The 115343-nt window shown below is 37.6% G+C and carries 97 protein-coding genes (1 of these 97 running past the window's edge); 50 read left to right on the top strand and 47 right to left on the bottom strand.

Translation table 11 applies throughout. The features are described 5' to 3' along the window. Together HND50_10940 and HND50_10935 are read right to left on the bottom strand one after the other, a co-directional pair. Positions 1-660, bottom strand: the 5' end (the start) of a protein-coding gene (locus HND50_10940; protein ID NOG45743.1) for a T9SS type A sorting domain-containing protein. The gene continues 1635 nt to the left of window position 1, outside the view; the window shows 660 of its 2295 coding nt (coding positions 1-660); it begins with the start codon at positions 658-660; its stop codon lies beyond the left edge, outside the window. Positions 661-780: 120 nt separating this feature from the next. Further along, positions 781-6702 (bottom strand): tandem-95 repeat protein, encoded by a 5922-nt coding sequence (locus tag HND50_10935; protein NOG45742.1) that lies wholly within the window; start codon positions 6700-6702, stop codon positions 781-783. Positions 6703-6995: 293 nt separating this feature from the next. Between HND50_10935 and HND50_10930 the strand changes: the two genes are divergently transcribed. From HND50_10930 to HND50_10910, 5 genes are all read left to right on the top strand, one after another. Beyond that, positions 6996-8081 carry a DUF2911 domain-containing protein gene (locus HND50_10930; GenBank protein NOG45741.1) on the top strand — a complete coding sequence of 362 codons (1086 nt, stop codon included), beginning with the start codon at positions 6996-6998 and terminating at the stop codon, positions 8079-8081. A 145-nt stretch (positions 8082-8226) separates the two neighbouring features. After that, the gene (locus HND50_10925; protein ID NOG45740.1) at positions 8227-8874 is read left to right on the top strand and encodes a hypothetical protein; all 648 of its coding nucleotides are present in this window, start codon (positions 8227-8229) and stop codon (positions 8872-8874) included. Between the two features lie 92 nt (positions 8875-8966). Then, positions 8967-11450 carry a PIG-L family deacetylase gene (locus tag HND50_10920; GenBank protein ID NOG45739.1) on the top strand — a complete coding sequence of 828 codons (2484 nt, stop codon included), beginning with the start codon at positions 8967-8969 and terminating at the stop codon, positions 11448-11450. A gap of 337 nt (positions 11451-11787) precedes the next feature. Beyond that, positions 11788-13479, top strand: coding sequence for a sodium:solute symporter (locus HND50_10915; GenBank protein ID NOG45738.1), 1692 nt, complete (start codon positions 11788-11790; stop codon positions 13477-13479). A gap of 182 nt (positions 13480-13661) precedes the next feature. Beyond that, the gene (locus tag HND50_10910) at positions 13662-15101 is read left to right on the top strand and encodes a hypothetical protein (GenBank protein ID NOG45737.1); all 1440 of its coding nucleotides are present in this window, start codon (positions 13662-13664) and stop codon (positions 15099-15101) included. A gap of 8 nt (positions 15102-15109) precedes the next feature. Here HND50_10910 and HND50_10905 read toward each other — a convergent pair whose 3' ends face one another. The 3 genes from HND50_10905 to HND50_10895 all read right to left on the bottom strand — a co-directional run bounded on the left by HND50_10905 (position 15110) and on the right by HND50_10895 (position 17681). Continuing rightward, positions 15110-15583 (bottom strand): hypothetical protein, encoded by a 474-nt coding sequence (locus HND50_10905; GenBank protein ID NOG45736.1) that lies wholly within the window; start codon positions 15581-15583, stop codon positions 15110-15112. Between the two features lie 20 nt (positions 15584-15603). Next, positions 15604-16203: a GNAT family N-acetyltransferase gene (locus HND50_10900; GenBank protein NOG45735.1), complete on the bottom strand. Its 600-nt coding sequence runs from the start codon at positions 16201-16203 to the stop codon at positions 15604-15606. A gap of 62 nt (positions 16204-16265) precedes the next feature. Then, positions 16266-17681 carry a peptidase M64 gene (locus HND50_10895; GenBank protein ID NOG45734.1) on the bottom strand — a complete coding sequence of 472 codons (1416 nt, stop codon included), beginning with the start codon at positions 17679-17681 and terminating at the stop codon, positions 16266-16268. Positions 17682-17844: 163 nt separating this feature from the next. Here HND50_10895 and HND50_10890 point away from each other — a divergent pair, with 163 nt between their 5' ends. Then, a complete protein-coding gene (locus HND50_10890; protein NOG45733.1) occupies positions 17845-18924 on the top strand; it encodes a DUF2652 domain-containing protein in 1080 nt (359 codons plus the stop codon). Positions 18925-19094: 170 nt separating this feature from the next. On the opposite strand, the gene HND50_10885 is transcribed toward HND50_10890, so the two are convergent. Together HND50_10885 and HND50_10880 are read right to left on the bottom strand one after the other, a co-directional pair. Next, complete coding sequence (locus HND50_10885; protein NOG45732.1) at positions 19095-20192, bottom strand: hypothetical protein; 1098 nt, start codon at positions 20190-20192, stop codon at positions 19095-19097. Positions 20193-20432: 240 nt separating this feature from the next. Continuing rightward, entirely contained in the window at positions 20433-21164 is a 732-nt protein-coding gene (locus HND50_10880) for an SDR family oxidoreductase (GenBank protein NOG45731.1), read from the bottom strand. 179 nt (positions 21165-21343) lie between these two features. On the opposite strand from HND50_10880, the gene HND50_10875 reads away from it, so the two are divergent. Together HND50_10875 and HND50_10870 are read left to right on the top strand one after the other, a co-directional pair. Continuing rightward, positions 21344-21550, top strand: a complete 207-nt coding sequence (locus tag HND50_10875) for a hypothetical protein (protein NOG45730.1) — start codon at positions 21344-21346, stop codon at positions 21548-21550. 184 nt (positions 21551-21734) lie between these two features. Continuing rightward, the gene (locus HND50_10870; protein ID NOG45729.1) at positions 21735-21986 is read left to right on the top strand and encodes a hypothetical protein; all 252 of its coding nucleotides are present in this window, start codon (positions 21735-21737) and stop codon (positions 21984-21986) included. A 158-nt stretch (positions 21987-22144) separates the two neighbouring features. On the opposite strand, the gene HND50_10865 is transcribed toward HND50_10870, so the two are convergent. From HND50_10865 to HND50_10855, 3 genes are all read right to left on the bottom strand, one after another. Next, a complete protein-coding gene (locus HND50_10865; GenBank protein NOG45728.1) occupies positions 22145-25714 on the bottom strand; it encodes a UvrD-helicase domain-containing protein in 3570 nt (1189 codons plus the stop codon). 170 nt (positions 25715-25884) lie between these two features. Continuing rightward, on the bottom strand, positions 25885-29070 hold the full coding sequence (locus tag HND50_10860) for a hypothetical protein (GenBank protein NOG45727.1): 3186 nt from the start codon (positions 29068-29070) through the stop codon (positions 25885-25887). Positions 29071-29152: 82 nt separating this feature from the next. Further along, positions 29153-29347: a YwbE family protein gene (locus tag HND50_10855; protein ID NOG45726.1), complete on the bottom strand. Its 195-nt coding sequence runs from the start codon at positions 29345-29347 to the stop codon at positions 29153-29155. 83 nt (positions 29348-29430) lie between these two features. Here HND50_10855 and HND50_10850 point away from each other — a divergent pair, with 83 nt between their 5' ends. Then, positions 29431-30261: a GntR family transcriptional regulator gene (locus HND50_10850; GenBank protein ID NOG45725.1), complete on the top strand. Its 831-nt coding sequence runs from the start codon at positions 29431-29433 to the stop codon at positions 30259-30261. 19 nt (positions 30262-30280) lie between these two features. Here HND50_10850 and HND50_10845 read toward each other — a convergent pair whose 3' ends face one another. The 3 genes from HND50_10845 to HND50_10835 form a co-directional block, all read right to left on the bottom strand. Next, a complete protein-coding gene (locus tag HND50_10845) occupies positions 30281-30640 on the bottom strand; it encodes a hypothetical protein (protein ID NOG45724.1) in 360 nt (119 codons plus the stop codon). A gap of 245 nt (positions 30641-30885) precedes the next feature. Further along, the gene (locus HND50_10840) at positions 30886-32637 is read right to left on the bottom strand and encodes a hypothetical protein (GenBank protein NOG45723.1); all 1752 of its coding nucleotides are present in this window, start codon (positions 32635-32637) and stop codon (positions 30886-30888) included. A gap of 207 nt (positions 32638-32844) precedes the next feature. Then, entirely contained in the window at positions 32845-33093 is a 249-nt protein-coding gene (locus tag HND50_10835) for a YdeI/OmpD-associated family protein (GenBank protein ID NOG45722.1), read from the bottom strand. 128 nt (positions 33094-33221) lie between these two features. Here HND50_10835 and HND50_10830 point away from each other — a divergent pair, with 128 nt between their 5' ends. Both HND50_10830 and HND50_10825 read left to right on the top strand, forming a co-directional pair. Then, positions 33222-33671, top strand: coding sequence for a MarR family transcriptional regulator (locus HND50_10830; protein ID NOG45721.1), 450 nt, complete (start codon positions 33222-33224; stop codon positions 33669-33671). A gap of 90 nt (positions 33672-33761) precedes the next feature. Then, complete coding sequence (locus HND50_10825) at positions 33762-35534, top strand: acyl-CoA dehydrogenase (GenBank protein NOG45720.1); 1773 nt, start codon at positions 33762-33764, stop codon at positions 35532-35534. Positions 35535-35677: 143 nt separating this feature from the next. Here HND50_10825 and HND50_10820 read toward each other — a convergent pair whose 3' ends face one another. From HND50_10820 to HND50_10795, 6 genes are all read right to left on the bottom strand, one after another. Next, positions 35678-36664, bottom strand: a complete 987-nt coding sequence (locus tag HND50_10820; protein ID NOG45719.1) for a glycosyltransferase family 2 protein — start codon at positions 36662-36664, stop codon at positions 35678-35680. A gap of 166 nt (positions 36665-36830) precedes the next feature. Then, a complete protein-coding gene (locus HND50_10815) occupies positions 36831-38681 on the bottom strand; it encodes a hypothetical protein (GenBank protein ID NOG45718.1) in 1851 nt (616 codons plus the stop codon). Between the two features lie 161 nt (positions 38682-38842). After that, positions 38843-39973: a hypothetical protein gene (locus HND50_10810; protein ID NOG45717.1), complete on the bottom strand. Its 1131-nt coding sequence runs from the start codon at positions 39971-39973 to the stop codon at positions 38843-38845. Between the two features lie 33 nt (positions 39974-40006). Then, positions 40007-40726 carry a hypothetical protein gene (locus tag HND50_10805; protein NOG45716.1) on the bottom strand — a complete coding sequence of 240 codons (720 nt, stop codon included), beginning with the start codon at positions 40724-40726 and terminating at the stop codon, positions 40007-40009. A gap of 38 nt (positions 40727-40764) precedes the next feature. After that, complete coding sequence (locus HND50_10800; protein ID NOG45715.1) at positions 40765-41205, bottom strand: DUF1232 domain-containing protein; 441 nt, start codon at positions 41203-41205, stop codon at positions 40765-40767. 131 nt (positions 41206-41336) lie between these two features. Continuing rightward, complete coding sequence (locus HND50_10795) at positions 41337-42107, bottom strand: DnaJ domain-containing protein (protein ID NOG45714.1); 771 nt, start codon at positions 42105-42107, stop codon at positions 41337-41339. 498 nt (positions 42108-42605) lie between these two features. Here HND50_10795 and amrB point away from each other — a divergent pair, with 498 nt between their 5' ends. The 5 genes from amrB (at position 42606) to HND50_10770 (ending at position 48285) form a co-directional block, all read left to right on the top strand. Beyond that, the gene (gene amrB / locus HND50_10790; protein ID NOG45713.1) at positions 42606-43433 is read left to right on the top strand and encodes an AmmeMemoRadiSam system protein B; all 828 of its coding nucleotides are present in this window, start codon (positions 42606-42608) and stop codon (positions 43431-43433) included. Positions 43434-43550: 117 nt separating this feature from the next. After that, positions 43551-44675 (top strand): lipid-A-disaccharide synthase, encoded by a 1125-nt coding sequence (gene lpxB / locus HND50_10785; GenBank protein NOG45712.1) that lies wholly within the window; start codon positions 43551-43553, stop codon positions 44673-44675. Next, positions 44676-45332: a methyltransferase domain-containing protein gene (locus tag HND50_10780; protein ID NOG45711.1), complete on the top strand. Its 657-nt coding sequence runs from the start codon at positions 44676-44678 to the stop codon at positions 45330-45332. It abuts the gene before it with no gap. Between the two features lie 30 nt (positions 45333-45362). Next, positions 45363-45830, top strand: a complete 468-nt coding sequence (locus tag HND50_10775) for a hypothetical protein (GenBank protein ID NOG45710.1) — start codon at positions 45363-45365, stop codon at positions 45828-45830. Further along, complete coding sequence (locus HND50_10770; protein NOG45709.1) at positions 45823-48285, top strand: copper-translocating P-type ATPase; 2463 nt, start codon at positions 45823-45825, stop codon at positions 48283-48285. The genes HND50_10775 and HND50_10770 overlap by 8 nt, the downstream gene beginning before the upstream one ends. Before the next feature lie 85 nt (positions 48286-48370). On the opposite strand, the gene HND50_10765 is transcribed toward HND50_10770, so the two are convergent. Next, positions 48371-49612, bottom strand: coding sequence for a hypothetical protein (locus HND50_10765; GenBank protein NOG45708.1), 1242 nt, complete (start codon positions 49610-49612; stop codon positions 48371-48373). A 201-nt stretch (positions 49613-49813) separates the two neighbouring features. Here HND50_10765 and HND50_10760 point away from each other — a divergent pair, with 201 nt between their 5' ends. Next, positions 49814-50203: a rhodanese-like domain-containing protein gene (locus HND50_10760; GenBank protein NOG45707.1), complete on the top strand. Its 390-nt coding sequence runs from the start codon at positions 49814-49816 to the stop codon at positions 50201-50203. A gap of 98 nt (positions 50204-50301) precedes the next feature. On the opposite strand, the gene plsX is transcribed toward HND50_10760, so the two are convergent. Then, positions 50302-51351 (bottom strand): phosphate acyltransferase PlsX, encoded by a 1050-nt coding sequence (plsX, locus tag HND50_10755; protein NOG45706.1) that lies wholly within the window; start codon positions 51349-51351, stop codon positions 50302-50304. A 198-nt stretch (positions 51352-51549) separates the two neighbouring features. On the opposite strand from plsX, the gene HND50_10750 reads away from it, so the two are divergent. From HND50_10750 to HND50_10740, 3 genes are all read left to right on the top strand, one after another. Beyond that, positions 51550-53529 carry an ATP-dependent DNA helicase RecQ gene (locus tag HND50_10750; GenBank protein ID NOG45705.1) on the top strand — a complete coding sequence of 660 codons (1980 nt, stop codon included), beginning with the start codon at positions 51550-51552 and terminating at the stop codon, positions 53527-53529. A gap of 95 nt (positions 53530-53624) precedes the next feature. After that, complete coding sequence (gene fabG, locus HND50_10745) at positions 53625-54380, top strand: 3-oxoacyl-ACP reductase FabG (protein ID NOG45704.1); 756 nt, start codon at positions 53625-53627, stop codon at positions 54378-54380. A 26-nt stretch (positions 54381-54406) separates the two neighbouring features. Beyond that, positions 54407-54958 carry an HD domain-containing protein gene (locus tag HND50_10740; GenBank protein ID NOG45703.1) on the top strand — a complete coding sequence of 184 codons (552 nt, stop codon included), beginning with the start codon at positions 54407-54409 and terminating at the stop codon, positions 54956-54958. 18 nt (positions 54959-54976) lie between these two features. Here HND50_10740 and HND50_10735 read toward each other — a convergent pair whose 3' ends face one another. Next, complete coding sequence (locus HND50_10735) at positions 54977-55954, bottom strand: hypothetical protein (GenBank protein NOG45702.1); 978 nt, start codon at positions 55952-55954, stop codon at positions 54977-54979. 172 nt (positions 55955-56126) lie between these two features. Between HND50_10735 and HND50_10730 the strand changes: the two genes are divergently transcribed. After that, on the top strand, positions 56127-56564 hold the full coding sequence (locus tag HND50_10730) for a YaiI/YqxD family protein (GenBank protein NOG45701.1): 438 nt from the start codon (positions 56127-56129) through the stop codon (positions 56562-56564). A gap of 23 nt (positions 56565-56587) precedes the next feature. On the opposite strand, the gene HND50_10725 is transcribed toward HND50_10730, so the two are convergent. From HND50_10725 to lepA, 10 genes are all read right to left on the bottom strand, one after another. Beyond that, on the bottom strand, positions 56588-57355 hold the full coding sequence (locus HND50_10725; protein ID NOG45700.1) for a hypothetical protein: 768 nt from the start codon (positions 57353-57355) through the stop codon (positions 56588-56590). A 1-nt stretch (position 57356) separates the two neighbouring features. Beyond that, positions 57357-57764 (bottom strand): CoA-binding protein, encoded by a 408-nt coding sequence (locus tag HND50_10720; protein ID NOG45699.1) that lies wholly within the window; start codon positions 57762-57764, stop codon positions 57357-57359. A gap of 27 nt (positions 57765-57791) precedes the next feature. Then, positions 57792-58682: a DUF2520 domain-containing protein gene (locus HND50_10715; GenBank protein ID NOG45698.1), complete on the bottom strand. Its 891-nt coding sequence runs from the start codon at positions 58680-58682 to the stop codon at positions 57792-57794. A gap of 18 nt (positions 58683-58700) precedes the next feature. Further along, positions 58701-60029, bottom strand: a complete 1329-nt coding sequence (locus HND50_10710) for a hypothetical protein (protein ID NOG45697.1) — start codon at positions 60027-60029, stop codon at positions 58701-58703. Positions 60030-60295: 266 nt separating this feature from the next. Continuing rightward, positions 60296-60685, bottom strand: a complete 390-nt coding sequence (locus HND50_10705; protein ID NOG45696.1) for a YjbQ family protein — start codon at positions 60683-60685, stop codon at positions 60296-60298. Between the two features lie 11 nt (positions 60686-60696). After that, a complete protein-coding gene (locus HND50_10700; protein ID NOG45695.1) occupies positions 60697-61956 on the bottom strand; it encodes an asparagine synthetase B in 1260 nt (419 codons plus the stop codon). Positions 61957-62144: 188 nt separating this feature from the next. After that, entirely contained in the window at positions 62145-63953 is a 1809-nt protein-coding gene (locus tag HND50_10695; protein NOG45694.1) for a tetratricopeptide repeat protein, read from the bottom strand. An 8-nt stretch (positions 63954-63961) separates the two neighbouring features. Then, positions 63962-65158, bottom strand: coding sequence for a radical SAM family heme chaperone HemW (hemW, locus tag HND50_10690; GenBank protein NOG45693.1), 1197 nt, complete (start codon positions 65156-65158; stop codon positions 63962-63964). A gap of 102 nt (positions 65159-65260) precedes the next feature. Further along, complete coding sequence (lepB, locus tag HND50_10685; protein NOG45692.1) at positions 65261-65992, bottom strand: signal peptidase I; 732 nt, start codon at positions 65990-65992, stop codon at positions 65261-65263. 190 nt (positions 65993-66182) lie between these two features. Continuing rightward, positions 66183-67991 (bottom strand): elongation factor 4, encoded by a 1809-nt coding sequence (lepA, locus tag HND50_10680; protein NOG45691.1) that lies wholly within the window; start codon positions 67989-67991, stop codon positions 66183-66185. 338 nt (positions 67992-68329) lie between these two features. Between lepA and HND50_10675 the strand changes: the two genes are divergently transcribed. The 19 genes from HND50_10675 to HND50_10585 all read left to right on the top strand — a co-directional run bounded on the left by HND50_10675 (position 68330) and on the right by HND50_10585 (position 87179). After that, complete coding sequence (locus HND50_10675; GenBank protein ID NOG45690.1) at positions 68330-69109, top strand: isoprenyl transferase; 780 nt, start codon at positions 68330-68332, stop codon at positions 69107-69109. Between the two features lie 6 nt (positions 69110-69115). Next, positions 69116-69532: a hypothetical protein gene (locus HND50_10670; protein NOG45689.1), complete on the top strand. Its 417-nt coding sequence runs from the start codon at positions 69116-69118 to the stop codon at positions 69530-69532. 128 nt (positions 69533-69660) lie between these two features. Then, positions 69661-70926 (top strand): bifunctional folylpolyglutamate synthase/dihydrofolate synthase, encoded by a 1266-nt coding sequence (locus HND50_10665; GenBank protein NOG45688.1) that lies wholly within the window; start codon positions 69661-69663, stop codon positions 70924-70926. A gap of 146 nt (positions 70927-71072) precedes the next feature. Further along, positions 71073-72323: a transcription termination factor Rho gene (gene rho / locus HND50_10660; GenBank protein NOG45687.1), complete on the top strand. Its 1251-nt coding sequence runs from the start codon at positions 71073-71075 to the stop codon at positions 72321-72323. 65 nt (positions 72324-72388) lie between these two features. Next, the gene (locus HND50_10655) at positions 72389-72634 is read left to right on the top strand and encodes a type B 50S ribosomal protein L31 (GenBank protein ID NOG45686.1); all 246 of its coding nucleotides are present in this window, start codon (positions 72389-72391) and stop codon (positions 72632-72634) included. Positions 72635-72750: 116 nt separating this feature from the next. Beyond that, positions 72751-73818 (top strand): peptide chain release factor 1, encoded by a 1068-nt coding sequence (gene prfA, locus HND50_10650; protein NOG45685.1) that lies wholly within the window; start codon positions 72751-72753, stop codon positions 73816-73818. A gap of 215 nt (positions 73819-74033) precedes the next feature. After that, positions 74034-74243: a hypothetical protein gene (locus HND50_10645; GenBank protein ID NOG45684.1), complete on the top strand. Its 210-nt coding sequence runs from the start codon at positions 74034-74036 to the stop codon at positions 74241-74243. A gap of 20 nt (positions 74244-74263) precedes the next feature. Then, complete coding sequence (locus HND50_10640) at positions 74264-74440, top strand: hypothetical protein (protein ID NOG45683.1); 177 nt, start codon at positions 74264-74266, stop codon at positions 74438-74440. A 116-nt stretch (positions 74441-74556) separates the two neighbouring features. After that, a complete protein-coding gene (locus tag HND50_10635) occupies positions 74557-74997 on the top strand; it encodes a single-stranded DNA-binding protein (GenBank protein ID NOG45682.1) in 441 nt (146 codons plus the stop codon). Between the two features lie 29 nt (positions 74998-75026). After that, on the top strand, positions 75027-75416 hold the full coding sequence (gene cdd, locus HND50_10630) for a cytidine deaminase (protein NOG45681.1): 390 nt from the start codon (positions 75027-75029) through the stop codon (positions 75414-75416). Next, a complete protein-coding gene (gene udk / locus HND50_10625) occupies positions 75413-76036 on the top strand; it encodes a uridine kinase (GenBank protein ID NOG45680.1) in 624 nt (207 codons plus the stop codon). The genes cdd and udk overlap by 4 nt, the downstream gene beginning before the upstream one ends. Before the next feature lie 27 nt (positions 76037-76063). Next, positions 76064-76639 (top strand): thymidine kinase, encoded by a 576-nt coding sequence (locus tag HND50_10620; GenBank protein ID NOG45679.1) that lies wholly within the window; start codon positions 76064-76066, stop codon positions 76637-76639. Continuing rightward, the gene (locus HND50_10615; protein NOG45678.1) at positions 76636-77949 is read left to right on the top strand and encodes a NupC/NupG family nucleoside CNT transporter; all 1314 of its coding nucleotides are present in this window, start codon (positions 76636-76638) and stop codon (positions 77947-77949) included. Before HND50_10620 ends, HND50_10615 begins: the two co-directional genes overlap by 4 nt. A 164-nt stretch (positions 77950-78113) precedes the next feature. Further along, complete coding sequence (gene sppA, locus HND50_10610) at positions 78114-79757, top strand: signal peptide peptidase SppA (GenBank protein NOG45677.1); 1644 nt, start codon at positions 78114-78116, stop codon at positions 79755-79757. Next, entirely contained in the window at positions 79748-80287 is a 540-nt protein-coding gene (locus HND50_10605) for a CDP-alcohol phosphatidyltransferase family protein (GenBank protein ID NOG45676.1), read from the top strand. The genes sppA and HND50_10605 overlap by 10 nt, the downstream gene beginning before the upstream one ends. Positions 80288-80587: 300 nt before the next feature. Continuing rightward, entirely contained in the window at positions 80588-81721 is a 1134-nt protein-coding gene (locus HND50_10600; protein NOG45675.1) for a hypothetical protein, read from the top strand. Between the two features lie 9 nt (positions 81722-81730). After that, on the top strand, positions 81731-82402 hold the full coding sequence (locus HND50_10595; GenBank protein ID NOG45674.1) for a FecR domain-containing protein: 672 nt from the start codon (positions 81731-81733) through the stop codon (positions 82400-82402). A 29-nt stretch (positions 82403-82431) separates the two neighbouring features. After that, positions 82432-84903, top strand: coding sequence for a hypothetical protein (locus HND50_10590; GenBank protein NOG45673.1), 2472 nt, complete (start codon positions 82432-82434; stop codon positions 84901-84903). A gap of 131 nt (positions 84904-85034) precedes the next feature. Next, positions 85035-87179, top strand: a complete 2145-nt coding sequence (locus HND50_10585) for a CHASE2 domain-containing protein (protein NOG45672.1) — start codon at positions 85035-85037, stop codon at positions 87177-87179. A 65-nt stretch (positions 87180-87244) separates the two neighbouring features. Here the strand turns inward: HND50_10585 and pgeF are convergent, their stop codons facing one another. The 9 genes from pgeF to tsaE form a co-directional block, all read right to left on the bottom strand. Beyond that, positions 87245-87982 (bottom strand): peptidoglycan editing factor PgeF, encoded by a 738-nt coding sequence (gene pgeF, locus HND50_10580; GenBank protein NOG45671.1) that lies wholly within the window; start codon positions 87980-87982, stop codon positions 87245-87247. 4 nt (positions 87983-87986) lie between these two features. After that, positions 87987-89834, bottom strand: coding sequence for an ABC transporter substrate-binding protein (locus tag HND50_10575; protein NOG45670.1), 1848 nt, complete (start codon positions 89832-89834; stop codon positions 87987-87989). Between the two features lie 161 nt (positions 89835-89995). Continuing rightward, entirely contained in the window at positions 89996-91822 is a 1827-nt protein-coding gene (glmS, locus tag HND50_10570; protein ID NOG45669.1) for a glutamine--fructose-6-phosphate transaminase (isomerizing), read from the bottom strand. Between the two features lie 13 nt (positions 91823-91835). Continuing rightward, positions 91836-93389, bottom strand: a complete 1554-nt coding sequence (gene guaA, locus HND50_10565; protein NOG45668.1) for a glutamine-hydrolyzing GMP synthase — start codon at positions 93387-93389, stop codon at positions 91836-91838. Further along, positions 93371-94138 (bottom strand): 5'/3'-nucleotidase SurE, encoded by a 768-nt coding sequence (surE, locus tag HND50_10560; GenBank protein NOG45667.1) that lies wholly within the window; start codon positions 94136-94138, stop codon positions 93371-93373. The genes guaA and surE overlap by 19 nt, the downstream gene beginning before the upstream one ends. 135 nt (positions 94139-94273) lie before the next feature. Next, positions 94274-95134: an acetyl-CoA carboxylase carboxyltransferase subunit beta gene (locus HND50_10555; GenBank protein ID NOG45666.1), complete on the bottom strand. Its 861-nt coding sequence runs from the start codon at positions 95132-95134 to the stop codon at positions 94274-94276. A 13-nt stretch (positions 95135-95147) separates the two neighbouring features. Further along, positions 95148-95585: a ribosomal protein S18-alanine N-acetyltransferase gene (rimI, locus tag HND50_10550; protein ID NOG45665.1), complete on the bottom strand. Its 438-nt coding sequence runs from the start codon at positions 95583-95585 to the stop codon at positions 95148-95150. Then, entirely contained in the window at positions 95582-96232 is a 651-nt protein-coding gene (gene tsaB / locus HND50_10545) for a tRNA (adenosine(37)-N6)-threonylcarbamoyltransferase complex dimerization subunit type 1 TsaB (GenBank protein ID NOG45664.1), read from the bottom strand. Before tsaB ends, rimI begins: the two co-directional genes overlap by 4 nt. Positions 96233-96329: 97 nt before the next feature. Further along, complete coding sequence (gene tsaE, locus HND50_10540; GenBank protein NOG45663.1) at positions 96330-96752, bottom strand: tRNA (adenosine(37)-N6)-threonylcarbamoyltransferase complex ATPase subunit type 1 TsaE; 423 nt, start codon at positions 96750-96752, stop codon at positions 96330-96332. Positions 96753-96998: 246 nt separating this feature from the next. On the opposite strand from tsaE, the gene HND50_10535 reads away from it, so the two are divergent. After that, complete coding sequence (locus HND50_10535) at positions 96999-98321, top strand: ATP-binding protein (protein NOG45662.1); 1323 nt, start codon at positions 96999-97001, stop codon at positions 98319-98321. Positions 98322-98323: 2 nt separating this feature from the next. Here HND50_10535 and HND50_10530 read toward each other — a convergent pair whose 3' ends face one another. From HND50_10530 to HND50_10510, 5 genes are all read right to left on the bottom strand, one after another. Continuing rightward, positions 98324-100480 carry a carbohydrate binding family 9 domain-containing protein gene (locus tag HND50_10530; GenBank protein NOG45661.1) on the bottom strand — a complete coding sequence of 719 codons (2157 nt, stop codon included), beginning with the start codon at positions 100478-100480 and terminating at the stop codon, positions 98324-98326. A gap of 82 nt (positions 100481-100562) precedes the next feature. Beyond that, entirely contained in the window at positions 100563-101120 is a 558-nt protein-coding gene (locus HND50_10525; GenBank protein NOG45660.1) for an outer membrane beta-barrel protein, read from the bottom strand. Further along, positions 101092-101964, bottom strand: coding sequence for a hypothetical protein (locus HND50_10520; protein NOG45659.1), 873 nt, complete (start codon positions 101962-101964; stop codon positions 101092-101094). Before HND50_10520 ends, HND50_10525 begins: the two co-directional genes overlap by 29 nt. Beyond that, on the bottom strand, positions 101957-102277 hold the full coding sequence (locus HND50_10515; protein ID NOG45658.1) for a hypothetical protein: 321 nt from the start codon (positions 102275-102277) through the stop codon (positions 101957-101959). Before HND50_10515 ends, HND50_10520 begins: the two co-directional genes overlap by 8 nt. Before the next feature lie 38 nt (positions 102278-102315). Further along, entirely contained in the window at positions 102316-104706 is a 2391-nt protein-coding gene (locus HND50_10510) for a TonB-dependent receptor (protein ID NOG45657.1), read from the bottom strand. 140 nt (positions 104707-104846) lie between these two features. On the opposite strand from HND50_10510, the gene HND50_10505 reads away from it, so the two are divergent. The 9 genes from HND50_10505 to HND50_10465 all read left to right on the top strand — a co-directional run bounded on the left by HND50_10505 (position 104847) and on the right by HND50_10465 (position 113172). Beyond that, positions 104847-105524: a response regulator transcription factor gene (locus tag HND50_10505; GenBank protein ID NOG45656.1), complete on the top strand. Its 678-nt coding sequence runs from the start codon at positions 104847-104849 to the stop codon at positions 105522-105524. Positions 105525-105654: 130 nt separating this feature from the next. Further along, positions 105655-106956 (top strand): HAMP domain-containing histidine kinase, encoded by a 1302-nt coding sequence (locus HND50_10500; GenBank protein NOG45655.1) that lies wholly within the window; start codon positions 105655-105657, stop codon positions 106954-106956. Further along, the gene (locus tag HND50_10495; GenBank protein NOG45654.1) at positions 106931-107275 is read left to right on the top strand and encodes a hypothetical protein; all 345 of its coding nucleotides are present in this window, start codon (positions 106931-106933) and stop codon (positions 107273-107275) included. Before HND50_10500 ends, HND50_10495 begins: the two co-directional genes overlap by 26 nt. Positions 107276-107533: 258 nt before the next feature. Beyond that, complete coding sequence (locus HND50_10490; protein NOG45653.1) at positions 107534-108376, top strand: phosphatase PAP2 family protein; 843 nt, start codon at positions 107534-107536, stop codon at positions 108374-108376. Positions 108377-108404: 28 nt separating this feature from the next. Then, positions 108405-109244, top strand: coding sequence for a phosphatase PAP2 family protein (locus tag HND50_10485; GenBank protein NOG45652.1), 840 nt, complete (start codon positions 108405-108407; stop codon positions 109242-109244). Positions 109245-109286: 42 nt separating this feature from the next. Next, on the top strand, positions 109287-109718 hold the full coding sequence (locus HND50_10480) for a GtrA family protein (protein ID NOG45651.1): 432 nt from the start codon (positions 109287-109289) through the stop codon (positions 109716-109718). A 1-nt stretch (position 109719) separates the two neighbouring features. Beyond that, a complete protein-coding gene (locus tag HND50_10475; protein NOG45650.1) occupies positions 109720-110718 on the top strand; it encodes a phosphatase PAP2 family protein in 999 nt (332 codons plus the stop codon). A 102-nt stretch (positions 110719-110820) separates the two neighbouring features. Then, on the top strand, positions 110821-111867 hold the full coding sequence (locus tag HND50_10470) for a hypothetical protein (protein ID NOG45649.1): 1047 nt from the start codon (positions 110821-110823) through the stop codon (positions 111865-111867). 3 nt (positions 111868-111870) lie between these two features. Beyond that, a complete protein-coding gene (locus HND50_10465) occupies positions 111871-113172 on the top strand; it encodes a hypothetical protein (GenBank protein NOG45648.1) in 1302 nt (433 codons plus the stop codon). 215 nt (positions 113173-113387) lie between these two features. On the opposite strand, the gene HND50_10460 is transcribed toward HND50_10465, so the two are convergent. After that, complete coding sequence (locus HND50_10460) at positions 113388-114935, bottom strand: response regulator (protein ID NOG45647.1); 1548 nt, start codon at positions 114933-114935, stop codon at positions 113388-113390. Between the last annotated feature and the right edge of the window lie 408 nt (positions 114936-115343).

The raw sequence follows: 115343 nt of genomic DNA, 5'->3' as shown, positions 1-115343 counted from the left end.
CCCCTGGTCACCATAACTCAGGGCTGAAACAGGTTTATTTGCAGTGACACTAAAGAATTTTCCAAACTGGTTATCAAGGGCTAAATGTTCACCTTTGTTTAATATACTTGCGGCAACAATCGATGTATCAGTTAAGTTTTTTATAAAGATTTCTGTATTGTCATTATAGGAAAATACAATGAATTTCTCACCACCCCATGGATCGTTTGGCATGTAAGTATTCAAGCGGGTCGAAAGCGGACTGCCTGATTCATCTACAGCAAAATAGCCAAGAATAGACTTTGAGATAGGATCGCCAATTAATACTGAAAAGGTGTTATTACTTTCAATCCTGTAAATCCCTTTACCCGGAGAAAAAAAATGAAATTCATCTTTATTTAAAGAGACAGTATCAAGCGGTGTACCATCCTGCGATATCAGGTAAAAAACGGACTCATCAAAATAACTAAACAGAACAATGTCCTTAAAAGTGTATGTTGTCGTTGCAAAAACAAATACTTCATTATTGATGATAGATTCCTGCCAGGCAGGAGGTGTGGAATAAGTTTTTATAGAATGATCAAATTGTTTTATCCCCTGGGGGCCACCACCCGGCACAGTTTGGCTGAATGCATGGGTTATAATAAAAATGGAAGTAAATAAGGTAAACAAAAATTTCATGAAGTCTCCTAATGTAAAGAATACAATACATTAATCGACCCCCGTTATTTAATGATTAGCATATGAGCGGTATTGGTAATTTTACTTGTCAAACTAAAATAATCGCTGGAAAATCAAATACTACTTTATCAAAAGCATTTTGCGGCTATGAATAAATTCATTTACAGAACCTTGACTACCAGCCGTAGGGATTGCTTTTAGAAAATAGAAATAAAGCCCGCTTGCCAAACTACTGCTTTCAAAATTTATTGAAAAAGAACCGGCTTGCTGCACCATATTTACAAGTGTTGCAACCTTCTTCCCAGAGACATCAAAAATAATCAATTGCACCTGGCTTTGTTTTGGCAAATTATATTGAATTGTTGTGGAAGGATTGAAAGGATTGGGATAGTTTTGTTTCAAACTGTATTCAACAGGGATAACAGAGTTTTCGTCAAGAGATAAAATTTTATCAGTCACTTTAATTGTCAGTGTGTCCAAATCAACCGCGTTACTATCATCAAGTAAAGTGGCGAATAATTGTGCTTCACCAACAAACCCTTCGGCTGTTAAAACCAGGACCTTTTCTTCTTTGCTATAATCAGGGACTATATTTGAATCGGAAACGCTAATCTGCCAATGCAATTTGTTGATTGGAGAATCGATATCTTTTTCGCGCGATTCCAAATCGAAAACATAGGTTTCTGTATTTTCAAAAATCAAACTGTCAGGAAAGTTTATAATTTCCGGCGCATCATTTATAGAATTAAATTTTACTACAAAATGAGCTGAATCAGCAAGTTGTCCATCACTTATTTTTAGTAGAAATGTGTCCTGCCCAAACCAGTTTTGTGAGGCCGAAAACAAATAACTATCTTTGTTTGATTGTACAGAAACGGGTTCATTATTTCCAGTTACAAGATATGTTAGTTGCTCATCCGTATTATCCGGATCGCTTACATAAGGATACCAGTTGGAAAACATTTGCTCCAAAGAGACATCTTCATTTGAGATAAGTTGCGGAAGATCACTTATTATTTTTGGGGCATCGTTTTGTGGATTTACTGTAAAAACAGCCTCATCAGAATCGCTTAAATTTGCCGGATCTTTTGCTGTAAAAGTGATTGTCTCGCTGCCATTCCAATTTTCATTGGGCAGGTTTATTGTTGCCACCCTGTTGCTGTCGATGCTAACTACTAATTCCGAATTCCCGGTTGCCGTCCAAATTATTTCACTATCCAAATGGTCGCTGTCATCTACATAATTATCCAACGGAATTGAGTTAAAACTTTGGCCTTCTTCAATTGTCTGAGCAGGAATATTACTAACAACCGGGGCATTATTTACCAATGATACATTAAATGTTGCAGAATTATTATCACCCAAATTACCGGGGTCCTTTGCTGCAAAAGTGATCGTCTCACTGCCGTTCCAATTTTCATTAGGAGTGGTAATTGTCGCAATTCTGTTTTGATCAATTTCAACTTGTAATTCATTGTTTCCACTGTATGACCAGATCATTTCCGAATCACTGTTATCCACGTCGGAGACAAATTCGTCAAGGCTTATTGTATCAAATTGTTCTCCTTCGGCAATTGTTTGGTCCGGAATATTAGTTACAACAGGTGCATCATTGACGGCAGTAATTTTAAACAGAGCATTATCACTGTCGGCAAGACTTCCCGGATCTGTGGCCTGGAATGTTATAGTTTCAGAACCATTCCAATCCGAATTTGGTGGAATGATTGTCGCAACACGCGAACCATTGATGCTAACCTGCAAATCTGTATTTCCGGAATATTCCCAACTCATCTCAGCATCGGTGTTGTCCGGATCAGTTACATAATCATCCAATGAAATTGTTATAAAATTTTCGCCTTCAGCTATTGTTTGATCGGGGATTGCACTTACAACCGGAGGATCATTTTCAGCACCAACCGAGAAGACGGCCGCATCACTATCGCTGGAATTGCCAGGATCGGTTGCTGTAAATGTAATTGTTTCACTGCCATTCCACTGTGAACCCGGCGTAGTAATAGTTGCGATCCTGTTTGCATCAATCGAAACAGTTAGATCCGTATTTCCGGTATAGCCCCAACTCAAATCTGCATCTGCGTTATCAACATCACTCACATAGTTATCCAAACTTATTGTCGCAAACGTCTCCCCTTCAGCAATCGATTGATTTGGAATACCTTCAACCACAGGCGCATCATTTACGGCATTAACAACAAATATGGCAGAATTACTGTCTGCCAATGCACCGGTATCAGTTGCCTTAAAAAGAATTGTTTCACTTCCTGACCAATTGATGTTGGGAATTGTAATTGTTGCTACCCGGCTGGCATTGATTGTTACAGTTAACTGGTTATTGCCTGAGTAAACCCAGGAAATATCAGCATCGGCATCATCAACATCCATTACATAATTATCAAGAGGGATCGTTGTAAATGTGCTCCCTTCGGAAATAGTCTGATCAGGAATATCTGAGACAACGGGTGCATCGTTTACTGCTGTAATTGTAAAATCTGCTGTGTAATTATCCGAAAGAAGACCGGGATCGGTTGCTGTAAAAGTGATTGATTCGCTGCCGTTCCAATTTTCATCTGGAGCACTTATTGTTGCTACCCTGCTGGCGTTAATGGAAACCAATAAATCGCTTGTGCCGGAATAAGTCCAGTTTATTTCCGAATCCAGGTTGTCAATATCAGTAACAAAATCATCGAGTGAAATGGTTGTAAACGAAGCGCCTTCCAAAACTGTCTGGTTTGGAATATCAGAAACAACCGGAGCATCATTTACAGCATTTACAATAAATATCGCAGGATCAGAGTCAAACAATTCACCCGGATCACTGGCCTTAAAAGTAATTGTTTCACTACCCGACCATTCATTGTCCGGGATGGTTATTGTTGCAGTATTAAAATTATCAATGCTAACCGAAAGCTCGCTATTTCCGGAATATTCCCAGCTTAACTCTGAATCAGCATTATCCACGTCTGAGACATAATTATTTAAAGATATGGTTGCAAAACTACCGCCTTCATCAATAGTCTGGTCAGGAATACCTGTCATAACTGGTGCATCATTTACAGAGTTCACGGTAAAAGTAGCAGCATCGTTATCAGAAAGCTCACCAGGATCGGTTGCCGTAAAAGTAATTTGTTCCGAACCATACCAGTCTGCATTTGGTGCAGATATTGTAGCAACCCGATTTGCATCAATTGAGACAGATAATTCTTTTGGAGTTGAAGTGGACCAGCTTATTTCAGAATCTGCATTATCGATGTCGGAAACATAGTCATCAAGTGAAATTGTTGCGAAAGCAGCTCCTTCTTCAATAGTCTGATTCAGAATATCAGAAACGACAGGAGCATCATTTATATTATTTACAGTAAATACAACCGCTTGTCCACCGCTTGCCGCACCAGGATCGGTAGCAGTGAAAGTAATCGTTTCCGACCCATACCAGTCATTATTCGGTGTTTGCACTGTTGCTGTGTTTTTCTGATTATCGATGAAAACACTAAGATTTGAATTTCCCGAAGATGACCAGGTCATTTCGGCATCGGAGTGATTACCATCGCTGACAAATGAGTTTAACTGAATTAATGTAAAACTATTGCCCTCATCAATTGTTTGATTGGAAATCCCGCTCACTACCGGAACATCATTGGTTTTCATTTGGGTTAGATCAAGTTTCCAGCTTGTCAGAGACCCGCCATTGTTAAACCAAAAACTATCCCAGCCGCGTAAAAGCCACTGACCTTTTGATTGTTCACCATCAAATACAAACAGGCCATTATCCGGCTGAAAGGAACCATTGTAGGGTGATTTGCCATCGGTGATTGGTGTGCTTGCTTCATCATCCGTATGTGTGGACTGATATTCTGTTCCTGTGTTTTGCGATAAAATGGCGCTGGCTACATTAGATGGTGCTTCCACAATAATTGCAAAATCCTGGATCTGGCCATCCACGGAAACCGTCGCATCTGCATCCACAATCAGGAAATCATCTGCAATATCCAGGGTAGATGTAAACACCATTTCAAAAACATTATCCCAGTTTTTTGGTACATCGGTGCTGGTGTATGAATTTATCTGCAATTCAGCCACATGGTAAGAAAATGTTAATGGCGGGGCATTTTCAAGATCACCCAGTGTTGGAAAAGTTGATTTGTTAGCATTGGCTGAAGCATCTTCAGCATAAAAATAGTATTCTACCTGCGTTTCCCATTGCTGGCCGGGAATATTGAAAGTATACAAACCGCCCAATTCACTATCAGGTCCAATCTCAGTCCAGGAAGAAACTGTACCGCGATAATTTGTCCTGAAAAACAGGTTTGCTTTTGCAATTCCGGAATTATCTGAAATACTTACCTCAATTGTGCGTTTTCCGGTTTCAGCCGATGAGCTTATTCGGTTAAAAGAAAAATCAGGTACATCACCATCATCACCAATAGCCATTTGCACAGCATTGTGAGCATTAACGCGTCCGTAACCCACTTGTTTGTTCCAGCCTTTGCTATCATACATATATCGCTCAATTGGCTCGGCAGATTGTTGTAAAATATCTTGCACCTGGTCAGAAGTTAAAGAACCATCGGCAGACAATATTAAAGCAGCAGTTGCTGATACATGCGGGCATGCTCCGGACGTTCCATTAAAAGCATCATTATAAGCACCACTTGCATAACCGCTGCCATCTTTCAGGTTTGTAGTATAAACCAGTGTTGGGGCAACTAAATCCAGTTCAGAACCATAATTACTGCCAATAGCATAATTGCCATCACGGCTTCCCTGGCTGCTTTTTTCATTAAACATATTTGCAGCACCAACAGCAATTACATCGCTAAGGTTTGCAGGATAGCTAACTGTGCCATGCCCTTCATTTCCGGTTGAGAAAACAATGACGCATCCCTTGCCGCCACGCCCCTGCGTTTTTGCGCGATTAATTGCTTCCGTAACAACAGAAACAGGATTTGTACCACTCCAGCTGTTGCTTAGCACATCACAACCAAATTGCCAGGCATAATCAAATGAAGATGCTATTTCGGCATCGGTAGCACTGTTCATTTTAACAGGAAGAAGACCACTGGAATAAGCGATACCTGCGACACCTTCTCCATTATCTGCAACTGCTGCAATAATTCCTGCTACATTTGTACCATGGCCTTCAACATCGTTTCCGTCGTTCTGCTGGCTGGCAGTGAAATCTTTTCCTGGATCAACAATATTGGCCTGTAAATCAGGATGCGTTAATTCAACACCACTGTCCATAATGCCGACTAAAATATTTTGGCCCGGATTAATGCCATTATTTTTTAATATCTCCCAGGCCAGGTCAACATCCATATCTGCATCGTTAAACCCTTTAACCGTTTGTGGAAAACCATCGGGTGCGTGGTTTGCAACAGCCTGCCCCGTATTTATATGCGCCCATTGTTGTGAATAATATGGATCATTCACTGCATCGAGAATTTCATCATTTAAATAGCCGAAATTGGGATGGGCCCAAACTGTTTCTGTTAACTCCATATAAATATTTGCAGCAACCAGACCATTCATTTTTGCAGATTCGATCGTGGCCAGCAGATATGTCTGATCTGCAATTTTACGGATTATAGTTGCATCATTCTCAATGTTAATCCGTTCAATTTGCGGTTCATTTATGTTTGCATCAAAACGCACAACAAACTGATTGCTAACCAAAGAGCGTACTGAGTTTTTTATAAACACCGGCCCTGCAATAGAAATATCGCTCGATACGTTTAACCTATTTATCAGACTTGATAACTCACTTTCGGGAAACCTCTCACTAAGCTTTATCAACCGCTTGTTTTTTTGATTCAACGATTCAATGTTTTCAAAACTATTTCCTAAAACAGCAGATAGGATATTTCTTGCCCGGCTGTCATTTACAGCGTTTTTGAAAATAACATTCAGTTGATCTGTTTTTAGTTTTAAACCAATTGGCTCGTTTTGGTAAAAATATGTTTTTTCAATTGATTGTGAAAAAAGAGGATTGATTAGAAATGACAAAGAAAGTAATAAGATTCGCATCCCTGCTCCAAAATATACTTATGTAATTATTTGAGAAAATCAAATTGGATATGAAATATAAGAATACATTATTTTTTAAAGGATGCTATGAGTCACATTAAGCCATTTTGATTTATTTTGTAACAAAACAATAACAACGCCGTAGAATTTTTTAATTCCCCCACAAAACATGCAACATTACATATTTTCGAAACGTAATTTTGGAATCGATTTTCAGTTATTCCTGATTTACACAATCGGAAAATAAAACAATCCAGCACCAACACTAAACAACCAATTATTAGGAGGATAATATGACTAAACGTATTATTTATTTTGTTTCTTCACTGTTGCTTTTAGGGGGCTTTTCGCAATTAGCAGCGCAACAACCCTTATCTTTTTTAAAGGTAAGCCCACCGGCAAAGGTATCTCAAAATATTGCCACTTTTGTTGAGGTTTCTATAAACTATCACCGTCCAGCAGTAAACAAGCGCGAAGTATGGGGAACATTGGTTCCTTGGGGACATGCTCCCAATAATTTCGGTAATGGTAAGCCCATGCCGTGGCGTGCAGGCGCAAATGAAAACACAGTTATTTCATTTAGCCATAATGTAAAAATTGAAGGACAAGACCTCAAAGCCGGTTCTTATGGCTTGCACATGCTTCCAAGCGAAGATGAAGTCACAATTATTTTTAACAAGGATACGCAATCTTGGGGAAGTTTCTTTTATGAAAAAGAGAACGATGCTTTACGTGTAAGTGTAAAATGGCAGGATGTTCCTCACATGGAAAACCTGCTTTATGCTTTTGAAGATTTAACAAACAGCTCAGCCACAGCTTATCTGCATTGGGGAAAAAAGAAAATTGCTTTCAATATTTCCGTTGATCGCAATGATGTAATTCTTTCAAAATACAAAGAAGAGCTGACAACACTTCCAGGATTCAACCAGGCTGCATGGGGCCGGGCTGCACAATTTGCGCTAAACAACAATACACATCTTGATGAGGCCATGATTTGGATAGACAAAGCTTTGGGCATGAATGGCGGCGCTATTTTTGCTAATAAGCAAACAAAAGCGGGACTTTTGAGTTTACAAGGCAAAACCGATGAAGCTGATAAATTGATGGAAGGCGCAATGGCCGGGGCAACAGAAAACGAGCTGAACGCTTATGGTTATCAACTTCTGTTTGCCAACCCAAGCCGACTGGATGAGGCATTGAAAATATTTGAAGCTAATGTTAAAAATTACCCAACGTCATGGAATGTGTTTGACAGTTATGCAGAAGCATTAGGCAGAAAAGGCGATAAAAAAGGCGCAATTAAAAATTATGAAAAAGCCATGGAAATGGCTCCACAGGCACAACATGCCCGAATAAAAGCTGCAATACAGGCATTATAATATTTTCGGCTTTGGGAATTTAGAGAAATGGTTTGCCCCAAGTAATTCCATTAACCTCTTGCCCCAATTCCCAAAGCCTTTTAATTTTGCGTTCTAAAACCTTCCCGGTTTTAGAAACCTGGAAGGTTTAACTAAGGAATAATAAATGTTTGAACGCGATTTCATTTTAAGAATGATAAAACAACTTGCGCAGGTAATTGGTCAGGTTCTTAATTACAAAAAAAAGGGGCAATGGGAAAATGCCCAAATGGTTGTCGATGTTGCCACCAAACAATTGCTTGGTATAAATCCGGAAATTGTCGAGCGCCTCGATGCCGATGCATTAATCGAATTGTTTACTTATGATGGTGAGACTGACTATGATAAGTGCATGACTTTGGCTGTGCTATTAACTGAGCAGGGTGAAATTTTTGAACATCGCGGACAGGATACGGATAAAATATTCAGACAATATTTTCAGGGTTTTCATCTTTTCGAAATAGTTTTTCAGGAGCAGCAAAAGTATAAAACTGATTATGTTACCTATGCCTTATTTTGTTGTGAAAAACTGACTGAGTTTAAGATTGCACCTGAACTTTTATTCAGGATTTTTAAGTTTTATAAGAATCATAATTATTTTGCAAAAGCGGAAAATATTCTCTTTCTTTTGTTGGAGCAAAATGAAAATGATGCAAAAAAACACGCTATCAATTTTTATAAACAATTGCTTTCTTGTGATGACAAATTGCTAAATAAAGGTGAATTGCCACGAGATGAAGTTATTGAAGGGTTGGAAAAACTTACCAAAAGTTAAACTTTCCCTAAAGAAGAACTACACATACCAAAAAGAATTTAATTACAATTAACAACCCAGGTAGCATAAGCGAAACTTTACAAGGAATAAACGTGCGACTTTTACTTCTCTTATTATTTTTTTCTTTCCAGGTAAGCCTGTTGTCCGGGCAAACAGATTTGAACTACAACCCAAATGAAATTCAGGCAGCAATAAACAAACTTAATGTTTTGGGGAGTGTTTTATATATTGCTGCACATCCCGATGATGAAAACCAGGGTCTGTTGACATATATGTCCAAAGGACGAAATTACCGCACAGCCTATCTTTCACTGACTCGTGGCGATGGCGGACAAAACCTCCTTGGGCCGGAAAAAGGAGCGCTTTTCGGTGTAATCCGCACACAAGAACTTATTGCCGCCCGCAAAATAGATGGCGCCCGGCAATTCTTTTCCAGAGCAATAGATTTTGGTTATTCAAAAACGGCAAAAGAAACACTTTCCAAATGGGACAGAGAAACAATCTTAAGCGATGTTGTAAAAGTAATCCGTAAGTTTAAACCGGATATTATAATAACCCGTTTCACGGAAATAAATGGTGGGCATGGACATCATCTTTCATCGGCCATATTAGCTGAGGAGGCTTTTCATGCTGCTGCTGATCCTACCCGATTTCCTGAACAATTAGAAATCCTAAATACCTGGCAGGCCAAAAGAATATTTTGGAATACCTGGCAACCAAACAAAACAAGACCTACTTCTGCTTCCCCAATCCTTTCATTGGATCTTGGCACCTATTCATCATTGCATGGAATGTCGTTTCGTGAAATTGCATCAAAAAGCCGAAGTATGCATAAATCACAGGGTTTTGGCTCGTCGCCACCAAGGGGCGTTTCTCCAGATTATTATGAGCTTACGGCCGGTGATAGTGCAAATAATGACTTAATGGATGGAATTGAAACCAGCTGGAAACGCATTGAGGGTTCAGAGGATATTCAAAACCAAATTAATAAAATAAACCAAAAATTTAATCTGCAAAACCCGCAAAGTATAATCCCAGACTTGGTCAACCTTTATAAAATATTATTACAAAAAGAAAGCAGTTTTTGGATTGAAGCTAAGAAAAAAGAAGTGCAAAACCTGCTTCAAATGTGTAGTGGATTATGGCTTGAATCGATCGCATTTGATGAATCTGTAACACCTGGAAAATCGATTAAAATTAAAAGTGCTATTATTAACAGATCGGCCTTTCTTGTAAAACTGAATTCGATCAAACTGAGTTACCTTGAAAAAGAAACGGTAAATCAGCAACTGGAAGAAAATAAACCGACAACGCTGATCAGCACCGTAACAATCCCAAAGGATGCCCGTTTTACCCAACCTTACTGGCTGGAAAATAAACCGGGAGAAACCATGTTTAACGTAAATGATGAATTTTCCGGACAACCAGAAGGGCCGCCAAAACTACATGCTGAAATCAATCTTTCATTTAATGATGTTAAACTGGAGTTTGTTGTACCAGTTGAATATCGCTGGAACGATCCTGAGGATGGTGAACAGTTTAAACCCGTTGTAATTTTACCTGATGTAAGCCTGTCTTTCAACGAAAATGTTTTTGTTTTTAAAGACAAAAAATACCGTCAAATAAATGCTGTTGTAAAGGCAAAAAGAGACAGTGTTTCGGGTTTACTAAAACCGGAAATCCCAAAAGGATGGGAAATAGAACCCCATGAGTTTCAGTTTGAGCTAACAAAGAAAAATGAGCAGTCCACATTTGCATTTAAAATCCGGCCAGGAAACAACGCTGAAAATGGCATAGTTAAGTTGGTGGCCACAACCGGAGACTCAAAATTTTACGATGAAGTTATCGAAATCAACTATCCGCATATTCCGGTTCAAACTGTACTGCAGCAAGCAGAAACAAAACTTGTAAAGCTAGCTGTAAATGTGCCCGAACTAAAAATTGCTTACATCATGGGTTCAGGAGATGAAATCCCTCAGGCTTTACAGCAGATTGGTATTTCTGTTGAATTGCTTTCCGATGAGGATTTAATAAATGCAAATTATGCCCAATATGATGCTGTTGTCTGCGGCGTCCGTGCTTTTAATACACGAGAAAAACTGGGTCTTTATCAAAAACGTATTTCAGAATATGTAGAAAAAGGCGGAACCTGGATTGTGCAGCATAATACACGATTTGGAATTCAGGTCGCACAAATTGGGCCTTTCCCGTTTGTTTCCAGAGGCCGCGATCGCATATCCGAGGAAGATGCTGAAATGGATTTCTTGAAACCTGCGCATATCGTATTTAATTACCCAAACAAAATAGTCGATTCTGATTTTGATGGCTGGGTCCAGGAGCGAGGAACTTATTTAGCAGAATCCTGGCAAGGAAAACTATCTCCATTGCTGGCGGGAAATGATCATGGCGAACCAGCAAAACTGGGCAGCCTGCTTTATGCTCATCATGGAAAAGGTGTTTTTATTTTTTCTGCATTGTCCATGTTCCGGCAACTTCCGGCAGGTGTACCGGGCGCATACCGCCTTTTTGTAAATATGATTTCTGCAAAACAAAAACAAGAATTAATCAACCACTGATTACACGGATTTACACTGAAGAATAACAAACTAAGTTAACGAATTAGTAATTTATTATTTTTTCTTTTTAGATCTGTCTGTGAGTATCTGTAGCAAAAAAGAAAAGAATGTTATGAGCAAACTTGAAGAAGCACCACCCATTTTTAAAAGCTGGCCAAGATTTTACTTTGCAGTATCAGCAAATCTAATCTTATTACTGGTTTTGTTTTATGCCTTTACAAAGGTGTTTGAATGAGTCCCCTTCGACAAGCTCAGGGAACACATTAGACCAACTCAGAAACAATATTGTGGTGGCTGAGCTTGTCGAAGCCACATCACTTATCAAATTTAGGAAAATATGAGCACAATCGATTGGGTGGTGATGTCCGCCTTTTTGGGTTTTATAGTAATTTACGGCACCTGGAAAAGTAAAAGAAGCAAAAATCTGCAGGAATTTCTTCTTGCCAATAAAAGCACTCCATGGTACATGGTCACACTTTCCATAATGGCCACTCAGGCCAGTGCTATTACTTTTCTTTCTACGCCCGGTCAGGCATTTGTGGATGGAATGCGTTTTGTTCAATTCTATATTGGGCTGCCCATCGCAATGATTATTCTGTCCATTACAGCCGTCCCCATCTATCATAAAATGAATGCCTTTACTGCCTACGAATATCTTGAAACACGTTTCGATTTAAAAAACCGGGCGCTCGGCAGCATACTGTTTTTAATCCAACGTGGTCTGGCTGCCGGTTTTACAATTCTTGCACCGGCCTTAATTCTTTCCGTTTTACTTGGATGGGATTTAAACGCAACAATTATTGTGATTGGTATCCTGGTGATTATTTACACCGCAACCGGCGGCACAGATGCCGTAAATAAAACCCATCTTCTACAAATGGGTGTCATTTTTTTCGGGATGATTGCGGCATTTGTTATGATCTTCAGGTTGCTCCCGGATGATATTTCTGTTTTGGATGCCCTGCATATTGCAGGCAAATCTGGTAAGCTAAATGCTATTGATTTTACTTTTGACCTGGGTAATAAATACACTTTCTGGAGCGGGCTCATTGGCGGAACATTTTTAGCTCTTTCTTATTTTGGAACCGATCAATCTCAGGTGCAACGTTATCTTTCCGGCTCATCGATAGCTCAATCGCGCACAGGTTTGCTTATGAATGGCATCGTAAAAATACCGATGCAATTTTTCATATTGCTGATTGGGGCAATGGTTTTTGTGTTTTACCAATTCGTTGAACCACCGCTTTATTTTAACCCGGTTGAAGAACAGAAAGTGCATTATTCTGAGCAAGCCGGTCAATATGAAGCTTTGGAAAAAAACCACAAAACACTGCATTCTGAAAAACAAGATATTCTGCGGTCAATGCTTTCGGCCAATGACCAAAACCATGAAAACAAACTTCTCTCGCATCAACAAGAAGTTTTGGCTATTGAAGACCAGATGAAAGATTTGCGGCAAGAAGCCAAGACCCTTATAACGCAGGCAAATCCGGCTTCTGATGGGAATGATACGAATTTTATTTTCCTTACTTTTGTAACCAGCTTTTTACCCATTGGGCTGATAGGATTGGTGCTGGCTGCTATTTTATCTGCTTCCATGTCAAGTACATCAGCTGAGCTAAATGCACTTGCATCGACGACTGTGGTTGATATTTATAAACGAATGCTTAAACCGGGCGCCCCTGAAAAACACTATCTTTTTGTTTCAAAAGCTTCAACTGTTTTTTGGGGAATTTATGCTATAGGTTTTGCCCTGTTTGCCAATCAACTTGGAACCCTGATTGAAGCTGTAAATATTTTAGGATCACTGTTTTATGGTACAATATTGGGAATCTTTCTGATCGCATTCTATTTTAAAAATATAAACGGCACCGCCACCTTTCTTGCAGCATTGATTTCAGAAGTGTACGTATTTGGATTTTTCTTCTTCACTGATATCCCTTATTTGTGGTTTAACTTTATTGGCTGCACCCTTGTTGTCATTTTGGCTTTTATTTTTGAATATGGACCGGTAAAAAATCGGGCTTAAAATAATCAAAATTTGATATTTTTTTTATGAATTTTTGATTCGTAGTTCAATCCTTGTTTTTAAAGTAGAGGTATTCCTCTCATTCAGAACGAAGTAAAACGGAATGAAAAATCTCATGCCATGGGATGCTTCAATTTCACTCAGCATGACAGTAACCAATCTAAACAAATAGATAAACGAAAATGGCTAAATACAAAACTAAAATAGAGTATTTTCATTTTATTCCTTTTTATCTGATCCTGTTTCTTTTTTCATCTATCTACGCCGAAAATAAAATAATCCATCATTATAAAGTAAGCATATCCAAAGATTTACAAACACTCTTTGTTGAAGCAAATTTTGGCAATATTTCATTTTATCACCTCTATGCAGGATCCAGCTCCGGCACTGACCATATTAAAAATATGCGCATGATCAGTGGCAGGAAAACATTCACCTACAGCCCGGAGAGCTATGAACTTGCTTTGGGAAAAAATGGCCGCAATAGTAAAATGCTTTACCAGTTTGATATTTCTTCATCAATTGGAACCGGCCGCCGGGCATCTGTTCAAAAAATTGGTGATGATGTAATCTTACCACCCGATTTATGGTTATGGCGTCCATACGAATTGGAAGAAAATGAACAAATTATTATTGAATTCGATTTTCCAGCTAACATAAATTTTTCTGTCCCATGGCAAAAAACAGCTCACAACAAATTCCTCGTTGACCGTTCGCCATACGATTGGCCCGCTGTGGCTGCATTTGGTACTTTTAATATTGATACAGTTGAAGTGCCCGGTTGTAAACTTGCGGTTGCTTTTCTTGATGGTAATTATTCAACATCTAAACCAGAACTTTTGCATTGGATAAAAAATGCCGCAACATCGGTTACAAAAGTTTATGGCGAATTTCCTGTTAAAAATGCCCAGGTTTTAATTATTCCTGGGGGCAAGCGTAGAGAGCCCGTTCCCTTTGGGATGGTTGTTCGCGGCGGTGGGTTAAGCATTCAGTTTAATATTGATCCATCGCGGCCAGTTGAGGAATTTATTGCTGACTGGACTGCCACACATGAACTCAGCCACAGCCTGCTGCCTTACATTAAGAGAAAGGAAATGTGGCTTTCAGAAGGCCTGGCAACATACTATCAATATGTTTTAATGGGACGTGACGGACGTTTATCTGAGCGCCAAGCCTGGCAACGAATTTATAATGGTTTTCAAAAAGGTAAACGCAATTCCTCAGGGAAAAGTGTGAAACAGACAGCTGAAAATATGGGTCGCTATCACGCCTATCCATTTGTTTATTGGACCGGCGCTGCAATGATGTTAAAAGCCGATGTTGCACTAAGGAAAGAAAGTTATGGCCAAAACAGCCTTGACATCGTTTTAAAAAAAATAAGAAACAGATTAATTCCCGCAACCCGAACATGGGGCGGACGGGAGATGCTTAAAGAAATGGATCTGGTTGGCAAGACTACGGTTTTTATGAAGCTATATAACAAACATATTTATGCCGATGAATTTCCGGTTGATGAATCATATTGGGAAAAGCTGGGCATTTTAATTGAAGATGGTGAAGTAAGGCTGACAAATAACGCACCTTTGGTTCATATCCGTAAACAGATTATTCCTCCGGAATAAGTTTAAACTCAACTTACCAACATCTTACCTGTTTTTAGAAAATGATTTATTGCTGATTCCCACCACAACATTGATTCTATAAAACTATTTTCGAGATTGTACTTAATAATCTCATTTTGTTGCTCATTTAGTGCTGTATAAAGATATTCAATATAGGTATTTGTCTGACTGTTAGATTTTGACGATAGTTTAATATTGATTCTAACAGTAGTCTCATTTGGTGTCACTCTAAAAAACTCGATTTCATATTTTTCTGGATCATAGTTTGTAACATGCCACACGGTTTCCGATTCTCCATGGTGCGGAGTTGTAAAAACACAATTTTTTTCTATTATACCTGACTTGCTGTGTATCATTTTACAATCCCAACCATCCAGCCACTCTTTCTCCCGAACAGGGCATAATAGCTGAAAGACTTTTTCAGGCGAGGCATTATTTACCTGAGTGTATGAAAATACTTTTTGAACACCTTTAAAGCTCATATAATTTTCCATTAAGTGATTTATGAAAACACCATTCCAAACGCTATGGCTTTGTCATATTCTTTGATTATGTGAAATCCCATTTTTTCGTAATATTGGATTGCGCCTGGATTTGATTTCCCAACTTGAAGATGAACCGAAGGGATTTCTAATTCGCGCAACTTGTTCAGAAATATTTCCATCAATTTTCTTCCAATACCCTTGCCTTGTGTAATTGGCAAAAGGTCAATGTGCAGGTGTGCCGGATAATCCGTCAAATCTTGATTTACAATATGGCCTTTGTGAATTAAGCGAATTATGTGTGCATCTTTTGATGTATTATTTGCATTAGGAAGTGGATAATTTTCTCTCAATTTTGGAAACCATTCATTTTCACAGGTTTCATAAAACTGTTCGGAATTCTGCGTTCCAAGAATGTAACCACATGGTTTTCCCGAACAAGTCACCACGAAGCAAAGATTTGGTTCCAGCACTGCATAGGGCGCCGCATAAAAATGTCCCAATATTTTTGGATCATCGTAATGTTCTGTAGCGTCCTTACCGCTATCGCCGGTTTTTAGGCAGATATCGTAAAGCGCAGTCAAATCAGATGGGTTATAAAGCCGGATTTTTGTTTCCATAAATCAATTATCAAAAAAAACCTTCCAGGTTTTTCAAGACCTGGAAGGTTGCTTATAAAGTTTTATTTTGCAAGATAGTCAATTACCTTTTCAAGAGTAGCGCTACATACCGGATCAAAGTCGACCAGGCTTAAACTAAACATGCGGCAGTTTGCAGCCGGGCGGTATAATCCAAATCGCTCATATCCGGCGCCTTCAAAAGCCCCAACTTTACCGGTAAATTTGCTGTTTTCTAAAATCTCATTTTGCCTGGAAATAAACGGCTCTCGTTTATCATAATATCCCGCCGCTAATCTGTCTAACTTACTGCGCTCTGCAGCAACACCGTCATATTCTTCTTTTTCCCATGGTGTTGGTAATGGAATTTCTTCTTTCATAAAGCTTTTCCATTTTATATTTTTTGGATCAAGCAAGGCTGTTACGTTTGCTTCCCATGGTTCAACACCCGCTGCATAAAACTCATCGTATCCTGTGGATGAGCTGTAATATTCATCACCAAGCCCGGCAAAACTATGGCCAAATTCATGAACATAAACATATTCCATTTGCCATTCCTGGCCTTTAGTATCAACGCGCATGTAGTTAGTGGTATAAAGGTTATAAATTCCACCGCCGCCATAGCGGTTATCATTTATCAGGATATTAACGTAATCATACGGCACAAGACCTGCTGCATCACGTAAAGCTTTATTGTTTTCTGTAAGGACATATCGAGGAGAATTAAAAGAATAATAACGGCAGCCCAACGCATTATTTTTCCAAATATTTTTATCCGGTTTCGAAATGCCGGATTCTTCAGAAACAACTTCCACTAACCAGACATTAAAATCATTCTTGCGTGATTTAAATGGTTCTGTGTTAAACATGGCATCATTATGATATTTGGCATCTTTACGAAATTGCTCCATCTCTTCTTTTGTATAACCGTCACCCACAATTACAATATCCACTTTTTCTGAGGATGGTCCATTTTCCATCAATGCAGAAACTTTATAGCCGGGTTTATTTACAGCTTTATTCATTATAGCATCATTTGTTGGATCAATTTCCGTAACCCATTTTTCCACAAAATTCATTTTTTTATCGCGGCGGTAAATGCCCATTTTAATTTTTGATTTTGGCATTGGCAATAACAAGGTTTCATGGAAAGTATGATGATTAACTTTGGCATCCGGTGTGGTTTGCCATTCATTGAAAATGGTTGAATAACCTCTGGAATAAATCATTTTACCGGAGGCTGAATCAAAGACACGTACCTGGTATTCACCAAGATTTAGGGTTGTGTTCAAATTAGTCTGACTGCCTGCCCAGATACCGGCATCATAAATCTGATCAATGGCAAATAGCTCACTGCCTTTTGTACCGGAATGGTAATAATCCACGCGCATTGTTTTGTCTACAAAATAATCACTAAAATTTTGCGCGAAAAGAGTGCCGGAAAAAAACAACAACATGATAAATATAAAAATGCGTTTCATTGTGCCTCCAAAAAATTAGGTGGGAAATTTGTCTTTCTTTCAAGGTTTCAATTGTCAATTACAATAAAATCAATTTAGTGATACTTTCCTTATTCTGCATGGATTTTTTATAAACCGAAAATGGTTATATTCCCCATTCACCAACAAGGAATTCTATTAAAAAATGGCTATTGAAAAATCTCTACTATTTATGCCTGATATTTCCGGTTTTACTGATTTTGTTAAGCAGACCGAGATAAACCACAGCCAGCATATAATTTCAGAGCTATTGGAAATTATTATCGATGCCAATGAATTGGATTTGCAGATTTCTGAAATTGAAGGCGATGCAGTTTTGTTTTACAAAGAACAGCATTTGCCTTCCACAACGCAAATCATCGAACAATCAAAAAAAATGTTTATCGATTTTCACAATCATTTAAAAAAGTATGAAGTTCAGCGCATTTGTCCATGCGGCGCCTGTAGTTCTGCTTCAAAACTTTCATTAAAAATAATTGCCCATGCCGGGGATTTTGGATTTATTACCGTAAAGGAAAAAACAAAACCACATGGAAGTGACGTAATTCTTATTCATCAACTTTTAAAAAACAATGTAAATGAAAAAGAATACCTTTTATTTAGCGGCGAATATGCAAATCATAATACGCCTGAAAATTATATCAGTGATCAAAATCCACAAATACAAGCCGGTTCAATTTCCTATGACAAATTTGGGGAAGTCAAATACAAGTATCTTCCGTTTCAGCCATTCCGGACTTTGATTAAGGAATTCCCGCAAGTCGAGTTTCAGAAAAAGATAAAAGATCCGTTGTTTGTGGAGACCTATATTGAACGTGATCGATTTGAGGTTCTTGAAATTATTTCAAACCTGGATTTACGTCTTAGTTGGAACACAGGAGTTGATAAACTTGAGTACGAAAAAAAGCGGGTGAACAGGGTAAGCACACAACATACGTGTCTTGTTAATGGAAAAAACCTTGAATTTGAAACTGTTACAAACGACTTTGGTAAGAACAAGCTGGTTTATGGAGAACGGATTGCATCGCTGCCAATTGTAAAAGAATTTAGCGTCTATAATATTCTTGAAAAAGAAGGCACCGGAACACTATTCCGGATTGAAGTGCACTATGTTCCCCTGCCATTTATTGGCTGGCTTCTTTTACCATTTTTCAAAAGTATATTTAAAAAAAATCTACCTAAAACGCTTGCCGCGATTAAAGAAATATGTCAGCAAAAACAATAGCAGTTAATAACAGTTTACAGTAGCAGCAAAAACCTTTAGCAGTATATAGTAATATTTATATCCAATTATTATTTTTGGGCATAAATTTTTCAGGATGGTTAATCATGCTTCCTAACATTTTCCCATTTTTACTGTTAACTAAATTTAATTTTTTCTGTGCTCTGCCGCTGCTACTCTCTCTCTTCTTGCATTCTTAGTTTTTCCACTTCTTTGCGCCGTTTTTTAACGCGTGCTTTTGCATCAAGGTATTTCGAATCTGATGAAAGTTTATAAGCCTTTTCATAATAAATCTCCGCATCATTTAAGAACCCGAAAACTTCGTAGAATAACCCAAGATTATAAGTAGCCGCAATTCTGTCTTCCTTTTTTGTTTTCTTTGCTGCAGAAACTTTATCCCAAATTTCTTTAGCCTCGTCCCATAAATCGCGTTTGGCATATTCAAGAGCAGATTTCATTTTCTTTGATTCACCCTCTTCTATTTCTCTTTTCTGGGTAACTGTATGAGGTGCAATCTGCTTTATTGTTTTATCCAGTATTTTGGAAACCTGATCCGCAACAATGGGCTTCCAATCTTTTAATCCTTTTGCTGCAGCAGATTCATTTTTACCGCTGGATTTATATTTCCATGAATTTGATTTGTTAGAAGCTTTATTATTTTTTGATGCGATGACAGAACCGGTGCTCACATCAATAATCCTGAAAGTAATTTGAGTATTTACATGGCGAACAATATTGTAACGCTCTTTCTCGATTGTAACTTTTTTACCATCTTTATTTTTTTTCTTCTCTTTATACTTTTCCCATTCACCAATATCTTTAACAGAGTAAGTTCCGGATCCTGTAATAAGCGCCTGCGCCCCAATCATATTGCCCACCTGGACAACTTGCTCATCATCAACAAGTCCGCTTAAAGAAAGAGATTGTTCATTTAATATTTCATCCATTTTGGATCGTTCAATTACAGTGTAATAGCCATTCTGTACGAGCTTTGCCACCAGATGATCGCTAACATTTTTACCCGGATAAGCAGTTTTAGGATTTAATTTTTTATTTTGCTTTTCGATTGCCTTCATAAATGCACCCAGTGCTTTTTTTGAATCTTTATCTCCGGCATCAAAGTCCCAACTACCTCTAAAATCAAAATCCATAACTGCAATTGTGCGGGCAGAGCCAATATTTAATTCAGCTGGTTTGCGCACTTTTACAGGGATTGTTGTTGAGCACGATGAAACAAAAATAATGGTCAATAATACTGCAAAAAATTTCATGTGTAAATCTCCAAAAGATATTGTAAGGATTTGTTCTAACAACAGAATAAATTATGCAGGAAAGAAAATCTAATCAAAAATTTTAATAGTTTTTTCTACTAAATTTTGGTGAAAAGCATTAAAGCTGGTGTTTACAGGATAATAAGGTAGTAAAGAATAAACCGCAAAAACATCAAGGCTCAAAATACTAATACTTTTATCTCAGCGTCCTCTGTGTCTCTGTGGTAGAAAACAAGAAATTTACCCGATATGCCGTCCGCCATCCACAGGAATGGAAGCACCGGTGATATAATCAGATTCAATCAAAAAGCGGACGGTTTTGGCAATATCATCTGCACTACCCTCTTTTTTTAATAATGTGCGTTCAAGAGCTTTGTCTATTTGTTCCTGGTTAAAATCATCCGGTAAAAGTACAGGGCCCGGATTGACACAGTTTACCAAAACTTCCGGAGACAGCGCTTTGGCCAAACCTTTGGTCATAGTATTTATACCGGCTTTGGTAAGTGTGTAGGGTAAAAAATTGGGCCAGGGTGATTCAAATGAAATATCACCAATGCTTACAATTCTTCCATATCCTTGTTTTTTCATAAGCATGCCCACTTCCTGGGAAAGGAAAAAAGCGGCCTTTAAGTTTAGTTCATGAAAAGTATTCCAATCTTTTTCAGTAATCTTCCCCACAGGCGTTGGATAGAATAAAGCGGAGTTATTGACAAGGATGTCTATTCTGCCGAAAGTATTTATTGCCTCATCGGATGTTGTATGTATTGCGCCTTCATCCGTCAGATCAATTTTAAACGTTTTTATTTTGCCGCCAATATTTTGCACTTCTTCAACCAATGAACCAGCTGCTTCATCGCTGGAGAAATACTGGCAAAAAATATTGGTTCCGGCTCTGGCTAAATCCAGACAAATTGCGCGGCCAAGTCTTATCGCTCCACCGGTTATTAAAGCCGTTTTGTTTTTTAATTCCATGGTAATATTCTCTTTCATTCAAATAGCTAAAAAAAGATAATACAATTCTCCAAGTTATCTAAATATTTTAGATTATTTTTTAAGATAAAGGTTGATTTATGCAAATATATACATATATTATCTATAAATTTATAGATATTTGTATCTATATTTAATATCAAAAACAATGGGAATAATAAATGGAATTAAAACCACTCAGATCCGCAGATAAAAAATACATGAAAATAACTTTCTATCTTTCTGAAGAATTGTATTCAAATTACAGGGATCTTCAAAAGAGGGCAAAAACATTGGGCTATAAACTGGACTTGACCAGCGACTTTTCTGTATGGTTTAACAAGCAGATTGAAGAAGCAGAAGCCTCTATCAAAAAAATTGAGAAGTGATCTTCTAAATAATAAATCATCAAAACTGGAGGTAAAAAAATAAATCCACGGATTACACATATTACACGAATAAGAGATCATAATATTTCGATATACAAGCTTATCTTAAAAACTTTTTTCGTGAAAATCCGTGTTAATCCGTGGAAGATAATTATTTTCATAACCATTTAATGGAAGGAATAATATGGAACTGTATAAAAAAATACCATGGGATTACCAGGGGAAGAAATATGAAATACGAATTATGTATCAGGCAAACATAATAAACATCGTTTCATTTTTGGATAATTATCCTGCCAATGGTTTCAGGTACCAGGTTCTTCTAAAAAAGGATCATGATATAAAAAGTATTTTAAAAGCGGAAAAGTTAAACAGCCTGATTAATAATGCCAAAGATGATATAAAAGAAAACCGGTGGGGCAAGTTTGTGGCATGAACAAAGTTTTACCAAAGTTTCAACCCATTACACCGGATGCCATTCTGATCGAAACTTATTGTAGAGAATACTCCTGTAGGCTATTGGATTCTTCGCTCCGTTGCACTTCACTCAGAATGACAGCAAAAAATGACTTTATAGCCATATACTAATTAGCTCTAAGTTACAGGATATCTTTCTTTTATTTCTCGAATCACTTCAGCAAAACGACTTTCAATCTCTTTAACACTATCTTGCGAAAAATCCTGCTCATATAATCGATCAACCGTTAAAAAATAGAGCGACACCTTATAGCTGGTTTGCTTTGGATATAATCGCGAAAGCAATAGCGCATAAGATTCAATTTGGGTTTTATACTCTTCACCGGCTTCCTTCAATTGTGCCTCGCCGATGCGGTTTGTTTTATAGTCTATAATTTGCCAATTGCCAGATTCATCTTTTTGCATGCGGTCAATTGTTCCGGTAAAGAAATCCAACCCAAGTTTCATAGTTAAAGAAATTTCATTTTTAGTTTCACGGGCATTTAAAATGGATTGCCCTATTTCCGATCCATGCATTTTTTGCAGGATATTTATTAATTCACCTGTTAATGCATTGGTCATTTGCGGATCGTAAATTTCATGCTCAAATAGGATTCGCTCAATTAACAGGCCGGCCTCTTCATCTTCCGATTTATACACCTCCAGAAAACGATGCACAATTTTCCCTTTAAGCAGGCTGTCAATCTCACCGGAGCTTTTTACATCCACTACAAATTTTTGGTAATCGCCCTCAAAATATCCCAAATGATAACGCTGATAATACTCTTCCGGATCGCGAACAAAAGTCATTAAAGCGGTGGCGGAAAAAATCCTGCCTAAAGATTTTGGCTCAATTGGCCGGGCAATTTTTATTTTTTTAGAATTGCTTTCCGGCAATTCATCCCGGTTCCGCAAGGTTTCGATCAATTTGCTAAATCCCGGAGAGTGTGCATAATCCTGATCCGAAACTTCATACTCGCGGACAATCTTTAAATCAAAGCCATCAAAGTGGATTGTGTTGGCCAGATAAGGCGATTTACCTTCGTTGATCAGACATTCTTCCAACCATTTAAACATACTGTCACTTCTGCTTTTATCCTTTTTTGCCGAGGCAGACATAAAAAGCCAGTCACTGGCCCGGGAAACCGCCACATAAAATATTCGTTTTAGTTCGGCCAGCTCTTTTTGTTTTTGACGGATGCGCAAAAGGTTATAAAGGGTGTTTTCATTTTCACTGTTTCCATATTCTTCATCTCCTTTTAAAGAGACAGCCATACCTAATTCCCGGTCAATCAAAACATCATTTCCGGTACCACGCATTGTACGATTTAAAAAGGGCGTAAAAACTACCGGAAACTGCAATCCTTTAGAAACATGGATTGTCATTATTTTTACACTGCCTGTATCTTCTAATGCTAAAAATGCTTCACCTTCCGGAACCTGCCTGTTTATCAAATCATCAATTGTATCCAAAAAGGCATGCAAACCTCCCGGCCCGGATTGATCAAAACTATCAGCCAGATCAATAATTTTCTGCAGGTTTGCCGTGCGCTGCTCGCCGCTAAATTCTGCATTGAGTCGTGCAAACAAATACGTATCTTCTACGATTGTATTAAGCAGTTCACCCAAAGTCAGCCGTTCCCGAAAAGCAACCCAGCGTGTAATTAAATTAAAGGCCTCTACACATTTCTGACGCTCATTTTCTGATAAGCGGTCATCATCCTTCAATATGGCAAGCCGCTTTAAAAAGTTATCTTCTTTTATATCTGTAAAAAAGAAAAGGGCTGTATCGGGTAATAAAAACAGTCTGGAACGTAAAAGTGCGACCAATGCAAAATCATCATTTGGATTTGCCAGAAACCGCAGAATATGATAGAAGTCGAAAATCTCCTGCCGCTGCCAAAATCCAATCCCGCCAACCGTTTTAAAAGGCACATTATGTTTGCGGAATGCCTGCTCAATATCCGAAAGCGATGAACGGTCGCGAATTAAAATGGCAATATCACCATAGCGTATTTCACGTGGTTGCTCCTTGCCGTCACTCCATTCATAAACCTGAGCTTTCTGTTGCATAAGTTCTTGGATTTTCAGAGCCATGAAATCTGGCTCAGACAAAGTTTGATTATCTTCATCAAAAACAGCCAACTCGATATCCCCCTTTCCTGGAACATCGCGTTGTGCGGAAAGATTCTCATAACCAACCTCAAACGGATTGTTGCTGTCAAGTGATAAAATTTGGCTAAAGAAATGGTTTATAAAAGAATTTATCTGCGGCAGAAAACGGAAACTTTCACGAAAAACAATATTGCCCGGATATGTTTCTGCAAAGAGGCTTCCGGATTCATCTGAAAATTGCTGAACTACATTTTTAAAAATTCGGATGTCCGCTTCACGAAAACCATAAATGGATTGTTTTGGATCACCAACCACAAAAGTCTGATCCGGTGCAAGACGCTCGTTTTCCATAGATAGCAATTCGACAATTTCCCACTGAATCGGATTTGTATCCTGAAACTCATCCACCATGATATAGCGGAATCGCTGATGCAGTTTTTGGCGAACTTCTTCATTTTCCCGCAACAGGTTTACCGTGAATATTTGCAAATCTTCGAAATCTAAAACACCCTGTTCATTTTTTATAACCCAGAATTTTTCATTTACCTGTTTAAAAAGTTTTATAAAAACCGTAAAGAGATCAAACCATTGAGCGTCCGTTTCACCGGGAGCTAATCCCGGATTTAGCTGGTTGATTTTTTTCTTTACCGGTGAAAGGAGCGTGCTCAATTCCAAAACCAATTGCTGGGCTGCCGGAGACCAGCTCTCTTTTTTACCAAGCTGATTTAGCGTTTTATAAGGATTACTGTTACTTTTTGCCGTAAAGTTTTTTGCCAACACAAGATAAGCTGAGCGGGTCTCTAGCGAATCAGGATCACTTGAAAATGTTTTTTGATAGTTGCGCAGATATTTTTGCAGCTCTTGTGCTTCCGGGGTTTTAATGCCAGGCATATCATGATTTATTATTTCATCAACCAACATAGCAGCACCTTGCAAATCATTGCCTGATACTGATTGCGAAAAGACGGCCCGCCATTTTTGTTTCAGAAAATCAAGATATTCGGCCTTGGTCCTGTCTTTAAAATTTTTGATTAGCTGGCCGGTTTCAAATGGTTTTTGTAAGGCAGTTTCCAGCATTTCCTGGACACGTTTTCTGGATAATGAAGTGAATAACTGAAACCAATCTGTCTCAGTATCCGAAAGAGCCGACTGATCCAGTTCTTTAAAAACTTCCTTGATGGCGCCTGAAAGAAGCACTTGCTGCCGGATCGGATCGAGAATAGCGAAGTCCGGAGTTATCCCCGCTTCAATTGGAAACTCGCGCAAGATACGCATGCAAAATCCATGGATCGTGGAAATATGAGCGGAACTAAGTTGGTCACGGATTGATTGCAGATTTTTTCTATCCGGCGCTGCCAAATTGGGTTTATGCAAACGCTGGTTAACTTCCTCGGCGATACGTTCCTGCATTTCGCCGGCAGCTTTTTCAGTAAAAGTAATTGCTACAATATGCCGGGTTAGATTCGGCTGTTCTGTGGCAATTTTTAAAAACCTGTCTACCAGGATGCGTGTTTTACCGGAACCGGCACCTGCGGTTACGCTTATGTTTTTATCCAGTGCTAAAGCTGCTTGTTGTGATTGTGTTAAATTCAAATTTTTCCTTTTGCAGGCTCAAAACCCAATTAATTTTGTTTTTTTGCCCATGACCTAAGGGTCTTAAAAATGCTAACCAATAATTGTTATTTCTATTTGCCACTATCTTTAGATAGTGGAATAGAGTTTTTATAAACCATAAAAAACAGTTGATTATATTTTTGAAATTATTATTTGTTTTTCATCTTCAACTTGGCAACAAGTTTTTGGCAAATGCGTCGGTAGTCACAAAAAGATTTGCACATTTTATCATCCGGGTACTTTGTGTGTGTAAAGTGGGCGCTAAATAATTCTTTTTGTTTTGACAAAGCTTCCCTTCTTGAAAATTCGATCAATTCATCAAAAGTCAGTTTTTTGCCATCAAGCTCAGAATACCTGTTTGGCACAGCAGCCTGGGATTTTTTATCTATAAATGGGAATTTTTCAACATCTGCAATACCGCCTTCCCGCTTACAGTTTTGAACATCTTTAACCTGATAATATGCACCATAGACTACTTCCAGGCCTAAATCCAACAGCTGCTCCACAGCCAAAATATAAACCGGTAACTGAAAGCTCAAGCCCCTTGAAATCGGTTTGGCATTTTTACCGGCAATAGACCCCGTTTTATAATCAAACACTGCGGCTAAACCAGATTTAGGATCAATATCGATTCGGTCAATTTTGCCGTTAATCAACATTGTAGCGCCGTCGTCATCCTCCAGTTTTAATAAATTTTCCACACTGGCCGGATCTACATCCCGATCATAGTTTGCCCCGAAACAAAATTCAAAATGAGCCGGAATAAAACCGGTCCTTGAAATTTCTTCCCGCTCGATATTTAAAAAAGTTTCAAGCAACCCGGCTTTACCCTCTTTGCCAAAATACCGCATTTGTTCAATTTCCCAGAAAAATCCATCAAAAGGCAGGCGCGACATTTCCTGGCGGGTTATTTGTTTTAAAAGATCAAAATGTTTTTGTGGGTTGTTTAAAGAATTAAGCTTGCGCAGTTCCATATAAAACTTGAACAAGATTGAATGTACTGTATTTCCGCGTTCAAGAGGGCTGACCTCTTCATCAAATTCAGGCGATTCTTCAAGGCGAAAAAGGCGTTTCAACAAATATTGCATTGGACAAAAAGCATAATCTTCAAGCTGGGTAATACTCCATTTGTGCTCTTTAAACCGGCCTTGTAAATAATTCTCAATTTTATTGTTTCCGGTTAACCGGCCTTCATAAATCCCGGCTTTGGCGCTTAACATTAATCTTTGCTGTTGGATTTCTATTTTTTCTAAAAGACGATTAATTGATCCGGACAGATTATTTTCTTCTATGGTTTTTAAGGCAGATGATGACAATTCTAAGTCTTGTTCCTGAATCGCTGTTCCGAATGATTCCCAAAGTTTTGGCAAACTGATAAAAATATTTTCATGATCCGTAATTGTTTCAAAGGAGCAACTTTCCCTTAAATCATCCAAAAAGGTAGATGGCACCAAGGCTTTTTCACCCGAAAAACGAGGTGTCGTCAGAATCACTTTCCTGTTAGCCGATACCAGCAAGTTGTAGAATATGAACCTATCTTGCGCAAGCAGATCTTCACTGGCGACCAACCCCATTTTTTCGCGGTTCAAATCATTCAAAAAAATATCTGCATTAGATGACCGCGGGAAATCGCCATCAACAAGGCCACCGACAAAAAGGATGTCATAATCAATAGCCTGGATTTCCAAACGAGGCATTATTTGAACAGCCTCTATTGGCCACTCTGTCAAATTATAAACAGCATTATTTACAGCAGACCGCAAATGCTGATACCATGTTTTGAACTCAATGGCACGATCTTCAAACAGGATTTGCATGGACCATGTAAATTGATCCAGTATTTTCATAAACCGGTTATACGCCCGGAATTCTCGTTCTTTTTGCTGATTGTTTAAATGGCTGTTTTCTGCTTCGTACCATTGTAATGCAGCACTTTGCTCCAACAAAACCAGGAACTCATTTTTATATTGCAAAACAGGTTGTTTGCCTGGTGCAAACTTATAAAAGGGCTCAAGGAAAGTTTTTAAGTGAGTGATTTGTTGTTCCAGGATTTCAGAAATTCGATCACCACTGCGGTTAATACTTTTGATCAATCGTTCATCCCAACCAGAGGTCAAAAAACGAATACGGTTTTTTATGATCGCCTTAAACAGATAATTGTAATTTGTGCCTTCCTTATTTAAAAAAGGAGATTGTATTATGTTTGAAACGCGACCATATTCAAAATTTTCATCGATCACATCCAGCACGCTTAACAAAGTACTTATTAGCGGTGACTGTTTTAATGGGTAGCCGGTTGATAAATTGAACGGGATTCCATATTCATCAAAAATCCGCCGGATTGAAGGGACATACGTCTCCATTGGATTGAAAGTGATTGCAATTTTATCAAGAGGAACTGAATCATTTTTATGAATCTGAAAAATTGACTGCGCGATTTGCCTGATTTCTTCTTGCCTGTTGTCGCTGACAAAATGTTCAATTTTATCACCCGCATTAAAAGTCCCTGCTTTTCTTTCACGATTGAATAATTTCTGGGCCAGCGGTTGATTTTCTGACAATTCAATTATTTCAGCACCCATATTTTGAAAACGGTCAAATGCGGGCTTTGTATGACCGAACAAGGCGTCGTTGCCTTTTAGATATTCTAGTTTTATCGATATTGAAACCCAGGCAGCTGCCTTTTCTATAAATGAAAACATGGCCGGAGTAAAAAGGCCATATCCGCTGATAAAAATATTTTCAAGATTAGGAAACTGATTTTTAAATGCTTCCTGATCAAGATTTAATGCCGCCTGATGCATTGCCTGCGGGTTGTCTATATAACGATCTCCAAGCGTCTTTTCCAATTCATGGAGGATTAAAACAAAATCATCCAATTTGTCTATTTCAATTTCCAGGTCCTCTGCATTCTTCGAATCAAGTTCGTTGGCGGAATAGCCAAAACGGCGCAGCTCGCTTATCATTTTTGTAACTTTTTGGATAAGCCTGTTGGGTGGAGAAGTTGTTTTTGGTAAAAATGAAAATTGCCCGGACAGTTTTTTTAGGATTTCCTCGATCAGGAAACCCATTAAGTCTTTTGAAACAACGGTCTTGCTAAAAGGAGTTTGCTTATACAAATCCAGCAATATCGTATCGAAAGCAAAAACAGGGGCAGCGGCTGTAATTTGGTTGGGCGCATATTCAATCACTTTGCGTGAAAATATACGAACAGCCCTGTTGACCGGCAAAACAGCCAACCAATTATCACGGCCGGATTCAACACGTTTAATAATTTCATTTTGGAAGTAGTAATAATCGGGGTTCGACCCGCAGAAAAGTTTTATATTTTGCATAAACAAAGGTCGTATTAATGCCAAAAAGAATCAAACAAAAAAAATGGCTGGAGAGAATTGAGCTTTAAATATGGCCTGATAATTAAGATAATATTTCTTTTACCCGTCCTACATCTCCGTTTTCCAGGCGTACTTTTATGCCATGCGGATGGTTTGGCGACTTGGTTAAAATATCTTTTACAACTCCCTCCGTAAGGTTTCCGGAGCGTTGATCTTTTTTAAGTACAATTTTTACTTCTGCGCCCGGTTTAATATTACTGCGCTTTGTTCCGTCCATTTCATTTCCCCAAAATTATAATTTATAATGTGATGTTATTATTGATTATATTTTAATGATCAATTTATATAAAAGAAAAGAAAATGATTGAACTTGGAAAATATAATCTGCTAACCGCGGCCCGGGAAACAGAAAATGGTGTATATTTGGAAGATCAACAAGGCCGTGAAGTTTTGCTGCCAAATAAATACGTTACAGACGATTTGAAAATTGGTGATGAAATTGATGTTTTTATTTTTAATGATTCCGAAGACCGGCTGACAGCAACCACCGCAAAACCTAAAATACTGTTAAATGAATTTGCCTACTTACCAGTAAAGGAGGTTACTAAATTTGGCGCTTTCCTTGATTGGGGTTTGGAGAAAGATCTGTTTGTACCGTTTAAGGAGCAACCTACTAAAATGGTTATGGGCAAAAAATATGTCGTCTATTTATATTTGGATCAACAGACAGACAGGCTTGTAGCTTCTGCTAACTTTAACCGCTTCCTTGAAAAGGATGATGTTTTCGTTGAAAAAGGGGAAAAGGTAGATTTACTGATTTTGGATGCTACAGAACTCGGGGTTAATGTGATAATCAATAATATGCACCGTGGCCTGATTTTTAATAACGATATTTTTCAGATAATTAAAACTGGTGATAAAGTTGAAGGATTTATTAAGAATATCCGGCCGGACAACAAAATTGATGTAACACTGCAAAAACCAGGCTTTGGGAATGTTGAACCCAATGCTCAAAAAATTCTGGAAAAACTGCAAAACAATAATGGCTTTTTAAGTCTTACTGATAAGAGTGATCCAGCCGAAATCACTGCCATTTTAGAGATGAGCAAAAAAACATTTAAAAAAGCGGTTGGTACTTTATATAAGAAAAAACTTATCCGCCTGGAAAAAGATGGGATTTTCCTCGTATAAATAATAGAATAATATTTTTTTATTTCTCAAAAGAAATGAGTAGTTGCGCAAATTTACCCACTTCACCTTTTAGCTCAATATCTGCCTGATATGCTTTTAAAGCTTCCACAACCTGCTCATTAATAGCCGGGCGATCTTCCTTTTCTGTGAAAGCTGTAAAACTTAATGTAATACCACTCATGCTTTGGTTAAGTGAAATCTGCAGTTGTTGATCTGTAAGCTGAGAGATATAGTTGATGGAATAGTTTATAACTTTTACAAGAGGATTGATATCTTCTACTTCGATAACGCAATCAAATTCCAGGGCCAGGTTGGCATCCATCTTTTTCATTTCCTGGATCTTGTTCATAAGGTCTCGTAAATCAATTACTTCGGCCATAATATTTTCCTTAATTTTGTTGAAGCTTTCCAAGGGAGTCACTATTGGGCAGTTATTCTTTAACCACTGATTAACACGGAATTTCACAGATGAAATTATTATATAAAAGTATTAGAACATTTAATTTTACTCTGTGGTTCTCTGCGTCCCTCCGTGGTTAATAATATATTTTGTAACAGCTTAAACTGGCGGGCGAGAAAAAAAAGCTGCCCCTTTTTTAGAACAGCTTTATAATCACGATATTTTTAAGATACTTTAATAGAATTCAATCTATTTTTAAGATTTTCCAGATTTGTAATAAAACCAGATTTTGTATCTCCAAACTTATCCAACAATGTACTGAAGGATTCCTTATAATAGTTTATACCTTCATCCAGATTCTCTTGAAATGAAAGAAAATATTTTTTTTGTTTTTCTGCAAGAGGGCCGGAGACTTCATCAATCTTGTTTTTCAAATAATCCAGATACATTTCCAACTCTTTTATAAACATATTTGGGCGATCGTTTCGTTTAACCAATTTTGCTTTGCCATAGATGTGGGCAACCATTTTCTTTAAAGACACGGTCTCCGAAAAATAAGCCATATTTGGCCCTGAACAAATCGAAACACCCGGACCTTCAACTTTGTGATCAAGATTGTTTTCTAGTAATGCCGAAGTACCTAATCCGACACAAATACAAGATTTGTCAACAACTTTATCGTATTCTTTTTGAAATCCATTTTGGCGGCCATGGGTCTGTTCCAATAAACTAATTTTATTTTTCTGGTACTGGCGAGAAGCAACGCAAATGGCCCGCTCAGTAAACTCCGTATTGGAAACGAGATACTTTTTTGGACATGGGCTGCCCGGTTTCCCTTTTTCTATTTTAGCCTCTTTCATCAAATCTTTTGTATTGCCTTTAAGGCTGTTAAAAGGAACACCAAGCGGGGAAATATTACTAAGGTATAAATCTTCTTCTTTTGCCTTTTCTAATAAGCCGCGTGTATGTCCATCAACATTTGTGGCTTCGGGAACTAAAAGAAACGGTGTGCCCCAACCAACAGAATCAAGATTATAATAATCAAGTAAAAGCTGATGTTCCTCAGCCGTACCAACGCCACCTTGTGCTGTAATTTTTACAGGCATTGGTTCATCCGGAATAAAGCGGTCTTTCTCTTTTAAGGAAGAAACTAAAATATCGTGTAATTTTTGAACCAACTCTCCACGCTTATTCTTAAACTCTTCCAGGATTGGTCCCATCAGAAAACCATCCGTTGCGAAGGCGTGTCCGCCACAATTTAAACCAGACTCAATTCTATATTCTGAAACCCACAATCCTTTTTTAGCAAATACTTTTCCCTGGATCATTGCCGATCTGAAGTCACTAACTTTTAAAATTATCTTCTTTTTAATATCGCCCGTTTTATCCGGGAAGAAATCTTTAAATTGTTCAAAGTAGCTAAATAAACGCGCATTTAATCCGGCAGACAAAATTATTGAAGAACGTAAATTGCTTTCCGCAAATCCTCTCAGCGCGGCATGGGCATCGTTAAATTCTGTTGGCAGTTTTTCCTTTTTAAGGAAATTAACCTTATCCAGTTTGGTCATAATATTTACATCAATGCTTCCGGGGGTAAGATTAGCTTTTACCCACTCCCAAACTTCTTTCGGTTGATAATCTCCCTCGGTCAGCTCTCTGAATTTCTCTTTAATTGAAGCAAAGTCAGGGAGCATATCCATATATTTTTCTATTTCGGGGCCTTTTTCAAGAATGGATTTTTTAAGCTCTGTAAATTTCTCATCCACTATTTTATCCATAAGATTTAAATAAGCTGTAATCCGTTTAGCCCTGAAATCTTCAATTTTATCCGAAATTTCCTGAAAAGGTATGTTTAATTTTTCACAGTAAAAAGCACGCATTTTTTCGATCAGGATATCATCAACCAACGAAACAACGGATGAAATTCCATAGTGCGCAACCTTTACAGGCGTGTCAATTGTAAAACCGATTCCCATAACCGGGATATGAAAAGTGTGTGAATTCATTTATTTCCTTTGATATACTTTTGAAACCTTACACGAAATAATTGCTGTAGCAACGTATAAATTCTCTTTTAAAATTCCGGCAAATTAATGCATTTAAGAGAGAAATAATAATTTTTTTCAGAAGAACCGAGAATTAGTGTTTAATGCAATCGTCAGCGTTTACCGGATATTTACTTTCTAAGATTTGGATTTCCATTTCATTTTCATATATATCTTTCCCCCTTTTAATTCTTCAAGCATTTGGTTAAGCCGTTTCTGCTTTGTCTCTTCCCTTTTTGCGCGGGTTATCCAGCCAATATAATCATTTTGCTGATAAGGAGGTCTTTCAAAATATTTATCCGTTAGCTTGTTATTTTCCAGTGCCAATTTGACAAAATCTGGCATAGGGTAAATATCCCTTTTTAAACGAGCACGCTTTTCTTTCATATTTGATATCCTCATATTCCCAACATGCAGATAATATATAACAAACCTGTAAAAAATTTTAAAATCCTTGACATGCATAGTAAAGAATTTAAATTACTTGACGTGCATAGTAAAAAACAGGAAAGAGAATGAAAGAAACCTTCGATTATCACATCAAGTCAACCTGGCATCTGCTTGCTAAAATGTACAACCTTAAAGCAATGCAACATGATATCTCTCAGGTAATTGGATATGTCCTCATCAATATTGAAAAAGGTGGAACACCCGTTACACAATTAGCCTCATTGCTTGGTGTAGAATCCACAAGTTTAAGCCGATTGTTAAAAAGCATAGAAGAAAAAGGGTTGATTGAAAGAACAACCTGCGAAGATGACAGACGCGTGATGAGGGTTTTCTTAACAAAAGAAGGTATCGCTAAAAGAAAAAAAGCCAGTGAAATTATCCTGAGTTTTAATGATAAAATGGCCAGGCGCTTAAGTAAGCCTGAAAAAGATAATTTCTTAAAAATATTTAATCATGTTAAAGAACTTATCCAGGAAGAGATTGACGAAATTCAGGCCATGGATCGAGAAACATAAAGCATTCTGATTACAGAAAAATTAAATGTTTGACGGTACGAACAATCATTAATTCATTTAAAAAAATCCAAATTTAAACGGAGGAATAAAATGAAAGATATTTTAAAAGGCGGGGAATTCTTGATTAAAGAAATCAATGCGGATGATATTTTTATTCCCGAAGAGTTTGATGAAGAACAGAATATGATGTTTCAGACCGCTCACGAATTTACCGATAAATCTGTTTTCCCGGTTATTGATCAGCTGGACAAACACGACCGAGAACTACTCGACAAATTAATGAAGGAAGCCGGAGAAATTGGCTTACTTGGTGTTTCAGTCCCGGAAGAATATGATGGTTTTGGACAAAGTTTTTTAACTTCCATGCGCGTGGTTGAAGCCATTGGAAAAGGTTTTGCTTTTTCTGTTGCCTTTTCCGCCCATACCGGAATCAGCACTTTACCAATCCTTTATTTTGGCAATGAGGAGCAAAAGAAAAAATATATTCCAAAACTTGCAAGCGGCGAACACATCGGGGCGTATTGCCTCACTGAACCTGATGCCGGCTCGGATGCAAATTCCGGTACAACAAAAGCTGTTTTAAGCGACGATGGCAAACACTACATTTTAAATGGTGTAAAAATGTGGATCACAAATGGTGGTATTGCCAATATTTTGACGGTGTTTGCAAAAATAGATGATGATAAAAACCTGAGCGCTTTTATTGTTGAGCGTAACTCGGAGGGTGTTGAAATAGCACCTGATGAAGAAAAGATGGGTATCCAGGGTTCCTCTACAACTCAAATCTTTTTAGAAGATGTAAAAGTGCCGGTTGAGAATTTACTGGGTGAGCGAGGCAATGGCTTTAAAATTGCTTTATATATTCTAAACTTTGGTCGGATTAAACTGGCCGGAGCAACTATTGGTGCATGTAAAAATGTAATCAATGAATCCGTCCGGTATTCCAATGAGCGTAAACAGTTTGGACAATATATCTCCTCTTTTCCTGCTATGAAATACAAAATGGCTGAACAGGTTATCCGTACTTTTGCTAATGAATCGCTTACTTACCGAATTAGCAATGACATCGAAAATGCCACACAAGCTTTGCAGGACAGCGGAATGGAAAAAGATAAAGCAATTGTTGAGGGCATTCGGCAGTTTGGGATTGAAGCATCGATCAGCAAAGTTTTTGGTTCTGAAATGCTGGATTATGTTGTGGATGAAGGCGTTCAGATTTATGGTGGGATGGGCTATTCACAGGAAACCCAGGTTGAAAAAGCATATCGGGATTCGCGAATCAACCGTATTTTTGAAGGGACAAATGAAATCAACCGCACTGTTATAATCGGGGAAATTTTAAAACGCGGCATGAAAGGCGAGATTGATTTGCTGACTCCGGCCAAAGAAGTGGCAAAAGAAATAATGGAACCTTCTGAAGAACAAGATTTAGATTATTTTTCCACAAAAAAACAAATTGTTTCCAATTTCAAAAAAACTGTTTTACTGATAGCCGGTGCTGCAATGAAAAAGTACCAGGTTGCCTTAATGCAGGAACAGGAATTATTATTCAACTTTTCTAATATAATTATGCAGCTTTATACGGCTGAGTCCGTAATGTTGCGGGTGCAAAAGCTAAGTAAAATGTATGATGAAAATAAATTAAGCTTATACAAAGATATTTTGGATGTTTGGGTTTATGATGCTTCTTTTAGAATTTACAAAGAAGGGATTGATGCGATAAACAGTTTTGCAGAAGGCGATGAGAATAAAGGGTTGATGATGGGCCTAAAAAGATTTACAAAAGTTGCAGGTCTTAACGTTGTTGCTGCGCGTCGCCGTATCGCCGACAAACTAATTGAGGATAATAAGTATAATTTTTAACTCTTAAATTTTCTGTATGAGATTCTTCGCTGCATTGCGTTTCGCTCTGAATGACAAACCAGTTTTGTCATCCTGAACGGAAGTGAAGGATCTCATTTTAATATGCTTTGTAGAAACCTACTGCATAGCTCACTGAAATTTCTTCAGGCAAAAAACCAGAAATCTTTAACCGGTTCTTTTCTCCATTCCTGCAATTGTTTTCGAATGCTCACTTTTCCATCCGGGGATGAAACTACAATTATTATTTGTGGATTATCTCGTTCAGGGATTGTATTGAAATGTTCCATTTTTACACCATAAACATGCTCACCAATTTTGCGCTGATTATCGCACACCCAGTGAAATGAATCATTGTTTGCCAGAAGCAATTTGGCCATATCTTTGCCATTGCGCCCGGCACCCCATAAAACCAATGGTCGCTTTCTATCGCGGTCCAACTCATAAAAATATCTTAGTTTTAGATCGAAGTAGCGGTTGTCTTTGTATTCCTCCCAAGTGCGTGAAATACGGTTGGACCTATCACGCCAGAAATGCAAAATTCTGTCAATTCCAACAACATTTAGACCTTCGCGGTAGAAGCGGAAACAAAGATCATAATCTTCAGGATAGACGATGGGATCAAATGCACCCACCAGGTCAAAGTCATCTTTATGAATTATCCAGCAATGAGAAGGGATGACGCACTCCTGGTAAATTTCCTGATAATGAGTACCATTTTTTGCAACTTCATTCAGCCAACGCTCATATCGAAGAAAGCCATCGCCAACTTCACCTTCGTCTACAAAATGCTCTGTACCCCCTGCAATAATCGTCCCCTTGCCATACTTTTGCCATTCATCCACCAACAGCTGAATTTTATAATCTGGCATTTTATCATCAGAATCCATGCGGTTTATTAATTCGCCACGACATTGTTTGTAAGCCACCTGTAAAGTTGGAATAAGTTTATAATTATCGCCGCTATCATATACGCGAATGCGATTATCTTTTTTTGAATACTCCTTTAAAATTTCAGGAGTTCGATCCGTGGAATGATCGTTAACCGCAATCAACTCCCAGTTGGTATAAGTTTGTGCGATGATCGAATCAAGGCAGGCCGGCAAGTATGGTTCTGTATCTTGAACCGCCATAATTATTGAGACGAGGGGGGTCGAGTTTAAAGATGTAGTTAAAATACTGATTCCTTGTTTTAACAACAGAATTTAAGTTAAAAGAATAATTTTGCTCTGATTTGGAGAGAATCAACTGTGTTGATTCATGCTATGACACAGTCAATGCATTCCAAAAAAGACATCATTATTTCACTTGATTCCGCTCAGCCGATGCTTTCAGCTGTTGTGTTTTATCTTTTCTGGGTAATTCAATATGGAATGTAGTGCCCTTATCTACTACGCTTTTAAAAGTGATTTTTCCTTCGTGGGCTTCAACAATGTTTTTGCAAATCGCCATACCGATTCCACCGCCATCGTGCTTAGTTGTGTAATAAAGTTCAAACAGACGTTCCTGGGTTTCAGGAGTCATACCCGAACCATTATCCTCAATTTCAACAACAATGGATGCCGGTTTCATTAATGTACGGATTTTAGTTATTCCATCATGATGAATCGCCTGGAATGAGTTTAGTGTGATGTTTAAGATTACCTGCTTCAACTGGTCAGCATCGCCATAAACGCGTTCGAGATTATCACTTAAATCCATTTCAACTTTTATGTTTCGTTCAATAGCTTGCTGGCTGACAAGGGTTAAAACATCTTCAATAATTTTATTAACATCGATCAACATTAAATCCGTTTTTTTAATGCGCGCAAGATTAAAAAATTGTGAAATAATTCGGTTTAGCCTCTTTACCTCGGTTTGAATTACTTCCAGGGATTTATCAACAACATCTTTGTTTTCAATCTCCAGATCCTGCATGCGCACATTCAAGATTTCTGCATGGATAGCCATTGAAGACAAAGGATTTTTTATTTCGTGGCTGATGGAAGAAGCAAGATTGGCAATAACTCCAAATTTCATAGAGCGCTGAAGATTGCGCTGTAGCTCGTTAATTAACTTCTGGTCTTTAATTGTTAAAAGAATGCCTGAAAGTTTACCTTCTTCCTTAAAAACAAAACTGGAAACCCGGGCTAAAACATCGCGTCCATCGGGCAACCATAAAATCATTTCCTTTGCTCTGATATGCTCTTCTTTTTCAAAAACATGTTCAACCAGTTTTTTTAACTCCTGGTTCATATTCTGGACTTGCTTAAAGTGGCTCTCAAACAAAATCTCCAGCGGACATTGAAAAAGCTCAACAGCTGCCTCATTGTAACTAATCACTTCTTTAGACTGATCCAAAAGTATGATGCTTTCATCTACAACCTGTAAAAGCGCATTGATTCTTTTTTCTGCTTTTTTATAGCTCTCGTTTAGAACACTTACTTTTTCCAGAGATTTATTTATCGAAGAAAATGTTTCTGTAAATTCATCCTTATTTTCATAGTTAATTCGATAATCATAATCACCTGCATTAAGGTTTTCTGCCATTTGTTCAATTGATTGCAGCGGTCGGGTATAAGCACGGGAAATAAAGTAAATTGTGAATCCAATCAAAAGCGCAAACACTATTACAAGAGGGACAAAAATAACCGAGATATCCGAAAAAAAGTTTTGAATTCCTTTTTGGGAAAGTACAAGCCGTAGATAGCCGTAAACATAGTCCTCCTCACTTTTTAATGGCAGGATAACATCAACGACGCGGATACTATCACCCCAGGCTTTAGTGATAACTTTAGGCTGGTCTCCCTGCAAATTGGCCAACTCTTCTGAGGATGTGTACTCAAGGCCTTCAACAGCAGGATCGTTACTAAGCAAGATGCGCATTTTATCATTAATAAGCAGAATATTGATAATGTTGCCTGCCTCTGAAGTTAACGAGCGCATTAATCTACGGACAGTACGTTTTTCTTTTGCAGTCAGTGATTCAAGATTTTTATCCGTTGCATTGGCCAGCACCTCGTTAATTGAATCTCCAATCAGCAAAGCAGTTCGCCGTACCAGATCTTCGCCCAGGCTTTCATAGGTTTTATAAACCAGGTAGCCCGAGAAAAAAATCGTAATGGCAAAAAGGCCCATGGCCAAGAATATTCGTTTATAAATTAGTTTCATTATTTGGGATTCTTTTCTTTAAAACCAAAAAAGCTTTGTCATTCTGAACGAAGTGAAGAATCCCATTTTTAAAGGGATGCTTCGTTCCATTCGGCTGAACTGCGCCGAAAGCTCAGCATGACATCCAGGATACATCTTCACTTGCGTCAGTCCTGCCTGTTTTATTGGCTCATTCCACGGCAAGAAATGGGAAGTCTTTGCACATTTGCATCCGTGTCAATTACATGGTACTTATCGTAAAGATTTGCAACAACACAAGCATGGTTGGGAATTATTAACAGCGGGCTACCGATCGGTACATCAATGGGCTTGTCTAATCTGATAATTCCATGCTCTTCCGAGACACTAATTATTTGCCCATCAAGATTGACAAGTGTTCCAAATCCATCCAGCGTTATCTGTGAATGGGCTCCACGATCCAGGTTAAGTGCCTTATTACCTGCATCACACACTATTCTATCAGGTGCCGGCTGTGAAGTAATTGTAGATAAAACGAACAAACTGCATTGGTCAAATCCGCAAACTCCCAAGGCTTGCTGAATACCATCATAAAAGATATAATTGCCTGGCCGCGCTTCTGTTATCCCCGGAATTTTAATAACATCTTTTGCTGTCGGGGTTGAACCAACGCTGATAGTTGCAACTTCAATGCCGTTTTGCCTTAATATATTTTTAGCTTTCAAAATTTGTCCGGCTTCCTGTTGGGCAATCTGGGTAATCTCTTTTTTTGATTTTGATGCATAAGCATGCCCGGCATGTGTAAACAATCCTTCAAGTTTTAGCCATTTTGTTTGTGATATTTTTTTTGCCAGATTTGTTAAGTATTCATTTTCCGGCGTAATTCCACATCGGCCGTACCCACAATCTATTTCTATGCGTACCTGCAATGGCTTTTGGGATTTACAAAACTCATCGTGCAAGATATTAATATGTTGTTCATTGTCCAGGCCAACTATCAGGTTTATTTGCTCATGAAGCTTTTTAAGGCTGATTAACTTTTTAGATTGGGCTATTTGATTGGCAATAAAAATATCATCAATTCCATTTGCTGCCATCTCCTCAGCTTCTGAAAGTTTAGCCACGGTAATACCTTTAGCACCTAATGCGATTTGCTGTTTTGCAAATTCTGGCGATTTATGCGTTTTACAGTGCGGTCGCAGATTAACAGAATATTTTTCTGCATGCCTTTGCATTACATCCAGATTAGTCTGCCTTTTTTTTTCATCGATAAGTAATGCAGGAGTTGAAATTTTTTTATGGAGTTTAACTAGATTATTTTTAATGGGGATCATATTAAAAGCGTTTTATTTCTAATTCAAAACATATTATTGAAATGTTTTTAAAGATGGCAAGGGATTCAGTGATTTTAAAATTAGTTCTTCCCTGAATGAGGATTTTGGAAAATAACTTTTATTTTTGGGTGGTTCAGGTGGTGGAGAAAATATAGTATTCTTCATTGTCATACGACGTAATACACGGCCATCAAGGAAAAACTGCGTCCATTGATAAAAACCACTTTTTGTGATAAGCACATTTAATTCAACCCTGTCTTCTGATGTTGTATCTATATTAGATTGAACAAAACCATCATAATAGTTACCAAAAATAGACATGTCATTTTCAATACCAATATGGATTTTATCTTCTGATATCCTATAATCTTTATATTTACTAAAATCAACAGAGCCTGTGTCTTCATTAAAAAATGCCCAAATATAGGGTTTACGGTAAAATGAAGTATCCGGAGGATTGTTAAACCTGACTCGTCCATGAACTAACAATATTCCTTCAAAATTATTTACTAAGTACCAGTGATCATCAGGTTCCCAAGAATACCCATAATAATCATTAAATTGTTTTGAAATATAAAGCGTATCAAAGACAGTTGTATCTTGAATTTCATAAACCGATTCATATACCCAGGCACTTCCGGGCCATAGACGGAACTCAGTTGGTAGATCATAATGTGATCTGTTGGAGCTTGTTGAATCTGAACAATTCGTTAGAATGATAAGCGACAAAAAAACTAATATAGCTTTAGCCATTTCGGTTCCAGTAGAATAGCAAATGAGTCTTTTGGCAACTAAAACTTTGCGCCAATTTTATTTTTAACCCTTTTCCAAAGTCCCTCGCCCAAAAAACGATTGGCCATTGTAAGCACATTCTGTATGGATGCTAACACATCACTCTGCCCTGCCCAGTGTTCGTATAAAAGGTCTGACTCATTATTGTTTACATAATCATTTAAAATATAAGCTGCTACTGCGATATCATCCAGGTAACCAATTGGGCCAAGTATTGCTTCCGGAAGTAAATCAATTGGTGAGAAAAAATAGGTGATTGCAAAAGCCAATTTTGCTTTTTTAACTGTTTCTACACGCGGATCTAATGAGAGCTTTACCAGGAGATGAAAAAAATCCGGTGCTAGTAAAAGAATATCGCCATAAGCAAAATCTTTTTTATCAAGATAGTTAGCTATTTTTAATCTTAACTTTTGGTAAAAATCGTCTTGTTTTTCATCCATAATTCACCTCATTTCAGTGAGTGTTTTAAATCATTCATTTTAACAGCACGGAGACCGATTTTCTAATCTCCGCTTAATCTTTATTAGTATTTAAGATCTTAAACAATCCTTCAATAATCAATCGTCAATTGTCAAATTCCCCGCTCTTTACAAATATCATCATAGGCTTTATTTATTTCGGCCATCTTTTCATTTGCAACTTTTATAAAATCTTCCGGGACACCCTTGGCTTGCATTTTGTCGGGATGATATTCGCGCACCAATTTGCGATAAGCCTTTTTTATCACATCGTCTGAGTCATTTTGGGTAACACCTAAAATCTGATATGCCCTGCCGGTTTCCTTAATATACAAAGCGCGTATCTGCTGATATTCCACCTGGGATAATTGAAAGATTGAAGCCATCTGATCAATAAAGCGCTGTTCATCCGGATGCATGTGACCATCAGCCATGGCGATTCTGAAAAGTAGTTGAATCATCATGTGCAAAACTTCTCGTTGATAACCAATTAAGGCTTTAAACTGGCTGGCAATCGCCGTTGCCTCTTCAGGAGAGTTTTTTGCCTCGTTAAAAATCAGCGCTATTTTTTTACGTTCATCCACATCCAGCCGCAGATCAAATCTTAAAAAATGATCAAAAGCGCGAATTTCATCAGACGTAATTACACCATCGGCTTTAGCCATTTTTGCCGACAATGATGCCAGGCTTACATAAAACAAATATTGCTTGTCAAACTCCTGCTCTACTTCCGGCCAGGTATGGTCCTCCCGTTCAAAATATTGCCGAGAGTACCCATTTTGCGAATCATAACTATGGCCAAGAACCCCACCTAAAACCGCGCCCAAAGGACCACCTACTGCAAACCCCAAACTCGCTCCAATTGCCTTGCCCCAAAATCCCATCTTTACTTCACCTTAAATTTTTATACTGGAAAGAGTCTTCGTAGTTTTTATGTAAAAAGTTTCTTCTTACGCCCAAAAAGCTTATTCGCCAATCGGCGAACAAAATGAAAATAAACTTACAGTTAATCGACTAAAAAGAAAAATAATTCAAAACTGTTCAATATAGTGTTGCATTTTTTCACAGATTTGCACAATTAAATTTTGAGGTTGATAACATCGTTTCTGCTTTGCCTTGATTTAGCAACATTCTCCAATAATATATTTATGGAATACTTTTTGCTTTTACATATTTAAATTGACTGACAAAAACTGAATATTGTTATAGATAATATACGACCATAACAGGCATGATTTTTAAGATTTAATTAATCGTGACGCTTATAAATCTATATTTGAAACTAAATTATAATTGTTTTTTTTGCTTTGTTCAATTTCCACAATAATGTATATTTTGGATCGGTTCAGCAAATGTTTGTAAAAACCAGGATTTACGAAAGAATGGAAAAACTAATTCGGCAACCAGGGTCAGCCGGTAAATTTTATTCAAAGCAAAAAAATATTTTAGAACGTGAAGTTGCCGTTTTTTTGGAAAGCTCCAAAGTTGAAAAAGAAGCCAACAACGTTTATGGGCTGATTGTGCCTAATGACGAATTGATGGTTTGTGGTGGTGTTGCCGCCCGTGCTTACCGGCAAATACTTGATTTGGACATTGATTATGTTGTGGTAATTTCAACCAGCCTACACACCTATTTTGAAGAAGTTTCTCTATTTAAAGGCGATGCATACTCAACACCAATTGGCGATGTAAATATTGATAAAGATCTTGTCTGGCAACTGGCCAATAGTAACGATGCACTTATTTCATCCACACTTGGACATGAGATGGATGAACATGGAATTGAAATTCAGCTGCCCTTTTTACAACAGGTCCTCTATAGTTTTAAACTAATCCCGATAATTATGGGCAATCAGGATTCCGCAAATATTGACGCACTCACAACAGCTTTATCCGGAGCATTGAAAGGAAAGAATGCTTTGATAATTGCCAGCTCAAATTTATCTACACATTTTTCCAGAGAAAAAGCTTCGGTAATAGATAAAAATGCACTCGACTATATCGGGAATTTTGACGCCTCTAAATTAAATGAAGAATTTCAGGAAGGCGACATAGAAATGAATGGTGGCGGCGCTGTAATAACTGCCATGAATGTGTGTAAAAATTTAGGTGCTACTAAATCAAAAGTTTTATTATACAGAAATTCCGGCGATATGGGAAATTCCACAGACCAGGTTACCGGTTATGTTTCGGCAATGTTCTATTCTTAATATCCTTTGTTAACCAAATCATACATTTCTCATAAATTCTAAAAAAATAAAACACAACAGATTGCCTCTCACACAATTTTCTCCTAATTTTCTGCTTTTTATTTTAATGATCTGATTATGACCCCAAAAAAAATTCTACTTGTAGCAGCTGAAGTTTCCGGTGATGACCATGCGGCTGAGGTTGGACGTTTCTTGCAAAAAAAAATCCCTACAATAAAAATTAGCGGGATTGGTGGCGATCAACTTGCCGGCCTCGGTATGAACATTTTATTCCATGTACGGCAAATGGCCTTTTTAGGAGTTGGGGAAGTAATAAAGCATTTGCCATTTATACTCAAAGTTCATAAAACATTAGTCAGCCATGCTGAAACCGAAAAACCCAATTGCATAATTCTTGTTGACTATCCGGGTTTTAATCTGCGCCTGGCCAAAAGCCTGAAAAAGTTAAATATCCCAATCATTTATTATATCAGCCCGCAACTTTGGGCATGGAACAGCGGCAGGGTAAAAAAAATAAAAAAGTATGTAGATCAAATGATTGTACTCTTTCCTTTTGAAGAAAAATTCTATAAAGAAAATGGTGTAAATGCTAAGTATGTCGGACACCCGCTTGTTGATCACCACCATACATTTTTACCGGACTCGATTAAACAAATCAAAAAAGGTTTTGTAAAAATTGGCTTACTGCCGGGCAGCCGCAAACAAGAAGTAACATCACTTTTAAACCGAATGATTGAAACTGCGCGTAGTCTGTATAAACAAAACATTATTAATGAAGCTGAGATAGTAAAAGTAGATCACCTTGAAAAGGAACTATATTCCACGCAATTAAATGATGATGACTTTATAAAAATTGTTCAGAAGCCGTTGAAAGATTGTCTTTTGGAATACGATGCCGTGATTGTTGCATCTGGTACAGCAACTTTGGAATGTGGTTATTACGGTGTTCCGATGCTGATTGTTTACCAGGTTAATCCACTTACTTTTATTCTTGGACGCTTACTGGTAAAAATAAAAAATATCGGGCTGGTAAATATTGTTGCTGAAAAACAAGTTGCCGTTGAATTGATTCAGGATGACTTTTCCGTGCACAGAGCAATCCGGGAAATGAAGATTTTGTTGGATGAAAATGAAAACCAAAAAGTTCGAAATAATTTGCTTGTTATTCGTGAAAAACTTGGTGAGCCCGGCGCTTCAAAACGCACAGGACAAATAGTTTTGGACATGCTAAATAAAAACTAAATGAACAAAGTAAAACTTTATCAGGATAAAATAACAATTGCCGGACAAGCTTTTTTGCTTGAACGGGTAAAAAATCTGGATGACCTGGTTGATGAAATAAGCGATGAGCTTTTTAATGAAGATGAGCGGCTGCCTTATTGGGCCGAGTTATGGCCATCTGCATTTGCTTTAACTGAATTCATTTTGCAAAATAGAGAGATTTTTAAAAATAAAAACATTCTCGAACTTGGTTGTGGAATGGGATTAACCTCAATGGCGTTATCATTAACAAATCCCGGACAATTCACTACCACCGATTATGAGCAGGCTGCCTTAGAAGCAACCACTAAAAATTATCATATAAATAAGATTGAATCTGTACCGGAATTAAAATTGCTGGATTGGCGCAAACCAAATCTTAAAAAAAAATTTGAGCTGATTGTTGCCTCGGATGTAGCATATGAGGAGAGATTTTTTCAGCCGTTAACCGATCTGTTTAAAAATCATCTTTCGGAAGATGGAGAAATAATTCTGGCTGAACCAAACCGGACAATCGCCCGTACATTTTTCGGAAAGCTGGCCATGGCTGGCTTCCAATTTAATACAATCGATAAATTTGTTGAGCAGGAAGGGAAAAATATAAAAGTAACTATTTACAGGATTGTGCATAAAAAATAATCAATAAGTGTTTTTTTGAAGGAGGGGGAAATGACACTTAAACTTGAAGAACAAGCCCGGTTAGAAAAAAAACTACCCGGTTATTTGCCTATCGAGCAAATGCGTCAATGGTTAATTGACCAGATTAACAGTATTGACAAAGATCGGCGCAGTATTAAAGAACGGCTCGCTGCTGCTGAAAAAGATCAGTCTGGTCGGTTTATTAAAGATGGTGATGTGCGTGCTAAAACTAAAAATCACTATCTCAAAATGGAGCGGCTTTTTTACCGAAACAAGCTTGGAGAGATTAACCAGAAAATAAAAGAACGAAATGTAGCCAAGCATTCTATCGGGAAAAATGAAGTTCATATTTTTATTGAAATGGCAAAATTGCTTGAAGAACGCGACTATGTTCTTTATGATGAAATTCGTGACCAGGCAGAAATTAACCTGAACATCCGCAAAAGAAAAACCAGCAGTAGTTATGTTAAAATGATGAAAGACAACGGGAATGGCTGACGAAACGAACCCACATTTGAATTTTCTTGTTTTGCCTATCGACGGAATGACCTGCGCTTCTTGCTCTGCACGTGTTAAACAAAGTATTGAAGGAATAGACTGGGTTCAATCGGTGGATGTAAACCTGGCGGCGGAACAAGCCGCGATCGGATTTAATGGTCCAGCGGTAGATGCAGAAAAACTTATATCTACGATTGAGGATGCCGGTTATAATATTCGCACAAGAACCTCTGAAATTGTAATCCCCGGTTTTAGCGATCCAACCATGATATCATCCCTACAATCCGCATTTTCAGAAATCCCGGGAGTTGGAAACAGCCATTTTAATCCTGCAAATGAGATTTTAAGTCTGACCTACATTCCTGGAATTGTGCCGGTAAGGCTGGTAGAAAAAACTATTGCCAAAGAAACAGGTATTAAAGTTATTTGGCGGGAACAAACCAGCGGTATCGATGAAGAGCATGAGCGGAAAAGCCTCGAACGCATTCAAAAACAATTCAGGGATTCTGTTTTATCTATTGTTTCCGCCATTGTGGTTTTTGTAGCAACCATGCCCCATTTTTTTCCTTTTATTGAATCAGTACCAGCTTATGCGCGGCACAGCCTGGCCTTTATTTTAACAACCTGGGTTTTATTTGGCGCAGGCCATTCAATCTTAAAAGGATTTTTTCACAAATTGAAACCAGGCAAATCTGATATGAATACCCTTGTTTCAATTGGCGCCGGTACTGCCTGGCTCTATAGCACAATAGTTATGATTGGCGGATTTATTCTTCCACAAATATTTGTGGGCTATCCTTTGTTTTTTGATTCTGCTGCATTTATAACCGGATTTATACTATTGGGTCGGTCATTAGAAGCAAGAGCAAAAAAACAAACAGGTCTTGCATTAAACTCGCTGCTAAAATTACAACCGGATCAAGCACGCAGAGAAACAAACGGGTCCGTTGAAATAGTTGAAACAAACCAGCTAAAAAGTGAAGACATTTGCATCATAAAAAATAGTGAGCGCATCCCAGCCGATGGTGTGCTTCTCTCAGACCATTCAGAAATTGATGAAGCCATGTTAAGCGGAGAAAGCCTGCCGGTTACAAAAGAAAAAGGTCAATTGGTTTTAACGGGAACAATCAATACAGGTAGCGAGATCAAATTCAGGGTATTGAAAACCGGTTCTGAAACGGCGTTAGGTCAAATTGTTCAATGGGTACGCCAGGCCCAAAACAGTCAACCACCTGTTCAAAAACTTGTTGATAAGATTGCCTCAGTTTTTGTACCGATTGTTATAGTTGTGGCCTTTGTTACCTTGCTTGTTTGGCTGATTAGCGGCCAGGGTTTAAGCTTGTCACTAATGCATTTTATAAATGTGATTGTTATCGCCTGTCCATGTGCTTTGGGATTAGCGACACCGACAGCCATTATTGTGGCCATGGGACGTGCTGCAAATTCCGGGATTCTTGTAAAAGATGCATCTGTTTTAGAGAAGCTGTTACATGTTGATACTTTCCTTTTTGATAAAACGGGCACTTTGACTGAAGGCAAATTATCGTTTGAGAAGTCTATAGTATTAAAGGGTGATGAAGACAATTTGCTAGCTGTGGCTGCTTCGTTGGAAAAACATTCGACTCACCCGATTGCAAAGGCAATTATTAAGGAAACAGAATCGCGTAATTTAAAAATCGCTAATCTTGAAAAAGCCGATATGTTGACCGGCTTTGGTATAAAAGCTGTTTTGGACGGAAAAGCTATTGGTGCCGGAAACAAAAAATTAATGCAGGCAATGGGAGTTACGCTGCCTGAGGATATTGATACTCAAATCGAAACGCTTGCAGGATTAGGAATGTCCCTGGTTTTTATTGCCCGGGAAAAAGAATTACTTGGATTGATCGGCCTGGCAGATTCCATCCGCAGTGAGGCCCAAATCGTGATCGCTAAACTTCATCTCCATAAAATGGAAACAGCGATGGTTACAGGTGATGCTGAAAAAACTGCGCGGCACATTGCTAATTTGTTATCAATTTCGGAAGTATATGCTGAACAGCCACCACAAATGAAATCCGGGATAGTTAAAAAAATTCAAGAGAAAGCTAAAACTGTTGCTATGATTGGTGATGGTGTAAATGACGCCGTTGCACTTTCTCAGGCAGATATTGGTATTGCACTGGCCGAAGGAACGGATGTTGCCGTAGAGGCGGCTGACCTTGTTCTATTAAGACCTGATTTAAACCTTCTTCTTAAAATAAAAAACCTGGCTAACCGAACTGAAAAAACAATCAAACAAAACCTGTTTTGGGCATTTGGCTATAATGTTTTAATGATGCCCTCTGCTGCTGGATTGCTTTATTTGTTGTTTGGGATTTCTTTTAATCCGGCTTTTGCAGCATTGGCGATGGCGTTAAGCTCGGTTTCTGTCGTAACAAATAGTTTGCGGTTAAAACGGGCTAAGATTGATAATTAGAAATTAGAAATTAGAAATTAGAAATTAGAAATTAGAAATTAGAAATTTTACTACACGATATTACCAAAGGCAACAATCATTATTCTTACTTCCCTTCATACTCCAAAAGCCAGTGATAATAATTTGTCGTATCCGTTTTAACGGCCATGTGAAAAAGTCCCTTTGGAATCAAAATTGATCCTTCAAAAATGTCACCACTTTTCTCTAAAGGAAAAAACTCTTCATTAATAACTGCAACCATCTCATAAGCATTTTTCAATTCAATCTTAAAATTTTGTTTACTGCCTTCGGATAATACAAAGTTAACAGGCTGATGAACAAAAGCATTCAAATCAAAAAACTTGCCATACTGTTTTACAAAAAGTTTATTCTTACTTGTATTGTTTGTAACAGTAACCTGGTAATCACATGCCCAATTATACTGCTCGGTGTCACGGCCAATCTTGGTAAAAAGCCGCATTATATAATTTCCGTTACCCGGAAAATTGGCATTGACAAAATAGACGCTATTTTTGCGTTGTACAAAACTATGATGATCATCCAATTGGTTCTCACCGGATACAAGTTTCACAGATAAAAATGTATTTTCCGGAGCTTCAAGCTCAACAAGCAAATTACCATTTGAAGATATTTTGGAATTTAGATGACTCTTTAATTTTAATCCGTTTTTGAAAAATGCAGGACGCATCAAAACAAGATTATCAAACTGTTTGCGGGTAATTGGCTTTTTTAATAATTGCCATGATTCATCTTCGGGCAGGTGATCATAAATAAGCTGATTGGGATCTGTTAGAAAATAATGTCCGTTAAACTGACGGGTAAATTTCTCCGAATTGATATGCCCGGCTCCCCAGGTTGCATCCAGTAGATACCAGCGATAGTTAATTTTAACTGCATTCCAGGCATGATTGGGCCTGCCGGTAAGCCGCTCTCCATACCCCTTTGACCAACCAGCAATAAGTTTACTTTTAATGCCAGCTTCCCTGCACATACGGTTGAACAACTCGGCATAACCTCCACATACAGCCCGGCCGCTTCTAATTACTCGTTCCGGATCATCAACAATCAAACGTCTGTCAAAAAATGCTTCTACATCATAGTTAATATTTTGGGTAATCCAGCGGAAAATAGAACGCACTTTTTCAAGATCGTTTTTTGCCGGGCGTGTAAGGTAATTTACTAATGCCGGTATTGAATTTTTTAAACTTTGCGGAGCTGCATCAGCATGTCTGTCAATTTTTGTAAAATCATTTTGGGCGAAAAGTCCAGGTGCTATTCCAACAACAAAAAAGATTATTATTATGGCGTAACAAATATTTTGTCTCATTGTGAAAATCCTGCAAGTAAAGTTTAATGACTTATTTAACCAAATAAAATCGAGATATTCTAACTCTTTTTAAGGTTGTCTTCAAATTCAAAAATTAAAATATTTCACTTGACAGCCACATATTTTTTTTCGAGTTTTGTAACCCGCAAAAATTAAACACATCTTAAACAGGGATTATTCAAGAAAATAAAAGGAATTAGAATGCAGAAATTAGTCATCGTTTCAATTATTCTATTCATTGCTGTTGCTCTTTTTCTTTATGCACAGCAATCTGCAATACCAAAAGATTTTGATTCTATCACAGCAGAAGAAGTAAAAAAGAAAATCGAAAACAAAGAAGACCTGCTTCTTTTGGATGTTCGGACACCAGGTGAGTTTAATGGTCCTTTAGGACATTTAGAAGGGGCTATATTGATCCCCGATTTTAGCCTGGCCGATAGTGTTGGGAAATTGGAAAAGTACAAAGGCAAAGAAGTAATTGTGTATTGCCGTAGTGGAAACCGCAGCCAGAATGCAACACGAATTATGCTGGCCAATGGCTATAAAGCAGTAAATATGCTTGGCGGTATGAAAGCCTGGAACAAACTTTAAAATTGAAGGATTTTAAGATTGACAATTGAAGGATTAACTGGTTCCATAGGTATATCCATTCAATCTTTCAGTATTACAATCTTCCGATCTTTCAACCCCTAGATGTCCATAAAATCAATAGCGTGTTTTTCATTGAACTGCTGAATGGAATGAGTCATATGGCCGACAATGTCATGCTCAACAGATCGAAGAGCTGCTTTGGTGGCATTCATAATCGCTTTGGCATTTGAGCGGCCATGAGATTTTATTACCAGCTTATTGAAACCCAAAATGGGCGCGCCGCCATACTCCGAATAATCCGTTTTAGCTTTTACTTTTTTAACACCTTTTGCTAAAAAAGCCAATCCTATTTTCCAGGTAAGTTTCTTTTTAAAAGCATATTTGCCCATATCTTTTGCAACTTCACCAACACCTTCAAGAAGTTTTAGAACAACGTTGCCGACAAATCCTTCTGTAACCACAATTTCAACATCGCCTTTAGGAACTTCCTTGCCTTCAACATTGCCTACAAAATTGAGATCTTTTTCATTTTTTAAATATTTATAAGTCTGGCTAAGAACCGGGCCGCCTTTTGTCTCTTCTTCGCCGTTGTTTAATAAACCAATCCTGGGACGCTCAACACCCATAATTTCAGAAACATAATAACTGCCCATAAAAGCGAAATGTGACAGTTGTTTAGCTGTACAACGGATAGTGGCGCCTACATCAAGCATAAGAGCAAACCCCTTACTATCCGGCGTAAATTTAGCCGTTGGGTAAATCGCTGCTAATGCTGAACGTTCAAGTCCTTCTATCATATGCAGATTTTTTACGCAAGCCAAAACCGTTGCCCCTGTATTTCCGGCACTAACAAGTGCATCTGCTTTGCCGGCATCCAATAATTTCAAAGCCATTGTTATACTTGCATTTGGTTTACTCTCCAAAGCTTTTTTAGGTGAGTCATCCATTGTAATAAACTCTTCTGTATGCACAATCTCAAGCTCTTTATCATAATTATTTATGGCAAGCTCTCTGCGGATTGCTTTCTCATCCCCGATCAGAACAACATTTAAATCAGGTTCATCATTTAATGCCTGGACAACACCTTTAATAACTTCCTGTGGTGCAAAATCGCCGCCCATTGCATCGATTGCTATCTTGTTTACCATGTTGCCTCCATAAATGAAAAAATGATGAGATATCCGAAATATCTTGAAAAGAAAGGGTTTGAAAATACATAAGTTTAATTTACATTTCCACCTTTAGCAATTATCAAATCAAACAATACTGCTCTTCTTATAATCCTGATCGTTTCTTGCTCATTATTTTATCAGTAAGAATAAGAGCCGGAAACGTAAAATCAAACCATGACTGCACTGCAAACACTTCAAAAATATTTTAATTACGATTCGTTTCGTTCCGGACAAACAGAAGTAATTGAACACACTCTCAGCAAAAAGAATTCCCTGGTGGTTATGCCAACCGGGAGCGGAAAATCTTTGTGTTTCCAGGTTCCGGCGTTAATGCAGGATGGTGTGACCATTGTAATCTCCCCGCTTATTGCTTTAATGAAAGACCAGGTTGACCAGCTTGTAAATTTAAAAATACCGGCCACATTAATAAACAGCAGCATCAGCCAGGATGAACAGGCTCAACGCATCCGGGATATTGAAAGTGGTGAATACAAAATTGTTTACATCGCCCCGGAAAGATTTTATTCACAAAAATTTATGGAAATGATTAGCCAGGTGCCTATTTCCCTTTTTGCCATCGATGAGGCGCATTGTATTTCGCAATGGGGACACGATTTTCGCCCGTCCTATCTTAGGCTCAATGATGTTATAAAATCATTAAATAATCCTCCTGTAATTGCATTAACAGCAACAGCCACAACACGCGTACAAGATGATATTCTCGATCAACTCGATCTTGCAAAAAGTAAAACATTTGTCAGCGGATTTGACCGGCCAAACCTGAAGTTTATTGCTGTTGGTCTAAACGAGGAAAAAAAGAAAAAGGAATTGATCCGCATAGTAAAATCTATAAATGGATCCGGCATTATCTATGTAGCAACAAAAAAGGCGGTTGCTGAGATTAGCTCCTTTCTTTCAGAAAATGGGTTGCCTGCGGCAGGTTATCATGGCGGGATGGAAAAATTTCAACGCAATGAAGCTCAGAATAATTGGCTCAGAAACAGTCCTAAAATTATTGTTGCTACAAATGCTTTTGGAATGGGTATCGACAAACCTGATGTACGCTTTGTAATTCACTACAATACACCCGGCTCTATGGAAGCATATTACCAGGAAGCCGGGCGCGCAGGGCGAGATGGTCGTGTTTCATACTGCCTCTTGTTTCACAGCTACCGCGACAGGCGCATCCAGGAATTTTTGATCGAGAACTCTTTTCCACCTGAGCAGACAATTCGAGATGTATACGATTTTTTACTTGACCTTGACAGAACTGAAATACTGCTGACTTATAAAGAAATTGCAGCACGAACCGGAACCCATGAAATGCAAGTTGGTTCAGCAGTTAAAGCCTTAGAAAAACAAAACATTTTAAAAAGAATGACAAAAAGCTATGTTACTTTTCAGGCAGATATTATTGTTAGTAATGAGCGCGCATTAAGTACAACCAAACGGGCACCTTTGCAGCACAAGCTTATAAACTACTTTATAAGTAAACAGGATAATGTGTTTGAGTTGAATGAAACTCTGGCCTTTTTGGAGATAACCCAGGAACAGTTTTCCGGCACAATGCACAATCTTGAAAATAAAAGTTTAATTTTGTATCAACCTCCGTTTCGCGGACGAGGCATTGAAATTACCTCTAAAAAAGTGGCCTGGGAAAAAATTGGCATTGACTGGCCTGCTTATCAAAAACAGATGGATTTGCAATACAAAAAACTGGACGATATTGAAAATTATGCAAGCAGCCTGAGTTGTCGGCGTACCTATATTTTAGAATACTTTGGCGAAAAGCATTCCGATAATAATTGTAATGGTTGCGATATTTGCCTGGATTGGAAATCTCCCGAAGCTGGAGAAAGAGGATCTGATAAAACCGCTGATCCAATCAAAACGATTGTGCATTGCGTTTGGGAATATGATGGTAAATTTGGCATTACAACCATTGCCAACATCCTCAAAGGAAACAGCGAAGACCGTTTTTCTAAACGCCGGATTGACGAATCAATTTATTTTGGGGCAATCCAATCCCGTGAAATAAAGGATATTATCCGCATGATTTATGTTGCCATAAAAAATAAGTATATCCGAAAACAAGGGAATGATTACCCTGTCCTTTCTGTTTCAAATAGTGGCATTTCTTTTCTAAGAAAATAAAGCGAAAAATTGCATCAAATAGTGTAAGACCTTTATTATGCTTTTTCTAATTTTCCTGATACTAATTGTTATCACCTTTTAAGCAAGGAGATTATATGTTGGATTTTACTGGAAAAACTGTACTTGTTACCGGAGGAAGTCGCGGAATTGGGGCAGCAACTGTGCGTGCTTTTGCCAGCCGTGGAGCTAATGTGGCCTTTAACTATAATAAAAATTATCGGGCTGCTGATTTGCTTAAACAGGAATGTGAAAAGTATGGCGGTAAAATATTTTTTATGGAATGTGATGTTAGCGCATATAATGAAGTAGAACTTTATTTAAAAAAAATGGCCGTTAAACTCGATTCGGTTGATATTCTGGTCAACAATGCCGGGATTTGGAGTGAGGCAAATATTGACAACTTTACAGTTGATCTTTGGCGCAAAACAATTCAGGTAAACTTAGACAGTGTATTTTATTTTACAACTCTCATAGCCCGCCAAATGCGTGAAAAAAATATAAGTGGATCAATCATAAATATTTCCTCAACGGCCGGCCAGGTTGGAGAAAAAAACTATTCCCATTATGCAGCATCAAAAGGTGGAATAATCAGTTTTACAAAATCTGTAGCACAAGAATTGGGCCCGGATGGTATTCGCGTAAACTGCATCGCACCGGGTTGGATTGAGACAGATATGACTGAAGAGTATATGAAGCACAATAAAAAAAGTGTTAAAAAAAACATGCCGCTTGGTTTTATCCCGGAACCGGATGACATTGCTAATGGCATTTTGTTTCTTGCTTCAGATATGGCGCGTGCGATAACAGGTGAAATATTAAATATTAATGGTGGCAGTGTCTTGTGCGGTTAAGAGAATGATTAAGAAAAAGAATAAGTATGAATAGAAACGAAGCACTAAAAATTTTAAAAGAGTATACTAAAAGTGAAAGCCTGCTTAAACATGCATATGCCGTAGAAGCTGCCATGCGTGCTTATGCTGAGAAGTATGAAGAAGATGTTGACCATTGGGGAATTACCGGATTATTGCATGATTTTGATTATGAAATGTTTCCTGAAAACCATCCTTACAAAGGCAACCAAATCCTGAAAGAAAAAAAAGTCGATGAGGACATTTTAACTGCAATAATGGGTCATGCCACATTTTCCGGTGTTGCGCGGGATTCATTGATGGCAAAATCACTTTTTGCCGTGGATGAGCTTTGCGGATTTATCACAGCCGTAACTCTTGTAAGACCGACAAAAGCCCTCAGTGAGGTTAAGGTAAAATCTGTAAAGAAAAAGATGAAAGACAAAAGATTTGCCGCAAAAGTGAACCGTGAAGAAATGTTACAAGGCGCTGAAGAACTTGGTGTGGATTTTGACGAACATGTTATGTTTGTTGTGAATGCCTTGAGTGGAATAGCTGCAGAATTAGATCTTAATCCTTAACAAATATTTGGCTACAAGCTATAAAATAATTTCAATAGAAGTCAGCAACAGCGGCTCAAATCTATAATTTTCTCTTCGCTGGAAAAGTGCTTGAGGAGAAATTTCCAAAAACAACCACTCTCCCCATAATTTACTTCTAAACTCAAGTGCAAATGTATGGCCGTTAATTACAGTTCTCGGTCTTGTTTGTCCGCCTATTCGCCAGTAAACACCCAATACATTGTTTCGGGTTGTGAAATGTCTTAAAAAGAAAACTTGTTTTAAATCCACACCTTTGGACTGTTCGGACCAGGTTGCAGAACTGCGGGTCCTGAAAATGGTGTCTTCTCCTAATGGCCTTCCTGACTCAAACTGAGTTTTTTCACCAAAACCATTATCTGCAAAGAAAAATGCTGTCTGAACCAGGCGCAGGTTCCACTGGCCCACATTATAGCTGTATCTAAAACGTGAAAGGGCAAATGCATTTATTTCATCAATGCGAATTTTGAGTCCTGTTATAAACTTTAAGTGCTGCTCCAGTTCGGTAACCGGGGCAAACTGAATCCCTAGCAGAGAACTTGATTTTCTATCATCATCCAAAACCGGTTGATCATTTGTATAATCATTTAGATCCGGTTCCTGGTCATCATCATTATCCGGAATGCTGCTTAAAAAAACCTGCCAGCGATTTTGTAAACGTGGAAGTACAAGATTTAATCGAATTGGTATAGGATAATTTAATTGGCCTTTTTCACTCCATTGAATTCCCGGTTTTATACGAATACGGCTTGTTTGAAGTTCTTCCTCAATATGCTCATTACTAAAAAAGCGATCTACCCGGTCTGTCAGTTTTTGAACAAGCGAAACTTTCTTTTTTCCATTGGTTAGATTTTCATTATAATTTTCCAAAGTGTCTGCAGATACATTTTGAGCATTAACCTGGAAAGTAATGCAAAATAGCAAACTTAGAAGAAATAAAAACTGGATATATCGTTTGATGGATTTTACATTTTTCAAAAATTATCATCCTAAAAATATCTTGTTCTAAAACTTACAAAATTAAGCCAAATAAAATCAGAGGAAATAAATTAACTTAAAATGAATTTGGAAAACAATCCTCATTTGTATCCAAATTTCAAGCATATTATCTTGAGTTTTAAAAACACTAAAAATCATAAAAAGACTTATTATGAAAATATGGGTAGATGCTGATGCTTGTCCACGCGTAATAAAAGAAATCTTGTTCCGTGCAGCTGAACGAACCGGGATAGAAATGACGCTGGTTGCAAACCATCCTATTCCCCTTCCAAAGAAAAAGAACATTGATTTCATTCTCGTAAAATCCGGATTTGATGTTGCCGATAATGAGATTGTTAATAGGCTGGCAGTTGGTGATTTGGTCATTACCGCAGATATTCCATTGGCAGCGGAAGTGATTGAAAAAGGTGGATTAGCACTCAATCCTCGTGGTGAACTTTATTCAGCAAATTCGATAAAAGCTAAACTTAGCATGCGTAATTTTATGGACAGTTTACGTTCGATGGGAGTTGAAACAGGAGGACCGGCAGCAATAAATAAAAACGACCGGAATACGTTTGCCAATAATCTGGACAAAATTTTGAGATAGGAATAAAAGGATGAATTGGATAATTATTTGTACCCGGTTGTGAATAAATTTCTTGCTCCTCTGATGCCGCATTTCTGATATTTATTATAAGCTTTAGCGGCTCTTTCATCAATCTTTATACCCGATTCGTTCAAAATCCAACCTTCTATCGCAGCTTCTAATGTATATGCCTCCGGAGCCATCAAATGTGTTGTCCATAAAAGTGGGTTTGCACCTGATTTTCTAATCTCTGAAGAGAAATAATCTCTGCTATAACAGGCAAGAATTATTACATCTTTTGATTTTTCTACTTTATTGTAGTCTATATCAACAGCAAATTCCATGAGTCCATCATGTCCAACATACGCTTGTAAATCCGAGCTACCTCCAAAACCTAATTTTAATGAATCTAATCTTATTTTCACGGGAGATTGTCCATTTGATGCTTTTAGAAAATCTTCGATGCACACTTTAATTTGTTCCCCATCGTAAGCATCTGCAAGTAAGTAAAAATCTAAAGATTTATGCTTAAATAATAACCTTTCAAGAATTGCAGGATTTTTCGGGTTTATTGATTTTAGAAGTTGCCAATTATTTGATTTACTTATAAAAAATGTTTTTAAGCCATAGGCCGCTCCCCAATACAAATTATTCTTTGGATCTTTACCATCCCCAAGTTGATCCGGAACAGGTACTATTCCCTGGTTTTCATTATCACAAAGTGCAACATAAACATGGATTGTCTTTGTTTGCCCAACCGCAAGACTTACAAGTATTAAGAAAAGAGAAATGATTAAAGAAAATGTAGACATTTTAAAGATACCTGGCATGTTCAATTTTAATACAACTGTTCATAACTACTTTGAGTCCGGCATCTAATGCCAAACTAGCCGCTTCCTCATTGATTACACCCAGCTGCATCCAAACAGCCTTGGCTTTTATTTTAATAGCCTCCTCAACTATTGGAAGTACCATTTCTGAACGGCGAAAAATATTAACAATCTCGACGTCTCCCTCAATCTCACTAAGTAAATTATAGCATTTCAAATCAAAAACCTGGTCATAATTTGGATTAACCGGAATAATGTTATAACCACTGTTTATCATATAAAGGGAAACACCGTTGCTGGCACGATATGCATTTTGAGAGATACCAACAACTGCAATGTGTTTGTAGTTTTGGAGGATAGAACGGATCTCTTTTTCAGAATTTTTATACATAATTAAAAGGTTTTCAATAAAGTCTTTTCAGGTCAATGAGCCATACTTATCTAAAATTTCTTCCAATTTGGCCCGACCCGGAATATGAAATTTTGGGTTATTTAACAACACCTTGGCAAGAGTTAAGTACAACTCGGAATCTTTTGTTTTATGAATTTGCAAATATTGGATATGGCGGCGTAGTACATTTATATCACCGCGTTTAATTGGGCCAGATAAAATCTTATCTGCAGGAGCATTTTTATAATTTTCAACAACACCGTTTATCAGGGGCTGAAGAATATCGTTTTTAGAAATATCATCAATACCGGCCTGTCCAATAATATTTTCTGCTACGCTTAATAATGCCACCAAATAATTTGAAACCATAACACCTGCTACATGCAATCCAACTTTCTGATCATCATTCAGTTTTATAAATTTTGTTTTCAGCAGTTCAGAAATCTCCTTGGCTGCAAGAAGACATTTTTCATTTCCCTGAAAAGCAAGAATAATGTCGTTCCATTTTTTAGGATCAGAATATTTTTGGGCAAAACTCTGCATTGGATGAATGCTTGCTACGTATGCACCGCGGTTTTCAAGGTGTTCCAATTCTGAAGCATCCTTGGCTCCGCTTGTGTGAAAAATATTTTTGTAGGTGAGACGGTAAAGAAGAATTGAGCGTGTTGCTTCCTTGATCCGATCATCCTGTACACAAATAATGATCGTTTTAACAGAATTTACTATTTTGGGATTTAAATAATTCGTGTAGTTTTCTTCACTAATAAAATCGCTATTCTGATGGCTGTAATCCTGTTTGCCAAAAAGATGGACTTTCCCGGGAAATTTAGCATCAAGAGCCCGGAACAGCGATGTTCCTACATTTCCAGCACCAATTATTAAATATTTATTTTCTTTATCTTTTATTTTAGAGCTCATTAATTTTTGGTTTTCCCATTAATCCCATTTGCTTTCACCGGAATCACCAACATATTTGTCTTTAGGGAAAAAACGTAAATAAATTATGTCACTCAAACTAATGGCTTCTTTTGAATATGGATTTATTTCGCGTTCATAAAATTCATCATCAATAATTTTAGATGCAATTTTCCAACTACTCTCTTTATTTAATAAACTCAGGAATTCTACAAAATCCTGTTCGTTTTTCCTGAAAAGTTTTTTAACTACTTTGCGGCGTAAACGTCCGACAATCATTGGATTAAGATCTTCTAGAGGTGTGTCCGAACTAATTTGCTGAGCGACATGATCAGCCAAATCGCTGGCTACATTTCCATCTGCAACAGGCGCAGGAGCAGGTGTAGGTGCAGCAACTTCTTCTTCAATTTCGTCTTCTTCCAGATCGTCAATTTCCTCTTCCACCTCATCTTCTTTAAGCGAAAGGTCAACTTCACTTTCTTTTACTTCTATGCTTTCAACATCAACTTCGGGGGCGCTTTCTTCAATATCATCATAACTTGAGAAAGCTGATTCTTCAGGCTCTGCTTCAACATGTTTTTCGCCTGGAAGCTTACTGTCCTTTAATAGCGCTTCAATTTCATCAAAAGTAAGTTCTGAAAGCTCTGTCTCATATTTTGTTTTCTGTACCAACGCCGAGTAATCATCCAATTTGCGGTCACTTAAAGCATCGTATAAAATATCAATTGAGAGCTTTGTAATTTCGGTTTGGCGCGCTTCGCTGATTGCAGCCATTATAGATTTGATTGTTTTCAGGGTAGTACTCAGGCGGTCTTCTTCAAATGCTTTTTGATCAATCTGGTTTATTAAATCAATAAACTGATCATGACTGATACTGCGCAGATATTTTGTATTGAAGTAATCTGAAATTGCATTTTTATAATATTCAAACTTGAAGAAATATTTTAATGTATCGTAAACTTCCATTGTAGAAACAGTATCGCTATTTTTGAAAATAAACTGCGACAAGGTACGATGGGGTTTCACGATATAATTTAGTTCTAATTTTATTGCTCTTTCAAGAAGATGATTAAACTTTGTAAGCTCGAAAAATGAATTCTGTTGCAGTTTATCAAAAATCTGATCGATAAGCATTCTAACTTCTGGCTGGTCATAATCAAAACGGTCAGACTCAAATTTCTCTTCTTCTTCCCTTAACCATATTTCAACCTCCTGACTAAAGAAATGCATCACGGATTCAGGTATTTCTAATGTTTTTAGATAAGCGAGCGGGATGGTTTCCATTCTCTGATCTTTTAAAACAATTTCTTTCATTCGTTCGGTAAAAAGTTCTATGGTTTCATCTAACATGGGTTCTCCTTAAATAAAAATCTTTCATTCAATTTACTTTTCTGGTTCTTTTGGAGCAAATGTTACTGGATCTTGATTATATTTTTAGGCTTCGCTGTCAGGAGACGGCTTGATTCTTGATTCTTGATTCTTGATTCTTGATTCTTGATTCTTGATTCTTGATTCTTGATTCTTGATTCTTGATTCTTGATTCTTGATTCTTGATTCTTGATTAAAAAATTTGATCTAAACTATTATTAGTCAAATTTTTCATTATCAATTATTAATTATTTAAATCGTACCCAAACTTGACGGTTTCGCGGCCCGTCAAACTCACAAAAATATATACTTTGCCAGGTGCCCAACTGTAGTCGTCCATTTTCGGTGATCACTTGAACAGAAGAACCAAATAGTGTGGCTTTAATATGTGCCGCTGAATTTCCTTCCATATGACGGTAGCCATCTTCAAAAGGAACAATTTTATTTAGTTCCATCAGCATATCGCTTTGGACATCTGGATCGGCGCCTTCATTTATTGTAACACCGGCGGTTGTATGCGGAATAAAAACTGTTACAATGCCTTCTTTAAAATTATTCTGGCTAACCAGTTCCTGAATTTGGCCGGTCATATCCAGCATTTCAGTATGCGAATGTGTTTTAATATTAAATTTGATCATTCTTTCCCCGGTCATGTTTTAAGTTTTTTCTTTTTTGCTGCCGGGAAAAGTACATTATTCAAAATCAATCTATAACCCGGTGAATTTTTATGCAGGTTTAAGTCAGTTGGTGGATCGCCTACCCTGTGTGTATAATCTTCCGGATCATGCCCGCCATAAAAAGTAAAAGTACCTTTGCCAGAGTTTCCATGAATATATTTCACCTCATTGCTTTCTTCAATCTTACCCATAATGGTTACATGGCCTTTTAACTTTTCCTCCCGGAACATTGTTGTTTGCCCCATAAAACCTTTCACAATACCAACATGATTTTGAGTTAACATTGTTGGCACCGGATCATATTTTGCTGAGAATTCAAACAGGGTAAAATAATCACTTTCAGGGTCACGCAGGCGCGGCATATTACTAGGCGGAACATCGATATCCGAATACTCATAAACCGCTGGATTTGGAATCAAGGTGAAATCTTTAAAAGCGAAAGTGTTGCTAAAATTCAGTTTTGTATCGTAAGCGGGGTCAACCGGATCACCATCAAAAACCGATTCTACAATATCTGTGTTTGCTGCAGCGAGCGCAATATCCATGGCGTCCGTTGCCGAGCACATCGCAAATAAAAAACCGCCTTCATCCACATAATTTCTAATTTCGCGGGCAACTGCGCCTTTCTCTTTCGATACTTTGGAGAATCCCAACTTTTGCGCCAACTCCTCCGCCGCGATTTGTTGTTTTAAATACCAGGTTTCATTGCGGAAACTGGACCAGAATTTTCCATATTGTCCGGTAAAATCTTCATGGTGCAAATGAAGCCAATCATAGTCGCTTAGTTTTCCGGCTAAAACTTCAGTGTCATAAATATTGTCATATTCAATTTCTGAATAGGCCATAACCAAAGTTACCGCGTCGTCCCATGGTTGAAATCCCGGTGGAGAATAAACAGCAATTTTGGGTGCTTTTTCCAGCAAAACTTTTTCCATGTTGTTCTCTTCAATCTGGGCGTAAATATTATTGATAGTCGCAGCGCCCGGTTCTTCAAAAGTGACGCCTCGTAATTGAAGTTCCCTTTTGAAGCTTTCGCTGGACGTAAACAAAAATGAACCGCCCCTATAATTAAGCAACCATTCCACATTTACATTTTTCTTTAAAACCCAATATGCAATCCCATATGCCTTAATGTGGTTTGCCTGAGACAAATCCATCGGAACTAAAATATATTGCGCAGAAAGCGATGTTGACAAAAGAATTGTAAAAATATAGATTTTTATGTTTTTCATAGTTAGTTCTTTATTAAGATGTAAATATATTAACTCCAGTACAAGGTTTGCAATTCAGATGCTACCCTTCGTCTTCGCTCAGGGCGAAGTCTTTAAATTATCTAGATAATACATGTTCTTCATGGTGAGCGGAGCCGAACCATCATCTTGACTAAGAGATAATCAGTGATTATTATTCAATATTCCCATCACTGATTCGATTTTTCCTGTAAAAGCTCATTCAATGTACGTGCATTTGCCCGCGCTTGTTCGCTATAAAAACTTGTAGGAAAACGAATTAAAATCTCCTGATATAAAGAAAGGGCTTTGTCAAACTTGCTCGTTTTTTCGTAGCCTGTTGCAAGCAAATAATAGGCACGATCCGTTTGCTGGCCATCGGGATAAGTTTTCACAATATCCTCAAGCAGATTTATGGCGTCCAATGGTTTTTCGAGCAGGTTATACAAATTTACTACCAACATGCCTGCCTTTAAACTCATCATATTATTTACATTATATATTTCCGCAAACTGTTTGGCTGCCTCAGAATATTTTTGCTGGCGCTTTAACAAAACAGCCTGTGTATATTTTGAAAAAGTTAAACTATCGCTGGAAAACAGATCAATATCAAAAGTACGATCGAGAGCATTATTGGCCAAAGAATCTTTCATGCCAATTGAAGAAATTAAAGAATTATATTTATTTTTAGCTCTGGAAAACTGCCCCGTGTAGTAATCAATTTCTGCCAAATTAAATGCTGCAAAGGAAAGAAATTTCTTACTTTTTACCTGGGCATATACTTCCTGCGCTCTGAGCAAATCATTTTTTAAAAGATAAATATCAGCCAATTTTATTCTAACACGATCAGCATCATTAATACCTACTTTATTTAATGGAACTTTAGAATAATATTCATAAGCCCCATCAAAATCACTGAAATGACTTTTATTTATATCTCCAATGGCCTCCGCCGCTTTATATTTTTCATGAGTATTTTTATCAAACAATTGTTCTAAAATATTTAAACCTTTTTTGATCTGATCATCGGCTTCATCAAATTTTTGATCTTTAAAAAGGTTTTTGCCATTAGCGTAATAAGCACGCGCCAACTTATATTCGATAGAAGCTGTAATTATTTTTTTGGTGTTATCCAGCATAAATTCATACGCTTCAATTACATAAATATAAGCCCTGTCCTTTTCGGCCTCACGGGCAAAACGGTTGAGATAAATAAACTTGTCATCTTTTGTTTTGCTTTCAATTTCCAATACAATTTGCAGCGCTTTTGGATAATCTTTTTTGCGGATATATAGATTTGTTAGCAGTTCATTTAAATCCGGGTCATTATCATTATTTAAAATTTCTAAAGACTGAATTATCCGGTCAGACGCATCATCATCTTTGGCCATGCCGATGAGCATAGAACGTACATAGTTGCGTTGTTTCTTAAATTTTCGGAAATAGGCGACATAATGTTCAGTAGCCATTTCGTAATTAAGCTGCAATTTGTATAAAGTGCCAATATCAAGATGAACGACATCCTGGTTTGCCAATTTTGCCATGGCTCGTTTATACACTTCGATTGCTTCATCAAATAGCCGGAAGCTGGCCATTGCCTGCGCCGTTAACCTGTGGCGCATTAAATGTGGAGGATCTTTTTCGTAAACTTTATGCCAAATTTCCAGGGCACGATCAGGCTGTTTATTCAGGTAATAGGCTTTTCCAAGATCAATCCGATAATTAAAGCTTTGTGGTAATTTAAGCAGCACTTCATCCAGAAAGCGGATCCATTCCTGGTAATTATTCAACTCCCGTAAAGAATTGCTGATGCCATTTATAACCTTGGTGGAATTGTTTCCAGACTTATAATGTTTTCTAAAAATAAGTAAGGCCGATTCATAGTTACCGGAGCGGAGCAGGTTTTCTGCCAACTTTATTTCTTTTGGGTTTAGCTGTTGAGCAAAAGAAACCTGAGTGAAAGCCAGGGCTATAATTAGCGATGTTATTATTCTTTTCAAGTTTTCACCTATTTAATTTTTTTCTTCGGCTGAGCTTGTTGAGTTTGCGAAGCCCCGGCAAACTCACCGATTATTTCATCACAAATCATTATGCCCTTTCGGGTCAATCTAAAATAATCCTGGTCAATTTCAGCAAACCCCGCGTTTATCAATTTCTCAACTTTGGAGGAATATTTCTCCACGAACACTTCATCAAAATCTTTTTCAAACCTGGACAGGTTTATGCCTTTTGAAGTTCTCAACCCAAGCATAATTTTTTCAAAAATTATGGTATTCCTATCCAGTTGTTCACTAAAATCTACAACACTTTTTCCATTTTTTAAATTTTGAATATATCTTGACAAAGACCGGATATTACTCCATCGTTTTTTATCCCAATAAGAATGCGCCGATGGTCCAAAACTTAAATAGTTTGTGTGGTCCCAATATTTATAATTGTGCCGGGAATAGTAGCTTTCAGACTTCGCATAACTGGAAATTTCATATTGCTTAAATCCTGTTTTTTCAAAGATGTTCATTGTTTCTGCGTAAAATTTTTCCTGATCTTGTTCAGATTTATCAACAATTTGGCCGCGCATTAGTTTATTGTAAAACGGCGTGCCTTCTTCAAAAATTAAATTATAAGCAGAAACATGAGTGCTGTTTAAAGCAATTCCCTGTTTCAGGCTAAATATCCAGTCATCGAGTGTTTGGCCTGGTAGTGCAAATATCAAATCGATACTAAAATTATCAAAATCGGTTTGTTGTGCCAGCTCAACCGTTTTAATTGCCTGGACGCTATCATGAATACGCCCTAGAAATTTTAATTCATTATCCTTAAAACTTTGAATCCCGATGCTCAGGCGATTTACACCAATGGTTTTATAAAACTGGAATTTCTGTTTTGTTATAGTCCCGGGATTTGCTTCAAGGGTAATTTCACAATTATCAGAAAAATTAAAATGATGGTTCAGCTCCTGAAAAATTGCCTCCAGCTCATTTTCTGTTAAAAGTGAAGGTGTTCCTCCACCCAGATAAATTGTATCAAAAGTAGTTTGTTTAAAATCATCGTTATCTTTGTGATTGCGGATTTCAATCAGGAGAGCTTGTAAAAATTCATCGCGCGAAGAATGGTTGGTTATGGAATAAAAATCACAATAGCCGCATTTCGTATCGCAAAAAGGAATGTGAATATAAAGACCGGGATTTTTAGTGACATTTCTCATCAGGAAAAAAACCTCATACTCTTACATCTTGCTCATACACATACTCAGAATTGTTAATTGAGTAAGAGAATGAGTATGATCATGAGAAGTGGAAGGAAAACCCTACCGGATAACCCAGCCAATCCTGCTGCCACGCACAAATGGAAATTCCCATTTAACAGAAAAATAAATAATCAAGGCTTGCCCAACAATATACTCGCGCGGTACAAAACCCCAAACTCGACTATCCGCGCTATTATCCCTGTTATCGCCCATGGCCCAGTATGAATTTTCGGGTAGTGTGATTGGACCATAATTATCACGTGTACCCAGATTTCGAAAAGTATCTTTAAAAACTTTTAGATTATGTGGATCACTACTATATAAACCTGGTGGAACAGGAAAAGCAAGGCTATCTACGAAAAGTTGTTTGTTTACGATATGAACTGTTTGGCCTGGTACAGCCACGCATCTTTTAATATAATCCGTATACGTGTCTTTTGGATATCTGAAGATAAAAACATCGTAAGGTTCCGGGTCTTTTATGCCTGGGAAACGATACACATAATCCCACGGAATATGGTATCCCATTCGCGTCCATGGAATTCCAATCCAATCCGGAGTCTGCATGCCGTAAACAAATTTGTTTACCAGCAGAAAATCACCTTTTAGTAACGTTTTCTCCATCGAGCCGGTTGGGATTGTATAAGCCTGTACTATAAACTGGCGGATAATCAAAGCAGCAATTAGCGCAACAAACAGGCCTTCCATAAAATCTTTAAAACGCTTTTGCGATTTTTCTGTTGGCTGTTTTGAAGACTTACCATTTTTGTTTTTATTTTTATTTTCAGACATAAATTAATAAGAATTTTTGAATGAATGAATTAGTGAATTATTGAGGGAGTGGAATAGATGTATATTTGATCCCATTGATATTTCGCCCTGGTTGAAAATCCGGATTTATCGAGGGGCTCTCGTTACGCCTTTCGCTCCACACATTACGTATTATCTTATTTCTTTCATCTTTTATCTTTTATCTTGATTTTTAGTCTTGATCACTGTCCATGGCAAGCACAGCCAAAAAGGCTTCCTGCGGAATTTCAACCCTGCCGACCTGCTTCATACGCTTCTTGCCTTCCTTTTGTTTCTCAAGCAATTTTCGCTTACGGGAGATGTCACCGCCATAGCATTTTGCTGTTACATTTTTGCGTAAAGCGCGAACCGTATCGCGGGCAATTACCTTCTGTCCAATCGCAGCCTGGATAGCTACTTCAAACATTTGGCGCGGGATAAGTTTCCTTAAACTGCGGGTCAGTTTGCGTCCCCAGTCATAGGCCTTATCGCGGTGTACAATTGTAGAAAGCGCATCGAGTGGTTCGCCGTTAATCAGGATATCAAGCTTTATCAATGACGATTGTTGATAGCCGTCCATTTCATAATCCAGTGATGCGTAGCCTTTTGTATATGATTTTAATTTATCATAAAACTCAAAAATCACTTCCGAGAGCGGAAAACGAAAAGCCATATCCGCACGATTTGTATCCAGGTAAGAAGTATTTATAAACTCTGCCCTTTTCTCAGTCCCCAGTCGCATAATATTTCCGATGAATTCCGGCGGCGTAATAATTTGAGCACGGATAAAAGGTTCTTCGATATAATCAATTTCACCGGGATTGGGCAGCTCGGTCGGGTTATCAAGTTCAATTGTCTCGCCATTGGATTTGTAAACCTTATAAACAACATTGGGCACAGTGTTAATAATGGAAAGATTGTATTCACGCTCCAGCCGTTCCTGCACAATTTCCATATGAAGCAATCCAAGAAAGCCGCAACGGAAACCAAAACCAAGTGCCTTTGATGATTCCGGTACATAAACCAAAGCTGAATCATTTAAAGCCAGCTTATCGAGCGCATCACGCAGGCCTTCAAAATCCTCACTCATGATTGGGTAAATCCCGGAATAGACCATCGGTTTTACTTCTTTATAACCGGCCAATGCCTCACTGGCAGGATTACGGACATGGGTCAGTGTATCGCCCACTTTTGTTTCACGAACGTCTTTGACGCCTGTTATGAGATAGCCAACCTCACCTGCTTTTAGTTCTTTTACAGGTTCGCGGGTCAAGCGTAAAATCCCTATTTCATCAGCCGTGTGTTCCTGCCGTGTGCTGAAAAATTTTATTAGATCATTCTTTTTTATGGTGCCGTTGAAAACGCGTACAAAAGCAATTGCCCCACGGTAACTGTCAAAAAGCGAATCAAAAAGTAAGGCCTGCAGTTTTTCATCCGGATCGCCTTTTGGGGCAGGTATTTTTTCAATTACGCTTTCCAGGATTTCTTCAATGCCAATCCCGGCTTTAGCGCTGGCATGGATTATTTCATTTTCATCACAGCCAATCAGTTCAATAATCTGATGTGTTACATTTTCAATTTCAGCGCTGGGCAGGTCAACTTTATTGAGAACAGGAATAATGGTCAGATCATTTTCAATTGCCAAATAAAGATTACTGATGGTCTGTGCCTCAACACCCTGCGCGGCATCAACAACCAAAAGTGCTCCTTCGCAGGCAGCCAGACTACGCGAAACCTCATAGCTAAAATCCACATGGCCCGGCGTATCGATCAGGTTAAAAATGTAATCGTTTTTATCCTTGGCCTTGTAATTCATGCGGATAGCGTGCGATTTAATAGTAATGCCTCGCTCACGTTCCAGATCCATATCATCCAAAACCTGGGCTTTTAAGTCACGCTGGGAGATTGTTTTGGTCTCTTCCAAAAGACGGTCTGCAAGGGTAGATTTGCCATGATCGATATGGGCAATAATGCAAAAGTTGCGGATAAAATCGAGGTACATCGTTTCCTATTGTTCTTTTAATTGAAGCCGTTGAAATTAAGGAAAGCCCTTTACAAAATCAAACAAAAGAAAATGAAATTTAGTAAACAGAAACATAATAATTATAACTAATTAACAAAACTACACGGTTACTCCTCTACTCAATTTGACCCTATATTTAAGAAACCTACTTATCAGGCCGATTCTTTTTGCTTGACTTTAAGCGAGAAGGATTTAAATTATCGCGATTTCATTCATTTATTTGTATTTTAACAGAATTCAAATTTAGAACTAATAACAACTATTACAGTTACACTTGTTTAATTTCCAGACGTAACGCTTAAAACAGACCAGACAAAATGGACATATTAAACCACAAGCAAAAACTCGAATTAATTAAAACCCATACAGAAATACCAAAACACATCGGCATTATTATGGATGGCAATGGCCGCTGGGCAAAATCCCAGGGATTGCCGCGTATCGCCGGGCATAACAAAGGTGTCGATTCTGTTGAAGCCGTTGTAGAGGGCTGCGCAGAAATGGGTGTTAATAATCTTACAATTTATACATTTTCAGAAGAAAACTGGAAACGACCACAATGGGAAGTAACAGCCCTGATGCAGCTTTTGGTTGCCACGCTTAATAAAAAAGTAAAACGTCTTGTTAGCCAGAATGTGCAAATCCGAACCATTGGTCATTTAAACAAATTGCCGACCAAAGCACAAAAAACAATGTTGTCCGCCATCCAGAAAACAAAAAGAAACACAGGACTTATTTTAAATGTTGCGCTTAGCTATGGAGGCCGCCAGGAATTGATTGATGCCTTCAGAAAACTGGCTCAGCATGTAAAAAAGGGTGACCTACAGCCGGATGATATAAATGACATGATCATTTCCAAAGAGCTGGATACAAAAGGCCAACCCGACCCTGATTTGATTATCCGCACCGGTGGTGAAAACCGGATCAGTAATTTTTTATTATGGCAGATAGCATATTCAGAAATTTATGTAACGCAAACGCCCTGGCCGGAGTTCGGCAAACCCGACCTTATCGATGCTGTTTGGAATTTTCTTGAACGGGAACGGCGTTTTGGCCAAACCGGTGACCAGGTACAGTCCAACATTGCCCCTGCATAAAACCTTATGCCCAATACAAACAATCTTGAGCAATTAAAACATTATACGCTTTCGTTCAAGCTCTTTTTTCAGGCTTTCTGGAAAACAATTGTTGCCTGGGTTTTACTCGTAACTTTTGTAATAGTCGCCATTCACTTTAATGTTGATAAATCCGTAATTGGCGGATCTGTAGTCATTTTTGGTATTATTTCACAGGCCTTTATTGGTTTAATAAATATTATCGGATTGGTACCGCTGGTTGGACCTATTATTGCCAAAGTGCTGGCATTGCCTCTTTTTTGGCTGATTAATGCACTGGGTTATTTTGTTTCTATCGTGGCAATAAAAAAAGGCTACAGCAAAGATGTGGTCAACTACCGGATTTTAACCGTTGTTTTACTAGTCGGCATAGTGATTGGATTTATCCTCGGAAAAATAATTTAGTAAATAAACTGTCATCCTGAACGCATGTGAAGGATCGCCTCATAGTTCAATTATTACTTGAAACATTAGGATTCTTCGCAGCACTTCGTTTTGCTCTGAATGACAATCAAGAATTCTAACTTTCCTTTATGAATTATAAACAAACCACAATAGAACTTTTCGATCTGCAAAAATATGCCATAAAACTTGGGCTAGACAATATCACAACCCTGGCGAATCATTTTAACAATCCACAGAAAAAATTTCCAAGTATCCATATTGCCGGGACAAACGGCAAAGGATCAACCGCATTTTATATTGCTCAAATGCTGCAGGCTCTTGGATTAAAAGTAGGGCTTTCAACAAGTCCGCATCTCAAAGATTTCCGTGAGCGGATTAGAATAAATGATGATTTAATTAGTGAAGACTACATAATTGATTTCTGGCAGCAAACAAAGAAACTCGTCCATAATTTAAAAGCAACTTTTTTTGATACAACAACCTTGTTGGCCTTCAAATATTTTTCTGATGAAAATATTGATGTTGCTGTCATTGAAACCGGGCTTGGAGGACGGCTTGACTCCACAAATATTTTGCAGCCGCAAAGCGTAGTTTTGACACCTGTTGGATTTGACCATCAAAAACAATTGGGAAATGATCTACTTTCAATCGCCTCAGAAAAAGCCGGCATTATAAAAAAGGGAAGCACCATTTTTGTTGCCAAACAGGATGAAAAAGTGAATCAACTTTTTTTATCGAAGGCAGATAAATCAAATAAAGTGCTGTTTTTGAATGATTATATTCAGGCCGAAATTGTTGAACGAAGTTTGACAAATATAACATTTAGACTGAATGATTTGGGGGCGAATGAAAGCCAGTCTTTGAAAATACCAACACCAGCAACATACCAGGTTGAAAATATTGCCCTGGCCTTTTTGGTGGTGAAGAAGTATTGCCAATCAAAACATTTAAACTTTAATTCACAGAAAATCAAATCACGATTAACAAAAATTAGCTGGCCCGGCAGACTTCAGGTTATCCAGACAAAGCCAACAATTATTTTAGATGTTAGCCATAATTTTGATGGCATCAAAACAACACTGGATTCACTTTTAAAAATTATTAATCCACATACAACTGATTTACTTTTAGGAATTGTAAATGATAAGGACGCAAAATCAATTTGCCACTACCTAAGTGGAAATTTTAGAAAGATTGTTGTGACTGAACCTGAAACCGTTCGAAAACAAGATGGAGAATTATTGACCCGCTTAATTGGGGAGAAACATCAAAAGGTAAAATTTATTAAAGATTTGCGCACTGCTTACGAAACGTGTAAAAAAGACTTAAATGCGGATGACACGCTGATTGCGCTTGGGAGCCATTATTTGGTTGGTTCATTGATTAAAAGTTGACTTAGTTATTTTAGTAAACTAAATTTATGCGCTTTCTTAAATCATATCCCGTTACAAATCCTCTGAGCTTATAAATAAAAATTTAGAAATATTTTAAAACACATCTCAAAGAAATACACAATTTTCAAATCCGAAAGGCCCAACCCATGTTAGACATTGAATCTTTAAAAGATAAAAAAATCACCGAACTTACGGAGATTGCCCAAAAGCTGAATGTTTCCAGTTTTTCCGGTTTAAAAAAACAAGAACTCATTTTCCGCATTCTGGAAGAACAAACCGCACAGGAGGGCTTAATCTTTTCAAAGGGTGTTTTGGAAATTTTACCCGATGGTTATGGATTCCTGCGGTCACAAAACTATAGTTATTTACCCGGGCCGGATGATATTTATATCTCGCCTTCCCAGATAAAAAGATTTGGTCTAAGAACCGGCGATACCGTTACCGGACAAATTCGACCGCCAAAAGACAATGAGCGTTTTTTCGCCCTGCTAAGGGTTGAAGCAGTAAATTTTGAAAGCCCGGAGCGTGCTCGGGAACGTAAATTTTTTGATACACTTACGCCACTTTATCCTGAAGAAAGACTTGAGCTTGAAACTATCCGCAACGATTATTCCATGCGCATCATGAACTTGCTCGATCCAATTGGCAAAGGCCAGCGTGGGTTAATTGTAGCACAGCCAAGAACAGGTAAAACAATTCTGCTTCAAAAAATTGCTAATGCCATTACCAAAAACCAACCGGAAGTTGAACTGATGGTTCTGCTTATCGATGAGCGTCCAGAGGAAGTAACCGACATGGAGCGCTCCGTAGATGCGGAAGTGGTCAGTTCCACATTTGATGAGCCTGCTGAACGACATGTTCAGGTTGCTGACATGGTTCTGGAAAAAGCGAAAAGACTTGTTGAGTACAATAAAGATGTTGTCATCCTTTTGGATAGTATTACACGTCTTGCCAGGGCACACAATACAGTTGTTCCTCATAGTGGGAAAATACTTTCCGGTGGTGTAGATTCAAATGCACTGCAGAAGCCAAAGCGTTTCTTTGGATCAGCCCGTAATATTGAAGAAGGCGGCAGTCTTACAATTATTGCAACCGCTCTAATCGATACAGGCTCAAGAATGGATGAAGTTATTTTTGAAGAGTTTAAAGGAACAGGTAATATGGAACTTGTTCTGGATAGGCGTCTTTCCGACAGACGTATCTTTCCTTCTATTGACATTAACAAATCCGGTACTCGTAAAGAAGAATTACTACTTACAAAAGAAGAACTTTCAAGAATCTGGATATTGCGCAAGCTTCTTAACGAGATGAATATTGTTGAAGGAATGGAATTCTTGTTGGATAAAATGCGGGAGACAAAAGACAACAAAGATTTTCTACGATCCATGAGTTCGTAAATAAAGTCTTGAACTTTCCTTTAATACTTATTATATTTGGCGACTTTGTTACTTTGGAGGAATAAATGAAAAAGGGTATACACCCGGATTACCGCTATGTAGTTTATAGCGACACATCTGCAGATTTTTCTTTTTTAACCCGCTCAACTGCGACCTCAAATGAAACTGTAAAATGGGAAGATGGAAATGAATATCCATTGATAAAAGTTGAACTTTCGAGTGCTTCTCATCCATTTTTTACAGGAAAGCAAAAACTTGTAGATACTGCAGGACGGGTTGAAAAATTTATGAAAAAATACAATCGCAAATAGCATTGATTTTTTTAGTTTTAACGGAGTGATAGTTCTATCATTCCGTTTTTTTTTATATAAACTTTTAGATTTTTATACACACCTATTTAATACAGGCCTCAAAAAAAGTTATAATTATGAAAGATAAAATAAAAAATATTGAAGATCGCTTGAACGATCTGAATGATCAACTTTCCGATCCTGCTGTTCATTCAGATCAAAGAAAATTCCGCGATCTTTCAAGAGAACATAGTGATCTGTCAAAAATTATGGAAAAAGGTACACCTTATCTTTCAGCGTTAAACAACTTTTCTGGAAACCAGGAAATAATTGATGCCAATGATGACGAAGAACTGGTTGAACTTGCCAGCCTGGAGCAGGATGAGCTAAAAGAAGAAATACAAAAATATGAAGATGATCTGAAAATTTTATTAATCCCTAAACATCCGGATGATCACAAAAATGCAATCATGGAAATAAGGGCTGGTGCCGGTGGTGACGAAGCTGCTATTTTTGCCGGAGATTTATACAGGCTCTATAGCAAATTTTGTGAAACAAATGGATTTAAAACCGACCCAATGAGTTCAAATGTTTCTGAACGCGGAGGATTTAAGGAAGTTATTTTTTCCATCGAAGGAGAAAATGCGTATGGTGCCTTAAAATTTGAAAGCGGGGTTCATCGGGTTCAACGTGTTCCGGATACAGAAACTCAGGGGAGGGTACATACATCTGCTGTTTCTGTTGTGGTTTTACCTGAAGCCGAGGAAGTAGATGTAGAAATTGATCCCAATGAACTGCGTATTGATGTATACAGGTCTAGCGGTCCTGGAGGGCAAAGCGTTAACACTACAGACTCTGCAGTACGAATTACGCATATCCCAACTGGGTTAGTTGTAAGTTGCCAGGATGAAAAATCACAATTAAAAAACAAGAATAAAGCCCTAAAAGTTTTAAGAACTCGTTTATTGGATATTGCGCTCTCAGAACAACATAATGCTGTTGCTGAACAAAGGAAATCTATGGTAGGCAGTGGTGACCGAAGTGCTAAAATCAGAACATACAATTTTCCTCAGGGACGTGTAACCGACCACAGAATAAACCTAACTCTTTATAAATTAGACCGTGTGATTGAAGGAGATATTGACGAACTAATTGAAGGATTGAGTTTGGCAGACAAAAATGAACGCTTGAAACAAGTTCAGTAATCTTGTAAAAAAAATGCACACTACAGTACCTTTTCCTTCATTTAAAATAGCCACCAAATAAAATCTTTAAAAAAGTTAAATTTTATGCATTTTGCATATTGCATTTAAAGATATCCGTTGTATATTTCTTCTCACCTAACTAATCAAATATTCTTATCTTTTTTTTCAGGAAATTTCGTATCTGAACGGACTCAGGTAACCTGAGGAGTATAGCAGTGGTACGGCAAATTAAGTCACTACTTGTTGTTGTATTGATTTTTTTTACATTGCTTCAGTTGATTTCTTTTATTGGTGTAGTGCGCTCGTACGCTGAAACCAATTATCCTCATTTGTACAAAAAAACCAGCCATGCGAAAGAATATAAAATCCCCGATTCGCATAAAATAAATCAAAAAAATAATAATACCATAAAACAACCAAAATAATCATTTTTAGGAGAATTATTATGAAGAAGATAGCCAGCTTGATCGTAGCGATGATTTTTACATTTGCAATTGCGATGGCAGTTGTTAATACTGCAGCAACTAACGTAAACCAAAATGCAAATAATACATACGCATCAATTTGCCCAATCCCTCCTCCAGGACCACCTGTAAAAAAAGATAAAGGTGACAACAATTAAGCTTGTATTTCTAAAATATTCAATTTGTATTTTTTCGAAAATTGTGTAATTTTAAAGCCTCGGATTATTAAATCCGGGGTTTTTTTTACCCCCAACCTAACCAAAAGGAGTGACCTATGGCACGTGGTGTGAATAAAGTTATTTTGTTAGGACGATTAGGAAAAGATCCTGAAATGCGCTATGCTCCAAGTGGAACAGCAATAGCAAGTTTTTCAATGGCTACAAATCACAGCCAAAAACAAGATGGAGAATGGGTTGATAAAACTGAATGGCACAACCTGATTGCTTTTGGAAAAACGGCAGAAATTGCCGGAGAATACCTAAAAAAAGGGAAGCAATTATACATTGAAGGTCGTCTGCAAACTAGTAGCTGGGAAGATCAGCAAGGTCAAAAAAAATATAAAACTGAGATTGTTGTTTCCGATCTACAAATGATTGGGGCAAAAGGAGATGAAAGTTATTCACCACCATCTGGAGGGTCAGCTCCTCAAGAATCGAAAAAACCTGCTCCTCCGCCAGAACCCGCCGCGGAAGAAGAAGATGATCTGCCCTTTTAACAAAGCCATAGGTTAAAGTGAATAAACAAATATCTGAATTAATTGAAAGCTCAAAATTAGCAGTTAAACATTCTCAGGCAAAATATTCCAATTTTCGTGTAGGCGCTGCTCTACTTACCGAAGATCAACAAATATTTACCGGATGTAATATTGAAAGCAGTTCTTATAGCCTAACTATTTGTGCTGAGCGTGTTGCATTGGTCAAAGCGTTATCAGATGGAAAAACAAAGTTTTCATCAATTGCTATTTTTGCAGAAAAAGCAGAGTTTTGTTCGCCATGCGGTGCATGCAGGCAATTACTATACGATTACGCCGAAGACTTGGATGTTATTTTAACCGACGGGAAAAAATATAAAACATATAAAATTAAAGACTTACTTCCTGTTGCATTTGAAGAATCCCAACTAAATAGAAAATGAAAAAAGGTATATTAATCGGCATTTCCGGGGCATCTGGTTCCGGAAAAACCCTTATCGCAAATACAATTATGGATCAATTTGGGTCATCAAAAGTAACGATGATCCAAGAAGACTCCTATTATAAAGATCTTACAAACATCCCCTTCGATGAAAGAACCGGAAAGAATTTTGATCATCCTGATGCATTTGATCATCAACTACTATCTTACCATTTAAGCGAGCTATTAAAAGGAAACAGTATATCACACCCGATATACGACTATAAAACTCATAGCAGATTATCTGAGACAAAAACAGTCGACCCACACCGTGTTATAATTCTTGAAGGAATATTAATTTTAAATGAACCATCGTTAAGGAATATCATGGATATTATGGTTTTTGTTGACACAATGCCTGATATTTGTTTTATACGCCGATTGGAAAGAGATATATCTGAACGTGGCAGAGATGTTCCTTCAATAATTAAGCAATATATGGAAACAGTCCGGCCTATGTATTTTCAATTTATAGAGCCTTCCAAACGTCATGCTGATCTTATTATCCCGCGGGGTGGTAAAAATTTTGTAGCTATTGACATTCTTACAACCAAAATAAAAGACCTCATAAACGCTAAATAAAACACAAAAAGGAATTTAAACAGCTTAATGAATGTTTTAAAACAGCACACCGGCTGGATTGAAGTAATTTGCGGAAGTATGTTCAGCGGAAAAACCGAAGAGCTTATTCGCAGGATGCGCAGGGCGATGATTGCCCGCCAGAAAATTGAATTATTTAAACCGCAAATAGATAAACGCTATAGCGAGATTGAAATTGTTTCGCACGATATGCAAAAAATCCCATCTCATTCGATTTCAAAACCGAAACAAATATTATCATTGGCTTTGGAATCTCAAGTTGTTGGAATTGATGAGGCGCAATTTTTTGATAGATCATTGATCAAAGTATGCCAGACTTTAGCCAATATGGGTAAAAGAGTTATTATTGCCGGCTTAGATCAGGACTATCGCGGTGTTCCATTTGAGCCTATACCTGATCTATTGGCTATTGCAGAGTATATTACCAAAACACATGCCATTTGTGTTATTTGTGGCAACCCTGCAAACCATACACAAAGAACCTCAAATCAAAAAGACAAGGTTGTTGTTGGTGCCGGAGAGTTTTATGAAGCCCGTTGCAGAAATTGTTACGAGCCACCAACCAATCATAAGGAGAAAAAATGATTGCTGATATCGCATTTGGATTTACCGGACTTGCAGTACTTATTGCCATCGCCTTTGCGTTTTCCAACAATAAAAAATCTATTAACTGGGTTCAGGCAGCAATCGGTTTAGGAATGCAAATTGTATTTGCGTTTTTTGTAATAAAGACTAGTTGGGGATCGGATGTTTTTGATTTCATTGGGCAAATTTTTGTAAAAATAATTTCTTTTACCAACGAAGGCTCTGCGTTTATTTTCGGTCCATTGGCGAACCAGGAAATTTTTGATAAAGTTTTCCCTGAAAGTATGCAAAACATGGGTAATGGTTTTCTTTTTGCTTTCCAGGTACTTCCAACAATTATTTTCTTTTCTTCGCTAATGTCTGTTTTGTACCACCTTGGGATTATGCAAAAAATTGTTCAGGCAATGGCTTGGGTAATGGCTAAACTTCTGAAAATCAGTGGTGCTGAATCAATTTCTGTTGCAGCCAACGTATTTATTGGACAAACAGAAGCCCCGTTGGTTGTCAGACCCTACATAGATCCCATGACAAAATCAGAACTGTTTACAATGATGGTTGGTGGAATGGCCACAATCGCAGGTGGTGTGTTAGCCGCTTATGTTGGTCTACTTGGCGGATCAGACCCTGCTCTTCAACTTTTCTATGCCAAACATTTGCTTTCAGCAAGTATTATGGCCGCACCGGCAACTATTATCATTGCTAAAATTCTTGTCCCAGAGCGTGAAGAATCAAAAACTATGGGCGAGGTAAAAATTGAAGTTGAAAAAAATGCATCAAATGTTATTGAATCTGCTGCCACCGGAGCAGCTGATGGTTTAAGCCTTGCATTAAATGTTGCTGGTATGTTATTAGCCTTTATCGCCCTAATCGCGATGATCAACTATGGTTTATCCAGTATAATTACCGACTTGTTTGGAATAACAACAGCGGCTGGAGAACCAATAACTCTTGAAATAATTTTAGGTTATGTTTTAAGCCCCATAGCCTGGATAATTGGTGTTCCCTGGGAAGATGCAATAAAAGTCGGCTCATTAATTGGTGTTAAAGTAACCTTAAATGAATTTGTTGCTTATTTACAACTATCACAGATTCCGGCAGGAGTTCTAAGTGACAAGGCCGTTATTATTTCTACTTATGCTTTATGCGGTTTTGCTAACTTCTCATCCATCGCCATTCAAATTGGTGGAATTGGCGGAATTGCACCAAAGAGAAAATCTGACATTGCAATGCTTGGAATGAAAGCAATATTAGGTGGTTCAATTGCAACAATGATGACTGCAACTATCGCCGGTGTATTAACGTCATTATAATTCCATTTAAATACTCTCGAAAATAAACTCATTTAATTCGCATTAGTCCAGGATATTTAGCGGACTAATGCGAAAAATACAATTAACATTCTATGAAGTCTTTTCTAAAATATTTACTCGTTTTATTATCCGGTTTTTTAATCCTTTTTCTCTTTCTGTTTTTAATGATCGGGATATTATCTGATTCTGAACCTATTATTGAAGACAACTCATATCTGCACATGAGTATCGGTGGCAGTATTCCTGAATATGTAGCGCCAAGCTCTTTAGAAGAGTTTACAGGCAGCAGCAGACTTGATCTAAAAAAAATACGAGATAACCTGGAAAAAGCCGCCGTTGATGATAGAATAAACGGAGTTATTTTAAATCTTGGGTTTCTGCAGACCGGGTATGCAAAAGTAGAAGAATTACAAAAACTTATTGATACTTACCGGGAAAGTGGTAAAAAAATATATGCCTACCTGGAATTTGCAATGACCCGAGAATACCTGGTGGCCATTGCCTGCGATTCTGTTTTTATGCCAGAGAATAGTAATCTTTTTATTACCGGTGTTGGTAGTGAGCTTACGTTCTATAAAGGTTTCTTCGATAAAGTTGGAATTCAAGCTGATTTTGTACATGTCGGCCAATTTAAAAATGCACCGGATCAATATACCCGTGACAAAATTTCTCCTGCACAAAGCTTAGTACTTAATGATATCTTGGATCAATTTTATAGTTTTATTATTACCAATATCGCAGAAAGAAGAAACCTGTCTGAGGACAAAGTTAGAGATTTGATCAATAACCAAACCGGCTTTACAGGAAAGAGCGCTTTAGCTAATGGTCTGGTTGATGGAACTTCGTTTAAAAATGAGATTGTACAAATATTAGATTATTATAACTCTCCCCCTGCAAAGATAAGTGGCCAAACCTATAGCTCTATCCCGGTTAGTTCCCTCGGGTTGAGAACTAAATCAAGAATTGCAGTTATTCACATCTCAGGGACTATTTCCAGTGGCAACGATGTTGATGATCCTATTTTAGGTAAACTTGCCGGAGCAAACACAATCTCCCAAAATATCAGATCTGCGGCAAAATCCAGTTATACAAAAGCAATAATCCTAAGGATTGATAGTCCCGGAGGATCAGCAATCGCCGCAAATATAATATGGAAAGCGGTCAAAGAAGCCAGTGAAAAGAAAGCAGTAGTTGCATCGATTTCAGATTATGGCGCTTCCGGAGGTTATTATATTGCCATGGCAGCTGATACAATTTTAAACAGCCCAATGAGTTTAATAGGATCAATTGGCATTTATGCCGGAAAATTTAGTACTGAAGGTTTGTATAAAAAAGTCGGGCTTGGCTATGAACGACTACATCGAGGTAAAAATGCCGGGTTGTTTTCGACAAATTCTCTTTGGAGTAATTCTGAAAGAAAAGTAATGCAAAGCCTCATCGAAGATTTTTATAAAGATTTTGTAACAAAAGTTGCTGATAGCCGAGGTCTTACTTATGACCAGACTGATGCTCTGTCACAGGGCCGGGTTTGGAGCGGAATTCAGGGATACCAAAACGGGTTGATAGATTCAACCGGATCATTTTATGATGCAATTGATTTAGCTAAAAAAATGGCACAAATTGACGAAGAAGAATCTGTACGTTTGAGCTACTATCCAAAAGAAAAAGATTTTTTTACAGAATTGTATAGCATGGTATCAATGAATACTTCATTTAATTCGATTTTACAGCAAACAGAAACAACTCTTTTAACAAGATTTCAAAACCAGCCATTGGCGTTAATGCCATTTTTAATTACATGGAATTAATCACAAAAAAAGATTTTAATTTATCCAACTCTCTTTCATTTCTCAGGATTATTTTAGCTGCTCCTGCAGTTTATTTAATAGCAATTAATGAAAATGGATGGCTTATTGCACTCTCGTTTGTAGGTGGTTTTACGGATTGGGCCGATGGTTTTTTTGCGCGAAAATTAAACCAAGTTAGTGATTTAGGGAAAATCCTGGATCCGATCGCTGATAAGATTCATATCGGTGCCCTTGTAATTGCGCTTAATTACTATCAAGGATTTCCACTGTGGTTAACTCTTTTTATCGTTATTCGGGATGTTTTTATCGTTATTGGGGCTTTACTTATTTATGATAAAAACAAGTTAATCACATCATCTAATTGGCCAGGTAAGATTAGCGTCACTTTAATTGCTGTGGCAATTATTAGTTTTATGGCAGGATGGAAATTATTTTTTGAATATACTATTTATTTGGCGATTGCGGCTATAATAGTTTCCGGTGTAATGTATGTTAAAGTCTTTATTGCCTCATTCGATAAAAAAACATGACAGGAAGTTTTTGCAATATATAAGCCAAAAAACAAATTTAATATCTCGTGTAATTGCGATTTATTCCGATACGATGGTACGATTAATCAGAGACACTGACAACATTTATATTTGTTAGTTCTTATCTTCAACTTCTTTATTATAGATTGTCATCAGGATCACATTAATAATTGATTTCTAATATACATAAACGTATAATCGACCGATATCACATTTTACTTGCTGTGTGATGGGTGTCATTTAATAAACCACAGAATAATACGATTCTCTCTCTAAGTAAATAAAAATAGGAGATGTAACATGAATCATTTTAAGATTGTAAAATTTTTTATCTTGGGAATTGTCTTTTTATCTACACACTCATTTTCCCAAGACACAACATCAGTCCCTGTTGTTCTCCAGTTAAATGACAGAGGGATTGCTGATTACCGATCCATATTTGTAGCTGATTTTGATTTCCTCAATGTCGGTGCAGTTGAAGATTTATTTGAAATTGAGATTAATAAAAGAGTTGGTGAAGTAAATGTAATGTTTATTAACATCGAACTTGTCCAGAACAATAATCAAACTTTGGCAACAATTTTAACAAATGGATTCCAAATACCCTCGAACCAAACTAGATGGGCCATTTCGAACCGTGATATTGAAACTACAATTGGAGTTAATGACAGTAATTTAGATCCAAATGCCTCCGATCTTCAAGACGAAATTGTTGCAACTAGCCAAATTCCGGTTGGATTATATACTTTGAAAAGCTCGATGCAGTATACGTATACAGATCCTAAGACGCAGGAAACAAGTACTCATACTGCTGTGACTGCAGTTACTGCCAATATCCAAATAATTGTGACCAACCCTACATTAATTAATCTGATCACACCAGGTGTCTTATTAAACTCTGGCTTTACATATGATATTTATTCCGAGCAACCTATCCTTCAATGGAATGGAAATAGTGGTGAATACCAAGTTCTAGTATTTAAAAAACAAAGTGAATTTTCTACTGTTGAAGATATTTTAAATTCCCAACCAATTTGGGAATCAGAAAGAATATCAACACTCTCTGTACAATATCCTGACTTTAATGCACTGCCATTGGAATTTGGTAAAACCTATGTTTGGCTGGTACGCTCATTTATAAATACTTCTTCGGGAGAAAATGCACTAAACAGTGAACCATGGGAATTTACTCTTGTTGATCCATCCCAGGCCCTTGGCATGCAAAACATGGCAAAGCAAGAGCTTGAGCAGTTACTAAAGCAATTATTGGGTAATAATGCTGATACCATTATCCGGCAGCTTGATGGTTACGGTCTTTCAACCATCCGCGTAAACGGATCAACAATATCAACACAAGAATTATATCAATATATCGAGAAGTATCGCAATCAGGAAAAAGAGATTTATGATTTAACTATTAGAAGCAGCAATTAGGAGACATCGATGAAAAACTTAAAAAGAATTCTTCCGCTATTGATGGTGATATTGTTTGCAGGCTCCCTTATTGCAGCCGATCCATCTGCGATTGTTATAAAAGCCAAAGGCGACATAACCATTAAAAATGCAAAAACAGGAAAATCGTTAAAAGCAAAACGCGGCACCCGATTAACTGATGGTGATAAAATCACAACAGGTAAAAAAGGCCGGATGGCATTGAAATTTATTGATGACAACAGCCTTGTTCGTGTTAGGCCAAACTCAACCCTAACAATCAATACAAAAAAAGAAAAAAGCTCTGTTACAAAAAATATATTTGTTGAAGTTGGTTCAATATTTTCCAGAATTACCAAGCAAAAAAGCTCTTTTAGAGTAACAACACCAACTTCGGTGGCGTCTGTAAAAGGAACCGCTTTCTGGACTCTCCAAAAATTTAAGGGTGGTACAACTTATTTTGGTGAAGAAGGAGTTGTTGAGTTAACAAACGATGCCGGATCTGCATTACTAAAAGCCGGTGAAACAGGTTCAGTTACATCAAAAAACAGTAAACCTGTCGTAAGAAAAACTAAAGCCGGAGAAAAACCATCTGATGGCGATGATGATGTCCCAGATGATTTTGAGTTTGAGTTTGAAGATGAATCCGGCAATAAAAAGGTTTTAAAATTTAAAGCAAAATAATACTCAGAATTAACAATCTCCAGGAGTTTATGATGAGCAAACGCTATTTATTTAGTATCGTGATTTGTTTATTTGCAATACAATTTGGTTTTGCACTTACTGCAACTGTTATACACACGGAATTGGATCCTGTTGTTCAAGGGGAAAAAGCCCATTTTGAATTAAACCTGATTTCCAGTGATGCAGATTTTTATGAGGGACGTCTTTTTTATCGCGCTAAAGGCGCATCGGATTTCCAGTCACAGCCGCTTAAAGAACAAGGTTATACGCTGTTCTCAGAAGTAGCGACTAATAAATTGCCTGCAGGGAAAATAGATTATTATTTTGCCATGCAAACATTGGCAGGTGAAGTGATTACTTATCCTCAATTCTCGCCTCAGCAAAATCCACTAAGCTTTGAGCTGGTTGCATCCAATTTTACAAGTGTCTTTCAGAACCAGGAAGAGGTAATAGTTCTCAGCCCGGAAGAAGGAGAAATAGTTCCACAGGATGAGTTTTTAATTGCTGTCTCAATTCCAAACCAAAATGCAGATGTTGATCATGCCAGAACCCGTTTGCTCATCGATGGGATTGACGTAACCAGTCAACTTCAGCAAGATGCGAATCTGTATACCCTTGTTCCAAAGACAATGCGTACCGGGAGTCACAATGCTGAATTTAAAATTTTCGATTCCAGTGGTAATCTGCTCAATAAACAGGAATGGAATTATAGAATAACGAGCGGTGGTACAGAAGAAGATGGCTTTAAGCAAAAAACAAATGTATATCTTGATAACCGCTATCAAAACATATCTGATGAATCTAACAATTATTTCCGTGGCGGTGTTAATTGGGATGCAAACTATAACGAATGGGATTTCCGGCTTAAAGCCACAGGAAGCTCTACGGATGGTTACAGCAGTCAAAGTCCAAACCGCTTTGGTGCCCTTGTTGCTTATAATTTTAGCCCACGAACACGTCTCTATTTAAAAGGTGGGGATTTAACCGGTGATTATGACCAGCTGACTTTCTGGAACCGTCGTATTCTTGGTTTTGGAATTGGGTTAAACAGTCCCTGGTTTGATTTGGATGTTTCCACAGGCCAAACAGCAAGTGCCGTAGAAGGAAAAATTATTCCAGATGAAACCGGCGATAATATAACAGCTAATTTTGGAACATTTAAAGAAACGTTTCTGGCTGTACGTCCTGTATTTAATTTTGGTAAGCATGTAAGTTGGGGTCTCAATTTGATAAACGGTAAAGAAGATCCTAACTCGATAAAGAATACAAAACTTTTTACACGGGCAACACTGGGTGATACAACAGTCAAAGTTAGCGCAAACCCAACAGAATCATTGGTTTTAGGTACAACACTTCGCTTGAATTTTGACAATAATCGTATCCGCTTTGCAGGAAGTTTTCAGGCAAGTATTGCAAATAAAGATGCTTCAAGTAAAGTAGATTTTGATAGTTTGGCTGAACAATTGGATTTTTCTAAAAGTCAAAAAGATCAGGTAGAACCATTTGTTAACTTACTTGAGTCAACAGGATTCTTAACTATTTCTCAAGGTTTAGCCCCATTTCCTGCGTTAGCTATGCAATTTGATACGTATTTAAACTATTTTAATAATCATTTTAAATTTAGTTTTAAAAATATCGAATCTGATTATGTTACTCCAGGAAATCCGTACCTTTTGCGTGGAATTAGAGGCTTGTTTATTAATGACAATATTCGTCTCGCAAATAACCAGGTCTTTTTAAATCTTTATTTTAATTCTTATAAAGATAACCTTTCACAAGAAGATGCGGAAACGGATAACAGCGACCTTGGAGTATCCCTTTCCTATTTCCCCATGCAGTCACTACCAAGCATAACATTATCATATGGAAACCAATCAAGAAAAAACGATGCAGATGCAGAGGATGTAGCAGTAAATGCTGAGGATAACTCTACTCAACGGGTCAGCGTTTCTTCAAATTACTCCTTTCACACAGGAAGTGTAAAAAATACAGCAACTGTTAGTGTTTCAAATATTGTTAGAGATGATAATATAACCCGCGAAATTCAGTTAACTGATAGTACAACAGGGACAACATCTACAAACTCTGACTTCAAAGTGTTAAGTCTTTCAATTAAAAATCAATTTGCAATTCCATTTACAAGCAGAATCGGCTTTTCTCAAACTACTTCTTTGATTGGAGAGAAAACAAGTATTACAACAGAGAATAATATTTCCCGATATTATGCAAACCTTGAATATAAATTCAAAAAAGTTGCTGCCGATATGGATATGAGACCCTTTTTCAATTTTGCTTTAAGCCAGGTTGATAATGGTAATTCAGCCAGTGAATATAACAGAATAAACTATACCGCCGGTTTATACTTAAATTCTTTTACATATGGTAACTTTTCTTTACGCTTTGATTATATTGATTTTGGTGACAGAATTAGCATCACTACAGGAGAAACAATCGATTATAAAGATATGATCTTGAGCACGCGGTACGACGTTACTTTTTAATACTACAAAGCACAATCGTCATTCCGAACTTGTTTCGAAATCCTAATTTTTTTGGATGCTGAATCAAGTTCAGCATGACGATTTGGCTATTTTTAATACCCCTCAACTTACAAAAACAGTGAGTTTACATCATGGCACAATCTCAGGAAAAAACCTCATTTTGGATTGTTATTGGAATTAGTTTAGGCGCAATTTTGCTGGCCTACATGCTCAGCTTTACAAATACGATCAACTCTTTAGAGCTAAAACTTGTTGATATGCGTTTTGATATTCGGGGACCATTGGATATTGAGGAAAGCCCAATCGTAATTGTAAAAATTGATGATCAGTCTGATGGCACTTTGAGGCATCGCTGGCCATGGCCAAGGGCATATTATGCCTCAATTATTCAAAACCTGAATGAAGCCGGTGCAAAGGTAATTGGAATTGATGTTATGCTGGACAAGGCCCAACCGGACAGTGCTGAGAGCGATGATGAGCTTGCGCGCGCATTGGAAAAGTATGAAAATGTTGTGTTGGTTGGAAAAATGTTGCGTTCTACAATTGGGGACGTAACCGAATTCCCTCCATATCACAAATTTAGAAAAGCACCATGGGGCTTGGTGGCTGTTGAATCTGATATTGATGGCTTCTACAGAAAATATCGTTTTGCTGATAGCTATAACGACTCCATCTATGCTTCTTTTGCGGCGCTTGTTTTAAAACATTACTATGGAAATTCAGACTCCTTAATAATCGGATCGGAACAGGAATATTTCGCATTTGATACTTTGAATATTCCAAAATTTTCTGATAGCGGTATGCTAATAAATTTTCATGGACCGGCTTACTCTTTTCAGGATTACTCCTTTGACGAAATTGTAGATGATGAAGATTTTGATCTACATGAAGATTTTGATATGGATAGTTTTTCTGATCCTGGCGATGTTGATTTTGGAATTCCCCCGGGTTTGAAATACTCCGGTGATTTAAAAGATAAAATTGTACTGATCGGTGCTACCATGTTTGAGCTCCATGATAATTTCCCAACACCTTTTTTAACTGTAAAAGACAGCGCCGGCAACGCAAACCCAATCGAAATGCCGGGTGTTGAGTTACACGCAAACGCTATTCAAACTGTACTGGACAAAAATTTTCTACATCAGCTTCCCCAGACAACAATCCTGGTTATTATGTTGATCCTTGTTATTATTACTTATTTAATAACACGTTTTCTGCCAACATTATGGTCCTCCATTGCAACTATCATTTTTATTATTGGGTTTGTTCTCTTCTCGATTTACCTGTTCACTGAAAACAATTTAGTGCTGGAAATAGTAAACCCGGTTTTAGTTATAGCATTTTCTTATGTTGGCCATACTTTGTACCACTATTTGCAAACACAGCAAGAAAAGAAAGTTCTCCGTGGAGCCTTTGCACATTATGTACCGGAAAAAGTAGTGCAGGAACTAATGAACAATCCTGATAAATTACAATTAGGCGGAGAAGAAAGAGTTGTAACGGTAATGTTTTCTGATGTGGCCGGATTTACAACTGTGTCAGAAAAACTGACTCCACATGAACTTGTAGTGCTGCTAAATGAATACCTGACGGCTATGACCAATATAGTTCTGGAAAATAACGGCATTATCGATAAATATGAAGGCGATGCAATTATGGCCGAATTTGGTATGCCGGTTCCTTATGAAGATCATCCGCATTGTGCCTGCCGGACCGCTCTCTTAATGCAGGAAAAACTGATCGAAATGCGTAAAAAATGGAAAGCAGAAGGCCGCCCGGAATTGGAAGCGCGGATCGGTATAAATACCGGAAACGTAATTGTTGGAAACATGGGCAGCCAGACTGTTTTTGACTACACCGTTATGGGTGATTCAGTTAACCTTGGTGCCCGTTTGGAAGGCGCCAATAAAGTTTATGATACCTTTATAATGATTAGTGAATTTACAAACGATTTTGTCAAAAATGATTTTTATACACGGCCTTTGGATTTGATTCGTGTAAAAGGTAAAAACAAACCTGTTGAAGTTTTTGAGTTAATCGGTGAGCGGACAAAACCGCTGGACAGTAAACAGATTGAACTACTTTCAGTATATCAACGTGGTGTACAGGCGTATCGTGAGCGTAAATGGAATGAAGCTATCGACTTCTTTGATTTTTGCCTGAATTTGAACCCTGAAGATTCGCCATCAAAGCTTTATAGAAAACGTAGTATTGAATTTAAATTTAATGATCCCGGGGAAGATTGGGATGGCGTTTTTACAATGACCACAAAATAGTGTCATATATATTTCAGTAGAGGCAGAACAATAACCTGTCTCTACTTTAACCCGCTTGTTTACTCTTATCTTAAACCGATAAAACCCATCATTCTCCCGCTCTTTGCTCCATCCCTGCGAAAAGAATAATATTTTTCAATAGCTTCAAAAGTACAGGTTTTGTCTGCTTCTATATTTTCCTCATAAACGCCCATTTCTAAAAGCTGATTTAGAATCACGTCTTGAACACTTAGCTTATAATGGTTTTCACCATCTGCAATTAGGAATTTTTTAGAGAAATTAGATGCGGTTGCCGTATCAACCTGGTAGTTTTTTTGCTGGATTCCCGCCCCAATGGCGATAAGTAAATTTTTGCTTTTAGAATTAAAATTTTCCTGCATTTTAAGAATTGTTTTAGAGGCAATATTTTTTGCACTGCCACGCCAGCCGGAATGAACAATTGCACAAATATGTTTTATTGGGTCATAAATAAATAATGGAAAGCAATCAGCTGTCTGGATTGTTAAAGTAAGTCCCGGAGTTGATGTAATTAAAGCATCACAATCACTAACAATCCCCGGTTGATCAACAATTTTGACTTGGTCTGAATGAATCTGTCCTGGAAAAACCAGGTTGTTCTGATTTAAATTAAAATGATTGAAAAATATTGTACGATTTTGTTTTACTTTTTCAAGGTTATCATTTGTATTCAATCCAAGGTTCAGAGAAGAAAAAGTACCCTCGCTCATGCCACCTGCTCTGGTAGAGTTTGCATGAATAATCGGCTGATTATCAAATAATGAAAATTGAGTGGCATTAATCATAAAACTATTTTACAGGAATTACCTGACCATAAATGTATTTTAAAATTCTAACCGATTTATTTGACCGGCTCCGGTCAATATCAAAACTGCGGTAAATGCCTTGATACGGTTTTAGCTGTACAACTTTTTCCAGAAAATTGCTGCGGCTTACCTTGGTTTTTCCAAATGTATTTGAAAGAAACTTAAAACTATCGTAAGCAATTAGTTCAAATTTTTCCGGCGTTTCATGATAAGTATTCCGAAAATTATTTCTAAATTGCCTGTAATCCCAGCCCTCTTCATTAAGATATCCGTCAGCAACGAAAACTATTCCGTTTACGTAATTTCTATTTTTTTTCAAAGCATCTTTATTATACCAATCTGAATTCCCTAATAACTGAGTTTGAAAATTTGAGAAGGCAAATTGCGAAGCAATAAAATTGATATCGTCTTCAAAAACCGGTACAAACATACCATCAAATGTTGTTACAGGGATATCTGCCGAATCAATTTTAGTTTTGGTTTCTTTTAATAATTCCCGCTGCTCTTTCATATAAATGACGTATGATGAATCAACAGATTTATCCGAGATTTCCGGATTATCTAAAACAAGAGAGTCTTTAAATGCCAACCGAAGACCGACTCTTTTCAGCTTACGAAATTGTTTTTTATAATTTTGATCACCAGGATAATACCATTCCTGGGTTGCCACAACGCCGCCTTTTTCCTGATACAAAGTGACAAACTCTTCGGTCATGTTTAAAAAATAGTCGTCAATCGGAGCAAATGTCGCCAAGCGATTTATTTTTAACGAATCATAAGCATACGATTGTATTACGCCGGCCATTGTTTTTACTGTTGGCGCAAGGTTAATACAGTTTTCAGAAACATTTTTTATTTGATCAGATGATGCTGTTGGGCTGACAATAGTAATCCCTTCATAATCAGCAATTGCTGCAACGGCTGCAACTATATCATTTTCAACCGGACCAAAAACAAAAGTATGCTGCCGGTCATTACTGATTTTTTTTATCTGCTCAAGGGCATTCAACAGGTTTGAAGCATAGTCAAACTCATCTATTACAACTTTATTTGAAGATGTGCCGTTATTAAATTCTTTAACTGCGAGATTGAATCCATTCAAAAGGGCTTTGCCAACTTTTTCGTTATTTCCACTTAACGGTAGCAGAGCGGCTATGTGAATTTCATTTGAAGCTTTACCCTCAATTTGATCCAGCAGCTCCTGACTCTTATTTCTGTAATAATCTGTTTTTGCAATATTAAGTAAGTCGACCAATCCCTCTTTAGCAAAACTGATGTTGCCAGTTCTGTGGCTGTCATCAGCCAAATGAAATTTAAATGCTTCGTTTATTGGTGAACCGAGGTATTGCTGACTTAATGCTGTTACGCTTAGGCGATTCATTTTATAGCGAATCACGTCATCTGCAAGGCTTAAAACTTTTTCGCGTAAAACAGGATTGCTTGTACTAAAACCAGCTTTCAACCATGTCGTTACGGCGGTTTCGATTCTCTCCTGACGATAATAGCTGTTAGCCATCAAATAACGAATATCATCAACATATTTGCTCTGAGGAAATCGTTTTTTAAATTCTTCACATTGTTGCAAGGCAACTTCAAAATCCCCCGATTTGTAATTCGTTTTAGCAAGCATCAAATAATTTGCAGTTGTCAAAGCACTATTAGGAAGTTTATTAATCATCAGGCTAAAGCTTTGGCGGGCTTTATCGTAATTGCCTTTCTGGTACTCCGAAACGCCTTTTTGAAAAATTGTCCATTCACGCGTTGAGGCATTTTGAGCAAATAGATTAGAGACAAGGAAAATAGTAAGAAAAAAGAATTTCCAGTTATTCATGTAATCCTCATTAAAAGTCTTTATGTAGATGTGAATTAGGCAAGTTTACTTAAGTTTTTCAATCAATGCCAAGATTAAATTTGAATAAAAAAAACCGCCCATAACACAAAAGATTAAAGGCGGTTAATTAATAAATATTTTCTATTAAATGATATGCAAACCTATTCCACTGTCACACTTTTGGCCAGGTTACGTGGCATATCAACATCGCAGCCGCGCATTACAGCAACATGGTATGAAAGTAATTGCAATGGAATTACAGAGAGAAGCGGTGTTAATGCACGCAAGGTATCCGGAATATAAATTACATGATCTGCGTATTCCTGAATTTTTTCATCTCCTTGTGTGGCAATACAAATAATCCTGCCGCCACGGGCTTTTACTTCTTCAATATTGCTAATCACCTTATCGTAAATAACATCTTTAGTAGCCAGGAAAACAACCGGCATATCTTTGTCGATTAGGGCAATCGGTCCATGTTTCATCTCTGCAGCAGCATATCCCTCAGCATGGATGTAAGATATTTCTTTTAGCTTTAAAGCGCCTTCTAATGCCACCGGGAAATTATAACCGCGGCCAAGATAGAGGAAATTACGCTCATCTTTATAACGCCTTGCAAAATCACGGATATAATCATTTTGATGTAAAATAATTTGAACTTTTTCCGGAATTTTAAGCAACTCCTCCACCATCGCTTTACCAAGCTCTGATGACATATTTTTGCGGCGTGCTATCATTAAGGTGATCAGTGCCAGAACCGTAACCTGAGAAGTAAAAGCTTTTGTACTGGCCACGCCAATTTCATGCCCGGCATGTATATAAACACCGGCATCCGTCTCGCGGGCAATTGTTGAGCCAACCGCATTTACAATACCAAGCACAAGTGCACCTTTTCGTTTTCCTTCACGCAGGGCAGCCAAAGTATCTGCTGTTTCACCGGACTGAGAAATGGCAATTACCGCATCATTTTCATCTATTATCGGATTTCTATATCGAAACTCAGACGCATACTCAACTTCCACAGGGATTCTGCAAAACTCTTCAATCAGATACTCGCCAATTAAGGCGGCAATCCACGATGTGCCTGAGGCGGTAAATACAATTTTGTTTGCTTTAACCAGACGATCTTCAATTTTTTCAAGACCACCAAGTTTTACCACACCTTCATCTTTTAATATCCGGCCACGCATAGCATCCATTATTGTATCAGGCTGCTGATAAATCTCTTTGAGCATAAAATGATCGAAGCCGCCTTTTTCAATTGCTTCAAGTTCAAATGTTACACGCTCAGTTTTCTTTTCAATTTTTTTGTTTGCTATTGTTTTTGTCTTAACACCTGTTGGAGAAATAATGGCCATTTCATAATCTTCAAGATAAAACACATCACGAGTATAATTCACAAGCGGGGTTACATCCGACGCAACAAAATACTCATCTTTTCCAACACCAATAACAATTGGGCTTCCCTTACGGGCAACGTAAATTTTATTAGGATCGTGCTTGCTAATTACTGCAAGACCATAGGTGCCGTCTACTTCGTGCAATGCTTGGCGGATTGCTTTTTCTAAATCTTTTTCATAAAACTCTTCAATTAGGTGGGCCAATATTTCAGTGTCCGTATCTGTTTTAAACTTATGGCCTTTTTCCGAAAGCATGGTTTTCAAAGACGCATAATTTTCAATAATCCCGTTATGGATCAGAACAATATCGCCACTTCCGTCAACATGCGGATGTGCATTCATTTTATTAGGTTCACCATGAGTTGCCCAACGTGTATGACCAATCCCTATCGAGCCTTGCAGTGGTGTTGCGTTTAAGGCATTCTCCAAATTTCGGATTTTCCCAACCTCTTTAACAACATTAACACCTTTCCCATTCATAACTGCGATACCTGCTGAGTCATAACCTCTGTATTCGAGACGTTTGAGCCCACCAAGTAAAATAGGTGCTGCATCCTGCTTACCTAAATATCCAACAATTCCACACATGTAATACTCCTAATTATTCCCATTCAATTGTTGCAGGCGGCTTGGAACTTACATCGTAAACCACCCGGTTAACACCACTCACTTCATTTATTATACGGTTTGAAATCCGCGCCAGTACATCGTGCGGCATTGGGTACCAATCAGCAGTCATACCATCAGTACTTGTTACTGCCCGCAAACCGATCACTGCTTCATAGGTTCTTTCATCGCCCATAACGCCAACTGTATTTACCGGCAAGTGCACTGCAAATGCCTGCCAGATTTCATCATATAAACCTGCTTTATGTAATTCTTCTATATAAATCGCATCCGCTTGCTGTAAAACTTCAATCCGTTCTTTTGTGATTGTTCCTAAAATCCGTACGGCAAGCCCTGGTCCTGGAAACGGATGCCGGCCAATTAATATTTCCGGTATCCGTAATTCACGTCCGACAGCACGGACTTCATCTTTAAATAATTCTTTTAAAGGCTCAATCAAATCAAAGCCCATTTTCTCAGGTAAACCACCAACATTATGATGCGATTTTATTGTTGCCGAGGGCCCCTTAAACGAAACACTTTCAATCACATCGGGATAAAGCGTGCCTTGAGCCAGAAAATCAAATGTACCAAGCTTTTTTGATTCACTCTCAAAAACATTTATAAACTCATGTCCGATTATTTTCCGCTTGCGCTCGGGATCAACAATACCATCAAGTTTCTGGTAAAACGATTCTGAACTATCCACGCAAGTTAACTGAATATCATAGTTTTCACGGAACAATGATTCTACTTCTTCACCTTCCTTGTAGCGCAGTAATCCGGTATCGACAAACATACAATGCAGTTGATTGCCAATTGCTTTTTGTAGTAAAACTGCTACCACACTGGAATCTACGCCACCACTCAAACCACAAAGAACATGCTTATCGCCTACCTGTTTTCGGATTTTTTCAATACTTTCTTCAATAAAAGATTTTGGCGACCAATCCGCGCTGCATTCACATATTTTAAAAAGAAAATTATGCAAGATCGTTTTTCCGAACTCCGTATGCACAACTTCCGGATGAAATTGCAGGCCAAAGTATTCATTTTCTTTATTTTCGATGGCCGCAAATGGTGAATTTTCAGAATGTGCAACCGGTTTAAATCCGGCTGGCAGGCTTAGTACTTTATCGCCATGACTCATCCAAACATTACTCGAAGGCGGCACATTTTTAAATAAGACTGATTCTGCATCCAGGTTAATTGATGCCCTGCCGTATTCTTTATGAGACGAACTCTCTACTTTTGCCCCCAAAAGATGACTCATTAACTGCAAGCCATAACAAATTCCTAAAACCGGAACGCCATGGTCAAGAATATCCTTATCAACCAAAGGTGCTCCATCTGCATAAACAGATGAGGGGCCTCCGGAAAGAATAATTCCTTTTAGGTTTTGCGGTTTATTTTTTTTGAGATCATAATTATAAGGGTGGATTTCTGAGAAGACTCCGTTTTCACGGATGCGGCGGGCAATAAGCTGGGTATATTGCGATCCAAAATCGAGGATCAGGATAGTTTCATGCCCTATGGTTTTAGCTTCCATTTTTGTAATTCCTTCATGAATTCGTGATGGGTCAAATCATATTGAATTGGTGTGACAGCAACTTTGTTCTGCATCACAATTACATCGTCTACATCACCATTTTTATCAAGCATCATGCGTTTTCCTGCCATCCAATAATATGTTCTGTTTTGTGGATCATTTCTTCTGTCAAAAACTTCTTCATAACGTCCTTTGCCCTGTTTGGCCGGCAGGACGTCTTTTATTTCATTTTCCGGAAGTGCCGGTACATTTACATTTAGAAGGGTTCGCTCGGGCAAACCATGCTCCATAACCTGTGTAGCAATCTGGCGGGCTACTTTACCTGCATAAGAAAAATCTTTATTAGAAAAACTTGTAAGTGAAACTGCAATTGATGGTATTCCTAAAATTACTCCTTCTGCAGCTGCAGAAACAGTCCCGGAATAAATTACGTTTGTCGCTGTATTTGATCCCTGGTTTATGCCACTTACTACAATATCTGGTGCAGATTCGAGAATACATTTAACGGCAATTTTTACACAATCTGCCGGAGTGCCATTTACAGCATGGCCAAAAAGCGTTCCATTTCGTTCGATCTCTGTAACGCGCAACGGATCGGAAACAGTAATAGCATGGCCCACAGCACTTTTTTCGGCCAAAGGGGCAACAACATTTACTTCACCAAGTTCCTGCATTGCTTTGGCCAGTGCAAAAATCCCTGGTGCATAAATACCGTCATCGTTGGTAACAAGTATTTTTATGGAAGACATAATAGTTTACTTAGGGTAAGGTTATAATTACTATCCTGCTCTTATTTTTGATTGAGCTTTATTTCCAATAGGTTACATGTTTCAGGTTGCGGGTTGAAACGTTTGTACCTGTAACCTGAAACTTGCAATGAAGTTCTACGCTTTAGCCACCGGGTTTTTATGCTTAAAAAAATCAATTATATTGGCGATTCTCTGTTTCAGCTCATGACGATGCACGATCGTATCCAAAAAGCCGTGTTCCCTTACAAACTCAGAACGCTGAAAACCTGGAGGTAAGTCCTGACCAATTGTTTGTTTAATAACACGAGGTCCTGCAAAGCCGATTAATGCATCGGGCTCAGCAATATTTACATCACCCAGCATAGCGTAACTTGCTGTAGTGCCACCTGTGGTTGGGTTTGTTAAAACCGAAATATAGGGCACCTTTTTTGTAGCCAGCCTGGCCAGGCGAGAGCTTGTTTTAGCAAGTTGCATTAAACTTAGAACACCTTCGTGCATACGTGCACCACCAGAAGCTGACAAGATAATCAAAGGCCATTCCTTTTTATAGGCCATATCAATCGCCCTGGATATTTTTTCACCAACAACTGAACCCATGCTGCCACCCATAAATCTGAAATCCATTATCGCCATAACAACATTATGTTTATCAATTTTCCCAGAGCCACAAACAACAGCGTCGTTAATACCGACTTTTTTAACGGTTGCTTTATATTTGTTTTTATAACTTTTAACGTCTGTAAACTCTAGCGGATCAGCAGATTTGACCTTCTCTGCAAATTCTTTGAAAGTGCCCTCATCAAATAAAAAAGAGATGTAAACGTCACTTCCGATACGGAGATGGGTATTGCAGTTACTACAGACATATAATTTTTTTTCAAGTTCTTTTTTATAAATTATTTCACCGCAGCCATTGCACTTTATCCATAATCCATCCGGCACATCTTTTCTCTCCTCCGGTGCAATAACACTTTTTTTACGTTTAAACCAATCCATATTTAACCCCGTTTTACTTTAAAATTTTGCGCATTACTAATGCGTTTTCACCATCTGAATAATATTTCTGTCGCGTAAAAAAAACTTCAAATCCAGATTTTGTATACAAATTTATTGCAGGTTTATTTGATTCACGTACTTCTAAAAAAAATTGTTTATACTCTTTGAATGCGCCCAATATAAAGCGAATTAATTTTAAGCCCAACCCTTTTTGCCTAAAACCGGTTGCAATTGCAAAATTATTTATATGAACCTCGTCTACAAAAGCCCAAACACATGCATAACCTGCAACTTCATTTTCAACTTCCAAAACAATTGGAAATTTATATTTTTGACCATCTGTTTCTGAATGAAGTTGTTGATATGTCCAGGCGTCCTTAAAAATTTCTTTTTCCAGGTTTGCGATTGTTTTGACATCGCTTTTTCTCATTTCCCTGAAATTAATCTTCATTGAACACCGGCGAACGGGCGGATATACATCGGTTCTATTGTTTCGATGTTATCATTACCGATTTTTTCAGATTTTATTTTGCCGATCTGTGCAACTTTAGCCGCCGAATACTTCACATCAAGTTTTAAATCAATCCCTTTTTCATTTAATTCTGAAACAATATTTTCCGGAATAGCTATACCCTGCTGACCGATTAATTGTGCAGAGGTTGGAATATGCTCAACCAGGTTTTCTATTGCTATTATTTGGTGTGATTCAATTTCAAATATTTCATCATTTTTGTGTTTGGCCAGGTAAACTTCGTTTCTCCGCGCATCAATTATTGTAAAAGTTTCTTTTGTCTTAGATATCTTTTGAGAAGCCAAAACCTGGTGATTGGAAACACCAACTATTGGAATTTCACGGCCAAAACAAAAACCCTGTGCATAGCTTAAACCAATACGCAATCCGGTAAATGAGCCCGGTCCGATAGCAACCGCCACAAGCCGTGGAGGATTTTTTAGCTCTTTAAGGCCTTTCTCTACAAATTGCCCGATAAGAGTTGCATGCTGCATGGGTGCGTCACTTTCGTATTCAGCAAAGGTTTTGCCATTTTCCCAAAAGGAAACGCTACATAAAGTTGATGATGTCTCAATCGCTAAAATCATGTTCGTTCTTGATCCTGCTTGTCATTGCTTAGGCACGAAGCATCTCCATTCTGAAATGGGATTTTCACTCCGCCAAACTTCATTCAGAATGACCTTTTTAGTTTTTTTTGTTTAAAGATATTTCTCTCTGGTCATTCCGCAAATCAATTTTAACTTTATAAAATGATTGTAATGCCGGTTCAACTTTTTGTGGCCATTCGATAAATGTAACTGCTTCTGAATAAACCATATCTTCCCAGCCAAGCTGATCTAATTCTTCAATGTTTTCAATGCGATACAAATCCAGATGATTAACAGCTATATCGCCAAAGTAGTTTTGGATTAGCGTAAATGTTGGGCTGGTTACATCTTCATCAATATGCCAGTTTTTACATATTTCCTGAACCAGAAATGTTTTGCCACTTCCTAAAGTCCCTTCCAGCAAAACAACATCTGCTGCTTTAAAAATGTTACTTAGTTCAACCGCAATTTTTTGCGAATCTGAGATAGAATTAACTGTCCAGGATTTGAGTAGTTTCATATTTAATTTGCATTTTAAAAAGGGAGGAATTTAAAGAAGAAAGGTCTGTCAGACAAGACAATAAATTTTTTATAGTGAATTCGTTTTAGGCAAAACATTAAAACGAACACATTAATCATCTCAAGATAAATCACATTTTTTCCCATGAATAATTGCAAATTCACACATTTTTTTCCATGAATAATTGTTTTTATATTATTCCTTATTATATTTAAGTCAATAAATTTAACTAATAATCGGCCAAAAATGAGAAGAAAAATATCAAAAGAATTGTTGAAGTGGAAAAATTTATCAGCCCGAAAGCCACTCTTGCTCCAAGGGGCACGGCAAGTAGGCAAAACATATTGTTTGGAAAAGTTAGGCAAAAAGGAATTTCAGAATTACCACTTTTTTGATTTTATGGAAAACCCCTCACTAAGCCAGATTTTTGAACAAGACCTGCAACCTGAAAGAATAATAAGGGATTTAGGTCTATATTACGATCATGATATTATTCTCGAAAAAGATCTTATTATATTTGATGAGATACAACAATGCCCAAAGGCGCTAACATCCCTGAAATTTTTTTCACAGAAGTCACCAAATGCTTTTATTGCCGCATCCGGTTCGCTTTTAGGGTTGGGACTAAGCGATGAGCCATTTCCTGTGGGCAAAGTTACCCGCTATAAATTGTACCCAATGGATTTCGAGGAATTTCTGGAGGCAATTGGACAGAAACGACTTATTTCAATCCTGAATTCGGCTACATTAAACAGCCCTGTCAATGAAGCGATTCACCAAAAGATATGGCTTTATTACAAATACTTTATGATAACAGGGGGGTTACCCGAAGTTGTAAAAAGGTTCAGCGAGAAAATTGATACCCTTAGTGAAGCATTTTCTGAAACACGCAAACTCCAGCAAGAATTACTAAAAGATTATATAGATGACATCACAAAGCACTCTGGAAAAATAAAGGCCGTCCGAATAGACGCAGTTTTTAAGAATGTTCCTATCCAGCTTGCAAAAGAATCAAACGGGGTAAAAAAATTTGTATTTAAAAATGTATTACCAAATGCATCCAGATATTCCTCGCTCGAAGCTCCAATAGAATGGCTGATAAAAGCCGGACTTGTAATAAAAGTACCGATTTGTAATAAAGCAGAATTACCATTGCAAGCTTATTCCGATGAAAAACGGTTTAAACTTTATATGTTTGATGTGGGAATACTTGGTGCAATGCTCGGCTTATCACCAAAAACTATTTTTTCTTATGACTATGGTTCATATAAAGGATATTTTGTGGAAAACCTGGTGCTTACTGAAATAGTTTCTCAATTAAATAAACAAATATATTCATGGAACCGCAATATGGCAGAAATTGAGTTTTTATTAGATTACGAGACTGATATAATCCCGATTGAGGTGAAAGCAGGTGTAAGTACAAAGGCAAAAAGCCTTAGTGTTTACAAGCAACGCTACTCACCAAAAGTATCTTTTTTATTGACTGGCCGCCCAATGTTGCAAACAAAAAGCGCTTTAGTTCAACTGCCCCTTTACATGGCACCAAAACTTGAAAATTATTTATAAAATCAAAAAGAAAACAGCCAGGTAAGCTTTGAAAGAACTGTTGTATTTAACACATAAACCGGGCCTGCGGTTGATAGCTCCTGATTGACTACAAAATAAAAATAACTGCCTGTCTTGGGAATCCAATTTACCCGGAAATCCAAAAGAGCTTCGTCATCTTCATTATTCCATTGCCCGAAAAAAGTTGTATAAAGATTCGTGCTAAAAGCATATTCGAAACGGGCACCCATTTCATCCGTTGTTTTGGGACGCTTAATATTAACAATATTTCTTTCCCAGTCGGCACTGATATTCAACTTTCCCAAATTCCAGCCCAAAACCATTTCCAGTTGTTTGCGCTGTCCATTATAAAAATCACCCCAGCTATAATTAATTTCTGAGAACACCGGCCGACCGCTATATGTTTCTACCTGAATTTCATACCGACCATACCAGTAATCACCACCGGCGATTTGAATATCATCGACAGGCTCGAAAGTACTATCAGGGCTGTCGAAGAAACGCTGGATATTAAACTCGGCAAAATCACCACTTTCCAACTCGATCCCAAATGGGCGCCATTCAAAGTTTAATGACTCAATCTTATTTGTTCGATCATTTAAAAAATAAGAAATATCAAATGGTTTGATTTCAAGGTTTTTTGTAAAAGGTACAAAGTCAGGACGTGGATTAAATTGCAGCTCTGTAGCTAACAACTTATAATTTTTGCGTCTTAAAAAACCAATCCCCGGATCAAAATCCTTTGCTACACGGGAAAATGCAACATCATACTCAAAAAAATCATTTATAGAAGTTATATAAGCACGATAACCAAGTGCGTTTGAGTTGGATTTATCCGGAATAATTGACTGAGCAAAAGCCACCCCGACATCAAGATTTTTATCACCAAGAAAGGTAGAACTTGAGTAATTGGCATCGGCACCATATACATAATTGGATTCATTTTTATCTTGGCGAGATGTTAAAATAAAACCAACATTTGAAGACTCCAGAACGTCCTGCCGAAGACGGGCAACTGAATAGTTTGTAGATGGCAGATTATCTTTGCTCTGAGATTGAAGAGTCATTACGCCAATATTGCTGTTATTCATTTTGCCTGTTAAACGCAGGCCGCCAATAATTGGAACTTCTTTTCTATTGTGTAGACCAATCCGCCGGCTGTAAAAAGTTTGAGCGTTGGAACCAAGGTTGAAACGAAAAAGGTTTTTTCCTTCAAGAAAGAAATCCCTTTTTTCCGGAAAATCTAATGGGAAACGGGTTAAATTTATTTGTTCACGATCTGATTCCACTTGAGAAAAATCAGTATTAAATGTGATGTTCAATTTCATTTTTGGCGATACGTGATAGTTAATATCACCACCCACCTTAAACTTTTCCTTAAGTTTACCTCCTTTTTCCTGCGCAGCCCCACCGGAGATAAATGGTTTTATTTCCCACAATTTTTGACTGCTGATATTCTTTAGCCCGGTAAGCTTTCCTGCATGAGAAATCGTTTCCAAATCATAATTGCGAGACCAGCCCTGCCACAAAACTTGTTCATTTTTGCGGCGGATATTGCGTTCCATATTCAGCGCCCACACCTGTTCATCATTATCAGGATATTTTAATGTGGAAAATGGGATGGCTATTTCTATAAACCAGCCTTCCTCATCATCAATCTCAACGGCCGCTTCCCAAACTCCATTCCAGTCTTTGTTAAAACCACTGCCCTCATCGGTGATCAAAACATCGGCCATAGCCCCATTTGGATTTACAACAAATAAATAGCCGTTGCGGTTATCGTTAAAAGGGCTGAGAATAATTTCAAAGTTGTCTTCCGAACCCCAGCTGAAATCACGTCTTGACTCTTTGGCTATAATTTTGTCAGGTTCGGAATCAAAAGCCCAAACACCGATATAGAGATTGTTGGAATCATATAGAATCGCAACCCTGGTTTTCTCTGTCGCAGGTTCACCATTGTTTAAATCACGTTGGATAAAATCTGTTGCAAAGGGGGCTTCTTCCCAAACATCCTCATCAATGTCTCCATCGATCAATATTTCTTCAGTTGTATAATAGGCTTGAAGAGAGTTTACTTCTTTCTGTTGCGCCAAAAGATTTTGCGCCAAACAAATTATTAGGATGCTCAGAAGGGAATTGATTTTTAGTACAGATTTCATCTTTACCCGATTTGTTAAAGATCTCCGGGTAAAATAAATCCACCGCTTATTTTATACAAGGAATGTTTATCCATTTAGAAAATCAAAACGAATAGCCCACGCCAATTAAAATATCAAACCCGCTGGAATTAATGTCTTCCAATGTTGGTGGGATCAAAACATTATAGCGCATTTCAAATTTAGATTTTACACGATCACTAATTTTATATTCCAAACCTGAGAAAAGATGGTAACCATAAGTATATGCATGATGCCTTTTAGGGAAAAATTCATTTAAATCCATTTTTGCAAAAGCACCAATTCCCGATCCAAAAAAGGGCTGGATAGTTGGATGCTCCATCAAAAAATTATAACGCCATGAGAATTGAAGCGGTATAAGATACATCTCATGCTCCTCCCCATTATAAGGCACACTCGAAAAGCTGCCGCCGGTTGAAATAGAAAAGTTCATTTGAGAAAGCTGCAAAAAATCATATTGAACCCGGAAGCTCCAGCCATATTTATAAAACTCTTTGGACACATCGTTGGCAAAATCGTACAAACCACCGCTAACCCACAGGTTTGATGCATTTATATTTAATACAGTAATAAATATAATCAGGCCAATATTTCTAAAGGTTTTTTTCTTCCATAATTTCATTAAATAATCCTATTGTTTTCATATTGACTGATTTATCAGTATCCGAAAATGAAAATTTGATATAATGATAAAAATCGCCACCATAACCATGTCTTAGCTGCGCGCCCGCTCCTCCCGAAATTACATAGTTAATTCCATCTTTATTTTGGAAATGGTACATGTGATCATGGCCGGCCACAACAGCTTTTATTTTTTTATGTTCTACAAAAAGCTGGTGCAACTCTTCTGCATTCTTAAGTTTTTGCCCCTTGTTTCTCCCCTGCCTGTACAATGGACGATGCATAAAAATGAAAATACCATCTATTTCTGCATTGCTTGTTGAAAGATTTAGTTCTTCTTTTAACCAATGCAGCTGATCATTAATAATTGCGTTTTCTTCACCACGGATTTCTGTATCCAGAATAATTAATTTTTGTTTCTCCAATTGCCGGGAAAAATAAAAAGGGTCTCCTTCTGCAATGTTTGTCTGCTTTCGTAATAACCACTCGGAGGGCAGATCATTTCCCTCGTGATTACCACGGGCGATTAGCAACGGCATAACCTCCGTAATTGGTTTTGAAAATTTCCAAAAGTTGATCCATTCAGCTTCTTTGCCAGCTTTGAATAATAAATCCCCGGTACAAACCGCCATCAACGGAACTGGTTTTATATTGCCCATATTTCTGGCAAGTTTTTCATAAACACCAAAGCCCTGTCTCAGATCACCATAAACAACAAACGAATATTCACCATCCGATTTGGGAGATGATGTATGGGTGCTACAAGTAGTGATTGAAAATGTAGTTAGCAAAATGAGAACAAAACATAGCCCGGAAGGATATTTGTTTTTATTCGGACTAATCATCTTCTTCCTCCCCTTCATCATCATTTTCTATTTCTGCCTTGGTGCTGTCGTTTTCCTCATTCTTGTGTTCACCATCTTCCGTTTCTACTTCAACTATTTTCCCATTCTTGTCAAAAACTACCGACATTTGAACCCCGTCTTTTTCAAACTCAGCTTCATAATCTGGCCCCTCTTTTTCCCATTCAACATCTTTAACATCCGGATATTTGCTTTTAAATGCCTTCTGAACCACATCAGGTATGGTTTCGCTTTCCTGGGCACATGAAGTTGATATCAAAAATATCATGCTTAATAAAAACACTAAAACTTTCATGGCGATTCTCCTTTATTTTGGTAAATCAATTATTTGAATTAAAACTCCCAGCTAACTCCAATAACCGGTGTGGTACCAAAAAAGTAACCGCCGCCTTCAAAAAGTTTATATCCGCCTTTATCATCCGGAACCAACTCTTCTTTTGCGTTAACAACATCCAGATCCCATTTCCTCATATTCTTGCGGTTATAGATATTTATCACATGCAGGTATGTGGAAATTTTTCCCAGACCAATTTCAAAGTTGCGATTAATCCTGATATCCATGCGGTGGAAATCAGGGCGTTTTGTCCCGCGGAACTCATTATGGGCCGGCGAAAAATGCAAATCATCATTATTAAGTGTATCTGCTATAAAAGTATATTTTGTGAGTGGCCAACCGGAATTATATTGCCAGGAAAGGTTAAAATACCATTTCTTATTTGGCCTGTAATTTATGTCTCCATAAATTGTATGAAGCTGATTGTTTGCGCGAGGTAAAGAGCCGGTTTGTTTGATCAACAGTGCATTGGACTCAATATTTGTAATATTCTCTTCCGCATTTGCCAGGGCATAACTAAACCACCAGGATATTTCTTTTCCGGTATCATATTTTAAGAAAAGCTCTATACCTTTTGCTTCAGCACCACTTATATCAAGCCGAACTTCATCATTTCTTGATTCAGGAAATAGTTCCCACAAATCGCGCAGGTTTTCATAGGTCGGGCTCAAGCGGGATATATCTTTATAATAGCCATCAAGACGCAGGCTAATTCCATTCGCAAATAGGTGTTCAAGGCCAAGCACATAATGTTCTGATAACTCTGCCTTATCGAATTCAGTCACATTATGATTAATATCCAGGTTGTTCATAAACTGAGTTTGGTAGTAATGTCCCCAGGCTGCACGCAAAAAAGTATTTTTAGAAAATGAGTAGGCAGCGCTGACCCGTGGACTCCACAATTTATCTTTGGTGTGTATCGCAAAATCATATCTTAACCCGGTTTCAAGAAATAAATTTTGGAACGCCATAAACCTGGATGAAAAATATGCACTGCCCTGTTGTCCGGAAGGCTTGGATTGAAAATCAAATCCATTTTGGTAATCAAAAAGATTATAATCCAGATCGAGCCGTTTTTCTTCGATAGAATAGCTGTAGTCATAATCTGCTTCTAACTGGCGAATATCAAACCCACCTTTTAAAAAGAAACGATTCGACGCTTCCCAATTCCAATCCTGCTTTACTCCAAAAAATGAATATGTTCGCTTGTCCTTTACAGAAAAAGTTAGTTTATCAGTAAACTCATATTTTTGCATGGCGCCGTTACGGTCATGTGTTATTAATCCGGTGGATAACAAAGTTCTGGAATATAGCTTGGGATTGTAAAAGGATTTTAAAGTAAGCCAGGCATAACTGTTTTTATAGCTTGTATCATGCCTGTCAAATGCTTCCGGTGAAACATCACGGATTTTTGTCTCATCACCGGCATGAAGCACATAAAATGAGAGATGTTGTTTATCTGTAAGTTTGTATTGAACTTTACCCATTAGATCATAAAACCGCGGCGTTCTTTCAGTTTCATCAATCAGCTTAAAAGCCTGATCCAACAAACCCTGCCTGCCTGTAAACAGGTAACTTCCTTTGTTATCTGCAAAAGTCCCATCCGTGTATAAACGTGCAGCCATAATGCTTAAGCCAATGGATGTATGTCTCTGATTATCCTGGATCTGTTTTGTTTGCATATTAAAAACTGCGCTTTGCCTGTCTCCATATTCCGCAGAAAAACCACCTGTTAAAAGATCAACCCCACTGATTGCCTCAACATCAACAATGCTAAAAAGGCCACCGGCAAAATCTCGTTGATGAAAAGGATCATACAGTTCCATTCCATCCAGAATCATCAAAACCTCATCATCCTCACCACCGCGTACTGTAAACTTGGAAGAGAAATCATTTGAAGAAACGCCCGGTAAGCGGGAAACGGCCCTGGTTATATCTTCGGAAAATGAAATATTTTTGATGTCTTCACTACTTAGAGTTTGGCGGGAAACAGGCATATCGCCCATTATGGAAAAGCTGCCCGGCGTTACCACAATTTCACTCAAAGACAACAACTCTTCGTCCAACGCGATATTGAGCTTTGTTGCCTCGCCGGCTTGGACAATTACATTATTTTCTGTTTTTTCAGTAAAACCAATAAATGTGAAAACAAGAATATAAGTACCGGGTTCAAGATTTTTAATAACATATTTTCCGGATTCATCAGATGCCGCACCAAGAGTTGTGCCTTTAACTTGAATATTTACACCGGCCAAGGGCACTTCAGAATCCCGGTCAAGTATTGTTCCTTCGATGCTGCCCGTTTGAGTAGATTGTTGAGCCATAAGATTATTTACAGGAAAAAACAGAACCAAACCAACGGTTAAAATGAATTTGATTGGGTGTTTCATATTATGCCCTCCACTATATTTTTTGACGGCACATTATAAAAATGAATTTTGTAGATATTTTGTAGATTACAGCAGCTGGAAAAAAAACAGAATATTTTCAGATTTGAGATGTATCTTCGTGGTGTAGAAAGCGGGTACAAATGAAAATACTAATCGTAGAAGATGAAAAGGACCTGGCGGAATCTATTTCTGCCTATCTAAAAAACAATGATTATATCTGCGATTCGGCCCTTGATTTTGATAATGCCGATTTGATGATCAACTTATACCAATATGATTGTGTAATTGTTGATATAACCCTGCCCGATGGTTCAGGGTTGGATATTATTAAAAATTTAAAAAAGATCAATTCCCCGGCTGGGATAATTATTATTTCTGCCAAAAATGCCTTGGATGATAAAGTGAATGGCCTTGGTATTGGTGCAGATGATTATTTGGCGAAACCATTTCACCTGGCCGAGTTGAATGCCAGAGTGCGCTCCGTAATCCGGCGCAGACAATTTGAAGGAAGCCCGGTTATTGAATTTAACGAGATTCAAATCCAGCCGGAAGAAAGAAAAGTGCAGGTTCTTGAGCAAACAATCGATTTAACCAAAAAAGAATTTGATCTGCTTGTTTATATGATTAGCAATAAAAAACGAGTTATTACAAAAGAGACAATTGCAGAACATTTGTGGGGTTCGCAAATGGATTTGGTCGATTCTTTTGAATTCATTTATTCTCATGTAAAAAATTTAAGGAAGAAATTAATCAATGCCGGCGCACAGGATTATATCCAGACAGTTTATGGGATAGGCTATAGATTTGAGGAGAAATAAAAGAAATGTCTTCTCATAATCTGTCATTCTGAGCGGAGTACAACGAAGGGAAGAATCCAATGCCTAAGGGATGCTTCGTGCCTCAGCATGACAGCCAAAGCTTGCGATTTAAAAAGATAAAGATAGTAAAATGAAATTACTTACAAAATCGAGCCTTTACTTTGTTGTTACATCCATCGTTGTTTTTATTCTAAGCGGTGTAACAATTTATTTTATGCTGCAATCAATAATTCTGGAAGAAATTGATGATCTGCTGACTGAGCAAAAAGAGGATGTACTTTGGGAATTGCATCAGCTAAAAGGTTTTGAAAATATCACGATCCCAAAAGACAGTTTAGTTGTTATTGAGCCATTAAAAAAACCGGGTACTGTTAAAACCGTTTTTAAAGATACACTTCTTTTAAACTTGGATGAGTACGAACTTGAACCTTTCCGGTATATCCGTTTTAAAGCGACATACAAAGGAGACGCCCGCCTGGTTACAATTTACAAATCGATGATTGAAAGTGATGATTTGATTGAAGGCATTATTTATTCTCTTTTTATCATAATTGTCTTTACTCTTTTTGCCATAATTATTCTCAACTATTTTGGGATGCGCGGTCTCTGGCAGCCATTTCATAATATTTTAGCACAGATTAAATCATTCGATTTTAAGAAAAGCGGCGGCTTTGAAACAGTTGAAACAGAAACAAGTGAGTTTAAAGATTTGAATAAAGAACTGGTTGAAATGACCAACAAGCTAACCCGTGATTATTTCGCTTTAAAAGAGTTTTCCGAAAACGCCTCCCATGAAATGCAGACACCGCTGGCCATTATTCAATCCAAGCTGGAATTGATTTTTCAGCAAAAAGATATAAACGAGGAAAATCTAAAATCGCTGAACAGTGCTTATAAAGCTGCCAACAGGCTATCCCGTTTACACAGCGAGCTTAACCTGCTAACGCGAATTGAAAACCAGGAATTTAAAAAAGATGAAACACTCTCTCTAAAAAAGATTATCCTGGAACAGGTTGAAAATTTTGAAGACATCATCAGCCTGAAAGGCATAAAGCTGCAAACCTCTTATAATGCCGATCCGCAAATTGCCGGCAACGCCTATCTGTTAGAAACGCTTCTGTCAAACCTGTTTAGTAATGCTATAAAACACAATACTAATGACGGCAAAATTTCACTCGTATTAAACAAAAATAGTTTTGAAATATCTAACAGCGGACCCGAACCTGCTATGCCAACGGAGATCCTGTTTGAGCGTTTTCGTAAAGGCAAACCAGGGCAGGACTCAACAGGCTTAGGGCTGGCTCTTGCCAAACAAATCTGCTCCGTCCATGAATTTGAAATAAACTATATTTACCTCAATAAACTGCACACTATTAAGCTTGGTTTTAAAAAAACCGGAGGATGGAATGAAAACACTCATTATAATCAATGATCCGCCATATGGCACAGAACGTTTATATAATGGCTTGCGATTAGCACACACACTAATAAAAAATGGTGGTGAGGTTGTGGTTTTTTTAATGGCGGATGCAGTCATTGCTGCAAAAACCGGACAAAAAACGCCAGATGGCTACTACAACGCTGAACGTATGGTTCGACGAGTAACCAACAAAGGAAAAGTTTTACTTTGTGGTACCTGCATGGATGCACGAGGTCTCACAAATAATGAAATACTTGATGGTACTGAACGAAGCACGATGGATGCATTAGCACAGGAAACAGAAAGTACGGATAAGGTTCTCGTATTTTAATTATGTATTCTTTCCAGTAAAATCATTCTTTCAAATTTCAGCCAGCGCGTACGGAAGTTTGCGTGCTTGCAAATCAAAATTCACCAGAAATACCAATCGCCTTAATCATTTGATTTAAGAACAACTCCTTAATTATATCCCATTTTTGCCGATGGAAAGATTTATTTTAATCCAAAATCCCATTTTTCTCCAGATTTGACCATTATGTTCATCCAGGAAAACAAAAGGGATTAACACATCTCTTTTAAAAGGACTTTTATGGCCATTAAAACCTATTTACAATTATTCCTAATTATGGCCACTATTCCATTAATTGCACAGGCACAAACATCAACAGATAACAAAACAGAAAGCAGTTATTTTGAATATGTAAAATCAACCGTTGTTCATGATGCAAAGCATATATTTGGCTTAGGACTTTCGCTCGTACAATCGCCATTAAATTATGATAAACAGGATTTGCATTTTGCCCTTTTTAGCGGTGCTTCGATATCGGCAATGTTTCTTGTAGATCCTTCACTTAAAAAATTTGCTCTGAGAAACAAAAGCCAATTGAATGATAAAATATTTGAAATTGATAATCATTTTAATGGCAGGACAGGAAACTGGGCAGCACTTGGGTTGTATTTTGGCGGATTTATTTTTAAAGAAGAAAAAGTAAGAATGACAGGGCTAAGGGCCGCAGAAACTCTTTTCATTGCGCGATCCATTACAAACTTTCTGAAATATTCGTTTGGGCGTCGCAGGCCTTACGCCGGTAAAAATCACATGAATTTTAAATTGTTTCGTGGAGGAAAATCACAATACCGGTCTTTTCCTTCCGGACATACAACCAGTGCTTTTGCATTTGCATCTATAATGGCCATGTCTGTGGATAACACCTATTGGAAGGTTGGCTGGTATGGTGGTGCAACAATGGTTGGGTTTGCAAGAATTTATCATAATGTTCACTGGCTATCAGACACTTTTTTTGCCGGAATAATAAGTTATAGCGTTGCCAGTTTTGTAATGAATTATAATAATTCACCAAAAGAAAATAACTCTGTTAATTTTTCAATTTCTCCCGGACCAAACAGGATAACAGCTTCGATACGATTTTGATTAAATAAACAATAGTGAAAGGATTAGAATGAAGAAACATACCAGCCACCTTATTTTATGTTTTGCCTTCTTCACTATTCAATTGTCTGTTGCCCAGGAAAACCTTCAACTCACTCCTGTAAACAATTATAACTATTTCTCAGATCTGTGGGACAATTTTAATTCAACACCCTCTTCTGCATTTACTTTAAAGGAATACGCCAATTGGAAAATCCTGACATATTCTGCAATTACCGCACATTTTATTTTTGGAAATGATTTTGAGCTCCATGAAGAATATATCTATGAAAAAGAATACTGGCCGGCAGGAATCCCTAAATTACTTGGTAAAATTGGAGAAACATATGATAAACCCGGAACCATTTATGCTACCCTTGGATTAGCAGGTGTTCTCTACGGTTCAGGAAAACTTACCCAAAATAAAAAAATAATCGAGACAACCAACCTGATGACGCAATCGCTGATAATAAGCGGTGTGTTCACAACCATGTTAAAAGCTATAATCGGTCGCGCCCGGCCTTACACTAACCGCGGACCTCATTTTTACAAACCATTTAATTATAAGTTTAATGCCAATTATATGAGCATGCCATCCGGACACACTTCCAGTGCATTTGCCTTGATGACTGTAATTGCCAAACAGCATGATTCCTGGTACGTGCAAATCCCGGCATATACTTTTGCGGTTTCTGTGGCTTTTCAAAGGATAAAAGCAAACAAACATTGGGGTTCTGATTTGATTATCGGTGGTACTTTGGGGTATTTAATCGGGGCAACAATTGTCAGCCAGTCAAAAAGAAACAATAAGAAATTTTCATTACAGCCTATTATTGGAAGGAACGGTATTGGATTTGCGGTAAAGTTTTAATATATAAGCTTTATCACAAAGTTGAACATTTAGGAATGGATTATGAAAATCCAAATAAGAAACCAACGTTCTAAAAGATTTTTGAGATTTGCGATGGTGGGCTTGGTTGGTTTTATAATCAACAATTTCATTTTGTGGATTACTTATGAAGTTATTGAATTATCCTTGTTTATTAGCTCTCCACTGGCTATTGCTGTTGCAATATTAAATAATTTTATTTTGAATAATTTCTTTACCTGGAAGGTAAATATTTCAAACAGAAAATATTCTTTTCTGCAAAGCCTGTGGCGGTATTATCTCTCAGCGTCAATTGCCGGATTTGTTAATTATACGATTCTTCTGGTTTTAACAATCCAGTTTAACTTTTATTATCTCGCGGCAAATATTACCGGTATTTTAGCAGGAATGATGATCAATTTTCTTGTTAGTGAGAAATGGACTTTTTCGAGCAATTTGTATCAAACCGAGAAATAACATGAAGAATTTTTTTTACATAATAATTTTTATTATTGCATTTCAAGATACGCTTATCGGCCAAATTTCGGACTCGCTGGGCTCTTCAATTCCCCTTAAAAACAGTGAATATACCGGTTACCAAATCAACGAATCTGAAACTATTTTTTTTAAAAAACCAAAACCCCTGCAACACTTTGTTAGCGCTCCCGGAGATTTATATCAATACGCTAAAAACAGCTTTCGCTTAAATCAGCTAAAACAAATCGGCTGGATGGTTGGTGTTACAACTGTTCTGGTAATGGCAGATCAGGATATTATTGATGGTGCTCAGGATTTTGGAAAAGCAATTGGTGTAAAAGGTAATAATAAAATAAAGAGTGTAGCAAAGGTTTTCGGCTTTCCAATTCAAATGCCAACGGATTTCAGCTCTTCGTTATATTTTATTGGCGATGGCTGGACACATACATCGATTACTTCATCCTTTTTACTTTATGGTTTGGTAGACAGAGATAATCGTGCATTACAAACTGCCAGCCAGTTAGCCCAAGGATTAATAACAGTCACATTTACCACTCAATTATTAAAACATATCACAGGCCGGCAAAGCCCATACCGATCTACCGAACGTGGTGGTCGCTGGGATCTTTTTCCAAACCAGGTTACTTATCACAAAAATGTCCCTGCATACGATGCTTTTCCATCAGGACATCTGGCGTCTGCAATGATGATGGTGACGGTTATTTCCGAAAATTACAAAGAATATAAATTTATCAAGCCCCTTGGCTATTCTTTAATGACAATCCTATCCTTCCAAATGTTGAACAATGGCGTTCACTGGGCAAGCGATTATCCACTCGCAATTGCAATTGGCTATTCTCTCGGTAAACTTGCGACCTCCCGCGGCAGAATCGTGGTTACCAAACACGAAATGGCAAACACCTCACCAATGAACCTGGAATTATCTATAGGGCTTGTAAGCAGGTCGGCATTGGGAATTTCCGCAATTATTCACTTGTAACCTGTTCCTCTGCTCTTCGCAATCAGGATTTAAAGCACATTGCATCTGTTTTAAAATAATCCTAAACTAATTCCTGTTTATTCATAATAATGAAGGTCTATAATGAAAACTGTATTTCACAGCTTTATTATTGTTTTACTTTTTTACGCAAACAGTTTTTCAAAAGATATGGAGTTTACGGGATTTGGTGCTGCGGGAATGGTATCGTATGAAAGAAATATTATAAATGGTGTTAGCCAGGAAACTTATTATGAAGGAAAATTCCAGGCAAATATAGAAGTCTCAAAAAAGATTGATGCACAACTGGATTTTAGAGCTCACTCGTTTGACCAGGATGTCGAGTTGCGGGAGTTCTCTGTGAAATTTAAATATCATGATTATTTTAAAGTAAAAGTTGGCCATTTAAAATTACCTTTTGGATATGAGCAAATTGAAAACAGGGAAAAGCTGGCCACAGTTGAACGGAGCAATTCTCAGAAAAACGTTTCAAATCTTGGTTTTGGAGGACGAAGCATTGCGATACAGGCATATTATAAGTATTCCAAAAAAGATGAGGATTTCCCTTTTTCCTATTTCCTAAATCTTTACAAGAATAACAGCTTTCAAAGCGGCGCCGTTATGAGAGCCGCATATCATTTTGATGATTTCAGTATTGGTGCAAACTACCAATTATTATCTCGCGGCGGGCGAGAAGAGTTTGAATTTCAAGCACATGGTTATGGATTTGATGCAGGCTACAATGATAAATCGTTAAACATCTCTGCAGGGGCATACCTGGTTCGTAATCTTGATTTGAGCATGCAAAATATGTCTTATAACCTGTCGCTCAAAAAAAATGAAATAACCGGGACAAAAAAAGATGAAACAGTAAATGCTTCCAGTTTGCAATTTGCAGCAAGTTACAAATTTGATTTAGATGGGAACATTATCAAAGCGATTGAGCCACTTTTTCTATTTAGTGCTTTTGTACCAAACCTGGATCAAAGTAAAAGTCACGAATTGCAAAATGTTGTGGGCTTTAATTTATATTTTTCAAAAAAAGTTCGCTTGCGTTTACAGGGAGATCTTCGCCAGACAAAAGCACAATATGCAAATCAGTACACGCAGTTAGGCTCCCGCGGTATATTTGAATTGCAAATCAGGTTTTAGGCAATGCAAAAAATAGTTAACAAAAATCCTGGAAAGCCTATTTTGTCATTCCAGAATGCTCTTATCGGGAATCAAAAGTCGAGTGGTGACATAATTAGATCCAAGGCCATTTACACAACCCAGTGGGATTCATCACTTCATTTCATTTCACTCGGAATGACATCTCGACAAATAATTCAATTTATTATTTTCTCATTTTTCATTGTTTGCTGCAAAAGCTCCATCACAGACAGCCCTTCGTCCAAGCTAACAGAGCTTCCCGTTCTTGAAGTTCGCATTAGTCCTGAAAACCTGCAAACAATGCGTTCCAACAAAACAATTAATACCGAGTTTCCTGCACAAATTGCTTACAAAGGTAAAAATTTTGATGGCTGGCTGCGTCCCAGCGGTGCTCGGTCCAGGACTTTTCCACGCTGGTCTTATCGTATGAGATTGCCGGACTCAAAAGAAATTGAAGGACTTTATATTTTCAATTTAAGCGCGCAGGTTCATGATCCAACCATGCTTTACACGACAATTGCCACACATCTTTACAAGCAAGCCGGGTTTCCTGTTTTCCAAAATAAACATGCATTCCTGCGATTAAACAAGCAGGATAAGGGCTTATATCCGATGCTTGAAAAAATTGATCCGGACTTTTTTGTTAAACGCCATTTACCCGTTGCAGAACTTTATAAATCCGGCTCGCAAATTACGTTCTCCTTTGAAGGAGAGGAATTTCATCCCAAACTGAGTTTTGACAAAAAAATACCTGATGATAAAAATTACGAAAGTATTGTAGAATTTTTTAATGCTGTTGACACCAGCTCAATATCAAAAATAGAAACCAGCCTTGGCACATTTTTGAACATCGATCAATATCTAAGCTACCATGCTATGACCACATTGATTAACAATACTGATGCTTTTCGAAACAATTTTTTCCTTTGGAAAGAAGAAGCAAATTCGCCATTTAAATTTGTTCCGTGGGATTTTGATTTGAGTTTTAACCGAAAATGGCATGTAGGGCTATATGGCAAAAATGCAGTTATTAAAAAACTGCTTTTGAATGAAAACACATTTAATCTTTACAAAAAAAAGCTTCAGATTTTTACAGAACAGTTTTATACGGAAGACAATATTTTCCCGCTTATAGATTCAACTGTTGCCATCATTCGAGATGGCTATGATATCGATCCACATCTGGGAAATGGGATTTACAATCTTGATGAACAGGTTAATAAGTTAAAGGATTTTATTTCCAACCGCAGACAGTTTGTTATTGCAGAACTTGATAGTTTTAAGTTTAACGGAATGCCGAAGTAAAAATTTTTTGTTTAGCACAACACTCTCCTGTCATTCAGAGTGAAGCGCAGCGAAATGAAGAATCCCCATTTGCCTTGAGGAGATTCTTCTCTCCACTTCATTTCGATCAGAATGACAATCACTATTGCAAATAGTTTTTCTACAGCATGATCGACCATGTTTTTCAGTAACGAGTGTGTACCTATGAGCTTGTGGATAGATATGCCTTGAAAGGATTATTTCCCCTCCAGTTTAACCAGTGGCAATATTACTTCTTCCATCGAAATTCCACCATGCTGGAAACTATCTTTGTAGTGATTTATAAACTTGTGATAATTATTCGGATAGACGAAATAGTAATCCTCTTTGGCAATAATGTAATTTGTATTAAGTCCCTTACTTGGCAATTTCCAATCTTCGGGGTCTTTTACAATCGCCGCATGCTTTTTATCAACCTTTAAACTTCGCCCATATTTGTAGCGCAAACTTGTAGATGTCTCCCGATCCCCAATTACTTTTGTACCATGCAAACCACGTACACTTCCATGATCACTTGTTATAAAAGTTTTGGCTTTAGTCTCAGCAATCTTGCGAAAAATTGCCATAAATGGTGAGTGCTCAAACCAGGAACTTGTAAGCGATCTGTATGCTGCTTCATTTGGTGCAATTTCTTTTAAGATTGGCAAATCGGAGCGACTATGGGCCAGGATATCTACAAAGTTTATTACAATTGCCAACACGTCAGCAGAAAGATAATTATTGATATTTTTCTCCAGGCTGCGGGCATCGTCGTTATTCATAACTTTTACGTAACGAACATCCTTTTCGGGTGGAATATGGTGACGTTTAAGCTGTAATTCCAGAAGCTCTTTTTCGTATTTATTCAGGCTGGCCTCGTCATCATTTAAGGCCCAATATTGCGGATAACGTTTTTCAATCTCGCTTGGAAAAAGTCCGCTAAAAATTGCGTTTCGGGAAAAAGGAGTTGCCGTTGGTAAAACAGAATAATAATATTCTTTTTCAATATTGAACCACTCATAAAAAAATGGCTCAAGCATAAACCATTGATCCACACGCATACAATCTATAATAACCAAAATGGTTTTTTCATCTTTTTGTACATTTGGAACCACATATTTCGGAACAATGTCTGTACAAAGGGTTGGGCTGTTGTCACGATCGGCAAGCCATGCAGAATAATTTTTTTCAACAAATTTGCAAAATTCCTTATTGCTCTCTTTGCGTTGATCATATAAAATCTGCCGGAAATCGCTATCGGTAGAAGCATCCAATTCCATATCCATACGGAATATTTTTACAGCCTGTTCAATCCAGTCATCGGGTGTGTTCATGTTCATCAAGGAGATGGATAATTTGGAAATCTCCACGGCGTATTCCTGGCTGCGTTTTTCACTGATTATATTTTTCTTATCCAGGATTTTTTTACAGGCCATCAAAATCTGGCTGGGATTTACCGGCTTGGTCAGGTAGTCATCAATTCGTTTCCCGATGGCTTCTTCCATCAGGCTTTCTTCTTCATTTTTGGTGATCATTATAACCGGCGTCTGAGGATGGCTGTCTTTGATTTCATTCAACGTGGTTAATCCATCTTTACCGGGCATCATTTCATCCAGCAAAACGATGTCGTATGGCGCTTCGTTAATTTTTGCCACGGCATCATCACCATTTGTTACAGTGATAACATCATAACCTTTGCTTTGTAAAAAAAGAACGTGTGCCTGTAAAACTTCAATTTCATCATCTGCCCATAAAATACGCTGCATTCATTTCTCCGGAATTTCGGTATTGATTTTTAAGTGCCTGTTTACACAATTTTTAAAATAAAGTTCATGAAAAGTAACGACTAAATATTTTTGCCATTTCTAATTCGTGATCTAGTTTTAATAAGTAATAAATACCTTATCATTTAAAAAATAAAACAATAATTCAAAATCGAATAAAACTATTGTAAGCGTTATTAATTTTAAACTAATCTTTTTAGTCAAAACTTTCTTTTTGTACAAAACAATAAAATTAAAAAAAATCAATAATAACTGAATAGGTATAATCATCCAGAATGAATAGAATAAAAAATTCGAAAATAGCAATAAAGATGGTAAGTAACCGAAATGATGACTGGAAATTATGTCTATATTGAATTTCAAGATTATAGCATATATTAAAAGAAAAAA

The organism is Calditrichota bacterium (assembly GCA_013112635.1).
Lineage (GTDB): Bacteria > Calditrichota > Calditrichia > Calditrichales > J004 > JABFGF01.
Note: the sequence above shows the minus strand (reverse complement) of the source record. Positions and strands in the feature narration are given on the sequence as shown.

Excerpts from the sequence above, each read along its gene's own strand:
- HND50_10490 (NOG45653.1), top strand. The coding sequence starts at position 107,534 with ATGGCCATTAAAACCTATTTACAATTATTCCTAATTATGGCCACTATT.
- HND50_10815 (NOG45718.1), bottom strand. The coding sequence starts at position 38,681 with ATGAAACTAATTTATAAACGAATATTCTTGGCCATGGGCCTTTTTGCC.
- HND50_10860 (NOG45727.1), bottom strand. The coding sequence starts at position 29,070 with ATGCAAAATATAAAACTTTTCTGCGGGTCGAACCCCGATTATTACTAC.
- HND50_10750 (NOG45705.1), top strand. The coding sequence starts at position 51,550 with ATGACTGCACTGCAAACACTTCAAAAATATTTTAATTACGATTCGTTT.
- HND50_10480 (NOG45651.1), top strand. The coding sequence starts at position 109,287 with ATGAAAATCCAAATAAGAAACCAACGTTCTAAAAGATTTTTGAGATTT.
- HND50_10475 (NOG45650.1), top strand. The coding sequence starts at position 109,720 with ATGAAGAATTTTTTTTACATAATAATTTTTATTATTGCATTTCAAGAT.
- HND50_10880 (NOG45731.1), bottom strand. The coding sequence starts at position 21,164 with ATGGAATTAAAAAACAAAACGGCTTTAATAACCGGTGGAGCGATAAGA.
- sppA (NOG45677.1), top strand. The coding sequence starts at position 78,114 with ATGATCGGGATATTATCTGATTCTGAACCTATTATTGAAGACAACTCA.
- HND50_10905 (NOG45736.1), bottom strand. The coding sequence starts at position 15,583 with ATGAGCTTTAAAGGTGTTCAAAAAGTATTTTCATACACTCAGGTAAAT.
- HND50_10835 (NOG45722.1), bottom strand. The coding sequence starts at position 33,093 with ATGAAAGAAAAGCGTGCTCGTTTAAAAAGGGATATTTACCCTATGCCA.
- HND50_10810 (NOG45717.1), bottom strand. The coding sequence starts at position 39,973 with ATGATCCCCATTAAAAATAATCTAGTTAAACTCCATAAAAAAATTTCA.
- HND50_10840 (NOG45723.1), bottom strand. The coding sequence starts at position 32,637 with ATGGGAATCGGTTTTACAATTGACACGCCTGTAAAGGTTGCGCACTAT.
- HND50_10485 (NOG45652.1), top strand. The coding sequence starts at position 108,405 with ATGAAGAAACATACCAGCCACCTTATTTTATGTTTTGCCTTCTTCACT.
- HND50_10775 (NOG45710.1), top strand. The coding sequence starts at position 45,363 with ATGACACTTAAACTTGAAGAACAAGCCCGGTTAGAAAAAAAACTACCC.
- HND50_10915 (NOG45738.1), top strand. The coding sequence starts at position 11,788 with ATGAGCACAATCGATTGGGTGGTGATGTCCGCCTTTTTGGGTTTTATA.
- pgeF (NOG45671.1), bottom strand. The coding sequence starts at position 87,982 with ATGATTAATGCCACTCAATTTTCATTATTTGATAATCAGCCGATTATT.
- udk (NOG45680.1), top strand. The coding sequence starts at position 75,413 with ATGAAAAAAGGTATATTAATCGGCATTTCCGGGGCATCTGGTTCCGGA.
- HND50_10640 (NOG45683.1), top strand. The coding sequence starts at position 74,264 with ATGAAGAAGATAGCCAGCTTGATCGTAGCGATGATTTTTACATTTGCA.
- HND50_10780 (NOG45711.1), top strand. The coding sequence starts at position 44,676 with ATGAACAAAGTAAAACTTTATCAGGATAAAATAACAATTGCCGGACAA.
- HND50_10555 (NOG45666.1), bottom strand. The coding sequence starts at position 95,134 with ATGGATTGGTTTAAACGTAAAAAAAGTGTTATTGCACCGGAGGAGAGA.
- rho (NOG45687.1), top strand. The coding sequence starts at position 71,073 with ATGTTAGACATTGAATCTTTAAAAGATAAAAAAATCACCGAACTTACG.
- HND50_10470 (NOG45649.1), top strand. The coding sequence starts at position 110,821 with ATGAAAACTGTATTTCACAGCTTTATTATTGTTTTACTTTTTTACGCA.
- HND50_10720 (NOG45699.1), bottom strand. The coding sequence starts at position 57,764 with ATGTATAAAAATTCTGAAAAAGAGATCCGTTCTATCCTCCAAAACTAC.
- HND50_10700 (NOG45695.1), bottom strand. The coding sequence starts at position 61,956 with ATGAAAAACATAAAAATCTATATTTTTACAATTCTTTTGTCAACATCG.
- prfA (NOG45685.1), top strand. The coding sequence starts at position 72,751 with ATGAAAGATAAAATAAAAAATATTGAAGATCGCTTGAACGATCTGAAT.
- HND50_10770 (NOG45709.1), top strand. The coding sequence starts at position 45,823 with ATGGCTGACGAAACGAACCCACATTTGAATTTTCTTGTTTTGCCTATC.
- HND50_10730 (NOG45701.1), top strand. The coding sequence starts at position 56,127 with ATGAAAATATGGGTAGATGCTGATGCTTGTCCACGCGTAATAAAAGAA.
- HND50_10515 (NOG45658.1), bottom strand. The coding sequence starts at position 102,277 with ATGAAAGTTTTAGTGTTTTTATTAAGCATGATATTTTTGATATCAACT.
- HND50_10760 (NOG45707.1), top strand. The coding sequence starts at position 49,814 with ATGCAGAAATTAGTCATCGTTTCAATTATTCTATTCATTGCTGTTGCT.
- HND50_10520 (NOG45659.1), bottom strand. The coding sequence starts at position 101,964 with ATGATTAGTCCGAATAAAAACAAATATCCTTCCGGGCTATGTTTTGTT.
- hemW (NOG45693.1), bottom strand. The coding sequence starts at position 65,158 with ATGAGAAATGTCACTAAAAATCCCGGTCTTTATATTCACATTCCTTTT.
- guaA (NOG45668.1), bottom strand. The coding sequence starts at position 93,389 with ATGGAAGCTAAAACCATAGGGCATGAAACTATCCTGATCCTCGATTTT.
- fabG (NOG45704.1), top strand. The coding sequence starts at position 53,625 with ATGTTGGATTTTACTGGAAAAACTGTACTTGTTACCGGAGGAAGTCGC.
- HND50_10460 (NOG45647.1), bottom strand. The coding sequence starts at position 114,935 with ATGCAGCGTATTTTATGGGCAGATGATGAAATTGAAGTTTTACAGGCA.
- HND50_10925 (NOG45740.1), top strand. The coding sequence starts at position 8,227 with ATGTTTGAACGCGATTTCATTTTAAGAATGATAAAACAACTTGCGCAG.
- HND50_10850 (NOG45725.1), top strand. The coding sequence starts at position 29,431 with ATGATTGAACTTGGAAAATATAATCTGCTAACCGCGGCCCGGGAAACA.
- HND50_10620 (NOG45679.1), top strand. The coding sequence starts at position 76,064 with ATGAATGTTTTAAAACAGCACACCGGCTGGATTGAAGTAATTTGCGGA.
- lpxB (NOG45712.1), top strand. The coding sequence starts at position 43,551 with ATGACCCCAAAAAAAATTCTACTTGTAGCAGCTGAAGTTTCCGGTGAT.
- HND50_10725 (NOG45700.1), bottom strand. The coding sequence starts at position 57,355 with ATGTCTACATTTTCTTTAATCATTTCTCTTTTCTTAATACTTGTAAGT.
- HND50_10710 (NOG45697.1), bottom strand. The coding sequence starts at position 60,029 with ATGTTAGATGAAACCATAGAACTTTTTACCGAACGAATGAAAGAAATT.
- HND50_10535 (NOG45662.1), top strand. The coding sequence starts at position 96,999 with ATGAGAAGAAAAATATCAAAAGAATTGTTGAAGTGGAAAAATTTATCA.
- HND50_10655 (NOG45686.1), top strand. The coding sequence starts at position 72,389 with ATGAAAAAGGGTATACACCCGGATTACCGCTATGTAGTTTATAGCGAC.
- HND50_10510 (NOG45657.1), bottom strand. The coding sequence starts at position 104,706 with ATGAAACACCCAATCAAATTCATTTTAACCGTTGGTTTGGTTCTGTTT.
- HND50_10885 (NOG45732.1), bottom strand. The coding sequence starts at position 20,192 with ATGAAATTTTTTGCAGTATTATTGACCATTATTTTTGTTTCATCGTGC.
- HND50_10800 (NOG45715.1), bottom strand. The coding sequence starts at position 41,205 with ATGGATGAAAAACAAGACGATTTTTACCAAAAGTTAAGATTAAAAATA.
- HND50_10855 (NOG45726.1), bottom strand. The coding sequence starts at position 29,347 with ATGGACGGAACAAAGCGCAGTAATATTAAACCGGGCGCAGAAGTAAAA.
- tsaB (NOG45664.1), bottom strand. The coding sequence starts at position 96,232 with ATGATTTTAGCGATTGAGACATCATCAACTTTATGTAGCGTTTCCTTT.
- HND50_10495 (NOG45654.1), top strand. The coding sequence starts at position 106,931 with ATGAAAACACTCATTATAATCAATGATCCGCCATATGGCACAGAACGT.
- HND50_10715 (NOG45698.1), bottom strand. The coding sequence starts at position 58,682 with ATGAGCTCTAAAATAAAAGATAAAGAAAATAAATATTTAATAATTGGT.
- plsX (NOG45706.1), bottom strand. The coding sequence starts at position 51,351 with ATGGTAAACAAGATAGCAATCGATGCAATGGGCGGCGATTTTGCACCA.
- HND50_10890 (NOG45733.1), top strand. The coding sequence starts at position 17,845 with ATGGCTATTGAAAAATCTCTACTATTTATGCCTGATATTTCCGGTTTT.
- HND50_10910 (NOG45737.1), top strand. The coding sequence starts at position 13,662 with ATGGCTAAATACAAAACTAAAATAGAGTATTTTCATTTTATTCCTTTT.
- HND50_10665 (NOG45688.1), top strand. The coding sequence starts at position 69,661 with ATGAATTATAAACAAACCACAATAGAACTTTTCGATCTGCAAAAATAT.
- HND50_10530 (NOG45661.1), bottom strand. The coding sequence starts at position 100,480 with ATGAAATCTGTACTAAAAATCAATTCCCTTCTGAGCATCCTAATAATT.
- amrB (NOG45713.1), top strand. The coding sequence starts at position 42,606 with ATGGAAAAACTAATTCGGCAACCAGGGTCAGCCGGTAAATTTTATTCA.
- HND50_10595 (NOG45674.1), top strand. The coding sequence starts at position 81,731 with ATGAAAAACTTAAAAAGAATTCTTCCGCTATTGATGGTGATATTGTTT.
- HND50_10740 (NOG45703.1), top strand. The coding sequence starts at position 54,407 with ATGAATAGAAACGAAGCACTAAAAATTTTAAAAGAGTATACTAAAAGT.
- HND50_10825 (NOG45720.1), top strand. The coding sequence starts at position 33,762 with ATGAAAGATATTTTAAAAGGCGGGGAATTCTTGATTAAAGAAATCAAT.
- HND50_10465 (NOG45648.1), top strand. The coding sequence starts at position 111,871 with ATGCAAAAAATAGTTAACAAAAATCCTGGAAAGCCTATTTTGTCATTC.
- HND50_10505 (NOG45656.1), top strand. The coding sequence starts at position 104,847 with ATGAAAATACTAATCGTAGAAGATGAAAAGGACCTGGCGGAATCTATT.
- HND50_10705 (NOG45696.1), bottom strand. The coding sequence starts at position 60,685 with ATGATCAAATTTAATATTAAAACACATTCGCATACTGAAATGCTGGAT.
- HND50_10605 (NOG45676.1), top strand. The coding sequence starts at position 79,748 with ATGGAATTAATCACAAAAAAAGATTTTAATTTATCCAACTCTCTTTCA.
- HND50_10845 (NOG45724.1), bottom strand. The coding sequence starts at position 30,640 with ATGGCCGAAGTAATTGATTTACGAGACCTTATGAACAAGATCCAGGAA.
- HND50_10525 (NOG45660.1), bottom strand. The coding sequence starts at position 101,120 with ATGAAATTATGGAAGAAAAAAACCTTTAGAAATATTGGCCTGATTATA.
- HND50_10820 (NOG45719.1), bottom strand. The coding sequence starts at position 36,664 with ATGGCGGTTCAAGATACAGAACCATACTTGCCGGCCTGCCTTGATTCG.
- surE (NOG45667.1), bottom strand. The coding sequence starts at position 94,138 with ATGTCTTCCATAAAAATACTTGTTACCAACGATGACGGTATTTATGCA.
- HND50_10870 (NOG45729.1), top strand. The coding sequence starts at position 21,735 with ATGGAACTGTATAAAAAAATACCATGGGATTACCAGGGGAAGAAATAT.
- HND50_10805 (NOG45716.1), bottom strand. The coding sequence starts at position 40,726 with ATGGCTAAAGCTATATTAGTTTTTTTGTCGCTTATCATTCTAACGAAT.
- glmS (NOG45669.1), bottom strand. The coding sequence starts at position 91,822 with ATGTGTGGAATTGTTGGATATTTAGGTAAGCAGGATGCAGCACCTATT.
- HND50_10895 (NOG45734.1), bottom strand. The coding sequence starts at position 17,681 with ATGAAACGCATTTTTATATTTATCATGTTGTTGTTTTTTTCCGGCACT.
- HND50_10670 (NOG45689.1), top strand. The coding sequence starts at position 69,116 with ATGCCCAATACAAACAATCTTGAGCAATTAAAACATTATACGCTTTCG.
- HND50_10935 (NOG45742.1), bottom strand. The coding sequence starts at position 6,702 with ATGCGAATCTTATTACTTTCTTTGTCATTTCTAATCAATCCTCTTTTT.
- HND50_10600 (NOG45675.1), top strand. The coding sequence starts at position 80,588 with ATGAATCATTTTAAGATTGTAAAATTTTTTATCTTGGGAATTGTCTTT.
- tsaE (NOG45663.1), bottom strand. The coding sequence starts at position 96,752 with ATGAAACTACTCAAATCCTGGACAGTTAATTCTATCTCAGATTCGCAA.
- HND50_10675 (NOG45690.1), top strand. The coding sequence starts at position 68,330 with ATGGACATATTAAACCACAAGCAAAAACTCGAATTAATTAAAACCCAT.
- HND50_10875 (NOG45730.1), top strand. The coding sequence starts at position 21,344 with ATGGAATTAAAACCACTCAGATCCGCAGATAAAAAATACATGAAAATA.
- HND50_10575 (NOG45670.1), bottom strand. The coding sequence starts at position 89,834 with ATGAATAACTGGAAATTCTTTTTTCTTACTATTTTCCTTGTCTCTAAT.
- HND50_10830 (NOG45721.1), top strand. The coding sequence starts at position 33,222 with ATGAAAGAAACCTTCGATTATCACATCAAGTCAACCTGGCATCTGCTT.
- HND50_10930 (NOG45741.1), top strand. The coding sequence starts at position 6,996 with ATGACTAAACGTATTATTTATTTTGTTTCTTCACTGTTGCTTTTAGGG.
- HND50_10500 (NOG45655.1), top strand. The coding sequence starts at position 105,655 with ATGAAATTACTTACAAAATCGAGCCTTTACTTTGTTGTTACATCCATC.
- HND50_10635 (NOG45682.1), top strand. The coding sequence starts at position 74,557 with ATGGCACGTGGTGTGAATAAAGTTATTTTGTTAGGACGATTAGGAAAA.
- HND50_10615 (NOG45678.1), top strand. The coding sequence starts at position 76,636 with ATGATTGCTGATATCGCATTTGGATTTACCGGACTTGCAGTACTTATT.
- HND50_10795 (NOG45714.1), bottom strand. The coding sequence starts at position 42,107 with ATGGGATTTTGGGGCAAGGCAATTGGAGCGAGTTTGGGGTTTGCAGTA.
- lepA (NOG45691.1), bottom strand. The coding sequence starts at position 67,991 with ATGTACCTCGATTTTATCCGCAACTTTTGCATTATTGCCCATATCGAT.
- HND50_10585 (NOG45672.1), top strand. The coding sequence starts at position 85,035 with ATGGCACAATCTCAGGAAAAAACCTCATTTTGGATTGTTATTGGAATT.
- rimI (NOG45665.1), bottom strand. The coding sequence starts at position 95,585 with ATGAAGATTAATTTCAGGGAAATGAGAAAAAGCGATGTCAAAACAATC.
- HND50_10765 (NOG45708.1), bottom strand. The coding sequence starts at position 49,612 with ATGAGACAAAATATTTGTTACGCCATAATAATAATCTTTTTTGTTGTT.
- lepB (NOG45692.1), bottom strand. The coding sequence starts at position 65,992 with ATGTCTGAAAATAAAAATAAAAACAAAAATGGTAAGTCTTCAAAACAG.
- HND50_10590 (NOG45673.1), top strand. The coding sequence starts at position 82,432 with ATGATGAGCAAACGCTATTTATTTAGTATCGTGATTTGTTTATTTGCA.
- HND50_10900 (NOG45735.1), bottom strand. The coding sequence starts at position 16,203 with ATGGAAACAAAAATCCGGCTTTATAACCCATCTGATTTGACTGCGCTT.